The sequence below is a fragment of the Arhodomonas sp. AD133 genome (genome assembly GCF_051195215.1).
In the GTDB taxonomy this organism is placed as follows: domain Bacteria; phylum Pseudomonadota; class Gammaproteobacteria; order Nitrococcales; family Nitrococcaceae; genus Arhodomonas.
Map to the genome: position 1 here is coordinate 1 of NZ_JBNAZM010000013.1, position 107,570 is coordinate 107,570.

91 protein-coding genes, 1 pseudogene and 1 riboswitch are annotated in these 107,570 nt (G+C 66.6%); of the genes and pseudogenes, 67 read left to right on the forward strand and 25 right to left on the reverse strand.

Annotated elements, in window-relative coordinates; genetic code table 11:
* Positions 1–536: 536 nt before the first annotated feature.
* From ACPEES_RS09650 to speB, 5 genes are all read right to left on the reverse strand, one after another.
* Entirely contained in the window at positions 537–1,427 is an 891-nt protein-coding gene (locus ACPEES_RS09650) for a DMT family transporter (protein ID WP_435103260.1), read from the reverse strand.
* Positions 1,428–1,552: 125 nt separating this feature from the next.
* Entirely contained in the window at positions 1,553–2,992 is a 1,440-nt protein-coding gene (locus ACPEES_RS09655) for an aldehyde dehydrogenase family protein (RefSeq protein ID WP_435103261.1), read from the reverse strand.
* A 14-nt stretch (positions 2,993–3,006) separates the two neighbouring features.
* Positions 3,007–4,629 (reverse strand): 5-guanidino-2-oxopentanoate decarboxylase, encoded by a 1,623-nt coding sequence (locus ACPEES_RS09660; RefSeq protein ID WP_435103262.1) that lies wholly within the window; start codon positions 4,627–4,629, stop codon positions 3,007–3,009.
* A 1-nt stretch (position 4,630) separates the two neighbouring features.
* Positions 4,631–6,040 carry a YjiH family protein gene (locus tag ACPEES_RS09665; protein WP_435103263.1) on the reverse strand — a complete coding sequence of 470 codons (1,410 nt, stop codon included), beginning with the start codon at positions 6,038–6,040 and terminating at the stop codon, positions 4,631–4,633.
* 73 nt (positions 6,041–6,113) lie between these two features.
* The gene (gene speB, locus ACPEES_RS09670) at positions 6,114–7,070 is read right to left on the reverse strand and encodes an agmatinase (RefSeq protein WP_435103264.1); all 957 of its coding nucleotides are present in this window, start codon (positions 7,068–7,070) and stop codon (positions 6,114–6,116) included.
* 191 nt (positions 7,071–7,261) lie between these two features.
* Here speB and ACPEES_RS09675 point away from each other — a divergent pair, with 191 nt between their 5' ends.
* The 6 genes and pseudogenes from ACPEES_RS09675 (at position 7,262) to ACPEES_RS09700 (ending at position 12,827) form a co-directional block, all read left to right on the forward strand.
* Positions 7,262–8,647, forward strand: a complete 1,386-nt coding sequence (locus ACPEES_RS09675) for a sigma-54 interaction domain-containing protein (RefSeq protein ID WP_435103265.1) — start codon at positions 7,262–7,264, stop codon at positions 8,645–8,647.
* A gap of 130 nt (positions 8,648–8,777) precedes the next feature.
* Complete coding sequence (gene guaA / locus ACPEES_RS09680; protein ID WP_435103266.1) at positions 8,778–10,355, forward strand: glutamine-hydrolyzing GMP synthase; 1,578 nt, start codon at positions 8,778–8,780, stop codon at positions 10,353–10,355.
* Between the two features lie 96 nt (positions 10,356–10,451).
* Positions 10,452–10,901, forward strand: a pseudogene (tadA, locus tag ACPEES_RS09685) (tRNA adenosine(34) deaminase TadA); the annotation flags it as partial.
* A 24-nt stretch (positions 10,902–10,925) separates the two neighbouring features.
* Positions 10,926–11,414 carry a GNAT family N-acetyltransferase gene (locus ACPEES_RS09690; protein WP_435103348.1) on the forward strand — a complete coding sequence of 163 codons (489 nt, stop codon included), beginning with the start codon at positions 10,926–10,928 and terminating at the stop codon, positions 11,412–11,414.
* Positions 11,398–11,880 (forward strand): YbaK/EbsC family protein, encoded by a 483-nt coding sequence (locus ACPEES_RS09695; RefSeq protein WP_435103267.1) that lies wholly within the window; start codon positions 11,398–11,400, stop codon positions 11,878–11,880. The genes ACPEES_RS09690 and ACPEES_RS09695 overlap by 17 nt, the downstream gene beginning before the upstream one ends.
* Positions 11,877–12,827, forward strand: a complete 951-nt coding sequence (locus ACPEES_RS09700; protein ID WP_435103268.1) for a LysR family transcriptional regulator — start codon at positions 11,877–11,879, stop codon at positions 12,825–12,827. Before ACPEES_RS09695 ends, ACPEES_RS09700 begins: the two co-directional genes overlap by 4 nt.
* Before the next feature lie 520 nt (positions 12,828–13,347).
* Here the strand turns inward: ACPEES_RS09700 and hemP are convergent.
* A complete protein-coding gene (gene hemP / locus ACPEES_RS09705) occupies positions 13,348–13,542 on the reverse strand; it encodes a hemin uptake protein HemP (RefSeq protein WP_435103269.1) in 195 nt (64 codons plus the stop codon).
* 365 nt (positions 13,543–13,907) lie between these two features.
* Here hemP and ACPEES_RS09710 point away from each other — a divergent pair, with 365 nt between their 5' ends.
* The 5 genes from ACPEES_RS09710 (at position 13,908) to ACPEES_RS09730 (ending at position 21,257) form a co-directional block, all read left to right on the forward strand.
* Complete coding sequence (locus ACPEES_RS09710; protein ID WP_435103270.1) at positions 13,908–14,858, forward strand: YjgN family protein; 951 nt, start codon at positions 13,908–13,910, stop codon at positions 14,856–14,858.
* A gap of 19 nt (positions 14,859–14,877) precedes the next feature.
* Complete coding sequence (locus ACPEES_RS09715) at positions 14,878–15,987, forward strand: M48 family metallopeptidase (protein ID WP_435103271.1); 1,110 nt, start codon at positions 14,878–14,880, stop codon at positions 15,985–15,987.
* 148 nt (positions 15,988–16,135) lie between these two features.
* Positions 16,136–16,275: riboswitch (cobalamin riboswitch) on the forward strand.
* Between the two features lie 170 nt (positions 16,276–16,445).
* A complete protein-coding gene (locus ACPEES_RS09720) occupies positions 16,446–19,244 on the forward strand; it encodes a ribonucleoside-diphosphate reductase subunit alpha (RefSeq protein WP_435103272.1) in 2,799 nt (932 codons plus the stop codon).
* 343 nt (positions 19,245–19,587) lie between these two features.
* Positions 19,588–20,709, forward strand: a complete 1,122-nt coding sequence (locus ACPEES_RS09725; protein WP_435103273.1) for a ribonucleotide-diphosphate reductase subunit beta — start codon at positions 19,588–19,590, stop codon at positions 20,707–20,709.
* Positions 20,710–20,912: 203 nt separating this feature from the next.
* Positions 20,913–21,257, forward strand: coding sequence for a histidine triad nucleotide-binding protein (locus ACPEES_RS09730; RefSeq protein ID WP_435103274.1), 345 nt, complete (start codon positions 20,913–20,915; stop codon positions 21,255–21,257).
* 107 nt (positions 21,258–21,364) lie between these two features.
* On the opposite strand, the gene ACPEES_RS09735 is transcribed toward ACPEES_RS09730, so the two are convergent.
* The 4 genes from ACPEES_RS09735 to ACPEES_RS09750 form a co-directional block, all read right to left on the reverse strand.
* Positions 21,365–22,624, reverse strand: a complete 1,260-nt coding sequence (locus tag ACPEES_RS09735) for a DEAD/DEAH box helicase (RefSeq protein WP_435103275.1) — start codon at positions 22,622–22,624, stop codon at positions 21,365–21,367.
* A gap of 150 nt (positions 22,625–22,774) precedes the next feature.
* Positions 22,775–23,896: an ABC transporter permease gene (locus tag ACPEES_RS09740; RefSeq protein ID WP_435103276.1), complete on the reverse strand. Its 1,122-nt coding sequence runs from the start codon at positions 23,894–23,896 to the stop codon at positions 22,775–22,777.
* Positions 23,897–23,898: 2 nt separating this feature from the next.
* Positions 23,899–26,625 (reverse strand): ribosome-associated ATPase/putative transporter RbbA, encoded by a 2,727-nt coding sequence (gene rbbA / locus ACPEES_RS09745; RefSeq protein WP_435103277.1) that lies wholly within the window; start codon positions 26,623–26,625, stop codon positions 23,899–23,901.
* The gene (locus tag ACPEES_RS09750; protein WP_435103278.1) at positions 26,622–27,605 is read right to left on the reverse strand and encodes an HlyD family secretion protein; all 984 of its coding nucleotides are present in this window, start codon (positions 27,603–27,605) and stop codon (positions 26,622–26,624) included. Before ACPEES_RS09750 ends, rbbA begins: the two co-directional genes overlap by 4 nt.
* A 378-nt stretch (positions 27,606–27,983) precedes the next feature.
* Between ACPEES_RS09750 and ACPEES_RS09755 the strand changes: the two genes are divergently transcribed.
* The gene (locus ACPEES_RS09755) at positions 27,984–28,982 is read left to right on the forward strand and encodes a LacI family DNA-binding transcriptional regulator (protein ID WP_435103279.1); all 999 of its coding nucleotides are present in this window, start codon (positions 27,984–27,986) and stop codon (positions 28,980–28,982) included.
* A 48-nt stretch (positions 28,983–29,030) separates the two neighbouring features.
* Here ACPEES_RS09755 and xylB read toward each other — a convergent pair whose 3' ends face one another.
* The 7 genes from xylB to ACPEES_RS09790 are packed head-to-tail and all read right to left on the reverse strand — an operon-like array spanning position 29,031 to position 37,443.
* A complete protein-coding gene (gene xylB / locus ACPEES_RS09760; protein WP_435103280.1) occupies positions 29,031–30,518 on the reverse strand; it encodes a xylulokinase in 1,488 nt (495 codons plus the stop codon).
* 23 nt (positions 30,519–30,541) lie between these two features.
* Positions 30,542–31,273 carry an SDR family oxidoreductase gene (locus tag ACPEES_RS09765; protein WP_435103281.1) on the reverse strand — a complete coding sequence of 244 codons (732 nt, stop codon included), beginning with the start codon at positions 31,271–31,273 and terminating at the stop codon, positions 30,542–30,544.
* Positions 31,274–31,285: 12 nt separating this feature from the next.
* Entirely contained in the window at positions 31,286–32,821 is a 1,536-nt protein-coding gene (locus ACPEES_RS09770; protein ID WP_435103282.1) for an FGGY-family carbohydrate kinase, read from the reverse strand.
* 11 nt (positions 32,822–32,832) lie between these two features.
* Positions 32,833–33,909, reverse strand: a complete 1,077-nt coding sequence (locus ACPEES_RS09775) for a zinc-binding dehydrogenase (RefSeq protein WP_435103283.1) — start codon at positions 33,907–33,909, stop codon at positions 32,833–32,835.
* Between the two features lie 56 nt (positions 33,910–33,965).
* On the reverse strand, positions 33,966–34,946 hold the full coding sequence (locus ACPEES_RS09780) for an ABC transporter permease (RefSeq protein WP_435103284.1): 981 nt from the start codon (positions 34,944–34,946) through the stop codon (positions 33,966–33,968).
* Complete coding sequence (locus ACPEES_RS09785) at positions 34,943–36,448, reverse strand: sugar ABC transporter ATP-binding protein (protein WP_435103285.1); 1,506 nt, start codon at positions 36,446–36,448, stop codon at positions 34,943–34,945. The genes ACPEES_RS09780 and ACPEES_RS09785 overlap by 4 nt, the downstream gene beginning before the upstream one ends.
* 56 nt (positions 36,449–36,504) lie before the next feature.
* Positions 36,505–37,443, reverse strand: a complete 939-nt coding sequence (locus ACPEES_RS09790) for an ABC transporter substrate-binding protein (protein ID WP_435103286.1) — start codon at positions 37,441–37,443, stop codon at positions 36,505–36,507.
* A gap of 354 nt (positions 37,444–37,797) precedes the next feature.
* Here ACPEES_RS09790 and ACPEES_RS09795 point away from each other — a divergent pair, with 354 nt between their 5' ends.
* The 19 genes from ACPEES_RS09795 to ACPEES_RS09885 all read left to right on the forward strand — a co-directional run bounded on the left by ACPEES_RS09795 (position 37,798) and on the right by ACPEES_RS09885 (position 61,830).
* Entirely contained in the window at positions 37,798–39,621 is a 1,824-nt protein-coding gene (locus ACPEES_RS09795) for a PHA/PHB synthase family protein (protein WP_435103287.1), read from the forward strand.
* Positions 39,622–39,665: 44 nt separating this feature from the next.
* Positions 39,666–40,430 carry an enoyl-ACP reductase FabI gene (gene fabI, locus ACPEES_RS09800; RefSeq protein WP_435103288.1) on the forward strand — a complete coding sequence of 255 codons (765 nt, stop codon included), beginning with the start codon at positions 39,666–39,668 and terminating at the stop codon, positions 40,428–40,430.
* A gap of 23 nt (positions 40,431–40,453) precedes the next feature.
* Entirely contained in the window at positions 40,454–41,881 is a 1,428-nt protein-coding gene (locus ACPEES_RS09805) for a bifunctional enoyl-CoA hydratase/phosphate acetyltransferase (protein ID WP_435103289.1), read from the forward strand.
* Positions 41,878–43,056, forward strand: a complete 1,179-nt coding sequence (locus ACPEES_RS09810; RefSeq protein WP_435103290.1) for an acetate/propionate family kinase — start codon at positions 41,878–41,880, stop codon at positions 43,054–43,056. Before ACPEES_RS09805 ends, ACPEES_RS09810 begins: the two co-directional genes overlap by 4 nt.
* A gap of 361 nt (positions 43,057–43,417) precedes the next feature.
* Positions 43,418–43,885, forward strand: a complete 468-nt coding sequence (locus tag ACPEES_RS09815; RefSeq protein WP_435103291.1) for an NAD(P)H-dependent oxidoreductase subunit E — start codon at positions 43,418–43,420, stop codon at positions 43,883–43,885.
* The gene (locus tag ACPEES_RS09820; RefSeq protein WP_435103292.1) at positions 43,882–45,426 is read left to right on the forward strand and encodes a formate dehydrogenase beta subunit; all 1,545 of its coding nucleotides are present in this window, start codon (positions 43,882–43,884) and stop codon (positions 45,424–45,426) included. The genes ACPEES_RS09815 and ACPEES_RS09820 overlap by 4 nt, the downstream gene beginning before the upstream one ends.
* A gap of 18 nt (positions 45,427–45,444) precedes the next feature.
* Positions 45,445–48,306, forward strand: coding sequence for a formate dehydrogenase subunit alpha (gene fdhF, locus ACPEES_RS09825; protein ID WP_435103293.1), 2,862 nt, complete (start codon positions 45,445–45,447; stop codon positions 48,304–48,306).
* Positions 48,307–48,308: 2 nt separating this feature from the next.
* On the forward strand, positions 48,309–49,184 hold the full coding sequence (gene fdhD, locus ACPEES_RS09830) for a formate dehydrogenase accessory sulfurtransferase FdhD (protein WP_435103349.1): 876 nt from the start codon (positions 48,309–48,311) through the stop codon (positions 49,182–49,184).
* 64 nt (positions 49,185–49,248) lie between these two features.
* The gene (locus ACPEES_RS09835; RefSeq protein ID WP_435103294.1) at positions 49,249–49,452 is read left to right on the forward strand and encodes a formate dehydrogenase subunit delta; all 204 of its coding nucleotides are present in this window, start codon (positions 49,249–49,251) and stop codon (positions 49,450–49,452) included.
* A gap of 135 nt (positions 49,453–49,587) precedes the next feature.
* Positions 49,588–51,000 (forward strand): L-lactate MFS transporter, encoded by a 1,413-nt coding sequence (locus ACPEES_RS09840; protein ID WP_435103295.1) that lies wholly within the window; start codon positions 49,588–49,590, stop codon positions 50,998–51,000.
* Positions 51,001–51,022: 22 nt separating this feature from the next.
* Positions 51,023–51,139, forward strand: a complete 117-nt coding sequence (locus ACPEES_RS09845) for an MFS transporter small subunit (protein ID WP_435103296.1) — start codon at positions 51,023–51,025, stop codon at positions 51,137–51,139.
* Between the two features lie 90 nt (positions 51,140–51,229).
* Positions 51,230–52,177: a LysR family transcriptional regulator gene (locus tag ACPEES_RS09850; protein ID WP_435103297.1), complete on the forward strand. Its 948-nt coding sequence runs from the start codon at positions 51,230–51,232 to the stop codon at positions 52,175–52,177.
* A gap of 658 nt (positions 52,178–52,835) precedes the next feature.
* Entirely contained in the window at positions 52,836–53,345 is a 510-nt protein-coding gene (locus tag ACPEES_RS09855) for a cupin domain-containing protein (protein ID WP_435103298.1), read from the forward strand.
* 149 nt (positions 53,346–53,494) lie between these two features.
* Entirely contained in the window at positions 53,495–53,911 is a 417-nt protein-coding gene (locus tag ACPEES_RS09860) for a VOC family protein (RefSeq protein WP_435103299.1), read from the forward strand.
* A 229-nt stretch (positions 53,912–54,140) separates the two neighbouring features.
* Positions 54,141–57,281, forward strand: a complete 3,141-nt coding sequence (locus ACPEES_RS09865; RefSeq protein WP_435103300.1) for a BTAD domain-containing putative transcriptional regulator — start codon at positions 54,141–54,143, stop codon at positions 57,279–57,281.
* 164 nt (positions 57,282–57,445) lie between these two features.
* Entirely contained in the window at positions 57,446–59,281 is a 1,836-nt protein-coding gene (locus tag ACPEES_RS09870) for a putative bifunctional diguanylate cyclase/phosphodiesterase (protein WP_435103301.1), read from the forward strand.
* A 265-nt stretch (positions 59,282–59,546) separates the two neighbouring features.
* Entirely contained in the window at positions 59,547–59,930 is a 384-nt protein-coding gene (locus ACPEES_RS09875) for a hypothetical protein (protein ID WP_435103302.1), read from the forward strand.
* On the forward strand, positions 59,927–60,742 hold the full coding sequence (locus ACPEES_RS09880) for an HDOD domain-containing protein (protein ID WP_435103303.1): 816 nt from the start codon (positions 59,927–59,929) through the stop codon (positions 60,740–60,742). Before ACPEES_RS09875 ends, ACPEES_RS09880 begins: the two co-directional genes overlap by 4 nt.
* Before the next feature lie 104 nt (positions 60,743–60,846).
* The gene (locus tag ACPEES_RS09885; protein WP_435103304.1) at positions 60,847–61,830 is read left to right on the forward strand and encodes a cyclodeaminase; all 984 of its coding nucleotides are present in this window, start codon (positions 60,847–60,849) and stop codon (positions 61,828–61,830) included.
* Here the strand turns inward: ACPEES_RS09885 and ACPEES_RS09890 are convergent.
* Positions 61,827–62,114: an HlyU family transcriptional regulator gene (locus ACPEES_RS09890; protein ID WP_435103305.1), complete on the reverse strand. Its 288-nt coding sequence runs from the start codon at positions 62,112–62,114 to the stop codon at positions 61,827–61,829. The two genes, ACPEES_RS09885 and ACPEES_RS09890, sit on opposite strands and share 4 nt — an antisense overlap.
* Before the next feature lie 61 nt (positions 62,115–62,175).
* A complete protein-coding gene (locus ACPEES_RS09895) occupies positions 62,176–63,072 on the reverse strand; it encodes a LysR substrate-binding domain-containing protein (protein WP_435103306.1) in 897 nt (298 codons plus the stop codon).
* Between the two features lie 148 nt (positions 63,073–63,220).
* Between ACPEES_RS09895 and ACPEES_RS09900 the strand changes: the two genes are divergently transcribed.
* Complete coding sequence (locus tag ACPEES_RS09900; protein WP_435103307.1) at positions 63,221–63,457, forward strand: DUF1127 domain-containing protein; 237 nt, start codon at positions 63,221–63,223, stop codon at positions 63,455–63,457.
* Between the two features lie 74 nt (positions 63,458–63,531).
* Positions 63,532–64,788: a serine hydrolase domain-containing protein gene (locus ACPEES_RS09905; RefSeq protein ID WP_435103308.1), complete on the forward strand. Its 1,257-nt coding sequence runs from the start codon at positions 63,532–63,534 to the stop codon at positions 64,786–64,788.
* A gap of 160 nt (positions 64,789–64,948) precedes the next feature.
* Here ACPEES_RS09905 and ACPEES_RS09910 read toward each other — a convergent pair whose 3' ends face one another.
* Positions 64,949–65,278: a DUF3634 family protein gene (locus tag ACPEES_RS09910; protein ID WP_435103309.1), complete on the reverse strand. Its 330-nt coding sequence runs from the start codon at positions 65,276–65,278 to the stop codon at positions 64,949–64,951.
* Between the two features lie 6 nt (positions 65,279–65,284).
* Positions 65,285–66,472, reverse strand: coding sequence for an MFS transporter (locus ACPEES_RS09915; RefSeq protein ID WP_435103310.1), 1,188 nt, complete (start codon positions 66,470–66,472; stop codon positions 65,285–65,287).
* A gap of 265 nt (positions 66,473–66,737) precedes the next feature.
* Here ACPEES_RS09915 and ACPEES_RS09920 point away from each other — a divergent pair, with 265 nt between their 5' ends.
* The 5 genes from ACPEES_RS09920 (at position 66,738) to minE (ending at position 71,021) form a co-directional block, all read left to right on the forward strand.
* Positions 66,738–68,213, forward strand: a complete 1,476-nt coding sequence (locus ACPEES_RS09920) for a hypothetical protein (RefSeq protein ID WP_435103311.1) — start codon at positions 66,738–66,740, stop codon at positions 68,211–68,213.
* Between the two features lie 19 nt (positions 68,214–68,232).
* Complete coding sequence (locus tag ACPEES_RS09925) at positions 68,233–68,691, forward strand: hypothetical protein (protein WP_435103312.1); 459 nt, start codon at positions 68,233–68,235, stop codon at positions 68,689–68,691.
* A gap of 443 nt (positions 68,692–69,134) precedes the next feature.
* Positions 69,135–69,866: a septum site-determining protein MinC gene (gene minC, locus ACPEES_RS09930; protein WP_435103313.1), complete on the forward strand. Its 732-nt coding sequence runs from the start codon at positions 69,135–69,137 to the stop codon at positions 69,864–69,866.
* A gap of 69 nt (positions 69,867–69,935) precedes the next feature.
* Positions 69,936–70,742 carry a septum site-determining protein MinD gene (gene minD, locus ACPEES_RS09935; protein ID WP_435103314.1) on the forward strand — a complete coding sequence of 269 codons (807 nt, stop codon included), beginning with the start codon at positions 69,936–69,938 and terminating at the stop codon, positions 70,740–70,742.
* Between the two features lie 3 nt (positions 70,743–70,745).
* Positions 70,746–71,021 carry a cell division topological specificity factor MinE gene (gene minE, locus ACPEES_RS09940; protein WP_435103315.1) on the forward strand — a complete coding sequence of 92 codons (276 nt, stop codon included), beginning with the start codon at positions 70,746–70,748 and terminating at the stop codon, positions 71,019–71,021.
* Positions 71,022–71,057: 36 nt separating this feature from the next.
* Here minE and ACPEES_RS09945 read toward each other — a convergent pair whose 3' ends face one another.
* Together ACPEES_RS09945 and gloB are read right to left on the reverse strand one after the other, a co-directional pair.
* Positions 71,058–72,644, reverse strand: coding sequence for a LysM peptidoglycan-binding domain-containing protein (locus ACPEES_RS09945; protein ID WP_435103316.1), 1,587 nt, complete (start codon positions 72,642–72,644; stop codon positions 71,058–71,060).
* Between the two features lie 41 nt (positions 72,645–72,685).
* A complete protein-coding gene (gloB, locus tag ACPEES_RS09950; RefSeq protein ID WP_435103317.1) occupies positions 72,686–73,456 on the reverse strand; it encodes a hydroxyacylglutathione hydrolase in 771 nt (256 codons plus the stop codon).
* Positions 73,457–73,709: 253 nt separating this feature from the next.
* On the opposite strand from gloB, the gene ACPEES_RS09955 reads away from it, so the two are divergent.
* From ACPEES_RS09955 to ACPEES_RS09980, 6 genes are read left to right on the forward strand one after another with little or no spacing between them, the layout of a single operon-like run.
* On the forward strand, positions 73,710–74,471 hold the full coding sequence (locus ACPEES_RS09955) for a class I SAM-dependent methyltransferase (protein WP_435103318.1): 762 nt from the start codon (positions 73,710–73,712) through the stop codon (positions 74,469–74,471).
* 3 nt (positions 74,472–74,474) lie between these two features.
* Positions 74,475–74,927: a ribonuclease HI gene (rnhA, locus tag ACPEES_RS09960; protein ID WP_435103319.1), complete on the forward strand. Its 453-nt coding sequence runs from the start codon at positions 74,475–74,477 to the stop codon at positions 74,925–74,927.
* A gap of 56 nt (positions 74,928–74,983) precedes the next feature.
* Positions 74,984–75,721: a DNA polymerase III subunit epsilon gene (dnaQ, locus tag ACPEES_RS09965; RefSeq protein WP_435103320.1), complete on the forward strand. Its 738-nt coding sequence runs from the start codon at positions 74,984–74,986 to the stop codon at positions 75,719–75,721.
* A complete protein-coding gene (locus tag ACPEES_RS09970) occupies positions 75,718–76,449 on the forward strand; it encodes an HAD family hydrolase (RefSeq protein ID WP_435103321.1) in 732 nt (243 codons plus the stop codon). The genes dnaQ and ACPEES_RS09970 overlap by 4 nt, the downstream gene beginning before the upstream one ends.
* Positions 76,450–76,466: 17 nt before the next feature.
* Positions 76,467–77,453 carry a YbgA family protein gene (locus ACPEES_RS09975; RefSeq protein ID WP_435103322.1) on the forward strand — a complete coding sequence of 329 codons (987 nt, stop codon included), beginning with the start codon at positions 76,467–76,469 and terminating at the stop codon, positions 77,451–77,453.
* Between the two features lie 13 nt (positions 77,454–77,466).
* A complete protein-coding gene (locus ACPEES_RS09980) occupies positions 77,467–78,243 on the forward strand; it encodes a competence/damage-inducible protein A (protein WP_435103323.1) in 777 nt (258 codons plus the stop codon).
* A 7-nt stretch (positions 78,244–78,250) separates the two neighbouring features.
* Here the strand turns inward: ACPEES_RS09980 and ACPEES_RS09985 are convergent, their stop codons facing one another.
* Positions 78,251–79,756, reverse strand: coding sequence for an alkaline phosphatase D family protein (locus ACPEES_RS09985; RefSeq protein WP_435103324.1), 1,506 nt, complete (start codon positions 79,754–79,756; stop codon positions 78,251–78,253).
* A 519-nt stretch (positions 79,757–80,275) separates the two neighbouring features.
* Here ACPEES_RS09985 and hypF point away from each other — a divergent pair.
* The 15 genes from hypF (at position 80,276) to ACPEES_RS10060 (ending at position 97,370) form a co-directional block, all read left to right on the forward strand.
* A complete protein-coding gene (gene hypF / locus ACPEES_RS09990; protein WP_435103325.1) occupies positions 80,276–82,684 on the forward strand; it encodes a carbamoyltransferase HypF in 2,409 nt (802 codons plus the stop codon).
* Positions 82,675–82,959: a HypC/HybG/HupF family hydrogenase formation chaperone gene (locus ACPEES_RS09995; RefSeq protein ID WP_435103326.1), complete on the forward strand. Its 285-nt coding sequence runs from the start codon at positions 82,675–82,677 to the stop codon at positions 82,957–82,959. The genes hypF and ACPEES_RS09995 overlap by 10 nt, the downstream gene beginning before the upstream one ends.
* Positions 82,956–83,651: a D-sedoheptulose-7-phosphate isomerase gene (locus ACPEES_RS10000; RefSeq protein WP_435103327.1), complete on the forward strand. Its 696-nt coding sequence runs from the start codon at positions 82,956–82,958 to the stop codon at positions 83,649–83,651. Before ACPEES_RS09995 ends, ACPEES_RS10000 begins: the two co-directional genes overlap by 4 nt.
* The gene (hypD, locus tag ACPEES_RS10005; protein ID WP_435103328.1) at positions 83,648–84,820 is read left to right on the forward strand and encodes a hydrogenase formation protein HypD; all 1,173 of its coding nucleotides are present in this window, start codon (positions 83,648–83,650) and stop codon (positions 84,818–84,820) included. The genes ACPEES_RS10000 and hypD overlap by 4 nt, the downstream gene beginning before the upstream one ends.
* Entirely contained in the window at positions 84,817–85,914 is a 1,098-nt protein-coding gene (gene hypE, locus ACPEES_RS10010; protein WP_435103329.1) for a hydrogenase expression/formation protein HypE, read from the forward strand. Before hypD ends, hypE begins: the two co-directional genes overlap by 4 nt.
* On the forward strand, positions 85,911–86,279 hold the full coding sequence (locus ACPEES_RS10015; RefSeq protein ID WP_435103330.1) for a hydrogenase maturation nickel metallochaperone HypA: 369 nt from the start codon (positions 85,911–85,913) through the stop codon (positions 86,277–86,279). The genes hypE and ACPEES_RS10015 overlap by 4 nt, the downstream gene beginning before the upstream one ends.
* A 6-nt stretch (positions 86,280–86,285) precedes the next feature.
* Entirely contained in the window at positions 86,286–87,125 is an 840-nt protein-coding gene (gene hypB / locus ACPEES_RS10020) for a hydrogenase nickel incorporation protein HypB (RefSeq protein ID WP_435103331.1), read from the forward strand.
* A 98-nt stretch (positions 87,126–87,223) separates the two neighbouring features.
* Positions 87,224–87,829, forward strand: a complete 606-nt coding sequence (locus ACPEES_RS10025; RefSeq protein ID WP_435103332.1) for a HupE/UreJ family protein — start codon at positions 87,224–87,226, stop codon at positions 87,827–87,829.
* A 579-nt stretch (positions 87,830–88,408) separates the two neighbouring features.
* Positions 88,409–89,431: a substrate-binding domain-containing protein gene (locus ACPEES_RS10030; RefSeq protein ID WP_435103333.1), complete on the forward strand. Its 1,023-nt coding sequence runs from the start codon at positions 88,409–88,411 to the stop codon at positions 89,429–89,431.
* Positions 89,432–89,499: 68 nt separating this feature from the next.
* Positions 89,500–91,032, forward strand: a complete 1,533-nt coding sequence (locus tag ACPEES_RS10035) for a sugar ABC transporter ATP-binding protein (protein WP_435103334.1) — start codon at positions 89,500–89,502, stop codon at positions 91,030–91,032.
* Positions 91,029–92,051 (forward strand): ABC transporter permease, encoded by a 1,023-nt coding sequence (locus ACPEES_RS10040; RefSeq protein WP_435103335.1) that lies wholly within the window; start codon positions 91,029–91,031, stop codon positions 92,049–92,051. Before ACPEES_RS10035 ends, ACPEES_RS10040 begins: the two co-directional genes overlap by 4 nt.
* 17 nt (positions 92,052–92,068) lie before the next feature.
* Positions 92,069–93,043: a sugar-binding transcriptional regulator gene (locus ACPEES_RS10045; RefSeq protein WP_435103336.1), complete on the forward strand. Its 975-nt coding sequence runs from the start codon at positions 92,069–92,071 to the stop codon at positions 93,041–93,043.
* A gap of 93 nt (positions 93,044–93,136) precedes the next feature.
* On the forward strand, positions 93,137–94,900 hold the full coding sequence (locus tag ACPEES_RS10050; RefSeq protein ID WP_435103337.1) for a glycerol-3-phosphate dehydrogenase/oxidase: 1,764 nt from the start codon (positions 93,137–93,139) through the stop codon (positions 94,898–94,900).
* The gene (locus ACPEES_RS10055; protein WP_435103338.1) at positions 94,884–95,732 is read left to right on the forward strand and encodes a class I fructose-bisphosphate aldolase; all 849 of its coding nucleotides are present in this window, start codon (positions 94,884–94,886) and stop codon (positions 95,730–95,732) included. The genes ACPEES_RS10050 and ACPEES_RS10055 overlap by 17 nt, the downstream gene beginning before the upstream one ends.
* A 129-nt stretch (positions 95,733–95,861) precedes the next feature.
* Positions 95,862–97,370 (forward strand): FGGY-family carbohydrate kinase, encoded by a 1,509-nt coding sequence (locus ACPEES_RS10060; RefSeq protein WP_435103339.1) that lies wholly within the window; start codon positions 95,862–95,864, stop codon positions 97,368–97,370.
* A 421-nt stretch (positions 97,371–97,791) separates the two neighbouring features.
* Here the strand turns inward: ACPEES_RS10060 and ACPEES_RS10065 are convergent, their stop codons facing one another.
* Complete coding sequence (locus tag ACPEES_RS10065; protein WP_435103340.1) at positions 97,792–98,787, reverse strand: GntR family transcriptional regulator; 996 nt, start codon at positions 98,785–98,787, stop codon at positions 97,792–97,794.
* A gap of 181 nt (positions 98,788–98,968) precedes the next feature.
* Between ACPEES_RS10065 and ACPEES_RS10070 the strand changes: the two genes are divergently transcribed.
* The 8 genes from ACPEES_RS10070 to ACPEES_RS10105 all read left to right on the forward strand — a co-directional run bounded on the left by ACPEES_RS10070 (position 98,969) and on the right by ACPEES_RS10105 (position 107,402).
* Entirely contained in the window at positions 98,969–100,420 is a 1,452-nt protein-coding gene (locus ACPEES_RS10070; protein ID WP_435103341.1) for an amidase family protein, read from the forward strand.
* Positions 100,417–101,367, forward strand: coding sequence for a polysaccharide deacetylase family protein (locus tag ACPEES_RS10075; protein WP_435103342.1), 951 nt, complete (start codon positions 100,417–100,419; stop codon positions 101,365–101,367). The genes ACPEES_RS10070 and ACPEES_RS10075 overlap by 4 nt, the downstream gene beginning before the upstream one ends.
* Before the next feature lie 5 nt (positions 101,368–101,372).
* Complete coding sequence (locus ACPEES_RS10080) at positions 101,373–102,584, forward strand: ABC transporter substrate-binding protein (protein WP_435103350.1); 1,212 nt, start codon at positions 101,373–101,375, stop codon at positions 102,582–102,584.
* A 36-nt stretch (positions 102,585–102,620) separates the two neighbouring features.
* Complete coding sequence (locus ACPEES_RS10085; protein WP_435103343.1) at positions 102,621–103,757, forward strand: polyamine ABC transporter substrate-binding protein; 1,137 nt, start codon at positions 102,621–102,623, stop codon at positions 103,755–103,757.
* 64 nt (positions 103,758–103,821) lie between these two features.
* Positions 103,822–104,742, forward strand: coding sequence for an ABC transporter permease (locus ACPEES_RS10090; protein WP_435103344.1), 921 nt, complete (start codon positions 103,822–103,824; stop codon positions 104,740–104,742).
* The gene (locus tag ACPEES_RS10095; protein WP_435103345.1) at positions 104,739–105,545 is read left to right on the forward strand and encodes an ABC transporter permease; all 807 of its coding nucleotides are present in this window, start codon (positions 104,739–104,741) and stop codon (positions 105,543–105,545) included. Before ACPEES_RS10090 ends, ACPEES_RS10095 begins: the two co-directional genes overlap by 4 nt.
* A 46-nt stretch (positions 105,546–105,591) precedes the next feature.
* Positions 105,592–106,668 carry an ABC transporter ATP-binding protein gene (locus tag ACPEES_RS10100; RefSeq protein WP_435103346.1) on the forward strand — a complete coding sequence of 359 codons (1,077 nt, stop codon included), beginning with the start codon at positions 105,592–105,594 and terminating at the stop codon, positions 106,666–106,668.
* Positions 106,669–106,715: 47 nt separating this feature from the next.
* On the forward strand, positions 106,716–107,402 hold the full coding sequence (locus tag ACPEES_RS10105; protein WP_435103347.1) for a DUF1989 domain-containing protein: 687 nt from the start codon (positions 106,716–106,718) through the stop codon (positions 107,400–107,402).
* Positions 107,403–107,570 lie beyond the last annotated feature (168 nt).

Below are 107,570 nucleotides of genomic sequence, written 5' to 3' on the forward strand. Positions count from 1 at the left end.
GGAAGAGATCGTCCTGCGGCGTGCGCCGCTCGTCCCGAGGACCCATCCAACACCGTCCGTTATTGCAGGGAAACTGCCCTGAGCGTACCAAAAACCGGCGATTCCAGAACGCTGGGAAACGCCGAAATCTACGCCGCATCAGTCGGTTGCGAGTTTTTCAGGACCGACTAGCTAAGCCTTCGGCGGCAACATACAAGGTCGGTACAGCAAGGCACGGCCCTGCGCTCCCTACCTTTCGACGAGTATTGCCATGTCGCGAGCCGCACAGCGGCTCCCTTCGCGCGCTCGTCAGCGCGTCTGTGGGCCGCGTTGCTCGTCGCTCGTGTAGGGCCTCGCCACACAGCACGCCTCGCGCCCCTGACCGTCGAGGCCACTGACCCGGGATGTCGCAAGCCCATTGCGACGGCATACCGGCGAGGCGTGTCGGAGCGAACTGACGCGCTGACGAACGCCGGGACATGGCAATACCCGTCGCAAGGTTGGTCGATCGGTCAGGCGCCTGGTGCTGCGATGAACGGCACCGTTCCGGCGGGGTGTTATTTCCGGGCGGTGCTCAATGCGCCCGCTGTGGCGACGATAAGGGCCATACCCGCGAGCTGCGTCATTCCCAGTGACTGGCTCAGGACGACGAATCCGAACGTCGCCGCGGTTACCGGTTCGATCATGGCGACAATCGAGGCGATCGCGGGCGAGGTCATCCGCAGTCCGACGATGTAGAGCACGAACGACACGCCGGCTCCGAAAAGCCCCAGGAGGACGAACAGGTAGAGGTCCGGCGAGAACAGGACGGCCACGGCCTGCTCGCGATCGATCAGCGGAAGGAGCAGTGCGGTGAGAGTCAGCAGGCCGATGCTCAGGGCGGTTTCGGCGGAGCTCTCCGCCGAAGCGTATCGGAACCCGAAAATGAAAAGGGCGTAGGACAGGCCCGATGCCAGGCCTGCTGCAACGCCGGTTGCGGTGACATTGGAAGCGTTGCCGTTGGTAAGGCCCGTCAGCAGGACGATACCTGTCAACACGGCGATAACCGCCAGCGACTTCAAGGTGCTCGCGCGCTCGATGCCGACGGCAATCGATACGAGGTACACGTACACGGGTGCGGTGTACATGAGCGTGGCCGCCACCGCCACGCTGGCCTCGCCGATGCTGATGAAATAGAACGTGAAGTTGCCTGTGACCCCGATTCCGGCGGCGATCGACCACCAGACCATGCGGCGGTTGGCGGGTCTGTGCGAGCCGGGATGAACGACAAGCCAGGCGGCGAGACAGGCGAGACCCAGCGCACCTCGGTAGAAGGAGATCACCAGAGGCTCCCAGCCCCGCTCCATGAGAATACCGGCCAAGCCGCCCGAGACGCCCCAGAAGAACGCCGCGAGCACGACCAGGCCGACGCCGATGGCTTGCATCGCCTCATCCTTGCGTGCAGTCATTCGCCCTCGCTCTGCGGAAACGCGCCCGTAAGTTGCCCTGCAGGTCTGTTGCGCGCCATCGGGTACTTGATGGCGGCACGCAACCATACCGGCATATTCTGTCCGGGTCGACGCGACTCGGGCCGCTACCGCGGGTAGCTCACGTGTTTCACCTCGAGGAACGCGTGTAGCCCCCACGGTCCGAGCTCGCGGCCGATGCCGCTTGCCTTGTGGCCGCCCCAGGAAGTCTCCGGCAGAATCACTTGGGGGCCGTTGAGCCAGACGTGACCGGCCTCGAGGCGGTCGGCGACGCGGTGGGCGCGCTCGGTGTCCGCGCTCACCACGGTGGCGGCGAGGCCGTAGGCGCAGTCGTTGGCGAGCGCGACGGCCTCGTCCTCGCTGGCGAAGGTGCGGGTGCAGAGCACCGGGGCGAAGATCTCCTCGCGCCACAGGCGGCTGTCCGTGGGCACGTGGGTATACACCGTGGGCGCGACGAAGTAGCCGTGCGCGCGGTTCGACGCGGTGCCGCCGGTCAGGCAGACGAGGTTCTCGCTCACGGCCTGCCGGAAGTAGGTGAGGGCCTTGTCGTACTGGGCGCGGGTGGTGAGCGGGCCCATCTCCGTCGCCTCGTCGAGCGGGTCGCCCAGGGCGAGGGCCTCGGCAGCGGCCTTGAGCCGCGGCAGCACGGCTTCCGCGACCGACTCGTGGACCAACAGCCGCGAAGTCGCGGAGCAGATCTGGCCGGCGTTGAAGAAGATTCCGGCCATGATCCACTCCACCGCCTGGTCCGGATCGGCGTCCTCGAACACCACGATGGGCGATTTGCCGCCGAGCTCGAGGCTGATATTGCGGGCGTCCGCCGCCGCCGCGCGCATGACCTGCGCGCCCACCGGGTTGCTGCCGGTGAACGAGACCTTGGCGACGTCCGGATGGATGGTCAGGGGGGCGCCCACGTGCTCGCCCGTGCCGTTGACGATATTGAGCACGCCTGCGGGCAGGTCGACCGTCTCGGCGACTTCCGCCATGACCATCTCCGGCAGCGGCGTGACCTCCGAGGGTTTGAGCACCGCGGTGCAGCCGGCGAGCAGCGCCGGTGCGAGCTTCCAGGCCGTGGTCACCAGCGGGAAGTTCCACGGCACGATGAGCGCGGCCACGCCCACGGGCTCCAGGCGCAGGCGCGAGGCGTATCCCGGCATGGCGACCGCTACGTCCGCGTTCTGGCGGGCGTCGAGTAGCGCCTCGGCGTGCTCGCCGTAATACCGGTAGGTGGCCACGGCGTCGCCGAGGTCGATGCGGGCTTCCGCCAGCGGCTTGCCGTTGTTGCGGCTCGTCAGGCGCACGATCTCCTCGCCGCGGCGCTCGAGCTCGTCGGCGATGGCGAGCAGGTAGCGGCCGCGCTCGACGGTGGTGAGTGCCCGCCATGACGCGAGGGCGCGGTGGGCGGCGGTAACCGCGCGGTTCACGTCTTCCGGCGCGCCCCGCGGCACTTGGTCCATCACCGTTTCGGTGGCCGGGTTATGGACCGCCAGGGTGTCGTCGCTCGCGGAGGGCACAAGGCGGCCGTCGATGAATTGCTGGATGGTCATGGCGTGCTCCGCAATTAGTCGCTCGCGAGGAACGGAGCGTCCTCGCGGATCTCGATCACGGTGGGGCGTTGGGCAGTAGCCGCATCGCGCACGGCGGCTTCGAGGGCGGCGAGGTTGTCGACGGCGGCGGTTTCGCAGCCGAAGGCCGCCACGGCGGCGAGCAGGTCCGGCGTGTAGAGATCGACGCCGATCTCCGGTAGGCCGCGGCCACGCATGTAGCGCTTGATCTCGCCGTAACCGTCGTTGTTCCACAGCAGCACGATCACCGGCGCGCCGGCTTCGACGGCCGCGGCGAGCTCGCTGAAGGTGAACTGCAGACCGCCGTCGCCCACCAGGCAGACCACAGGGCGCGCGGGTCCGGCGAGGCGGGCGCCGACTGACGCCGGCAGCGCGTAGCCGAGGGTGCCGTAACCGGTCGTCGAGTTGAACCAACGCCGCGGCCTGTCCGTGTCCACCAGGTGGTTGCCGGAATACACCGGCTGGGTGGAGTCGCCCACGAAGATCGGGTCGTCCAGGGCGGCGCGTACGGTTTCGAAGACGCGCCGGTGGCCGGCCCAGGCCGTGGGCAGCTCGCCGGCGAGCGCTGCTCGTGCTGCCCGGGTACGGTCGGCGCCGGCGGCCTCCCGCGCCAGCGCGCCGTGGTCGAGCGCGGCAAGCAGCGCCTCGACGGCGAGGGTGGCGTCGGCGTGCATGCCGAGGCTCGCCGGGTGATTGGCGTCGAGCATATCCGGGTCGATGTCCACCCGGATCAGCGTGCCGTCGATGGTGAAGCCGCCGTCAAAGACTACGTCGTAGTCGGTCTCGCCGAGCTCCGTGCCCACGGCGAGCACCACGTCCGCCTCGCGCACGAGTTGTCGTACGGCTGTCAGAGACTGGTTGGACCCCAGATTGAGCGGATGAGACGCCGGCAGCAGGCCCTTGGCGTTGATGGTGAGTGTGGTGGGGGCGTCGAGGCGCTCGGCGAGCGTCGCCGCGAGCGCGCCGGCCGCCACGGCGCCGCCGCCGAGCAACAGCACGGGGCGGCGGGCGTCGCGGAGCAGGTCCGCGGCGCGCTCGACGGCTGCCGGCGCAGGTGCCGGGCGCGCGGGTGGGGCGGCGATACGCCGGGGCACGGCACTCGCATCCCGGGTGATGACGTCGATGGGGATCTCCAGGTGCACCGGACGCGGCCGCCGCCCACGGAATACCGCGAACGCCCGGGCGAGGGCATCGGGCAGGGCGGCCGGGTCGCGCACGGTCTCGCTGAAGGCGGTGATGCCTGCGGTGAGCGCCCGCTGGTCCGGCAGCTCGTGGAGCCGTCCTTCGCCGCGGCCGAGGTGGGCGGAGTGGATGACGCTCGAGATCACGAGCAGGGGCACCGAGTCGGCGTAGGCCTGACCCATCGCGGTGGCGATGTTGGTCACGCCGGGCCCCGAGATCACGAAGCACACCCCGGGCCGCCCGCTGGCGCGGGCGTAGCCGTCGGCCATGAATCCCGCGCCCTGCTCGTGGCGCGGGGTGACATGACGGATACCGGTGGCCGGCAGCCCGCGGTAGAGCTCCACGGTGTGCACGCCGGGGATGCCGAATACCGTCTCCACCCCGTAGCCTTCCAGCAGCTCCACCAGGCGTTCGCCGCAGGTCGTCGTCGCAGCCACCTCAGAACACCACCCAGTGGGCGATGGCGACGATGATAGGCAGCGTGATCACCGTGCGCAGAAGGAAGATCGCCGCCAGTTCCCACAAGCCGAGCGGGATCTTCGATTTCATGAGCAGCACGCCGATCTCCGACATGTAGATGAGCTGGGTGAGCGACACGCAAGCGATGACGAAGCGGGTGAGCTCGCTCTCGATGCCCTGGGCGAGCACCGCCGGCAGGAACATGTCCGCGAAGCCCACGAGCATGGCCGGGGCGGCCTTCTCCGCCTCGGGGATCGCCATCCACTCCAGCACCGGCACGAACGGGTAGGAGAGGTACTGGAACAGCGGCGTGTGCTCGGCGACCACCAGGCTCAGGGTGCCGATGGCCATGACCAGGGGCAGCAGCCCGAAGAGGATGTCCAGATAGTTCACCGCGGCATCACGGGCGAGCACCGGCGCGGCGGGGGCGCGCTCGGCGCGGGCCACGGCCTGGCGCACGCCCCAGGCGAACAGTGACGTGCCCTCGGGGACCTCCTCGCGGATGCGCCGGCCGGTGGCCTCGTTGTATTCGTCGGGCTTGCGCGAGAGCGGCGGCAGGCGCGGCACCACCAGCGCGGCTATGAGCCCGGCCACCACCACCGTGGCGTAGAAGGGCACGAACAGGTGGTTGAGATCCACGAAGCTCGTGACCAGCACCGCGAAGGCGATGGAGACGATGGAGAAGTTGGTCGCGATTACCGAGGACTCGCGCTTGGAGTAGAAGCCGCGCTCGTACTGCTGGGTGGTGATGAGCACGCCCACGGTGCCGGAGCCGAGCCAGGAGGCGGTGGCATCGATGGCCGAGCGTCCCGGCAGGTTGAACACCCGGCGGAAGACGTTGCGCACCAGCGTGCCGATGAACTCCATCAGGCCGAAATCCACCAGAAACGGCAGCAGGATGGAGGCGGCGAAGAAGAAGGTGATGAGCACCGGCGCCAGGTCGTTGAGCACCACCGAGCCCGTCGCCGCGCCCCAGACCCATTCGGGCCCGATCTCGAAGAGTGTCATCACGGCGAACACCGCGCCGGTCACGCGCAGCGCGAGGTAGCCCGGGCCCACCCGCAGCAGGTTCATCAGGCGGTTGTCGGGCAGGCGCCCGGCGGGCAACACGGCGACCACCGCGGAGGCCACTGCCGAGATGGTGAGCACGGTGGCCGCCACGGCCGGCAACGAGTCCGAGAACGTGGCCTTGAGCCAGTCCGAGAGCACGCCCATGCCGATGGTGACCTGGCCGTCCACCACGATGGGGGTGAGGAACATCAGCGCGCCGATGAGCGAGGGCACCAGGAATTTCAGCAGGCCGGCCGCCCCAAAGCCGGGGGTGTCGGCCGCGGAGGTGTCGTCGAGCACGACGTTCTCGCTTTGCGCGCGTTCGTAGTAATCCGACATGATCGCATCTCCTCCTCGGGGACGTGGGTCGTCCCGATTGTCGGGGGCGCCCGTGGCGGGCACCCCACGTTTCTCAGTCGCGGTAAGTCACGCCCGGCAGCACGCAGAGCATCTCGTAGAGCAGATTGGCGCCGAGCAGCGCGGTGTTGCCGCTGGGATCGTAGGGCGGGGCAACCTCCACCAGGTCGCCGCCGATCACGTCCAGGCCCTGGCAGCCGCGCACGATCTCCACCGCCTGCGGTGCGGTGAGCCCGGCAATCTCGGCGGTGCCGGTGCCGGGGGCGAAGGCCGGGTCGATGCCGTCGATATCGAAGCTGATGTAGACGGGCCCCGCGCCGAGTTGCTCGCGTACTTCGGCCATCAGCGGCGTGAGGGAGCGGTACCAGCACGCCTCCGCGGGCACCACGCGAAAGCCCTGCTCCCGGGACCAGTCGAAGTCGTCGGCGGCGTAGCCGGTACCTCGCAGCCCGATCTGGACGACGCGTTGCGGATCGAGCAGGCCCTCCTCGACGGCGCGGCGAAACGGTGTGCCGTGCGCGATGCGCTCGCCGAACATCTGATCGTTGATATCGGCGTGGGCGTCCACGTGCACCACGCCCACGGGGCCGTAGCGGTCGGCCATGGCGCGCAGGACGGGCAGGGCAAGGGTGTGATCGCCGCCCAGGGTGAGCGGCCGGCAGCCGTGGCTGACGATCTCGCGGTAGGCGTCGTGGATGATGTCGACGCTCTTCTTCAGGTCGAAGGTATTGATGGGCACATCGCCGATGTCGGCGACCTGCAGGCTGTCGAAGGGCGCGGCGCGGGTGGCCATGTTGTAGGGCCGCAGCATGCGCGACTCGTCGCGGATCTGGCGCGGCCCCAGGCGCGCGCCGGGGCGGTTGGAGGTGCCGATATCCAGCGGCACGCCGACGAAGGCGGCGTCCAGGCCGGCGGCGCCTTCCCGGGTGGGCAGCCGCATCATGGTGGCGGGGCCGCCGAAGCGCGGCATGGTGTTACCGCTGAGTGGCTGGTTGAGCGTTCGCTCTCCCATGGCGATCTCTCCTCGTAGGCCTGTCATCGTTCTGGGCGTTGCCAAGTGCAAAGCGATAACCATGCCAGTTCATAACATACTGATTTATATGAGGTTGGTTTCGTTTTTGAATCAAATCTGAATCGTTTGGAATGCCGTTCGAATCACTATAGAATTAATGATTCATTAACGGTTCATTTGTCGGAGCTCGTATGCCCGTGGCCGCCGATAGCCGTGCGACAGCCCTGGAGCGCGACACCATTCTCCAGCGCTCCCACGATCACATCGTCATTGCCGATGGCGAGGGCCGGGTGTTGCGCGCCAGCGCGAGCTGCACGGCGGTCTATGGCGTGTCGGCAGAGGCGCTCGTCGGGGCCAGTGTCTACGACCTGGAGCGCGAGGGCGTGTTTTCGCCGTCCATCACCGCGGAGGTGCTGCGTACCCGGGCCGAGTGCCAGCTCATGCAGCACACCCGCACCGGGCGTTCGGTGATGGCCGAGGCGTATCCGGTCTGGGACGGCGACCGTCTGGTACGGGTGATCAGCTTCTCCAAGGACATGACCGACATCCAGCTCCTGCAGCGGGAGTACGAGCTGTTGCAGCGGCGGCTGGCGGCGCGGGAGACGCCGGCGGCCACCGACGACATGGCGTTGGAAGGGCTGCACTTCCGCAGCGCCATCATGCGTGAGCTGGTCTCGCTGCTGCAGCGGGTCGCGCCCACCGACGCCAACGTGCTCCTGCTTGGCGAGTCCGGCGTCGGCAAGACCGCTTTCGCGACCCTGCTGCACCGCCACAGCCCGCGGTGTGACGGCCCTTTCGTGGAGGCGAACTGTGGTGCCATCCCGGAGACGCTGTTCGAGTCGGAGGTCTTCGGCTACGTCACCGGGGCATTCAGCGGCGCCTCACGGGAGGGCAAGCCGGGGCTCGCCGAGCAGGCCGACGGCGGCACGCTGTTTCTCGACGAAATCGCGGAGCTGCCGCTCGCCGTGCAGGCGAAGCTCCTCAAGGTGATTCAGGACGGCCGTGTCACCCGGCTCGGCAGCACACGACCGGGGACCATCGATTTCCGCCTGGTGGGGGCGACCAACCAGGATCTGGAACGCCTGGTGGCCGAGGGGCGTTTCCGCGCCGATCTCTACTACCGGCTGAACGTGGTGCCGGTGACCATTCCGCCACTGCGCGAGCGCCGCGAGGATATTCCCGTGCTCGTCAACCACGTGCTCGCCGGGCTCAACGAGCGTTACGGCGGCGGCAAGGTGCTCGCACCAGAGTGCTGGCAAGAGTTGCTGAGCCGCGATTGGCCGGGGAACGTGCGCGAGCTCGAGAATCGCCTCGAGCGGCTGTACGTGGCGAGCGAGGGCGATGTCATTCAGGCCACCGCGGCGATTCCGGCGGCCAATGCCGACGCCGCGGCGCCGGCGCCGCCTGCGCCGGCCCCTGGCCGCACGCTCGCCCAGGCCGTCGCCGAGGCCGAGCGCGAGGCGCTGACGCAGGCATTGCGTCACTGCCGCAGCACCTACGAGGTGGCGGAATACCTCGGCACGAGCCAGCCGACGGTTTTCCGCAAGCTGAAGAAGTACGGCCTGCGCGTGCGCTGACGCCGGCGTCCGGCAGTCAGCCCGCGAGGCGCAACCGCCCGCATTATCGTGAAACCCGTGCTGATGCGGTATCCTTGCGGTTTCGAATTCGGCGCTAAGTCCACCCCATCCGCGACGTTCCGGAACGCCCATGCCCCAGGATATTCACGCCCACCGCATTCTGATTCTCGACTTCGGCTCCCAGTACACCCAGCTCATCGCCCGGCGCGTGCGCGAGGCCGGGGTGTATTGCGAGATCCACCCGTGCGATATGGCCGAGGCGGCCGTGCGGGAGTTCGGCGCGCAGGGGATCGTCCTCTCCGGCGGGCCCGAATCGGTGCACTTCGAGCATACCCCACGCATTCCCTCGGCAGTGTTCGAGCTCGGCGTGCCCGTGCTTGGCATCTGCTATGGCATGCAGGCAATGGCCGCCCAGCTCGGCGGCGCGGTGGAGGCCTCGGACCACAAGGAGTTCGGCTACGCCCAGGTGCGCGCCCGTGGCCACTCCAGCCTGCTGCGCGACATCGAGGACCACGCGAGCCCCGAGGGCTACGGCCTGCTGGACGTGTGGATGAGCCACGGCGATCGCGTGAGCGCGCTGCCCGAAGGCTTCAAGGTGATCGCGAGCACCGACAGTGCCCCCATCGCCGGCATCGGCGACGACGCCCGCGGCTACTACGGCGTGCAGTTCCACCCGGAAGTCACGCACACGCGGCAGGGCAAGCGGATCCTGTCGCGGTTCGTTCACGGCATCTGCGGCTGCGCCGGCGACTGGACCCCGGGCAACATCATAGAGGACAACGTCGCGCGCATTCGCGAACAGGTGGGCGACGAGAATGTTCTGCTCGGCCTCTCCGGCGGTGTCGATTCCTCCGTGGTCGCGGCGCTACTGCACAAGGCCATCGGCGACCAGCTCACCTGCGTGTTCGTGGACAACGGCCTGCTGCGCCAGGACGAGGGTGAGCAGGTGATGGCGACCTTCGCCCGCCACATGGGTGTGCGCGTGATCCACGTGGACGCCGAGGACCGGTTCCTGGACCGGCTTGCCGGCGTCGAGGATCCCGAGGACAAGCGCAAGATCATCGGCAACACGTTCATCGACGTCTTCGACGAGGAGGCGGGCAAGCTCGAGAACGTGCAATGGCTCGCCCAGGGCACCATCTACCCGGATGTGATCGAGTCCGCCGGCGCCGCCACCGGCAAGGCCCACGTGATCAAGTCCCATCACAACGTGGGCGGGTTGCCGGAGAAGATGAACCTGAAGCTCCTCGAGCCGCTGCGCGAGCTCTTCAAGGACGAGGTGCGAAAAATCGGCCTGGAGCTCGGGCTGCCGGCGGAGATGATCAACCGCCACCCGTTCCCCGGACCCGGGCTCGGCGTGCGCATCCTCGGCGAAGTGCGCAAGGCGTACACCGACCCGCTGCGCCGGGCGGATGCGATCTTCATCGAGGAGCTGCGCAACGCCGGCCACTACGACCGTGTCAGCCAGGCTTTCGCGGTGTTCCTGCCGGTGAAGTCCGTGGGCGTCACCGGCGACGGCCGCCGCTACGAGTACGTGGTGGCACTGCGCGCGGTGGAGACCGTGGACTTCATGACCGCGCGCTGGGCCAACCTGCCCTACGAGTTCCTGGATACCGTCTCGCGCCGGATCATCAACGAGATCGACGGTATCTCACGCGTGGTCTACGACATCTCCGGCAAGCCGCCGGCGACGATCGAGTGGGAGTAGACGGGCCGAGTTGAAAGTGCAAAGCGGCAAGTTTCAAGTGACGGCCCCTGCAAGGCTTTTCGCTTTCGACTTTTTGCTTGGTCGCTGACGGCCACCATGAGCACCGACGAAACCTTCATGGCCCACGCCCTGGCGCTCGCCGAGCGCGCCGCATCAGCCGGCGAGGTGCCTATCGGGGCGGTGGTGGTCGTGGACGGGCGGATCGTGGGGGAGGGCTGGAACCGGCCGATCGCGCGCCGGGATCCAAGCGCCCATGCAGAGATCGAGGCGCTGCGGGCGGCCGGAGAGGCGATGGATGCCTACCGCCTGCCCGGGGCGACGCTGTACGTGACGCTCGAGCCGTGCCCCATGTGCGTGGGCGCGCTCGTCCACGCGCGCGTGGCGCGGGTGGTCTACGGTGCGGCGGACACCAAGACTGGCGCATGCGGCGGTGCCCTCGCGCTGCACGAGCACGTGAGCCACAACCACCGGTTTCAGGTGGAAGGCGGTGTGCAGGCCGAGGCATGCAGCAACCGGCTGCGCCTATTCTTTCGCCAGCGGCGGGACGCCCGGCGACCCGATGTGTCGCTCGTGCGCATCGACGCCGACAACGCCGATCGCTTCGCCGATATCGAGATCGCCGCGGAGCAGCGTGAGTTCGTCACCGATGCGCGCACGCTCATACGCCGGCACCTGGAGACCGGCTACGCGGAGGCGCTGTACGGTATCGAGGCGGGTGGCGCCCCGGCGGGGCTGCTGGCGTTGCTGCCGCCGGAACTGGGAATCGACTACCCGGAAGCACGGTCGGACGAGGCCTGGCTGGAGGGCTTTCGCATCGACGCGCGTTTTCAGGGGCAGGGCGTTGCGGGCAAGGCGCTCACCGGGATTGCCACACTTGCGGCGCGGCGTTATGCGCGCCTCAGCCTGACGGTGAATCTGCGCAACGACAAAGCCGAGGCTGCCTATCGCCGGTTCGGCTTCCGCGATACCGGGGCGCTGTACCATGGCGGGCCGGCAGGGCCGCAGCGCATTCTCACACTGGATCTGAACGAGGGGGGAGCCGATGGCGAAGGGGCCTGAGCGGGTGCGTCGCGCACTCGTCGAACGGGGAATCGATGTCGCCATCCGGCGGGTGGATGAGTCGACCCGCACTGCGGCCGAGGCGGCGGAGGCCTTGGGCGTATACGTGGGACAGATCGCCAAGTCGCTGGTATTCCGTGGCGAGGCCAGCGGCGACGCGCTGCTGGTGATCGCCAGCGGCGATCGCCGCGTGAGCGAGTCTCTGCTCGCCGACCTCGCCGGCGAGCCCATCGGTCGTGCCGATGCCGCCTTCGTCCGCGAGCACACCGGCTTCGCCATCGGCGGCGTCGCTCCGCTGGGGCACCCGGAGCCATTGCGTTGCTGGATCGACGAGGATCTCACCCGCTTCGACACGGTGTGGGCAGCGGCCGGTTCACCGTTCGCCGTCTTTCCGGTGGCGCCGTCCGCTCTGCCCGCGATGACCGGCGGTGAGTTGGCACGCCTCGCCGGTGGAGAGAGCGCATGAGCGGCTGGCTGGAGCTTCGTCATCTACGCAGTCTGAAGGCGATCCGCGAGACGGGCAGCCTGGTGGCCGCCGCCGAGCGTCTGCACCTCACCCAGAGCGCGCTCTCGCACCAGATCAAGGCGCTGGAGACGCAGGTGGGAGCGGAGCTGTTCTTCCGGCGCACGCGGCCACTGCGCCTCGCGCCCGCGGGGCAGATGCTGCTGGAGCTCGCCGACCGCATCCTGCCGGAGGTGGAGACCGTCGAGCAGCGGCTCGGCAATCTCGCCGCCGGCGAGGGCGGTCGGCTGCATCTCGCCATCGAGTGCCATAGCTGCTACCAGTGGCTGCTGCCCACCATGGAGCGCTACCGTGAGCACTGGCCGGAGGTGGAGATGGATCTCTCCATGGGATTCAGCTTCCACCCGCTGCCGGCGCTGGTGCGTGGTGATATCGACATGGTGATCACCTCCGATCCGGATCCGGACCTAACCGGCATTCACTACGCGCCGCTGTTCCGGCACGAGGTACAGCTCGCGGTGCCGGCGGAATCGCCACTGGCGGATCGGGCACATCTCGAGCCGGAGGACCTGATCGATCAGACGTTGATTACCTACCCGGTGTGCCGGTCGCGGCTGGATGTGTTCACCCGGTTTCTCGACCCGGCGGGCGTGGAGCCCGCGGCGGTGCGCACCTCGGAGCTTTCGGTGATGATCGCCCAGCTCGTCGCGAGCCGTCGCGGCGTGACGGCCATGCCCAGCTGGGCGCTGGACGAGCACCTCTCCCGCGGCCAGATCCGCGTGTGCCGCCTGGGTGCGGATGGGTTGTGGAGTACGTTGTATGCCGCCATGCGCGAGGAGGAGGCGGGGTTGCCTTACCTGACCGCGTTCGTCGCCGCAGCCCGTCAGCTCACCGGTGAGCGGCTTCGCGGCATCCGTCCCGTGGCCGAGGGAGCGACTGCAGCCGGGTAACCGGTGTGGGTGGCGTTGAAAGCCTCCGCCCTACAGTTCGGTCACATAGGTTGGGGACCGCCGCAGGCGGTGCCCAACATCGGTCAACCTGTGGGACGGGTGTCGGCTGCCAGGTGCGAAGGGCGGAGCCCGTGCGGGGAGAGTCGGTTGCCAAGAGCAACCGATCTACCAGTTGACCGGCAACGGAGTATCCACGCGGCTGGCAATGGCCGGAACCGCCTGAGACAGGCCCGAATTATCCTTTGGAAACAAGCGGTTAAAGGGTGGTGGATAGGAGTGACCAACGCCGCGCCACGGCGCAGAGGCTTGCGACCCGAACCCCGAAACCCGAACCCCGAAACCCGGATCTTGCAGGCCTACCGAGAGCGCCGAATAACCTGTGGCCGGGTCGGTGAAAGAAGGGGCGCTGGCTGGCCGGGCGTCCATGCCGCAGCTGGCTGGCGTCGACAATTGCAGAGGCGTGGATGGTTTTGGCGTCTCGCCAGTTTCTTCTCGTTCTCAGAGCGTCGGGGCCCGGTGGTTACTCCTCTTTGGTGAGGATCAGCCGTTCGTTACGGGTGAGCCGCAGAATATAGCGCTCCCCTTCATGATCGATGGTCACCGTGCGGTTGCCGCGGAAGAGATCCCGGGTGTCCAGTTCCGGGCGTTCCGACTGTGGCGTTTCCGCCTGTCGAGCGCGGGGCAATGTCAGGGTTTCCGCGTTGTTGACTGCCATGATCGATCCCTCCCTGTTGGAGAGGAATGATAATGATTCCTGTTTTTGTTTGTCAACGACCATCGCGCTGGCCTCTGCGAGGCACGGTTCGCGGGGAGTTCCGCGGCCGCGTGCGGGGTAAGTTGGGAACGGTGTCTCCTCGCACATCACGATCACATCCGACTCTGGCTGTGACGCAGCGCACATCGTAGACTAGGCGCTGGGGGTACCTCCGCGGATGGCGGCGCCGATTGCGTCGGTCAACCCGGGGCACGCCGGCGATATCTCGCTCGCGTGTGAGATAGGGGCGGCGCGCTGGTTCGGGTCGCCTGCCGGGAGGTCCACATCCAACACCAAGAAATCGCCGGACAAACTGGGGAAGCACAATGAATAACGCTCACACGGACGGAGCGCGCGGCCGTATCGCGCATCATGGCCGCGGAGGCGAGCTATTCGTCATCTTCATCGTCAATCTTCTGTTGAAGATCATCACTTTCGGCATCTATCAGTTCTGGGCAAAAACCCGGATCCGCCGCTATTTGTGGTCGCAGACGAGTTTCGATGGCGAGCGTCTGGAATACACGGGAACGGGGCTGGAGCTATTTCTCGGCTTCCTCAAGGCGGTGGCGATCATGTTCCTGGTCGCAATCGCGGCCAGCATACTGACGGCGGTGGCAGGGCCGGTGGGTTTCGTCGCCCTCGTGGTCGTTTATGTTCTGGGGTTCCCAGTGCTCGCCGGCGCCGCGCGCTTTGCGGCGACGCGCTACCGGTTCAGCCGGACGAGGCTGCGTAGCATACGCTTCGGGTTGGTTGGCTCCGCGTGGTCACACGGGTTCCTCATGATGGGGTTGGGCCTGTTGTCGTTGCTGACGCTTGGGCTTTACACACCGTTCGCACGCATGAAACTTGCCGGTAACGTTCTGAACAATACCTATTACGGTTCGGAGCGGTTCCGGTTCCACGGTAAGGGCAGCGACCTGTTCCTGCCTTTCCTGTTGGCTCTGCTGCTGACCGTGCCGACGCTGGGGCTGGTCTGGCTGTGGTATCGCGCGTCCGAGTTCCGCTATGTCGCCAGCCAGCTCGAGGCGGGTGAGCTGCGTTTCGAAGTGACCCAAAGCCCGTTTGGCCTGGCCGTGTTTTTCCTGACCAACGTGCTTATCGTGATTGTCACGCTGGGTCTGGGGCTTCCCTGGGTGATGGTGCGTACTATCCGGCACATCGGTGAGACCATGGAAGTGACCGGGGAGCTGGATTACCAGCGCATCATGCAAGAGCAACGGGAGTCCGAAGCCGTCGGCGAGGGCTTTGCCGAGGCGTTGGACGTCGGGGCCATCTAGTCGGCAGGCCTGCTCGTCCATGTTGTTCCAGGGCTGGTGGAACGACGGGCAGAGCGCCCGTCGACTCGAGGTTCGTGTCCGGCTCATGGGTGGCAGGGTCGTCGTCACCGATGCCGAGCGGGACCGAGTGATCGCCGAGCTCGCCGGTGAGCGGTTGCAACTCGCCGAGGAGGTTTACGCCGGTCAGCCACTGCGGCTGAAGCATCCGGACTGGCCCGACGCCCGGCTGACGGTCGACGACCACGCCTTCGCCGACGCCCTCGGGAAGGTCGCTCCCAAGGTGGCCCGGCGCTTCCACGGCAAGCACGGCACCCTTCATCGCTTCGCGGTCTGGAGCGGGGCGCTGGTGGTGACTATCGCCCTCATGGTGGGCCTGGTGCAGTTCGGGGCCGCGCCACTCGCAGCGGTGGCGCCCCTTGGCTGGGAGGAAGCGCTCGGCAACAGCGTCATGGCGAGTGCCAGCGATCAATTGGGCGTCTGCGACCACGACGATGCCGAGGCGCACCTGGAGACCCTGGCCGCCACGCTGGCGTCGGATCTCGACAGCCGCTATACGTTCCGGGTCCGCATTCTCGACCATGACGCCGTCAACGCATTCGCCACCCCCGGCGGCTACATCGCCGTTTTCGATGGCCTGATACAGCGGGCCTCCGGCCCCAACGAGGTGGCCGGTGTGCTGGCCCACGAAGTGGCCCACGTCATCGAGCGTCACCCCACGGAGGCGATGATCCGGCGCAGTGGTTATGCCCTGGTGATCAGCATGATCGTCGGCGACGTTTCCGGCCTGGCTGCGGTCACCGGTGACGCGGTGCGGTATCTGGCCAACACGGCGAACAGCCGCGCCTCGGAGGCGGAAGCCGACCGCCTGGCCATGCGCATGCTCAACGACAACGGTTTCGACTCCAGTGGTCTCGTTCGGTTTTTCGAAACCCTGGAGGAGGCGCACGGGGAGATGCCCGAGGCGTTGTCGTTGCTCTCGACCCATCCTTTGACGGGTGATCGTCTCCGGGACACCTCGGCGCTGGCACGGCCTGGAGACGACGCGTTATCACCCCGTGCCTGGGCTGATATCCGTTCCGCCTGCGGGGACAGCTCGCCAGTGTCCGGTCGCCACCAGGCCGGTACCTGAACGCCGGGCAGACCGCCTTCCGATGACGCTGCCACGGCGGCGGTCGGCCGTTGCCGTTGGTCCGCTGCTGACGATGCGTCTCGCCGGTCTCGGCCGGGACGGCCCGCGGCCTCTGTTGTCAAGGTTGTTATACGGCAGGGGATAGCATATCTTGTTGCTCAGTCCTCGAGCGCATCCACATATTGTGGGGGCGGGGAGGGGAACACCGGTGAAAGTCCGGGGCTGACGCGCAACGGTAACGCGGCACGACCGCGAAGCCCGAATACCTCCCAGGACAGGGTCGGTAACCACCGGCCCGCCCGCTGGCAACCTTCGCGACTAAGGTGCCCGGTGTAGGACCAGCCCGTTGGACGCCCTTGAGGGCGCGCCCAATAGCCGGCAGCGTCGGCGCGGCTGTCCCTGCCCGGTTTCCACGCGTGGGTGCCTCCGGATGAACGCGGTCCAACAGGAGGTCACCGATGCAGCCCCAAACCGTATCCGCCCCTGAACCCGAGTCCACGCGGCCCGAGGCGGCCGTGGATCTCCACGTGATCAAGCGCAACGGCGCGGTGGCCGACTTCGAGCCCTCGCGCATCAGTGTCGCCTTGACCCGCGCCTTCCTGGCGGTGGAAGGCGACGAGGCCCGGGATTCGCGCCGGATCCACGATGTCGTGGAGCAGCTCACCGCAGATGTGGTAAGCGCGATCGCCCGCCGCCCGGCGGGGGCCAGTGTCCATATCGAGGATATCCAGGACCAGGTGGAGCTCGCGCTCATGCGCGCCGGCGAGCACCGGGTCGCCCGCGCCTATGTGCTCTATCGTGAGGAGCGCGCCCGCGAGCGCGCCGCGGCAGAGACGGAGCTGGCGCCACCCACTGTAGAGACCCTGCACGTGACGCTGGCGGACGGCAGCCGCCGCCCGCTGGACGAGGCTCGCCTGGAGTGCCTCGTCCGCAATGCCTGCGAAGGGTTGGAGGACGTCGATCCGGAGCGCGTGCTCACCGAAACCCGGCGCAACCTCTACGACGGCGTCACGGAGGCCGAGCTCGCCCAGGCTCTGGTGATGGCCGCGCGGCCGCTCATCGAGCGCGAGCCGGATTACAGCTTCGTCGCCGCCCGGTTGCTGCTCGACAAATTGCGTCGGGAGGCGCTGTCGTTCGTTTTCGGCGAGCACCGCGAGGCCACGCAGGAAGAAATGACGAGCGTCTACGCGGCGTACTTCCCGGCCTACATCCGCCGCGGTGTCGAGCTTGGCCTGCTCGACGAGCGCCTGCTGGAGTTCGACCTGGAGCGTCTCGGTCACACGCTCGAGGCGGAGCGCGACCGGCAGTTCGGCTACCTGGGCCTGCAGACCCTCTACGACCGCTACTTCCAGCACTGGGAGGATACGCGTTTCGAGCTGCCGCAGGCGTTTTTCATGCGGGTGGCCATGGGCCTGGCCGTGGACGAGATCGATCGCGAGGCCTGCGCCGAGGCGTTCTACCGGCTGCTGTCCTCGTTCGACTTCATGAGCTCGACGCCGACACTGTTCAATGCCGGCACCCGGCGGCCGCAGCTGTCGAGCTGCTATCTCACCACCATCGGCGACGATCTCGACCGGATCTACTCGGGCATTCGCGACAATGCCCTGCTGTCCAAGTTCGCCGGCGGCCTTGGCAACGACTGGACACGGGTTCGCGCCATGGGTGCCCATATTCGCGGCACGAACGGCAAATCCCAGGGCGTGGTGCCGTTTCTCAAGGTGGCCAACGACACCGCTGTGGCGGTCAATCAGGGCGGCAAGCGCAAGGGCGCGGTCTGTGCGTATCTCGAAGTCTGGCACCGGGATATCGAGGACTTCCTGGAGCTGCGCAAGAACACCGGCGACGAGCGCCGCCGCACCCATGACATGAACACCGCCTGCTGGGTGCCGGATCTGTTCATGAAGCGCGTCCACGAGGAAGGCGAGTGGACGCTGTTCTCCCCGGACGAAGTGCCCGATCTCCACGATCTCACCGGTGCGGCGTTCGAGGCGCGCTATCGCGACTACGAAGCCGCCGCCGAGCGCGGCGAGATCCGCAACGTCCGCAAGGTCTCCGCGGTGCAGCTGTGGCGGCGAATGCTCTCGATGCTCTTCGAGACGGGCCATCCCTGGATCACCTTCAAGGACCCGTGCAACCTGCGCTCGCCCCAGCAACACTCGGGGGTGGTACACAGCTCCAACCTCTGCACCGAGATCACCCTCAATACCTCGGATGACGAAGTGGCGGTGTGCAACCTCGGCTCGGTGAACCTCGCCGCCCACATCGTCGACGGCGCGCTCGACCACGAGCGCCTGCAGGCCACCGTGGCCACGGCCATGCGCATGCTCGACAACGTTATCGACATCAATTATTACTCCGTGCCCGCCGCACGCCGCGCCAATCTGCGCCATCGGCCGGTGGGGCTCGGAATGATGGGCTTTCAGGACGCGCTCTACCGGCTGCGCCTGCCTTACGCCTCGGAGGAGACCGTCGCCTTCGCCGACCGCGCCATGGAGGCAATCAGTTACTACGCCATCGAGGCCTCGACACATCTCGCCGTCGAGCGCGGCCGCTATCCGAGCTTCGAGGGATCCCTGTGGAGTCAGGGCGTCCTGCCCATCGACTCCTTGCGCCTGCTTCGCGAGGGGCGTGGGGAATACCTGGAGGTGGATGAGTCGAGTGAGCTCGACTGGGATGACCTGCGCGAGCGCGTCCGCACCGTGGGCATGCGCAACTCCAATTGCCTGGCCATCGCACCCACGGCGACCATCGCCAACATCACCGGCGTCTCCCAGAGTATCGAGCCCACCTACCAGAATCTGTTCGTGAAATCGAACCTCTCCGGCGAGTTCACCGTGGTGAATCCGTACCTGGTGCGCGATCTCAAGGCCCGTGGGCTGTGGGATGAAGTCATGGTCAACGACCTCAAGTACTTCGACGGCTCGGTGCAGCCCATCGATCGCGTGCCCGACGAGCTCAAGCGCCTGTACGCCACCGCTTTCGAGGTCGACCCGAACTGGCTGGTGCTCGCCGGCAGTCGGCGGCAGAAGTGGCTGGATCAGTCCCAGTCGCTGAACCTCTACATGGCCGAGCCCTCAGGGCCCAAGCTCGACGCCCTCTATCGCCACGCCTGGACGGCCGGCCTCAAGACCACCTATTACCTGCGCTCCATGGGCGCGACCGGGGTGGAGTCGAGCGTGGTACCACCGCCGTCGGCGGTCAGTGCGCAGCCCGAGGCCTGTGCGATCGACGACCCGGAGTGTGAGGCCTGTCAGTAGGGGCTGCGGGTGTCGAGTTTCGGGTTTCAGATTTCGCGTGGCGCACGCCGGTGCCACTTCTGAATACGCGGTACTACCGGTCACTCTCCGGCCTCGAAGCCGGACTCGCAACCCGGACCCGAAACCACCACCACCGCGGATGCTCCTCGCCGTTGGCCGGCTCCGTCGGTGCGGGTTCCGCCTGGGAGTGCATGCGGCCAGGGAAGGCCGCATCCAAGCGGACACGGACGTATTCACAGTGTCTCCCGGCGGAATCCGCACCGACGGCACTTTGTCCCGATCGGCGAATTGCTTCCGCAGGTCGCGGGCGTCTATCAGCAGCGCACCCAAAAAATCCACGACGATGCCGCGCCCTGCACTGAGCGAGCAAGTGGTGCGCGCCACACGTGAACAAGCACGGAGGATTCACATGCTGACCTGGAACGACGAAAAGCCCGCCACGCCGCGGGCCGACGGCGCCGCCGAGCCGGTGCGCGCCGAGGACAAGCGCGTGATCAACGGCCAGGCGGACATCAACCAGCTCGCCCCGTTCCGCTACCCCTGGGCCTGGGAGTACTTCCTCAAGGCCAACAAGAATCACTGGACGCCCGTGGACGTCAATATGTCCCAGGACGTCCACGACTACCATCACCGGCTGAGCGATGCCGAGCGCCACGTCTACGAGAACGTGCTCGCCTATCTCACCACCGCCGACATCCTCGCTATGCGCAACATCGGCCTGGCGGTAATGGAGAAGATGAGCGCCCCGGAGCTCCAGATCTACCAGGCGCGCCAGGTCTACGAGGAATCGATGCACACCTGGGCGTACCAGCACTGCATCGAGACCATCGGCCTGGACCAGGGCGAGATCTACAACCGCTACCGCGTGGTGCCGCAGATCCAGCGCAAGATCGCCCTGTCCAACCGGCGGCTGAACGCGGTGCTGCGCCCGGACATCGACCTCACCGACCGCGACGCGTTGCACGAGTTCGTGATGTCGTATCTCTTCTTTGCCGCGGTCTTCGAAGGGACTTGGTTCTACAACGGCTTCAGCCCGATATTCTCGCTGCAGCGCCGCGGGCTGATGAAGGGTACCGGCGAACAGCTTCAGTACATCATGCGCGACGAGGTGATGCACTTCACCTTCGGCATGCGCGTGGTGCGCCAGATCGTCAAAGAGGAGGGGGTCGTACTCGATCCCAAGGCGGTGGCCGACATGTGGGCGGAGGCGGACGAGGCCGAGCGGGCCTACGCCGACTTTCTCCTCGCCGACCCCATCCTCGGTTACGACGCCGACATGCACCACGAACAGTTCCGCTTCATCGCCAACCGCCGTGCCAGCAAGGTGGGCCTTGCCGAGCCGTTCCCCGGTGCCCGCAACGCCCTGCCGTGGCTCGACGAGCAGGCCAACCTGCGCAAGGAGAAGAATTTCTTCGAGACCCGGGTGACCGAGTATCAGACCGGCGGGGCGTTGAGCTGGGACTGAGCGAGGCGCTCGGTGAGTTCAAAGGGACGAGTTCAAAGTTCAAAGCGGCAAGTTTAAAGTGGGAGGCGTCTGCGCCGCGGTGCTCTGCGAAGCCGCGTCGGATAGCGATCAACGGGTGGTGTGTGTAGCCCCGGCCGGTGCCGTACGGTACGGCTTCCGCCGGCTTGCTACTCGAAACTTTCAACTTTTAACCAGGACTTCCCATGGCCAATATCTTCGAGAAGATCGTCAACGGCGAGCTGGATGCGGACATCGTCTTTCAGGACGACCGCGTGACTGCCTTCCGCGACATTGCGCCGAAGGCTCGGGTGCACGTGCTGATCGTGCCCAACCAGGTGATCGAGACCGTGGACGACATCGCCGACGAGGATGAAGCCCTCATCGGCCATATGGTGCTCGTCGCCCGGGACATCGCCCGGCAGGAGGGCATCGCCGAAGACGGCTACCGGCTGATGATCAACTGTCGGGAGCACGGGGGGCAGGAGGTGTACCACCTCCACCTGCACCTCATGGGCGGACAGCACATGGGGCCGATGGTCTGCCGATAGGCGCATCGTTTAGTGCCAAGGCACAAGTACAAAGTGAAAAGCGGCAGGCAGGCCTCGGGGGCGCCGTTGCCTCTTGCCGCTTCAAGCTTGCCGCTTTTGACGCTTCCCTACGCCTGAGCCGCCTTGCTCCGGCCCCGGCTGCGGCGGGCGCCGCCGCGTCTGGCGCGGTTGTCCTGACGCCGCCGGCCATTGGTGTGGGCGTTGTCGTCCGGGAGCCGGGTCATCGGAATGCGATCATCCGGTTCGAAGCCGGCCACGGTCTCACGCTGGAGATGCCGGCGCAGCATCGTCTCGATGTCGCGCAGGCACTTGAGCTCGTCGATGCTCACCAGGGAGACCGCTTCACCTTCGGCGCCGGCGCGGCCGGTGCGTCCGATGCGGTGGACGTAATCCTCCGGCACATTGGGGAGCTCGAAGTTCACCACGTGGGGTAGCTGCTCGATGTCCAGACCACGGGCGGCGATGTCAGTGGCCACGAGCACCCGCACGTCACCGGCCTTGAACCCGGCCAGCGCCCGGGTGCGTGCGCCCTGGCTCTTGTTGCCGTGGATCGCGGCAGCGCCGATGCCGCTGCGTTCGAGCTTCTGCGCAAGCCGGTTCGCGCCGTGCTTGGTACGGGTGAACACGAGCACCTGGCGCCAGTCGTTCGCCTCGATGAGATGGCGCAGCAATGCCGGCTTCTGCGCCTTGTCCACGGGGTGGATCTTCTGCGCCACCGTTTCTGCGGTGCTCGAACGGGGGGCGACCTCCACGCGTGCCGGGTCATTGAGCAGGTTGTCGGTAAGCCGCCGGATCTCCTGGGAGAACGTCGCCGAAAACATCAGATTCTGCCGCTCGGGCGGCAGCAGCGCCAGGATTTTGCGGATGTCACGGATGAAGCCCATGTCGAGCATACGGTCGGCTTCATCGAGTACCAGGGTCTCCAGACGGTCGAAGCGCACCGCCCCCTGGCCGTGGAGATCCAGCAACCGGCCCGGCGTCGCCACCAGGATGTCCACGCCCCGGCGCAACTGGTCGATCTGCGGGTTGATCTTGACACCGCCAAAGACCACGGCGGCGCGCAGCGGCAGGTGCCGGCCGTAGTTCGTCACGCTCTCGCCGACCTGAGCGGCAAGCTCGCGAGTAGGGGTGAGAATGAGCGCGCGCACGCCTTTGCCCTCACGAGCCGGGTTGGCGGTGAGGCGGTGCAGCAGCGGCAGGGTGAAGCCGGCGGTCTTGCCGGTGCCGGTCTGGGCGGCGGCCATGACGTCGCCGCCGGAGAGCACTGCCGGAATCGCCTGGGCCTGAATGGGGGTCGGTGTCTCGTAGCCGCGTTCGTTGACCGCGCGTACGAGCGTCTCGGACAGGCCGAGCTGGGAAAATGCCATAGGTAAGAGAATCTCTTGCGGCCGCCCGGGCGGCCAGGAAGTAACGGGTGGGTTGCTAACCGTCTCGGTAACAATGATCGGATTAGAAACGTCTCGCGCACCATACGCGGTTTCGCGCCGGTGTGCCAGCGCCATTGTCCGGCGCTGCGGCTACGTCAACGCAACGCTGGCACGGAAGCGCCGGTGTGCGGCAGCGAAGAACAAGGTGCCGATTGCGATGACGGCCAGAAACTGTGGCCATACCGTTGCCCAGCCCGCGCCGCGGTAGAGGATCGCCTGGGCGAGGCTGACGAAATGGGTCGTGGGGGCTGCCTGCATGATCCACTGCACGCTCACCGGCATGCTCTCTGGTGGCGTCACGCTGCCGGATAGCATCTGCAGGGGCACGATTACCAGGATCATGAGCAACCCGAACTGGGGCATCGAACGGGCGACGGTGCCCAGGTAGATGCCGATGGCGGTGGTGGAGAACAGATGCAGTGCCGCGCCCAGCAGGAACAGGGGGATCGAGCCGGCAATGGGCACGTCGAGTACCCCCTGGACCACGATCACGAGGGACAGCCATGCCGCAACGAGCACGACCAGAGCATTGGCCCAGACCTTGGCTGCCATGATCTCGAGCGGGGAGAGAGGCATCACCAGCAGGTGCTCGAGGGTGCCGTGCTCGCGTTCACGTATCAGCGCCGCGCCGGCTAGGATGATCGAGAGCATGGTGACGTTATTGATGATCTCCATTACGCCGCCGAACCACAGGCCCTCGAGGTTGGGATTGAATTTCACCCGCGTCGCAAGCTCGATGGGTAGCTTGGCCCCGTCACGCCTGCCTTGCACGAAGCGGCGGATTTCCCCGGCGACGATGTTGCGGATGTAGCCCTGGCCGATGAATGCCTGCGTCATGCGCGTGGCGTCGATGTTCACCTGCAGCGCCGGTTGACGGCCGGCGAGCAGATCGCGCTGGAAGCCCGGCGGAATGTCGATGATGAACGTGTAGCGGCCGGTATCGAGGCTGCGATCCATTGCGTTCAGACCGATGCGCTCGACGGGCAGGAAGTAGGGGCCGTGGAAGGCATCGGCGATCTGCTGCGACAACGGCGTTCGGTCTTCGTCGACTACGGCGATGGGCGCATTGTGCAGCCCTACCGAGGCACTGGTGGCCACGGCATAGATGCCACCCGAGAACGCCCAGACGACGAAGATGAATAGCACCTTGTCGAACCACAGGCTGCGCAGTTCCTTGAGCCCTAGATGGAAGACGTTGGCGAGTGCCTTCACGGTCAGCGGTCCTGCTTGCGGAGAAGCGCGAGACTCAGTCCGGTGAGCACCGGGATGAAAAGCGTCAGCGCGAGGAAGTAGGGCGCGAGCTCGGCGAAGCCGAGGTCCTTGGTGAACACGCCCCGGCTGATCACCAGGAAGTACGTCGTGGGAAACACCGCACTGATGATCCGGCCAAGCCCTTCCAGCGAGGATACCGGGTCGGTTAGCCCGGAAAACTGCAGTGCCGGGAGCATTGTGGCCACGGCAGTGCCGGCCAGCGCGGCGATCTGGGTACGCGTGAATGCGGACATCACCAGTCCGAGGCCGGTTGTGGCGGTGACGTAGAGCAGCGCACCCACCGTCAGAGCGGCGATGCTGCCTTTGAGTGGCACGCCGAGCACGGAGACCGCGAGCGCCACCAGTGCCAGGAAGCTCACCATGCTCAAAGCGATGTACGGCAATTGCTTGCCGATGAGGAATTCGAAGCGGGTCACCGGCGTGACGTACAGGTTGGTGATCGAGCCGAGCTCCTTTTCGCGTACCACACCGACGGCCATGAGCATCGCCGGAATGAACACCAGCAGTACCGGTATTATGGCCGGCACCATGGCGTACAGGCTCTTGAAGTCCTGGTTATAGCGGTAGCGCACTTCGATGTCCGCTGGCAGCAGCTGCGGGACGATGCCGCGGGTGCGCACGCTGAGATCGGCCAGATAGGCGAGATTGGCGGCTTCGATGTAGCCGCGAATCGTCTCGCCGCGGAAGGGCATGGCGCCGTCGACCCACACGCCGATTTCGACTGGGCGTCCGCGTTTGAGCCCGCGGCCGAACCCGGGAGGAATTTCGATCGCCATCCCCAACTCCCCGCTTGCCATGCGGCGGTCCAGCGCCGTGGAGTCAGCAATGGGGCCGCGTTCGTCGAAGTAGCGCGACCCGGCGAGGTATTCGGAGTAGTCACGGCTGGCCGGAGTTCGGTCGCGGTCGAGTACGGCAAACGTCAGCTCGTCGACATCCAGCGTGAGTCCGTAGCCGAGGATGAACATCAGCATCACGGACCCGGCCAGCGCGAACGTCAGCCGGATGGGGTCGCGCACCACCTCCAGGGCCTCGCGGTAAGCGTAGGCGAGCAGCCGCCGTAAACGCCGTCGGCCGACGCTGTCCGGCAGGGGGGCGGGCTCCGGGAGGTCGTTCTCGGCATGCGTGCTGTGGGTATCGTCCCCGGTGGCCTCCTCCAGATGCGCGATGAAGGCTTCTTCCAGCGTGCCTGCCTCACGCCCGGCACGAATGGCCGCCGGGGTATCGGTGACCAGCACCCGGCCCGCGTGCATCAGTGAGATACGGTCGCAGCGCTCTGCCTCGTTCATGAAGTGGGTGGAGATGAAGATCGTCACGCCGTGATGGCGGGAGAGATCGGTCAGTATCGCCCAGAAGCGTGCCCGCGCCACTGGGTCCACGCCGGAGGTGGGTTCGTCGAGGATCAGCATCTCCGGGTCGTGGACGACGGCCACTGCCAGGGACAATCGCTGGCGCATGCCCAGTGGCAGATCCGCGGCCAGCTGCTCGGCATGGGTGGCGAGATCGAAGCGCTCGAGCAGCTCCGTGGTGCGTGCGTCTATGCGGTGACTGTCCAGGTGGAACAGCCGGGCGTGGAGCACGAGGTTCTGGCGCACCGTGAGCTCCGCGTACAGCGAGAACCCCTGCGACATGTAGCCCACCCGGCGGCGCATGGCCATGCCCTGGTTCAGGGGCTCGCCCAGCAGCCAGGCTCGTCCGGCGCTGGGCGGGAGCAGGCCGGTGAGCATCTTCATGGTGGTGGTCTTGCCGCACCCGTTGGAGCCGAGGAATCCGAAGATCTCGCCGCGACGCACGTCCAGGCTGACGTCGTCGACCGCAGTGAAGTCTCCGAAGCGGCGGGTGAGTCCCTTGGCAGTGATCACCGGATCGCCGCCGAGTGGGGCCTCTTCGGCGTGTGCGGCGTCTACGTCGATATCGGATGACTGGGGCAGCAGTCCCGCGAACGCCGCTTCCAGGGTCCGCGTACCGGTACGGCGCTTGAGCTGGCCTGGTGAACCCGTGTCGAGTACTTCGCCGGTGTTCATGGCCAGCAGGTGGTCGAAGTGTTCGGCTTCCTCCATGTACGCAGTGGCTACGACCACGCTCATGGCCTCGCGGCGTTGACGGATACGCGCGATGAGTTCCCAGAACTGGCGACGGGAGAGGGGGTCCACGCCGGTGGTGGGCTCGTCGAGGATGAGCAGATCCGGGTCATGGATGAGTGCGCAACACAGCCCGAGCTTCTGCTTCATGCCCCCGGAAAGCTTGCCGGCGGGCCGGTCGCGGAAGGGGGTGAGGCCAGTGCTCGCGAGCAGCTCGGCGATGCGCCGGCTGCGTTGCGCACGGGCGAGCCCGAACAGGCGCCCGAAGAAGTCCACGTTCTCGGCGACGGACAGCGTCGCGTAGAGATTGCGCCCCAGCCCCTGGGGCATGTAAGCGATGCGCGGCGAAACGTGCCGGCGGAAACCGGCGTCACCCATGTTGCCGCCGAGCACCGTCACTGCGCCTGACTGTATCGCACGGGCGCCGGCGATCAATGCGAGGAGGGTGGACTTGCCCACACCGTCTGGGCCAAGCAGGCCGGTCATTACGCCGGCGGGAATCGTCACGTCGATACCGCGAAGCGCCTCGGTGGCGCCATAGCGGTGGGAGACGGAGGTCAGCGTTGCGACGGGAGTGTGCTGTGCGTTCATTGCGGCAGCCGGACGGCGAGCGTCTCGGGCCAGGGCGCCTCGGCGTCGAGCTTCACATAAGCGACCCCGGGCAGTCCGGTTTTGACTGTCTCGATGTGCTCGCGCAGAAGCGTCGGGTCGATGCGGACCTTGACCCGGAACATCAGCTTGGTCCGTTCGGCCTGCGTTTCCACCGCCTTGGGCGTGAACTGCGCCTGCGGTGCGACGAACGAGACCGTCGCGGGAATCGTGTATTCCGGGATGGCGTCCAGGACAATGCGGGCTTCGGAGCCCACGCGCACGCGTCCGGCCTCGGCCGTGGGCAGGAATATGGTCATATAGACATCGGTGAGATCGAGCAGCGTGACCACCTTGCCCCCGGCGCCGAGTACTTCACCCGGCTCGGCGAGCCGGTAAAGGATCCGTCCGCCCACCGGGGCGGTGAGCGTGCTGTCGTCGATTTCGGTGCCGAGCCGCGCGAGACGCGCTTCGGCAGCCTCGATGCCGGCGGTCGCCTGGGAAACCTGAACCCGTGCCGCCTCCAGGGCGGCTTGCGCGGAGAGCTTGGCGGTGCGGGCCTGGTCGACCCGTTCCCGGGAGACGTTGCCATCACGTACGAGCTTCTCCACCCGCTCGAGCTCGGTGTTCGCGTAGTCCAGCTTGCTGCGGCGCTCGGCGACGATGGCCTGCGCGTAGGCCTTCTCGTGGCGGCTGGCGCGGGCACCGGCTTCAGCCTCGCGCAGCTGCGCATTAAGGTCGTCGGTATCCATGCGCGCGAGCACTTGCCCGGCATCGACCATGTCTCCCTCTTCAACGAGCACGGCATTCAGGCGCGCGGCGCGCTTGGTGGCAATGTCGTACTCGGTTGCCTCGATGCGTCCGTTGCCCGCGGCAACGGTGTCGGGAAGTCCCGTATCCCGCATCTCCAGCCATAGCCAGCCGCCACCCATTATGACCACCATTGCGATGATCGCACCCAAAACCCTGGAGCCGATTGTCATTCGTGCCTCTCCGTGCAGCGCGAGCGGGTGAGCCGCTTCCGGGGCGCCGATCATGGCTGACACCCGGGTGAGCTAGTCGAGCATCGTAGCGGTAGATGACAACCGAAATGTTGCTTTGCATCAATTTGGGTGCGAAACCGCATCGAGAGAAAAAAGAGCAACGCACGCTGCGCCGAGGCGAGCGCTTCAGGCGTCGGGCAGTGAGGGAGGTCGGTGTCTCGATGCAGCGGTGGCCACTGCCAGGCGGCCACACAGGTTGCGATTCCCCGGTATGCCAGCGATGATCCGGCCTACTGCGCAACCGCTGCCGGTACCGTGTGCCGGTGTCCGGTGTGTGGCCGCATTGTTGCGGATCCGGTTTCAGATTGTGGGTGAGCCATGGCACGGCACGGCAAGGTGACCATAACCGACATCGCCAGACACGTGGGATTGACCAACATGACGGTGTCGCGGGCCCTGAACAGGCCGGAGAAGGTCAAGCCGGAAACACGGGAGAGGATTCTGGCTGCGGCGCGGGAGCTGGGATATGTCCCCAATGCCTTTGCCAGCCAGCTCAGGAGTCGCGACAACCGCCTGATCGGCCTGGTCACCGCCAGTGTGGACAACCCTTTCTACACCGAAGTGATCAAGGCGATTTCCCGGGAAGCGAAGAAGCAGAATTACACCATCATGCTCATCGACACGGATGGCTCGCCGGCGCTCGAGGAAGTGGCGATCGAGACGCTGCTGAGCTATCAGGTCGCCGGCATCATCCTCTCACCCGTGTCGGACGATACCGGATACCGACCGGCCTACCTGGACCGTCTGCGTGCGACCAGGGTGCCGGTGGTGATGCTCGACCGCACGCTGAGCGTGAGCGACTACAGCCGTGTCGTACTCGACAATCACCGTGCCGGGCGATTGCTGGGCGAATTGCTGGTGGCGAAAGGGGTCCGGAATGTGCTGGCATTGACCGGGCCGCAGGGCTCACAGATCACGCAACGTCGACTGGCAGGTCTCGAGGGCGCCTACGATGCCGCGGGCGCCTCGCTGACGCTGGAGCAATGCCCCGGCGATTACACCCTCGAACCGGCGTTTCGGGACATGACCGACTATCTGCGCGAGGGGGAGCGTCCCGAGGCCGTCTTCGGATTCAATCAGCTGATCACGCTCGGGGCCATGCGAGCCCTGCACGATGCCGGTGTCCCGCGCGAGGACGTGATGGTCGTGGGCATCGATCGCCTGCCGTACGCGGACATTTTCGACGTGATGGTGCCGTGTGCCGCGCACGACACCTACCGGGCCGGTCAGGAGGCCATGCAGTTGCTGTTCGAGCGCATCGAGGACCCGAACGCCGCCACACGCGAGGTCGTGATCTCCGCCACGCTTGTCCAGTAGACCCGGCGTCGCGCCGGTCCGGCATGACAGGCTCCGGGACGCTTGGATTCAGACCGGTATGCCGTGGCGGTCGGCCAGCGTCTGGCGAAAACGGCCGTAGACCTCGTGATAGGTGGCGACGTGCTCCGGATGGGGCGCAGCCCGTGAGGTCTCGTCCAAGGCCACCAGGCGTGAGCAGATGTCTTCGAGCGTCGTAGCGGGGGACAGGTCGCACCACGCCGCCTGCAGCGCCGCGCCCAGGGCGGCGGCATCGGTGATCGTGGGGCAGACCACCGGCGTCGCGGTTATGTCGGCGACCATTTGCCGCCACACCGGGCTTCTGGCTCCCCCACCGATGAGACGGATTTCGCTGGCGTCCGCGGCGAGATCACCGAGCAGCTCGAGCCCGTAACGCATGCCGAAGGTGGCGCTTTCGGCGACCGCCCTGCACAGGTTGGCCTGGGTGGTGTTGGCGCTGGTCAGCCCCAGAAAGCTGGCCGAGGCATGGGGCAGCGCCGGAACGCGTTCGCCGTTGAAGAACGGGAGCACCGTGATCCCTTCCGCTCCCACCGGGGCGCTCGCCATGCGGTCATTGAAGCTCGTCAGGTCGAGTCCGAACAGCTCGCGTAGCCGGTTGGTCGCCGAGGTGACGTTCATGGTGCAGATCAGCGGCAGCCAGCCGCCGCTGCTGGCGCAGAAGTTGGCGACCATGGCGCTGTCGGCGACCACCGGCTCGGCCGAGTAGGCACACACGGTGCCCGAGGTGCCAAGGCTCACGGTCACGAGCCCCGGGGCGATGTTGCCGGTTCCGATGGCCCCCAGCATGTTGTCGCCACCACCGCTTGCGACCCTCACGTCATCGGTCAGTCCCAGCTCGCGGGCCAGGGCCGGGCGTACCGTTCCTGCCGGTTCGTGGGCTTCGACCAGGCGTGGGAGCACCCTGTCCGGATCGAGCTCCGGGGCGATCACGGTGAGCACATCCTCGCGCCAGCAGCGGCGACGGGTGTCGAAGTAGCCGGTGCCGGAGGCGTCGCCCGCCTCGGCGACGCGCTCGCCGGTCAAATAGAAATTGAGGTAGTCGTGGGGGAGCAACAGGCTGTCGATGCGTCGGTAGGCTTCCGGGTGGACGTCGCGCAGCCACGCCAGCTTGGAGGCGGTGTAACCGGTCTGCAGGACCAGTCCCAGTTTGTCCAGGCAGCCCGCCTCGCCACCGAGGCGCTCGACCAGGGCGTCGTTGTGAGCCGCCGTTTCGGTATCGCACCAGAGCTTGGCGGGATGCACCGGCTCGCCCCGGGCATCCAGGGCGACCAGGCCGTGCTGCTGCCCGGAGACGCCGATGGCGCGGATTGCATCCGGGGTGATGCCGGCGTCGTCCACGGCATCGGCGAAGGCGCTGCGAAAGGCCGCCACCCAGTCCGCCGGGTGCTGCTCGCGGCGGCCTTTGTCGCCCTCCACCAAGTGGTGCGGTCGGCTTGCCTCGCCAAGGATTCGCGCCCTGTCGAGGTCGATTACCACCACCTTGGTACCCTGCGTGCCACAGTCGATCCCCAGGTACATGGCGTGTCCCTCGTCGTATCGGGTCAGTGAGCGGTGTAGCCGCCGTCGATCGGCAGGCACGTTCCGCTGATCATGGAAGCGGCCGGGCTCAGCAGAAAAGCGACCGGCAGCGCGACTTCCCGCGGCGCGGCGAAGCGCCCCAGGGGAATCGCGGCCAGCATGGGGTCCCGTTTGGCGGGATCCGACCAGGCGCGTTCGGCCATGGGGGTCAGGGTCACGGTGGGATTGACGCTGTTGACGCGGATCCCCTTGGGGCCGAGCTCGAGGCATAGTACACGTGTCATTGCGTCCATGGCGGCTTTCGAGGCGCAATAGCCCAGGTGGTCCGCCAGTGCCACCATGCTCGCCTGGCTGGAGACGTTGACGATGCTGCCCTGGCGGGCGTGTGTGAGCATGTTGGCGGCGGCTTCCCGCGCCACGACCGCGGCCGCCCGAGTATTCGTGGTCATCTGGGCATCGAGGTCGTCGGCGCGGGCCTCGAGGGCGGGCGCGAGTCTGGAAATACCGGCGCAGTTGACCAGCCCGTCGAGGGCGGGCATGTCGGCGAAGGCCTCGGCGACGGCCGACTCGTCCGTGATGTCGAGCGCTACGGCGCGCACGCTCAGCTCCTGCTCAAGCGCGGCGAGCTGCTCGCGGTTACGGCCGAAGAGCACCAGCTCGGCGCCGAGCTCGGCGAGGGAGCGGGCGATATCCAGCCCGATGCCGCTGGTCGCGCCCGTGACGAGTATGCGTTTGTCGTGAAGGTCGAAGTCCATCGGGGCCCCCGGTCATGCTGAGCGTATTGCATTGAGCCGGTGCATCACCGGTCTGAGCGTCGGGTAGAGCTGGCGGTACAGCTCGAAAAGCTCGTCGTATTGACGCGATGCCTCGTCGGTGGGCTCGGCACGCTTGAGCAGGGTGCCATGCCGCAGGGGGGCGTCGGGATCCAGCAGGCCGGTGCATTGGCCGGCGAGCAGGGCGGCACCCAGCGCCGCTTCCACGTTCTCCTGGTAGGTGTGAACCGGCATGCGTGTCACGTCGGCGATGATCTGCATCCACAGATCGGACCGGGCGGCACCGCCCACGACGATGAGGCCGGGGTCGAGTGTGACCCCCTGGCGCGTTCCCGCTTCCATGTTGTGCCGCAGCGCCAGGGCTACGCCTTCCAGAACGGCGCGGTAGAGATGGTGGCGGCCATGATACAGGCTCACGCCGAAGAAGCCGCCACTGGCGTGCGCATCCCATACGGGGCTTCGTTCCCCCATCAGGTACGGCAGAAAGAGCAGGCCGTCGGCGCCCGGGGCCAGCTCGCGGGCGGTTGATTCGAGATGGTCGAAGACGTTGCCGTCATCATTGGCGTCCCGCGTATCCCCGCCGCAGACGGTATCGACGAACCAGCTGACCGACGCGCCCGCGGTCAACGCGCCCCCGAAGGTGTAGAGATCGCGTGCGCTATTGAGCACATGGGGCATGCTGATCAGTCCCTGATCGGCATCGACCCGCTGGTTGATCACGCCCCAGCACATGCTGGTTCCGATCATGGCGACATGGTTGCCGGGTTCGGTAGCGCCTGCCGCCAGTGTCGCCATGGCCGCGTCGACACCGCCAGCGACTATGGGAATGCCGCCGGGCAGCCCCAGTGAGTCGGCCTGCGCCGGCAGCAGATCGCCCACGCGGGCGCCCGAATCGACCAGCCCTGCAGGCAACCTGTCGCCATCGAGCCCGAGCGCGTCGATCATCTCCGCCGACCATTCCCGCGCCTGCAGGTCGTAGATGCCGCCGATATTGCCGGCGGAGCAGTGGTCAATAGCGATTTCGCCGCTGAGCAGGTAGTTGACGTAGCTGTTGGGCGGCAACAAGTAGCGGGTACGCGCCCAGACTGCCGGGCACTCGTCCCTGAGCCACATCATTTTGGTGAACCCGTAGTAGCTGTCCACTGCGTTGCCGGTCACCGCCTGCAGGCGCCCGAGATCGATGTGCTCCCTGACCCATTGGACCTGGGCCTCGGCGCGCCGGTCCATCCAGATCAGGCAGGGATACACGGGACGGATATCCGCGTCGACCGGTATGCCCGAGCCGCCGTACAGGCTGCTGACGCACAGTGCCCTGACCGAGTCGGGGTCCACGTCAGAGGCGGCCAGGCAGGCGCGGATGCAGGTCTGCACCGCTTCCCACCAGACCTGCGGCCACTGCTCGGCCCACAGGGGCCTGGGCGTGTCGACGCGGTACCCGTGGCTGTGCTGCGCCAGAATCCGGCCATCGCGGTCGACCACCAGAGCTTTCGTACTCTGGGTGCCTATGTCGATACCGATGACAGTATCCATGCTGGCATCCCTCACGGCTTGAGGACGACTTTGATGGAGTCGGTGGAGTCGGCGAGGTCGAAGCCGTGGCCGAAGTCCTCGAGGGGTAGCCGGTGAGTGACGATGCCTTTCGAGGTGATCAGACCGCGGGCGAACAGGTCGATGGCGACCGGGTACGTGTACGGGGCGAGGTGGGCGCCGCGGACGTCCAGCTCTTTACGGTCGCCGATGATGGACCAGTCGACGCTGGTTTCCTTGCCGAACACGCTGAACTCGACGAAACGTCCCAGCTTGCGGATGACCTCCAGGCCCTGGGTGACGCCGGCCGGTGCGCCAGTGGCTTCGATGTAGACATCGCAGCCGTAGCCGTCGGTTACGGCTTTGACTTCGGCGTTGACGTCGTCACGGGCCGGGTTCAGGACCATGTCCGCACCGAACCGTCTGGCGAGCTCCAGGCGTTCGTCGACCATGTCGACGACGACGAGCTTGCGCGGTGTCTTGAGATGAGCCACCTGCACCATGGCGAGCCCGATGGCGCCCGCCCCGGCGATGACCACCACGTCGTCGAGCTGGATGTCGCCACGGTTGACCGCGTGGATGCCGCAGGACATGGGCTCGATGAAGGCGGCGTCGTCGTCGCTGACGGTCTCCGGGATGCGGTGGACGCGGCACTGGGACGAGACTTTCAGGTATTCGGCCATGCCGCCGTCGGCGACGATGCGCTGGAAGCCGAAGATGTTGTGCACCTCGCACATCCAGTAGCTGCCGGACGTGCAGTAGCGACACTTGCCGCAAGGTACGATCTGCTCGGCGATGGCGCGCTCCCCCAGGCCGATGCCGAAGTGCTCTCCCGCGCCTTCGCCGAGCTCGACGACCTCGCCGAAAAACTCATGGCCGGCGACGACAGGGGCCTTGACCCACGGCTCGTCGCCGTCCCAGAACATTCGGGCGCCGGAGCGGCACTTACAGTCGCTCGCACAGATGCCGCAGGCCACGATTTTCAGGATCAGCTCGTTGGGCCCGACCCTTGGCACTTCGCGTTGCTCCAGGCGGTAGTCGTAGGGGCCGTGGCAGACTACGGCATTCATCGGGGTACGGGTCTGTGTCATTGAGTTGCTCCGAGGCGTTCGTTGGTTGTTCTTTCCGGGGGCACCGGTAATGGGCGTCAGGGCGAGCGTTTGCGGCTGATGTAAATGGCCAGCAGGATGATGCAGCCCTTGATGACGTTCTGGAGGTAGGGCGAGACGCCCATCAGGTTGAGCCCGTTGTTGAGGATGCCGAGCAGCATGGCGCCGATCAGGGTGCCGAGGATCATGCCGCGGCCGCCGGTGATCGCGGCCCCGCCGAGTACCACGGCGGCGATGGCATCGAGCTCGAAGCCGACACCGGCGTTGGGCTGGCCGCTCATCAGGCGCGAGGTCAGGATCAACCCGGCGATGGCGGCGGTCATGCCGCTCAGGGTGTAGACGAGCAGCTTGTAGCGCGGGACCTGGATGCCGGAAAGGCGCGTGGCTTCCTCGTTACCACCGATCGCGTAGAGGTAGCGGCCGGTGGCGGTATGGCCGAGCAGTACATAGCCGGCTGCGTAGACCGCGGCCATGATCAGAATCGGCATCTCGATGCCGGCCAGGCTGCCGCGCCCGAAGAACGCGAACTCCGGGGGCAGGCCGGAGATGGGGTAGCCGCCGGTGTAGATCAGCGCGAGCCCCCGGGCGATGCCCATGGTGGCCAGCGTCACGATGATCGGCGGCATGCCCGCGAAGGCGACGAAGATACCGTTGGCCGCGCCGAACGCGGCGCCGACCAGCAGCCCGCTCGGAATGGCCAGCGCCGGCGACACCCCCGCGGCCATGAGGCCTGCCATGACGGTACCCGAGAAGGCCATCACCGGGCCTACCGACAGATCGATGCCACCGGTGAGAATGGCCAGGCTCATGCCGGCTGCGATGACGGCGATGATCGAGGCCTGGCGTGCCAGGTTGACCAGGTTGCTCGAGGTCAGGAAGTTGTCGTTGATCACCGCCATGGCGACGAAAACGACGAGGAATCCGACCAGAGGATAGAAGACCGGCGTACGGCGCCAGCGCGCCAGGCGCAGGGTCAGCGATGGACGTCCGGTAACGGGCGTCGAGGCGAGCTCGTTCATGCCGAGAGTCCCCCCGTGGCGTGGTACATGATGGATTGGGAATCGAGGTCGTCACCCTGCAGCTCCGCGGCGATCCGGCCGTGGTAGAAGACCGCCACGCGGTCACACAGGCCCAGGACCTCGGGGAGCTCCGAGGAGATCATGATGATCGACACCCCTTTCGCCGTGAGCTGTTTCATCAGCGCGTAGATCTCGGACTTGGCGCCGACGTCGATCCCCCGGGTGGGCTCGTCGAAGATCAGCACGTTGCACTGGTGGCCCAGCCAGCGTGCGATGACGACCTTCTGCTGATTGCCGCCGCTGAGATCCCCTACCGGGGTTTCCGGTCCCGGTGCCTTGACCTGGACCGTCGCCATCAGATCGGCGACGGAGCGGGACTCCTGGCGACGTTCGATCAACGGCAGCGTCCCCTTGAACTGCGGCAGATTGTTCAGGGAAATGTTGTCGCGGCACGAGAACGGCAGAATCAGGCCCTGAGTCTTGCGGCTTTCCGGCAACAGGCCGATGCCGTGCTTTAGCGCCGTCGCGGGATCACGAAGTCTCACGGGGCGCCCGTGCATGTGGATGTCGACGTGCGCCGGACGCCTCGCGCCGATCAGTCCCATGGCCAGCTCGGTGCGTCCCGATCCGACCAGGCCAGCGAATCCGAGAATCTCGCCGCGGTGCAGCCGGAGGGCGTGTTCGGGACCGTCGGCGTGGAGCTGCAGGTGCTTGACGTCCAGGACCACGTCGCGCCAGTCGGCATCGCAGCGATGCGCCGGGAAGATGTTCTCGACGCGCCGGCCGACCATCCGCTCGATCAGCTCGTCGGCGGTGGTGGCGTCAACGGCGCAGTCGTCGACTTTCCTGCCATCGCGCATCACCGTGACGCGATCGCAGACCGCGAAAATCTCCTCCATGTGATGCGAGATGAACACCATGCCCACGCCCTGGCCGCGCAGCTTGCGCATGATGGTGAACAGGTGCTCGGCTTCACTGGGGGTCAGCGTCGCGGTGGGCTCGTCGAGCACGAGAATTCGGGCATTGAGTGACAGCGCCTTGGCGATTTCGACGAACTGCTGGTCGGCGACACTCAGCTCGACGATCGGGCAATCGAGGGGGATCGATACCTTGAGGTGCTCGAACAGCCTCCCTGCTGCCCGTTCCATCCCGCGGCGGTCGCGCAAGCCCCAGCGATTGCGAAGCTCGCGGCCCAGGAAGATGTTGTCCACGGCATCCAGGTCCGGGATCAGGCTGAACTCCTGGAAGATGATTCCGACACCGGCCCGCCTGGCATCCTGATATCCGTGCCGGAAGTCGCAGGCCTCGCCGTTGATGAAGATGTCGCCCTCGTCCTGGCGATGGATGCCGCAGAGGATCTTCATCAGCGTCGATTTTCCGGCCCCGTTTTCGCCGAGCAGCGCGTGCACTTCACCCGCGCGGACGTCGAGTGACACGTCGTGCAGGGCCCGCACACCGGGAAACGACTTGGAAATGTGTCTGAGAGAGAGTAACGGCGTCATAAGGCTACCCTCGTGTGCCGCCCATGGCGGCACACGTCGTCAGCGTCTGCAGGGGGTTACCAGCTGAAGTCGGAGGCCTTCTCGCGGTCGATCAGCTTGACGTCGATGGGGATATCCTTGGGCGCGGTGTCGGCGTCCCAGTGCTTGGCGAGCGCCAGCCCCAGGCCGACGCGTACCATGTCGCGGGGATACTGTGCGGAAGTGGCGATGAAAAGCGAATCGGGCTTGCGGATCGCTTCGATTGCCTCCGGATGGCCGTCGACGCTTACTAGCTTGATGTCTTTGCCGCTGGTGCTGATGGCGGCGAGTGCGCCCAGCGACCCGATGTCATTGACGCTGAACAGGCCGTCCAGATCCGGGTGGGCCTGAATCAGGTTCTCGGTGACGGTCATGGCATGGGCGCGTTCCTGGCGGCCGTTCTGTTTGTCGACGATCTCGATACCGGCATGCTCGTCCAGCGCCGCTGTGCAACCTTCGATCCGTTGCAGAATCGGTACGACGGGAATGCCGTCCAGCAGGGCCACCTTGCCGTTGCCACCGAGTTGTCCGGCGAGGTACTCGCAGGCCTTGTAGCCGGCGTCGTAGTTCTTCGATCCCACGAACCCGTCAACCGGCCCGTTGGCCTGAGCGTCCACCGCCACCGTGGTCACGCCGGCTTCCTCGGCGGCGAGCACCGCGGTTTCGACACCCACCGAATCGGTGGGGTTGAGCAAGAGGATGTCGATGCCTCGCTGGATCATGTCTTCGACGTCGTTGACCTGCTTGGCCACGTCGTGCCGTGCATCGGTGACGATGACCTCGGCGCCGATATCCGCGGCCGCGTTCTCGAGTGCGTCCTGCATCGTCACGAAGTACGGGTTGTTGAGCTCTTGAAAGGACATTCCGATCGTTAGCTGATCGTCAGCGGCAAAGGCACTGCCCGTGGCCATGGCGGTCGCGCAGGCGGCGACGAGGGCAGTCTTGCGCACGGGGCGTGCGGTCCTGGCAAAGGGCATGGTTCTCTCCTCCCTCTCCGAGTTTTGTGTCGTTCGAAAATGCTGACGCGAGCAAAATGATAACGTCAACATTTGCCGATCGTAGGGGGATGCCCGTCTCGGGTCAACCGCGCGCCGACGAACGCCGACGGCAGCACGGGGGCGTCGTCACCGCCGGCGCCCGGCCGCGTCCGTGGCAGCAATGTCCGTGCAAGATGCCCGGCGGCGTCCGCGACCTCTTGGCAGATCGGTGCGTGGCGTAACAGACTGTATGTTGCTCTGCATCAATATGCCCGCAAGGTCGTCTTGAGAGGATGGCGCCACGCTGTGCCAATGGCGCAGCTTCATGCACTCGAGCAGTACGGGAGCGTTAGCATGAGCGAGACAGAGCGGCGGCGGACGGAAAACCGGCCGGCGACGGCCGGGGGCAGTGCGGGTGATGTCCCTTGCGCGGGCGGCATATACGAGCGCCCTACGCCGGGGCACTACAGCGCCCTGGCAATGGATCGTGCGTACAAGGCCTCCCTGGCGCGCACCACCGGGGGTATCAGTCCCGCCGGGCTCGCCACGACCACGTTCGAGTGGTTCGCTCACCTCGCGCTTTCTCCCGGCAAGCAGGTGGAGCTCGCGGAGAAGGCGGCGCGCAAGACGCTGCGAGGGTGGCGTCATGCCATGGAGGTGGGTTTCGGTCGTGACGTCGAGCCGTGTATCGAGCCTCTGCCCCAGGACCGGCGCTTCTCCGGCGAGGCCTGGCAGCAATGGCCCTACAACGTCATCTCGCAGTCGTTCCTGCTCCAGCAGCAGTGGCTTCACAACGCCACCACCGATATCGACGGCCTGTCGGCGTCGACCGAGCGCGTGGTCTCCTTCGTCGCCCGCCAGATGCTCGATCACTTTTCGCCGTCGAACATCCCCTGGCTTAATCCGGAGGTGGCGAGAACCACTGCCGAGCAGGGCGGTGCGAACCTGGTGCGTGGCTGGCACAACTGGCTGGCGGACTGGGAGCGCACTGTCGCCGGCCGCCCGCCGGTGGGTGCCGAGGCATATCGTGTCGGCGACAACGTCGCCGTGACGCCGGGAAAGGTCGTCTACCGCAACCGGCTCATCGAGCTCATCCAGTACCAGCCGGTGACCAAGCAGGTCCATGCTGAGCCGGTGCTGATCGTCCCGGCATGGATCATGAAGTACTACATCCTCGATCTTTCGCCGGAGAACTCCCTGGTTCGCTACCTGGTTTCCCAGGGGCATACCGTGTTCATGATTTCCTGGCGCAATCCCACCTCGGAGGACCGCGACCTGGGGATGGCGGACTACCGGCGGCACGGTCCAATGGCTGCGCTGGACGTCATCAATGACATCGTGCCGGATCGCAAGGTACACGCGGTGGGTTACTGTCTCGGTGGCACGCTCATGTCCATTACCGCCGCCGCCATGGCGCGCGACGGCGACGACCGCCTGGCCTCGCTGACGACGCTGGCTACCCAGGTGGATTTCACCGAGGCCGGTGAGCTGATGCTGTTCATCAGCGAGAGCGAGGTCGCCTATCTCGAGAACATGATGTGGGACCAGGGCTACCTGGACGGTTACCAGATGGCCGGTGCCTTCCAGATCCTGCGCTCCAACGATCTCATCTGGTCGCGCATGCTGCGCAACTACCTCCTCGGCGAGCGTCAGCCCATGAACGATCTCATGGCCTGGAACGCCGATCTGACGCGTATGCCTTACCGCATGCACTCCGAATACCTGCGGCGGCTGTTCCTCAACAACGAGCTCGCCACCGGGCGCTACACCGTGGACGACCGGCCGGTGGCGCTCAGTGACATCCACGTGCCGATCTTCGCCGTGGGTACGGTCAAGGACCATGTCGCGCCCTGGCGCTCCGTTTACAAGATCCACCTGTTCGCCGACGCCGAGGAGGTGACCTTCCTGCTGACCACCGGCGGTCACAACGCCGGCATCGTGAGCGAACCGGGGCATCCGCGGCGCAGCTACCAGATGCGCACCCATCGCGAGGGCGAGACCTACATCGATCCCGAGACCTGGCGGGGGACCACGCCCAGCAACTCCGGCTCGTGGTGGCCGGCCTGGCAGGCGTGGCTCGCTGAGCGCTCGTCGGGGCGCGTCGCGCCGCCGTCGCTCGGCTCCGATGCTTATCCGCCGGTCACCGACGCGCCCGGCGTGTACGTGCGCCAGCCCTGAGCACGTGGACGTGCACCTAGATCCAGCGACAAGGAGATGTGCCCATGACTGCGCTTGACGGTAAGAAGGGACTCGTGGTCGGAGTCGCCAACGAGGCCTCGATCGCCGCCGGTTGCGCGCGTGCGTTTCGCGATGCCGGTGCCGAGCTGGCGTTGACCTATCTCAACGACCGCGCCAAGCCTCACGTACTGCCGGTGGCCGAGGCGGTCGGCGCCGAGATCCTCGCGCCGCTCGATGTTCAGGACGACTCGGCGATGGAGACGCTCTTCCAGCGTATCCGGCAGACGTGGGGGAAGCTGGATTTCGTCCTGCATTCCATCGCCTATTGCCCCAGGGACGATCTTCACGGCCGTGTCACCGACTGCTCCCGCGAGGGCTTCACCACGGCCATGGACATATCGGTGCACTCGCTCATCCGGCTCGCGCGCCATGCCGAGCCACTGATGCCAGAGGGAGGGAGTCTGCTGACCGTGAGTTACTACGGCGCCGAGAAGGTCGTCGACCACTACAACATCATGGGGCCGGTCAAGGCCGCTCTGGAGGCGACCACGCGGTACCTCGCCGCTGAGCTCGGTGGTGCGGGAATCCGCGTCAATGCGCTTTCGCCGGGTCCGATCCGCACCCGCGCCGCTTCGGGCATCGAGCACTTCGACGAGCTCATCGACGAGGCCCGCGAGCGTGCCCCCGCGCACCGCCTGGTCACTATCGAGGAGGTGGGGGATTTCGCCGTGCACATGGTTTGCGACGGTGCACGTGGGGTCACGGGCAACGTCGCCTACGTGGACGCCGGCTATCACGTAATGGCCTGACTACTGGCAAAGGAAACGCCGCCATGAATGAATCGACCAACGTGACCGAGGCCTCGGGGCTGTATATCGAGAACCGTACCTTCGAGGAGCTTGCTGTCGGCGATACCGCCGAGCTTACCCGGACGCTGCGGCCCCAGGACATCGAGCTCTTCGCCGTGATGTCCGGTGACGTGAACCCCGCCCATGTCGACGAGGAGTACGCCAGGTCCGACCGCTTCCACAAGGTCATTGCCCACGGCATGTGGGGCGGGGCTCTGATCTCGGCGGTCCTCGGCACCGAGCTGCCCGGGCCGGGCACGATCTATCTCAATCAGTCGTTGAGCTTTCGCCGGCCGGTGGGCATCGGCGATACCGTGACCGTGCGCGTGACGGTGCGCGAGATGAACGCCGAGAACCACCGTGTGATTCTCGACTGCCGCTGTTGGAACCAGGATGGTGAGAGCGTCATCAGCGGCGAGGCGGAAGTGCTCGCGCCCACGCAGAAGGTTCGGCGCCCGCGGGCGGTGCTGCCCGAAGTTCATCTGCACGAGCGTGGCGCCCGTTACCGGCGACTGATCGAGGCCACCCACGATCTCGCGCCCATTGCCACCGCTGTCATCCACCCGTGCGAGCCCGTCGCGCTCACGGGTGCGCTCGAGGCTGCCCGGGAGGGTCTTGTCGTGCCGGTTCTGGTCGGGCCCGAGGCGAGAATCCGCGCGACTGCGGAAAGCGCGGGCGTCTCGCTCGACGATACCGAGATCGTGGACGTCCCGCACAGTCATGCCGCGGCCGAACGGGCCGTGGCGCTTGCCCGGGAGGGGCGGGTGGAAGCGCTCATGAAGGGGTCGCTGCACACCGACGAGGTAATGGAAGCGGTGGTCGACCGCACCGCCGGGCTCCGCACCGAGCGCCGGATGAGTCACGTCTATGCCCTCGACGTACCCCACTACCCAAGGGCGGTGTTCATCACCGATGGTGCCGTGAACATTTATCCGTCGCTGGCGGACAAGCACGATATCGTCCAGAACGCCATCGATCTGCTCCACGCCCTGGCGATCGACACGCCGCGGGTGGCGTTACTGTCGGCCGTGGAGACCGTGGATGCCAAGTTCCCCTCCACCGTGGAGGCGGCGGCGTTGTGCAAAATGGCCCAGCGTGGCCAGATCACCGGTGGTGTGCTCGATGGTCCGCTCGCCTTCGACAACGCCATCTCCGCCGAGGCGGCGAGAACCAAGGGAATCGACTCGCCGGTGGCCGGCAAGGCCGACATCCTGGTGGCGCCTGACCTGGAGGCAGGCAACATGATGGCCAAGCAGCTCATCCATCTTGCCGGTGCCGACGCCGCGGGTATCGTCCTCGGGGCCCGGGTGCCGGTGATGCTCACCAGCCGCTCGGACGACACGCTCTCGCGACTGGCCTCGGCGGCACTTGCCCAGCTCTATGTGCGCCATTGGGGCAGGGATGCGTCATGACGGCCGCCGTGCTGGTGATCAACGCAGGCTCGTCCTCCGTGAAGGCGGCGGCGTTTCCCGCGGAAGGCGGGGGGGAGGCGCTGTGGCGTGGTGCCGTCCTCGGTATCGGCGGAACGCCCCGCTACGTCGCACACTTGGCGGGGGGCGAGGGCGCCGAGTCGTTGCCCGTCGAAGGTGGCGATCAGGATCACGAGTCCCTCACCGGCTGGCTGCTGGCGCGGATCGGCCGTGAATGCCCGGGCCTGGAGGTCGTCGCGGCCGGGCACCGCGTGGTCCACGGCGGGCGCGACTTCGACGCGCCGGTCGTGATCACCGACGCGGTCATCGACGCGCTCCGGGGGCTGATTCCGCTCGCGCCGGCGCATCAGCCCCACAACCTGGCGGGCATACGTGCGGTCGCCGATCGCTGGCCGGCTATTACCCAGGTGGCTGCCTTCGACACGGCGTTTCACCGAACCCAGCCGCGGCTCGCGCAGCTATTCGCGCTGCCCCGGACGCTCGCGGACGAAGGCGTGTTGCGCTACGGCTTCCACGGGCTTTCCTACCAGCACATCGCCGACGTCCTGCCCCGGTACGCCGGTGGTCGCGCCGATGGCCGGGTGATCGTGGCCCACCTCGGCCACGGCGCCAGCCTCTGCGCCATGCTCGGCCGGCAAAGCGTTGCCACCAGCATGGGCTTCACTGCCCTCGACGGTCTCGTCATGGGCAGGCGTTGCGGCACGCTCGACCCGGGCGTGATCTTCCACCTGATGCGCGATCGGGGCATGAGCGCGGAGCAGGTCGAGGCGATGCTGAGCCGAGAGTCCGGTCTGCTCGGCCTCTCCGGCATCAGCGATGACATGCAGACGCTGCTGGCGAGCGACGACGCGAACGCCGAGGAAGCGGTGGCGCTGTTCGTCTACCGCGCCGTGAGTCTCGCCGGTTCCCTCATCGCCACCCTCGGGGGGCTGGATGCGCTGGTGTTCACCGGTGGTATCGGTGAGCATGCCGCGCCCGTGCGCGCACGCATCGTCGACGGTCTCGCCTGGCTCGGTATGAGTCTCGACGAACGCGCCAACGCGGCCGGGGACGTTCGACTCCACGACGGGGACAGCGCTGTCGGTGTGTTCGCCGTTCCTGCTGACGAAGAGCGCGTGATCGCCCGTCAGACCCGGCACCTGACTTTGGCGCCGTAGACGAGACCGACAGCGGCGCCCTTCTCCTCCGCTCGCCCGGACGCCGGGCCGTGCCTGCGCGATCTCGGACATCGTGCCGGTGTCGGAGCGCTCCGCGGTGATGCCCCTTCCCATTGATTCCTGCCTGGACCGGGGTTGTGCATGCAAGCCGGCCGCGGAATCCAATGCCGGCTTCGTCGCTCATGCGCCGAACCGCCGGTGTTGAGGGCGGAAGCTGCACTGCACCATAGGGGAGGGCGATGATGTCATTGAAATCAGCGATTTGACGCTTGTCGACCGCAAATCTAGCGTCGTCCTCAGGTCGACAATTGCAACGATTCAGCGCCCGTGCCCGGCGCGAATCGCCCTGAGGAGGAGTGACATGCCAGAGCACTGCGACACCCTGTCGGCGGTCGTCGACGATGTCTGCCGGCGGCACATCGACGAGCCCGGCGCGCTCCTTCCCATCCTGCATGACGTCCAGCACCGCTACGGCTACATCTCCCGGGACGCTGTCGCCGGCATCGCGGCCCGGCTCAATCTCACGCGGGCCGAGGTGGACGGCGTGGTCAGTTTCTATGCCGACTTTCGCACCGAGCCCGCCGCCGCCCGGGTGGTGAAGATCTGCCGGGCCGAGGCGTGTCAGGCCATGGGCGGGCGTGCTGTATGGGATGCGGCGCAAGGGGCCGCCGAGGCCTCCCACGGCGCCGTCGAGGTGGAGGCGGTCTACTGCCTCGGCAATTGCGCGTGCAGCCCGGCCGCGCAGGTAGGCGGCGAAACCCACGGCCGGCTCGACGGCGAGCGCGTCACCCACCTGATTGCCGAGCTTGGCAGGGAGGCGTCGGCGTGAGGGTGTTCATTTCCCAGGACAGCAGCGCGCTATCCATCGGCGCGGGTGCCGTTGCCGACGCGCTCGAGCGCGAGGCGGCGTCCCGGAGCGTCGCGCTCGAGCTGGTACGTACGGGATCCCGTGGACTCTTCTGGCTGGAGCCCATGATCGAGGTGGAACGCGATGGCCGGCGCGAGGGCTACGGGCCGGTGTCGGCGTCGGATGTTCCCTCGGTTCTGGACGCATGGGCAGACGACCGGTCGCATCCCCTGCACCTCGGCCCGATCGACGAGCTGCTCGCGGCACAGGGGCAGAAGCGGGTCAACTTCGGACGCTGCGGCGTCATCGACCCCGTCTCGTGGGATGCGTACGTGGCCCACGGAGGCACCGACGGCATGCGCCGGGCGCTGGCGTTGGGGCCGGCGGGGGTCATCGAGGCGGTTACCCACGCCGGCCTGCGCGGTCGCGGCGGCGCCGGTTTCCCCACCGGCGTGAAATGGCGTACCACCCATTCCGCAGACGCGGCACACAAGTACGTGGTGTGCAATGCCGACGAGGGCGACAGCGGCACCTTCGCCGACCGCATGCTCATGGAAGGGGACCCCTTGAGCCTGATCGAGGGTATGGCGATCGCCGGGTTCGCGGTGGGCGCGGAGCAGGGCTACATCTACCTGCGATCCGAGTATCCCCACGCCCTGCGGACGCTGCGACAGGCGATCGCCGTCGCCTACGACCACGGCCTGCTCGGCGCTGACGTGCTGGGCGCCGGCCACCGTTTTGATATCGATATCCGGGTGGGGGCGGGCGCCTACATCTGCGGCGAGGAGACCTCGCTGCTCGAGAGCCTGGAGGGCAAACGCGGCACGATTCGCTTCAAGCCGCCGCTGCCTGCGCTGGAAGGTGCCTTCGGAGCGCCCACGGTGGTCAACAACGTCATCACGCTGGCGACCGTGCCGGCGATACTCGCCGATGGCGAGGACGCCTATGCGGCGCTCGGCTGCGGCAAGTCCCGGGGTACCCTGACGGTGCAGCTCTGCGGCAACGTCCGTCGCCCCGGGCTCTACGAGCTGCCGTTCGGTGCCACGCTCGGCCATGTGGTCGAGGAGCTCGGTGGCGGCACCGCTTCGGGCCGGCCCGTGCGTGCCGTCCAGACCGGTGGCCCGCTGGGGGCTTACTTTCCGGCCTCGCTGTTCGACACACCCCTGGATTACGAGGCGTTCGCCGGGCGCGACGGCATGATCGGTCATGGCGGCGTGGTCGTGTTCGACGACACCGCGGACATGGCCGAGCAGGCGCGCTTCGCGATGGAGTTCTGCGCCATCGAGTCCTGTGGCAAGTGCACCCCCTGCCGGATCGGATCCACCCGCGGCGTGGAGGTGATCGACCGCATCCGTGCCGGCACCGACGCGGACGTTAACCTGACCCTGCTCGGTGATCTCTGTGACGTGATGGAGAATGGCTCGCTTTGCGCTCTTGGCGGATTGACCCCCTATCCCGTGCGCAGTGCGCTGAAACACTTCCCCGAGGACTTCGGAACGCCCGCGGCCGCCGCGGTGGGGTAGCCCCGCAGAGAGGTAACGATGGCTGTAGTACAGGAAACCGACTACGGGACGCCCGCGAGCACCGATAGCCGCACCGTCACCCTGGAGGTGGACGGCCACACGGTCACCGTCCCTGCCGGCACCTCCGTGATGCGCGCGGCGATGACGGCGGACATCGCCATCCCCCGTCTGTGCGCCACCGACAGCCTGGAGGCTTTCGGCTCCTGCCGCTTGTGCACCGTCGAGATCGAAGGGCGAAAGGGCTACCCCGCCTCCTGTCATACCAACGTGGAGCCGGGCATGGTGGTCCGGACGCAGACGCCGGCGCTGGAGAAGCTGCGCCGGGGCGTGATGGAGCTCTACATCTCCGATCACCCACTGGACTGCCTGACCTGCTCGGCCAACGGCAATTGCGAGCTCCAGGACATGGCCGGCGCCGTCGGTTTGCGCGAGGTACGCTACGGCTACGAAGGGGCGAACCATCTCGACGCCCCGGTGGACGACTCCAACCCATACTTCAGCTTCGATCCGAGCAAGTGCATCGTGTGCTCACGCTGTGTGCGCGCCTGCGAGGAGGTGCAGGGCACCTTCGCGCTGACGGTGCACGGCCGGGGGTTCGAGTCGGTGATCAGTGCCGGCCAGCAGGATCCGTTTCTGGACTCGGAGTGCGTCTCCTGCGGTGCCTGTGTTCAGGCGTGCCCCACGGCGACGTTGCAGGAGAAGACCGTGATCGAGCACGGCCAGCCCGAGCGCAGCGTGATCACCACCTGCGGTTACTGCGGCGTGGGCTGCTCGTTCAAGGCGGAGCTGCGCGGCGATCAGGTCATCCGGATGGTGCCGTACAAGGATGGCCAGGCGAACCATGGCCATTCCTGTGTGAAGGGCCGGTTTGCGTGGGGTTACGCCACCCATCCGGACCGCATTACCACGCCCATGATCCGCGAACGGATCACCGACGCCTGGCGCGAGGTGAGCTGGGAGGAGGCCATCGGCTTCGCCGCCGAGCGCATTCGCACTATCCAGGCGGAGTACGGCCGGGGAGCGGCCGGGGCGATTACCTCCTCGCGCTGTACCAACGAGGAGACCTACCTGGTGCAGAAGCTCGCCCGCGCGGTGTTCGCCACCAACAACGTGGATACCTGCGCGCGTGTGTGTCACTCACCAACCGGCTACGGCTTGAAGACGGCCTTCGGTACGTCGGCGGGCACCCAGGACTTCGACTCGGTGGAGGACGCCGACGTGATCCTGGTGATCGGCGCCAACCCCACCGACGCCCACCCGGTGTTTGCCTCGCAGATGAAGCGACGCCTGCGCGAGGGTGCCGGCCTCATCGTCGTGGATCCGCGGCGTATCGACCTGGTGCGTACGCCCCACGTCGAGGCCGACTACCACCTACAGCTCCGCCCGGGTACCAATGTCGCACTGGTCAACGCCCTCGCCCACGTGATCGTCACCGAGGGCCTGGCGGACGAGGCGTTCGTCGCCGAGCGCTGCGAGGCGGAGGCCTACGCCGACTGGCGCGAGTTCATCGCCCGGCCCGAGAACGCCCCGGAGGCGGTGGCGGACGTCACGGGGGTGCCGGCGGAAACGCTGCGCGGCGCCGCCCGGCTCTATGCCCGGGCTGACAACGCCGCGATCTACTACGGTCTGGGCGTGACCGAGCACAGCCAGGGCTCGACCATGGTCATGGGCATGGCCAACCTCGCCATGCTCACCGGCAACCTCGGCCGCCGCGGTGTCGGCGTGAATCCCCTGCGCGGGCAGAACAACGTTCAGGGCTCCTGCGACATGGGCTCGTTCCCCCACGAGTTCCCGGGGTACCGCCACGTGGCAAACGATGAGGTGCGCGGCATCTTCGAGCGCGAGTGGGGGCTCGATCTGGACAGCGAGCCCGGTCTGCGCATTCCCAACATGATCGATGCCGCCATCGACGGCAGCTTCAAGGCGATCTACATCCAGGGCGAGGACATCCTCCAGTCCGACCCGAATATCCAGCACATCGCCGCCGGTCTGGAGGCCATGGAGTGCGTGATCGTTCAGGACCTGTTCCTCAACGAAACCGCCAGCTACGCCCACGTTTTCCTACCCGGCTCCACGTTCCTGGAGAAGGACGGCACCTTCACCAACGCCGAACGCCGGATCAATCGGGTTCGCCGGGCGGTGGCGCCGCCGGGGGGCAAGGCGGACTGGGAGATCACCCTGGCCCTGGCGCGGGCGCTGGGCTCGCAGATGGACTACAGCCATCCCGGCGAGATCATGGACGAGATCGCACGCACCACGCCCACCTTCGCCGGTGTGACCTACGATAAGCTGGACCGTCTCGGCAGCATCCAGTGGCCGTGCAACGAAACCTATCCCGAGGGCACGCCCACCATGCACGTGGACACCTTCGTCCGGGGGCGGGGACAGTTCATGCTCACGCCCTATATTCCCACCGAGGAGCGCAGCAACCGCAAGTTCCCGCTGCTTCTCACCACCGGGAGAATCCTCTCGCAGTACAACGTCGGTGCGCAGACCAGGCGCACGGCCAACCGCGTCTGGCACGACGAGGACCGCCTGGAGATCCATCCCCATGATGCGGAGCAGCGGGGCATTGGCGACGGCGAGCGCGTCGCCGTGCGAAGCCGCATCGGCGAGACCACCCTGCGAGCGCAGTTCTCCGACCGCGTGCCACCGGGCGTCGTCTACACGACGTTCCACTTCCCCGAGACGGCGGCCAACGTGGTGACCACGGAACAGTCGGACTGGGCAACCAACTGCCCCGAGTACAAGGTCACCGCTGTGGAGGTCGCATTGAGCGATACCGCCTCGCAGTTCCAGGCGCGCTACCGAGAGCAGCGCGAGCGCACGCTGGGCCTGCCGGCGCAGCCGGTGGAAGCGGCCGTGGAGGCGGATCGGTGACCATGCTGGGTGGCCGGCGGAATACGGCCGTGGGCATCCCCGTGGTGTCAGAAGCCGCCGTTGCCGTGCCGGCAGGGTGGCTGGGCGCACCGTACCGCGACGTGTCCACGGCCCGCTGGGCCGACGGTGCGCTGGAGCGCGGCCATCGGCGTGTGCCCGAAGAGACGCCGGTAGCGGTACGGGTCGATTGCGAGGATTACGCAGTCATGCTCGCCAGCCCGGTGGACCTGGAGGACTTCGCTTACGGATTTCTCCATACCGAGGGACTGATAAGCCGGGCCAGCGACGTGGCGAGCCTGTCACTGGCGGAGCATGACGAGGGGATCGTGCTGAGGGTCGAGCGGCACGCCGGGCAGCGGCTCGCCGCTGACCGGGGCGACGGGCGCCGGCTGGCGGGAGCGAGCGGCTGTGGCCTGTGCGGTGTCCAGTCGCTGCGCGACGCAGTGCGGCCCGTGGGCCGGGTGACGCCGGCCTCCGGCATAACGGCGCAGGCGGTGCATGGCGCGGTGTCGGGGCTACGCCGCTGGCAACCGCTGAATGCCTGCACGGGCGCGCTTCACGCGGCAGCGTTCGCCACGGTCAGTGGTGAGATCGTAACCGCGCGTGAAGATGTCGGCCGGCACAACGCGCTGGACAAGCTCATCGGCAACATGCTGCGCAGCGGCCTCTCACCCGAGTCGGGGTTCGTGGTGATGACGAGTCGCTGCAGCTACGAGCTGGTCCAGAAGGCCGCGCGTTTCGGCATCGGCACACTGTGCACCGTCTCCGCCCCCACTGCGCTCGCCATCCGGCTGGCGGAGGAGGCCGGCATGACACTGATCGCCCTGTCACGCCCCGACTCCTTCGTCGTGCTCACCAACCAGGCGCTCGTGGATTAGCCGGCACGACGCCCGCACCGGCGGAAAGCATGCGGGCACGGACAACCCAACGAACGGAGCGCGTATGCAAATCGACAAGCTCGTGCGCATGGCCAACGAAATCGCCACCTATTTCGAAGCCTATCCGCAGGAACGGGGCCAACAGGCGGTTCTCGAACACATCCGGGCGTTCTGGGAGCCGCGCATGCGTATGGCGCTCGCCGAGCATGCCCGCGAGGACGGCGGCGGCCTGCGGCCACTGGCACGCTGGGCCGCGGATCGCCTTTAGCCCGGCCGCACACCGACCACCTTGTCCCGATGCCCCCACCGCTCGCGGGCGGGCGTCGGACCGTGTGGGACCGACCTTCAGGGGGAATACAAGGAACAGGCCACTGGCCATCGCGTACCGGAGGAGAGAGGGACCATGATTGACACAGACGCAGGCGTTCTGTCGAAGGAACGCATAACCGCGCCGGGTGATTTCAATCGGTGGCTGATACCGCCTGCCGCCCTGGCGGTGCACTTGTCCATCGGCCAGGTCTACGCGCTAAGCGTCTTCAACCTGCCATTGACGCGGATCATCGGCGTTACCGAGCAGGCGCCGGAGGACTGGCGGCTGACCAGCATCGGCTGGATATTCAGCATCGCCATTCTCGTTCTCGGGCTGGCAGCGGCTTTCGGTGGCCACTGGGTCGAGCGTGTCGGTCCGCGCAAGGCCATGGCCGTCTGCGCAGTGACGTTCGGAGGGGGATTCCTGGTCTCCGCCCTGGGGGTGCAGACTCACCAGCTCTGGTTGCTGTACCTGGGCTATGGCGTGCTCGGGGGCATCGGCCTGGGGATCGGTTACGTCTCCCCGGTCTCCACGCTCATCAAGTGGTTCCCCGACCGCAGAGGTCTCGCTACCGGCATGGCGATCATGGGCTTCGGCGGCGGGGCGATGCTGGCATCGCCGATGTCGGTGGCGCTGATGGACCATTTCTCCTCGCCGACGTCGGCCGGCGTCGCGCCAACGTTCGTCGTCCTCGGCATTCTCTATTTCGTCGCCATCGGGTTCGGCGCGTGTATCGTGCGCGTGCCGCCGGAGGGCTGGAAACCGGCGGGCTGGAGCGGTGAAGGCGCCAGCAGCACCCGCAAGGCGAGCCCGGTGACCGATGGCAACGTCCATATCGACCAGGCAATGAAAACCCCGCAGTTCTACCTGATGTGGGCGGCGCTGTTTCTCAACGTCACCGCCGGGATCGGGGTGCTGGGACAGGCATCGGCGATGAGCCAGGAGATGTTCCCTAGCGTGATCACCGCCGGTGCGGCCGCCGGATTCGTGGGCATGCTGAGCCTGTTCAACATGGCCGGGCGCTTCTTCTGGGCGTCCCTGTCGGACCGCATCGGCCGCAGGACCACCTTCAGCACGTTCTTCGTCCTGGGAATGGTGCTTTTCGCGCTCGTACCCATGAGCGGCAAACTGGGGGCAGTCAGTCTGTTCGTGATCGGTTACATGGTGATCATCAGCATGTACGGCGGTGGTTTCGCGACGATTCCCGCCTATCTCGCCGACGTTTTCGGCACTCGCTTTGTCGGCGGCATCCACGGCCGGATTCTCACTGCGTGGTCGGCTGCCGGCGTAGTGGGGCCGGTTCTGGTGAACTACATCCGCCAGTATCAGATCGATCAGGGGGTGGCCAAGGCGGACGCCTACACCGTCACGATGTACATCATGGCGGGGCTGTTGTTCCTCGGCCTGTTGTGCAACCTGCGTATCAAGCAGATGCATGAACGCCACCTCATGGGCGAGACCGAGGCCCACGGTGGCCAGGCGGTTGCGGCGGGAGCACGAAACTGACCAGTGTCAGCAGGAGAGACTCATGACCAACGAAAACCGTGATCGCAGGCTACAGTTGATTCTCACGTGGCTCGTCGTGCTGATCCCGCTCGTCATCGGGGTCGCCTCCACCTTGTCCAAGGCGGTCAGGATCTTCTAGAGCTGGTTCGAAAGCCCGTCGGCGTGGCTGGCGCTGCCATGAGGCGGCCCTGCCGGCGTCGGCGGGGTCATATTATCGACAAGGGCACGCATGGACATAAGACAGCTGGAATACCTGGCCGCCCTGGCCCAGGAGAGGCATTTCACCCGCGCGGCGGAGCGATGCAACGTCACGCAGCCCACCCTGTCGGGCCGTATTCGCCAGCTGGAGCAGGAACTGGGCGTGCCCATCGTCGAACGCGGGCAGCGCTACCATGGCCTCACTGGCGAAGGGCAGCGGGTGCTGAAGTGGGCCCAGGTCATCCTCGAGCACCGCTCGGCGATGATGCAGGACCTGAGCGAGCTCAAGGAGGGGTTGAGCGGTCGGCTCGTCCTGGGCGTGATCCCCTCGGCGTTGCCCATGGCCACGTCGGTGACCCGGGTGGTGCGTCAGGCCCATCCAAGCGTTTCCTTTACCGTGCATTCAGCAACCTCCAACGACATCCTGCGTGACGTTCAGGAATTCCACATCGACGCGGGCATCACCTACCTGGACAACGAGCCCGTGGAGCGCGTGGAAACGTTGCCATTGTATATGGAACGCTATTGCCTGTTCCTGCCCGAGCATCACCCCTGGGCCGACAGGGAACGCGTCACCTGGGCGGAGGCCGCGCGCCTGCCGTTGTGCCTGCTGACACCGGACATGCAGAACCGCCGGATAATCGCCAAGGCGTTCCGCAGCGTGGACTGTAATCCGGAAGCGGAGATCGAAACCGACTCCGTGGTGCACCTGTGGGCCCAGGTACGCTTCTCGGGCTGGGCAAGCGTGATGCCCGAATACTTCAGCGATCTGTTCGGCGGCGACAGCGGCATTCGTGGCATTCCGCTGCACGACCCCGATGTCGAGTATGCCGTCGGCCTGGTGGCCCTGGCCAGGGAGCCGCTGTCGCCGACGATTCGCGCGCTGTTCGATGCGTGCCGCCACAACCAGCTCCTGCCGTTGTGCGGTGCCGGTCAGGGGCTACCGGGGATGGGCGCGGTGAAGCCGCTCCTTGAGTGAAACGTTCAAACGGCCAAGTTGAAAGCCCCCCTCGGTACCGCGTGTGCCGAGGAGCCTCTCCTGTCTAACATCCCTTAACCGATTGTTTTTTGAAGGCGAGCGGTTTGGTCGGTTTCGACCATTGTCAGCCGCGTAGATCGGCTGGTGCTGGCAGACGGTGTCGGTCCACCCGGGATGTCGGCCAGCGCTTCGCGCTCACCGACCTACGATGCTGGAAATCGGGTAGATCGGCTGCACTCGGCAGCTGACATCTGTGCTGCGGAGACGCGCCCGTGTTAGCCATACGACGGCGCGCCACCGAATGGCGGTGCGGAGACTTTCGACTTGGCACTTGGGACTTACTAATCTTCTCAGAAGTATTGTCATGTGTCAGAGCGCCAGAGCGGTTCGGGGGCAAGGCGCGCTCGCGCCGGCGTGGCCGGGTCACGTCAAGCGAGCGCAACGCCGCCACCGGGCCGCTCTGGCGCTCCCTTCGGGCCGGTCTGTGCGCCGATGGGGTCTGCGTTGCTCGCCGCTTATGGTGCCCGGCTACACCGCGCGCCTCGCGCCTTGCCCCATCGGCGCACAGACCGGCTGACGCATGACAATACTTCTGAGAAGATTAGTATCACCTTGGGGCGTATTCTGCCGGCTCGTACCACCGCTGCAGGAGGAACGGGTGCCTGCGACGACACCCAGTGCTGACGCGCTGATCGAAGCGCTCGAGCTGACCGAGCACGTCGAAGGTGGTTATTTCCGCCGCACTTATCAGGCCGACCACCGTCCCACGGTCGCGACCGATGGCGGCGAGCGGTATCTCATGACCTCCATCCACTACCTGCTCACGCAGGCATCGCCGGTGGGGCATTTCCACTGCAACCGCTCAGATATCGTCCACTACTTCCACCTCGGTGATCCCATCCGCTATTACCTGCTGATGCCCGACGGCCGGCTGGAGATCGTCGACATGGGCGCGGACGTGGTGGCCGGGCAGCGACTGCAGCTCACCGTCCCCGGCGGTGTCTGGAAGGCCTCGCGGCTGCTCGATGGGCCCTGCGGCTACGGGCTCATCAGCGAGGCGGTATCACCGGGGTTCGACTACGCGGACATGCGGCTCGGCGATCGTACCGGGCTCGTCGAGGCGTTCCCGCAACACGAGGCCGTCATTCGCGATCTCGCACGGGGATGAACACGACCATGTCCTGGTGTCCGCTTCCAGGACACCAGGACCCGGCGTGCGTGTTGGCACGCATGCACGACCGGTGAGGGAGTGGCTAGACTGACATTCGCTCACCCACAACCTGCCGCCGGATTACGGCGGCGCTCACGGAGAGAGCCATGCAACCCCGGATCAGCATGATCACCCTCGGTGTCACTGATTTACCAACCGCCGTTCGTTTCTACGAGCACGGCCTCGGGCTGCCCCGGTACCCGTTCGATTCCGATGAGGTTGCCTTCTTCGACCTGAACGGAAGTTGGCTGTCTCTTCACCCCCGCGAGATGCTCGCCGCCGACGCGGCCACGCCGGACGAGGGCATGCGTGGCTTCCCGGGATTCACGCTGGCGCACAACGTGGCCTCTCGCGAGGCGGTGGATGCGGTGCTGGCGGAGGCCGTGGCCGCCGGGGGGCGCCTGGTCAAGCCCGCGCAGGACGTGTACTGGGGTGGTTATTCGGGTTATTTCGCCGACCCGGACGGTTACCTGTGGGAGGTGGCCTGGAACCCCTATGTCTGGATCGGACCGGAGGATGCCTGAGCGGGTATGGTGATCCTGCTAAACGGGGCGATCAATGCCGGCCAGCGCGTGGACGAAACCATCGAGGCGGTGCTGGCGACCGCGAATCGGCTCCTTCATCGGCGCAAATAGGTTTGCATGGCGCGTATTTGCCGCCCACGAAGCGAATAGTTGCACAATAGTCTTTGCAGGCGCAGTGTGTCTCGCGTTCATCGGGGCTTTCGGGCGATTCAAGAGGGGGTGTGGGGGTTTGTTCACGCCGATCGAGCGACCACGGCTATTCGCAGATCTCGACGCCGTGGGCGGGGGCACCATCGTCTGGCTGGTGGCGGCGGGAGGCTACGGCAAGACCACACTAGCGCTGACCTACGCCCACCACCGTGCGTTGCGGCTGATACATTTCACCGGCATGCACTCGGGGGTCACCGTTGGTGAGTTCTTCCATGGCCTGCGTGCCCGTGCCATGGAAACCATGGGGGCATTGGCCGAGCGCCTGCCCGTGCTCAACCCGGAATACACGGCCACACCCGATGTCTTTGCCCGCCGCTTCGCCGAGGAGATGGCCGCCATCCTGCCACGAGAGGCGTTGGTCATGGTGGACGATGTCCACCGCCTGCCGGCGGATCACCCGCTTCACCCGCTGCTGCTGCGTGTTGCCGACACCGTCTCCGGACGTTGCCGGTTCGTGGTGGGCAGTCGCCACGAGCCACCCGGTGCATGGGCGCGCCTGCGAGGCCAGGGCCGTGTAGTGGTGATCGACGAGGCCATGCTCGCCTTCGACGAACAGGAAACCGGCGCGCTGCTCGATGCCCAGGGCCTGGCGTCGTCGGGGGAGCAGGAGGCCGGACGCTCGTTGCGTCTGACCACCCGTGGCTGGGTCGTGGGGTTGATGCTGCTGCTCGAGCACTGGCGACGCACGGGGGCGCCACCGCATGCGCGGCACGCCGGCGATTCCCTCGACGACTGGTTTTATCACGAGATCTATGCACCGCTGCCCATGAGCGAGCAGACGCTGCTGCGCCGTTGCGCGCTGCCGGCCCGCGTTCCGCTTGCCTGTGCCGCCGACGGCAGCGGCATCGTCGACGCCCGCGAGGGGTTGCTGCGCCTGCAGCGCGAGCATGCCTTCATATTCACGGATACCCATGACGAGGGCGACCGTGTCTGCCGTTTTCACGATCTGTTCCGGGACTTCCTGCTTCGGCGCGCCGAGACCGAGGCGACCCCGGCGGAGCTCGCCGCCCAGCGCCGCCGCTGGGGACGTGTGCTGTGGGCCGCGGGGGAGTGGAGTGAGGGGGCGAACCTGCTCATCGAAGCCGGAGACGAGGATGCGCTCGCCGAGGGGCTGAAGAACGTCGGCGGCGAGCTCATCCAGACCGGCCGCGGCGATTCGCTGTTCGGCTGGTTGAACGCCCTGCCCGAGGCCCGGCGGCGCGAGGAGCCGGTGCTCTGCCTCTGGGAAGGGCTCTGCCTGATGCTCCACGACACCCATGCGGCGCGTCAGTTATTGAGCCGGGCGTGGGAATCCCTCGCTGCGGCGCAGGACTATCCGCATATGGCGCTCGCCTGGAGCGGCATCGTCGACAGCATCTGGCTGGAGTGGGCGCACGTCTCGGAGTACGAGCGCTGGATCGACGAATTCCTCCACTTCGAGGCCGAGTTCCGCGCACATCTGCCGCCGGCGTTGTGGTTCCCGGTGCTGCGGGGCATGCTCGCCGCGGTGTGCTATGGCCGCCCGCTGGATCCGTCGCTTGCGCGCTGGGAGCGCGAGGCCCTGAGTGCACTCTCCGGCGACATGCCGGATACCGAGCGGGTAATGCTCGCCTGCCAGCTGCTCTATCTCAACACCTGGCAGTTCGGATGCCGTGCCGGTGCCATGCGGGTGCTGGCGGTGATGGAGGGTCAGCAGGCCGCCGTCGACGGTGCGTCGCCGCTTGCCCAGTGCCTGTGGCGCACGTTCACGGCGCTATGCGCCCTGCTGTTCGACGGCGATCGCGAGCGTTGCCTCGCCGAAGCGGACAAGGGGCGGGCGCTCATCCGCGAGTACGGTATCGGTACCTGGGACGACGCCGTACCGCCGCTGCATTGCGCCCTGTGCTTCCACGACGGGGTCACTCTGGATGACTGGATGGCCTGGTTCCTGCGCACGGACTGCAAGGCGAACCGGCCTTTCTATGACACTTTCCAGGCTCATTTTCTATCCGCCCAGGCGTGGTTGCGCGGTAACGTCCACGAAGCCGTCGAGCACGCGCGCATGAGCCTGGTCGCCGGCGAGCGCCACGGATCGGTGGTGATCTCGGCAGGGTTCCGGGCAGTCTATGCGGGATTCCTGGCCGAGGCCGGGCATGGCCGCGAAGCGCTGCGGGCAGCGGCACAGGCGCGGGCCATTGCGCGTGGGTTCCGCAGCGACTTCCTGGAAGTGTTCATGTATCTCGCGCTGGCGCGCATTCCGTTGCACACCGCCCGCCCGTGGCGGGCGCTGGGCTATCTGCGCCGGGCGTTCGCGGCCGGGGCACGTCAGTGGATGTTCTTCCCGTTGCTGTTGCGTGATGGGGAGCTCGCCATGCTCTGCGCCCTGGCGCTGGCTGAAGGCATCGAGCCGGATTACGCGCGCTGGCTCATTCGCGTGCGCGATCTCACACCGCCGGCGGATCGCGTGCTGCGCGCGCACTGGCCGTGGCGCTGTCGCGTGCGCGTGCTCGGCGGATTCTCCGTCGAGGTGGGTGAGCGTCACCAGTACGGCTCGCGCCGGGCACAGCCGTTGCCGCGGGCGTTGCTCGCGCGTCTGGTGATCGCCGGTCCGAAGGGGGAGACGCAGGAACGCCTCGCCGCTTGCCTGTGGCCGGACAGCGAACGGGACAAGGCGCTCAACAGCCTTTACGTGACACTGCACAGGCTCAGGGACCGGGTGCTGGAGGACCCGGGCGCCGTGGTCAGTCAGGGCGGGCGTATCCGCCTCGACCCCGACCGCGTGTGGGTCGATGCATGGGAGTTTCGGGCGCTGGCGGCACGCGGCGAGCGCGAGGGCGGGGAGAGCCTGCAACGTGCCGTCGAGCTCTACGGTGGGGTAGGGGAGCTGCCGGGGCTCGACGAGATCGATCTGGAGGCGTGGCAGGCGGAGCTCGATGCCATCTATGAGCGAGCGGTGCGCAGCCTGGGCGTGGAGCTCGAGCACGACGATGTGCGCGCGGCGCTGCGGCTCTATCGCGAGGCGTTGGACCACCTGCGCCTGAGCGAGTCGTTGTGGGCGGGTGTGCTGCGGTGCGAGGCGGCGCTCGGCAACCAGGCCGCTCTCAAGCGCAGTTTCTCGCACCTGGCCAAGTGCTTCCGCCGCGAGCTCGATACCGAGCCTTCACCGTGGCTGGCGAGCCTGTATCAACGCCTGCGCGGCTGAAGCGTGCATGCGTCACGCGAAAGTTGTGAAAGCAATGGAACTGTGCTTACCTTTGGCTGTTCGCCGTGTTGCGTGGCGATGTCCGCGCCCGGGCCCGGGGGGTGGCGGCCGCCGATTTGCCGGAGCGATGGCTGACAGCCGAATAATAATGCGGAAGGAATGGCATGAGCGGGGGCGAAGGACATCTGACGGCGCGGCTGTCGTGGGTGGGGCCCGAGGATGCGGAGCCGGGCGTGGCGTCACTGCGGGCACACGGTTTCCGTGACGTTCACGCCACGGTGGACGTGGCTGCCCTGATCGAACGCATTCGCCACGGCTACCGTGACGGCGAAAGTGACCTCGCGCTGGCGGTCATTCACGAGCGCGCCCTGCAGGCGAGTTCGCCCGGCCAGCGCAAGCGTCTGCTGGCGGTGGCGAGCGAGGCCGGCACCGGCCTGGTTGTCGTCGGTGCGCGTGGACAGACACCGCCGGCGCACAGCGAGGCATGGGTGGACGTCGTCGATGAGCATGCCCCGGCCCGCGAGACCCACCAGCGCGTCGCCCTGGCGGCCGCTGCGCAGACTGAGCGTCGCCGCCTGCAGCGCGTGACGCGGGGCCTGGAGGCGGAGGTCGCAGATCTTCGCGTTGTCGAATCCCGCCTGCAGCACATGGTCTATCACGACGAGCTCACCGGGTTGTGGAACCGCCGCCGCTTGCGTGAGGCGCTCGAGCTGAACGTCATGCGTGCGAGCAGCCTCAGCCAGCCCTGCGCAATCGTTCTGGTGGACGTGGACCGGTTCAAGCTGGTCAACGATCTCGAGGGTTACGATGTCGGCGACCGCTTGCTCATCGATGTGGGGCGGCTCGTTCGAGACCTCGCCGGTACGTCGGATCTCGCCGCCCGTATCGGCTCCGATGAGTTCGTGCTGCTGCTCGGCAATTGTGGCGCGGACGCCGCCGTCGAGCGTGCGGAACAGGTGCGCCGTTGTCTCGAGGATAACCGGTTTCGATGCGGCAGCCGTTACTATCGCACCTGCGCCAGTGTCGGCGTCGCCACGATGGCCGGCGGTGAGCGCCGCGCGCCAACGACGGAGCTGCTCGCGCGCGCGGACCAGGCCTGTTACCTCGCCAAGCAGCACGGGCGTAACCGTGTCCATGTCTACGACGGAGACGATCCACGGCTGATGGCACTGCGGCGTGATCATGTCATGGCGCCTGTCATCCGCGATGCCATCGAGAACAACCGCCTGTTCTTCGAATTCCAGCCCATCGTGCGTTTGCTCGACGGGCGTATCTCCCACTACGAATGCCTGCTGCGTATGCGGGGGCACGATGGTCGCCGTCACCAGCCGGGTGAGTTCATTCCGGTGGCCGAGCGTACCGGGCTGATCCATCATATCGATCTGTGGGTCGTCGATCGGGCCCTGGACTTCCTCGCCACACTGGATGGCGGGTATAGCGACGCCAGCGTCTCCGTGAACCTTTCCGGCCACGCGTTCCGCAACCAGGACCTCGTCGAGCTCATCGCGCACCGGTTGCAGATGAGCCGGGTCTCGCCGGCCCGCCTCGTTTTCGAGATCACCGAGACCGCTGCAGTGGCCAATCTGGAGCAGGGCCGCGACGTTGTCGCGCGTCTGCGTGCGCTGGGCTGCCGTTTTGCCCTGGATGACTTCGGCAGCGGCTTCAGCACCTTCCACTACATCAAGCATTTTCCCGTCGACTACCTCAAGATCGACGGCAGCTTCATCACCAACATCGCCGACGACACCACGGACGCGACGCTGGTGCATCATATGGTCTCCATCGCGCGCAGCCTCGGGAAGGAGACCGTGGCCGAGTTCGTGGAGAGTCGGGAATCGTTGGAGGCCGTGGCGGCGCTGGGCGTGGATTACGTGCAGGGGTTCTATCTTGCGCGGCCGGCGGAAGTGCCGATCCGCGAGGAGTCGTTGCCCTCGCTTGGTCCGCTTGGTGGCGAGGCGGCTGCCGTCGCTATGGCCAGTCAGCGCGAGTCATGGGTCTGACACGCCGGCGCTGACCCGTGTCGTGATCAGGCGTCTGTGTTCCGTGGCGGCTAGCCCGCCGTGCATCATTACCCGGCAGAGCGCTGGCGTTACTTGCCGACACGTTCCTTGCCGCTGATCATGGCGACGTTGGTCGCGGACGGGGTGGGCGTGGAGTCTGCGTCGCATCGGTCATGGCGTTGATTCGGCGTTGATGCTTGGCGCACCATCGGTGTTGCGAACATCGAAAAATGTGACATATTGCCTTGCCAGAGAAAGAGAATCGATGGGCGGGGTGGTGATGGAAAGCGACCGCGAACCGGAGTGGGTGGCGGATGTGCTCTCGCGCGCGGACGCGGGGTACCGCTCCAGCGATGATGGTGACCCTCGTCGTCTTCAGGTCTGTCTGAGGAAAGTCGCCGAGGAACACCAGGCCCGATCGTCCGCCTGCCGCGGGCTTGTCCGCTCCATGTTGCCGCTGCCCACCTTCTCGGGTGGCATCGTACAGTTCGAGCCTGGCGAACGCCCCGAGCGACTGCTCGAACGTGCCGAGGGGCTTGTGTATCACGCCAGGCGGGCCGGCAAGGATGCTATCCGGATGGATACGCCCGCCCGCATGCAGGCAGTGCCGCGGACTGGCGACGTCAGCCGTCTTCGGGAGGGCGCGTGAGCCGGGTGACGGCGCGTGATTGTGCCATTGCTGCCCGCGATCTGCCGTCGCCGCCGATCGTTTTTCAGCGGCTTTCAGAGGTGCTGGCACGCCCGGACTGGAACATGCAGACGGTTGCCGGCGTCATTGCGAGCGACCCGGGAGTGGCCGCGCGTACACTGAGGCTCGCCAACAGCCCTTTTTTCGGCCTGCCACGCCAGGTCGAAACGCTGGAGGAGGCCGCGTCCATCGTCGGCCTGGCGGAGTTGCGGCAACTGGTGCTGGCGACCAGCGTCATCGACGGGTTCAAGCGTATTCCGCAGGATCTGGCTTCCCCGTTGATGCTTCGCGAGGGCGCGGTGCGCAGCGCCGTGCTCGCCGCGGCTGTTGCTCGCTGCGGGTCCTTGGTCCCACCACGGCGCGCCTTTCTGGGCGGGCTGCTCCACGACGTGGGCAGCGTCGTGGTCTGCTCGGTGATGGCCGAGCAGGCGCGCGAGGTCCTGCTGACCTCACCGTCGGACGGCGACCGTGTCGTCAGCCTGGAGCAGCGCGTGTTCGGCACCGAGACGTGTGAAGTGGGCGGGGCATTGTTGCGACACTGGCGGTTGCCGGAGGCGCTGGAGGCGATGGTACGGTTCTGGCCCGCGCCGGCCGACGAGTACGCGCCTGATGCGGCCTTGGTCGTGCATCTGGGCGTCACGCTCGCGGTGGGGTGCGCCGTGCCGGGGCGCGATGCGGCGATCTGGCATGCCTGCCGGGTCGATCCCGAGTCGGCCGCCGGGCTCGTCGACGACAGCGAGCCCGAAATCGAGCGGCTGCTTGGCATGCTCTGATGCCGCCGCCCATCGCGGCAGGGCGTTGCCGTGCCGCGAGCGGCTCCGCCCGGCGGTTAATCTTTCCAGAGCATCATCACTGCATATCGCGACAGGATACCGACATGGTCACCGTTGTCACCGAATCGGAGTTGCGCCATTGCGTCACGGCGGATGCCGAGGCGCTCGCTATCGTCGAGGATGGCTTTGCCCGGCTGGGGCGGGGGGAAGCGACGATCCCGCCGATCATGGGCCTCGAGATCCCTGAGAAGAACGGCGCGGCGGACGTCAAGGCTGCGTATGTGAGCGGCTGGGAGGCATTCGCCATCAAGATATCCACGCGGTTCTTCGACAACCCCAGGCGCGGACTGCCCAGCGGCAGCGGCATGATGACGCTGCTCGACGCCGACACGGGCCAGCCGCGGGCGATACTGCTGGATAACGGTTACCTCACCACCGTTCGTACGGCGCTCGCTGGCGCGCTGGCCGCCAAGTATCTCGCGCCACAGCGTGTTGCCACCGTCGGCGTGATCGGTGCCGGCAGCCAGGCCCGGTGGCAAGTGGCTGCGTTGCGCCTGGTGAGGCCTTTTGATCGGGTGGTGGTTTACGGCCGCGATGCCGAGCGCGCCACGCGTTATGTCCAGGAAATGGCCGACGGCCTCGGCGTGCCGGTGGAGGCCGTCGACTCGGCGGAGGCCCTGGCGCAGGCCTCGGACGTCATTGTCACCACCACGCCCGCCACCAAACCGCTGCTCGAAGGTGGCTGGCTCCGTCCCGGTACCCACGTCAGCGCCATGGGTTCGGACGCCGCTCACAAGAACGAGCTTGCTCCCAGCGTGTTCGCGGTCGCCGATGTGGTGGCCTGTGACCTCCGGGATCAGTGCCTGCAGCGCGGTGAGCTGCGCCACGCCGTGGCAGCGGGAACAGTCACTCAGGATCATCCGGCGGTCGAGCTCGGTGCGCTGGTGAACGGCGGCGCGCCCGGCCGCAGCGACGATCAGCAGATCACCGTGTGCGATCTCACCGGCGTGGGGATCCAGGACACGGCGATTGCCCGCTATGCCCTGCGGTGCGTCGTCGCCGCAGGGCTGGGGCAGGAGATCGGCTAGCCGAACAGCTGATCGCCCTGCTCGTCGATGATCTGCTGTCCCTTGCGCAGGCTCACGGCCACCGCGTCGTCGTGCGCCGGGTAGGTGTCCGCGCGCACGAACGACCGGGTCTGGGCCTGCTCACCCTCGCCCCGGGCGATTTCGCCGGCCACACGCCAGGTATTGCCCTCCTTGCGCGGCATGGCGCGAACCTCGAAGCCCTTGTATGTTTCCCGCGCCGCTACTTTGGCGGTGTCGTCGTCGCCCCCGCCGCCGCGGAGGCTATCCAGTAGCCGTTTGAACATGGAGATTCTCCGCTCGTCTGCGTTCCCGCTGCCCGCCGTCGGGTGGATAGAGCCACGGCGCTCAGTTGCTCGCAAGCGCCCAGGGGGTGCTCGCGGGCTCTTCGTGCTGGTTGCGGAAGCTGTGCAGGATATGCTCGTGGAGCTCGTCGATGACAGCGCTCTGGCGATGGTGGCTGCGATAAAGGGCTATGTGAATGGAGCCCACCCCGGGCATCCCCTGGCTCTCGTCCAGCACCACCATGTCGGGGGTGAGCGTGCTCCGGGCCATGGCGCCGACGGCCAGTCCCGACAGCACCGCCGCCTGCAGGCCGGCATTGCTGGGGCTGCTGTAGGCGACCCGGTAGGCGATATTCGCTTCGTCCAGGGCGCGCAACGTCATCGCGCGGATCGGGCAACCCGGCAGCCACATCGCCAGCGGCAGCATCTCCTGTAGTTCGAGGCCCGCCCCCGGCACCGTCGCGAACACGATGGGTTCGCTGTGGACTACGCGCCCGTCGAGGCCACTGTCCTCACAGGAGGCGAGCACGAGGTCCAGCTCCCCGTCGCGGATCTGACGGCGGAGGATATCGCTGGTCTGGCAGTGCAGCTCCACCGCGACCGCCGGCTCCGCCTCGGCGAAACGCGCCAGGATACGCGGCAGAAAGCAATGGGCGTAGTCGTCCGGTGTCCCGATGCGCACGGTCCCGCGCAAGGGCGGCCGCACGACGCTGTTCACGGCTTCCTGTTCCAGCCGCACCATGCGCCGGGCGTAGGTGAGCAGGTGCTCGCCGGTCGGCGTCGCTTCCACACCGCGTGGCAGACGCTTGAGCAGTGGCTTGCCCAGCGAGCGCTCGAGCTTGCTGATTTGCATGCTCACGGCTGCCTGGGTGCGGGAGACACGTTCAGCGGCCGCGGTGATGCTGCCGGTGTCCACCACGGCGACGAAGGCGCGCAGGGCGGCAAGATCCAGGTGCGTCATGGTATGGGGTTCCTGAGTTTAGAATCTCTTATACGGTGCCTTAGAAATATAAGCTAGTCGAAATTCCCCATCAGGACCAGCATGACTCCCGCGCGCCGCCTCCGGCACGGATACGGCGCCGATACTTCAGTCGCGGAGGGAGAAGGTCATGCGGGAACTCATACAGTGGCTACGGGACCAACGCCTGTTCCGGCAGGAACGCCAAGCGCTCACGGGGCTCGATGATCGCATGCTCCGGGATATCGGTATCACCAGCGATGAGGCCTGGCGGCGGACCCGTTCGTTTCGCGCGTGGCGCGAGGAAGTCAGGCCGCATTCGCGGCTGCGACGGCCCGATGCCGCGGAGCTCACACGCATGGTGCACCCGCCCGTGGTCATGCGCTGATGGTGGACGCCCGCTCGCGTTGCCACGCATCATGACAAAGGACGTTTGGCGTGGGCACGGCATGGGAGTGGGCCATGAGCGAGCGGGTGATCCCGGAGACAGTGGGATTGAGTGGCGAGCGGCTCGCGCGGATTCGCCGATGGATGCGGGGGCACGTGGAGGCGCGGCGGTTGCCGGGGGCCAGCGTTCTGGTGGCTCGCCGCGGGGGCATCGCTTTTTTCGAATGCGAAGGCTATCGGGATGTGGAAGCCGGCGCGCCGGTGACCACGCATACGATTTTCCGCATTTTCTCCATGACCAAGCCGCTCACCAGCGTCGCGGTCCTCATGCTCTATGAACGCGGCGCCTTGCAGCTCGATGACCCCGTCGCCCGCTATCTGCCGGAGTTCGCTGCACCACAGGTGATGGTCGGGGGTGAACCTCACGCGCCGAGGCTCGAACCCGCCGACACGCCCATTACGGTCCATCATCTGCTCACCCACACGGCAGGACTCACTTACTGGTTCATGGAGGAGCATCCGGTCGATGCGCTCTACCGCGAAGCGGGCATCGATTTCGTCCGTGGCACGGGAAGTCTGGCCGACATGGTCGGGCGTGTCGCGGACATGCCGTTGATCTGTCAGCCGGGCGCGCGCTGGAACTACAGCGTCGCCACCGACGTGCTCGGCCGTCTGGTTGAGGTGGTCGCCGGGCAGCCGTTCGCCGATTTCCTCCGCGGGGAGGTGCTCGAGCCGCTCGGGATGGTGGATACGGACTTCGAAGTGCCCGATGACAAGCTCGATCGCTTCGCTGCTTTGTACGGCCCTCCGGGCGGGGTGGGTATGGCAACCGAGAGCCCCGGACCGACCCCCGCGGGTGGCCTCGAGTTGCTGGACGCACCGACCGACAGCCCGTATCGGACGCCAGTGGGGCTCGCCTCGGGCGGTGGCGGGCTGGTTTCCACCGCCTCGGACTACCTGCGCTTCTGCCGGATGATGCTCAATCGCGGTGAGCTGGACGGGGTGCGCCTGCTCGGCCGCAAGACGGTCGAGTACATGACCTGCAACCACCTTCCGGGCGATCTGGCGGCGATGGGTCAGGCGCGCTTCGCCGAGACCCGCTACGAGGGCATCGGCTTCGGGCTCGGTGTCTCGGTGACGCTGGATCCGGTCCGCGCGCGTGTGGTGGGTACACCCGGTGAATATGCCTGGGGCGGCGCGGCCAGCACGGCGTTCTGGATCGACCCGGCGGAGGAGCTCATCGTGATATTCCTGACCCAGCTTCTGCCGTCGTCCACGTACGCCTTGCGGCCGCAACTGCGCGTGCTCACCTACCAGGCGTTGATCGATTAGCGCTGGATGGGCCATCTACCGTGAAAACGATGGCCACATAGACACTAAGGATGCAACGCGCACACGGTCGAATCCGCTGAGTCAGCAATTTCCCACGCGCGGCTGTGGATCGGCTGCGCATGTACTCCAATCTTCGTGGTTCTTCGTGTTCGGCGACTTGCTAGCCGCGAGCGCGCGCGCCACCGGGGCCGCCGCCGGGCGGCGGCTCCCAGATGTTGCGGATGGGTTGCCGGGCGCGCTCGGGGAGATCCCGGGAGAAACGCAGCGCCTGGCCGCGGCCGGTGCGCACGCACCGCACGCGGCCGCGATTGACCTTGTGCAGGCGGGCGATGTCGCGGCAGCCGTCGAGGAAACCGGGCGGTGGCCTGCCGCGCTCGGCGGTTGGGCCGTCGGCGCGGAAGGCCACCACGAAGATGGTTCGGCCGTGAATCACGAAGCCGGCGAACAACGCCACGACTGCGGTACCGAGGATGATGGCGAGCCATTCCATAGTGTTTCAGGCAGTTGCGGTACGGGGGCGAATGCGTAGCCGCAGGCCCGGGGCGAGGCCGGTGGCGAGCAGGGCGTAGGCGCCGATGGGGATCAGTGCCGTGAGCACGTCGCCGGCGAGGTCCGCCGTCAGCCCGCCGATCAGAGGCACACCGAAGGCGGCGGCGTAGCCCAGAGTGAACATCCCGGCGGACAGGCGCCCGGCGGTAGCGGCATCGGCGATTTGTGGAGGCAGCGACACCAGCAGGATGAGCTGAACGGCGGAGGCGAAGCCGACGGCGAACACGCCGGCCATCGCCGCCCAGCCGTCGAGCCAGACGAACGCGGCGAGGCCGGCGACGCACAGCAGCCCGCTGGCGATGATGGGCCCGCGCCGCGCGAGCAGGTGCCGGGTCAGGGCCAGCATGGCGAGTGAGGCGAGTACCTGGCTCAGGTTGAACAGGAACAGGGTTTCGGGCAGGCGATCCAGCGTGTCGCGCCGTTCGAGAATGCTGCCCATGTAGGCGTTGGTCCCGAAGAACACGGTGGAGGCGCTGCCGAGCAACAGCCCCAGGCGCCATACCTGGCTGTCGCGCCAGTCGGGGCCCCAACGGCTCTCGCGCGACGCGGAGACCCGCACGGAAGCCGGTCGTGTCAGCGCGATGGCGATCAGCACGGCCGGCAGAGACCATAGGAGCAGTGTGAGCCGCCAGCTCCCGCCGGACAGCGGCATGACGACGGGCAGAGTCAGACCGGCACCGATGAACTCGCCCATGAGCATGCCGTTCATGTACACCGCTGATCCGAGGCCGACGAAACCCGGGCACCACAGGGGCAGTATGGCGGGCAGCGCCGGTTGCATGGCGGCGACGCCCAGGCCCAGGAGGACGGTCGCGGCGAAAAGGATCGCCGTCGGTGGCGCCAGTCCGCGGGCCGCGGAGCCCGCGGCGACCAGAAGGACAGCGATCACGAGCGTCCGCCGTGCGCCCAGGCGCGCTATGGCATAGGCGCCGGGAATGGCGCCGGCGGCGAGCATGAGCACGGGCAGCGTGGTCAGCGCGCCGATACCCGTCTGGCTAAGGCTCAGATCCCCCGCGATCGCGGGGGCCAGCGGCGGTGCGACGAGGATAGGCACTCGCAGGTAAAGGCCGGTGAACCAGAGCAGGACGAGAATGCCGGCGCGTTGTGCGAGCGTCGAGGGTGTGTCGTCGGTCATGGCGGGAGTCTACCAGCGAACGACGTGGTTGAGCCCTCGGGGTCTATCGGCGTTACGAGCTGCGCATTCGCCCGGCAATCTGAGAACCACTTCTCAACACCATTCCGTCGAACTTATACTTCTGCTCAGGGATTCCCTTGTTCAGGGAGAGATGGGGGCGCGGCGTCATCGAAGTCTGCCAGGATTGCGTTACGGACGACTCTCCCTCTCCGAGATCTACGGGTTTCCTGCCGACCCGTAATGAAGGAAGAAGTGGAGAGAGTGTATGAGCGATTCGATTTCCCCGCAGGCGTCCGAAGAGAACATCCTTCTGCTGGCACGGGCTCCCTGCCTCGTTTTCCTTCTGGTCGCGGCGGCCGATGGCAGCATCGACAAGAAGGAGATCAAGCGCTTCGCCAAGCTGCTCCGGCACAAGGACTACCGGGAGCTGGGCGCCGCGATTCAGCAGTCCGGCCTGTCCGTATTGCAACTGATGACCAGTGTCCGGCAGCAGACCGATGATCCGCTGGAAGAGCTGAAACGGGTTTCCGGGCTTCTCGATCGGCATCTGAAGCCCGGCGCGGCCGGCGCCTTCAAGGCAACGCTGCTGGCCTTCGCCAAGGCGATCGCGGAAGCTTCCGGGGGATTCCTGGGGCTTTTCGGCAGCAAGATCAGCAAGGAAGAAAAGGCCGCTCTGTACCTCATCGCCGACGCGCTCGGGCTGCTGAATGCCGCCGACACGGAGACTGCGCCGTCGGAAGCCGTGTTCGGCTCGCCTGTGGAGCTGGGCGACGATGTCTACCCGGTGCTCAAGTCGTCGGACTGGGCCAGCGGATCCCGGGGCGAGGTCATCATGCGTTCTGTGTATCTTACGGAAGAAGTCGAGCCGGACGAGCCGGTCGTCGCCTACGGCATCGACGTGCCCGAGACGGTCCGTTTCATCAATACCGACGAGCTGCCGGGCACCCTGAGCGTCGAGGACCTGCACGACAAGGCGATGGCCAACCTGGAGCGCCGTCTCACCAACGTCGACTGGGAGGAGCTCAGCCACGAAACAGGGATTGAAGAGCTGCCGGAGGTCCGGGGGTTCGTGCTCGCGGGAGACTATTACTGCAGCGAGGCTCTGCTTTCGGAGAGGCTGCTCAAGCAGGCACACGAGAAGCTGGGCGCCGCCATGATGATGGCCATCGCCCCGGTCAGGGGCCAGCTGTACGTGTGCCGCCTGCCGGCGGAAGAAGGGCCTTCGCCGGAGAGCCTGGTTTTCGCGCACTTCGCGCTGACCCGGTACTTCAATCCGCCCGATGCGCCGATCGCACCGAAGGCGTGGATCGTGCGCAATGGCAAGGTGGTCGGGCACGTCAATGGCATGGACGCGGTCGTGGAGAGTGCCCGCAAAGCGGCGGAGAAGGAGGTCGAGGACGAGGAGAGCAAGCTGCACCACATGGCGACGACGATTGTCACCGACGACGACCAGTTCCGGCTCCGGGTCACGGTGACCGCCTTCGATGTGGCGATCATGCTGAGGAATTTGCAGTATGCCCTTCGCGGGTATGTCCACTCGGCGGTTGAGCGGGAGGGTTTCAGTGGGCTCGTCGACGTCAACGTCCGGATCGAGGACGGCAGCTATACGCCCGATGACCGCACGGAGCTGTCAGGGTTGATGGACGACATGTTCGAGTTCCTCAACAACCAGTTCGCCAGCCACGGCCTTACCGGAACAGGCGACCAGCCCATTCGCCTTGCCTATCAGCTGGAGAACTGAGTGATTGCCAGAGCGTCACATGACGGGTCTTGACCGGATCAGCTACGAGAAATGGCAGGCACTGATCCGCCTGCCATTTCTCTCCCTGCTCGCCGTGTATCTCGACCAGCGTGGTCGAATGCATGCGCGGCAGGTGCAGGTCTACTGCGACCACCTGGGGGCCATCGTTGCCCGGGATCCCGGCTCGACCCTGGCGCAGATCGCCGATGATGCGCTCCGCGAGTCCGTCAATCAGTTCAAGGAGCTCCGGCCGGATGACGTCGATCACTTCATTGCCCGGTGCGCCATCGCTGTCGAAGCCGCGCGTACCGCCCTCGACCCGGCAAGCTTCGATGAGCTTTGCCGTCTGACCAAAGAGCTTGCTTCCGCTATCCGGACATCAGCTCCCTGGCATCTGCGGTTGCGCATGATCCGGTTCCGCCACCGCCAGTCCGCCGTCCCCTTCGGTCAGCAGCTACTGCGGGCGTTGGCCGTATAGCGTTGGCTGTTCCCGGGGCGCTTGATTCAGATACCGGATATTGGCGGCGCCGTATGTGGTGTCTGAATCTGTGGGGAACGGCCACCCACGCCGACCGGTCCGGCAACTGCCGTGGGGCACCCGCACCGCGATCTTGCCGCTTTTTCCTTTCCATTTCTCTCTTTGTGCCTTTTCGTTCTCCTTCGTGTCTTTGTGTCCACTCTTCTTCCAATCCCATTCCGATCTCCTTTATCGCGGCTATTCGGTGAGGCGTTCGTCGCGGCGTGGCGGTTCGCCTATTGATAGACCCGTGATCGCACGATATAAAGGCGGCAAGCAATTCCGGGGACGTCCCCGACCTCGGTTCCGCGGACCGTGAGTGCGCATGGCACTAGCGTCGGGACCGGGTCGGGGACGCGTCGTTTAAGCAAACCCCAATCGGGGGCACGGCCAGCAGGAGAGGCATGACCTCACAGGCGCGTTCCGCTCGTTCCGGTCCCGCTTTCGAGCTCAAGGGCCGTATGCTCACCCTCACCATCCTGCGTCTGATGGACTCGGACCTGGAGCGCTTCCTCACCGATCTGGAAGCCCGCATTGATGAGGCCCCGGCGTTCTTCGACGGCATGCCCGTGATTCTCGACCTGGCTGGAGTGGCGGATGCCGGCGTCGACGACGTCTGGCTTAGCGAGCTCGCCCATCATCTCTGGCAGCATGGTCTGGCGCCTGTCGCCGTCGCGGCCGGCGACAGCCGTATCGAGTCTTTCGCACAGGGGGCGGGGCTCGGCGTGATGCGCCAGGCGGGGAGCGCCGCCGCCCGCGATGTGGATACGACACCGACGCCGTCGAGTGAGCCCGCGAGATCGGCGGCGCGGGTGGTAACGCAACCGGTGCGCTCGGGGCAGCAGGTCTATGCCCGCGGCGGCGACCTGGTGGTGCTCGCGCCGGTCAGTCCGGGGGCCGAGGTGCTCGCGGACGGCAACGTGCATGTCTACGGCAATCTGCGTGGCAGGGCGCTCGCCGGCGTGCAGGGCGATGCCGGCGCGCGCATATTCTGTCAGCAATTGAATGCGGAGCTGATCGCGATCGCTGGTTGCTATCAGGTGAGTGAGCATTTCGACGAATCGGATCGAGGGGGTAGCGTTCAGGTTCGTCTCGACGGTGAAACGCTGAGCATCGAGCCGCTGGGCAGCGCCTGACGGGGTGGACGGGACGCCGCCACGCGTGGGGCGTCTAGGTAGCACGAATACAAGATTGGAGGATTCAGCGTGGCGAAAATCGTCGTCGTGACATCCGGCAAGGGGGGCGTGGGCAAGACCACCTCCAGTGCGGCGCTCAGTACCGGCCTCGCGCGCCATGGCCACAAGACGGTGGTGGTCGATTTCGATGTGGGCCTGCGTAATCTGGATCTCGTAATGGGCTGCGAGCGTCGCGTGGTCTATGACTTCGTCAACGTCATCAATGGCGAGGCGAATCTCAACCAGGCGTTGATCCGCGACAAGCGCGTGGATGATCTCTACATCCTTCCGGCCTCGCAGACCCGCGACAAGGAGGCGCTGACCGCCGACGGGGTCGAGCGGGTGCTCGGCGAGCTCTCCGAGCAGTTCGACTATATCGTCTGCGATTCGCCGGCGGGTATCGAGCGGGGAGCGCATCTGGCGATGTATTACGCGGACGATGCCATCGTGGTGACCAACCCGGAGGTTTCCTCCGTGCGTGACTCCGACCGCGTGCTCGGCCTGCTTGCGAGCAAGACCCGCCGGGCCGAGCAGGGCGGCGACCCGGTCAAGGAGCACCTGCTGATCACCCGTTATGCGCCGTCCCGCGTGGGCAAGGGCGAGATGCTGAGCGTGGAGGACGTGCGCGAAATCCTCGCCATCGACCTGCTTGGCGTGATTCCGGAGTCCACTGCCGTGCTCAACGCCTCGAACGCGGGTGTGCCCGTCATTCTCGAGGACCGCACCGACGCCGGGCAGGCCTACGAGGACGCAGTGGCCCGATTCCTCGGCGAGGATCGCGAGCATCGCTTTCTCGGCGAGAAGAAGGGCTTCCTTGGGCGACTCTTCGGGGGATAGGGCATGAGCTTCCTGGATTACTTCCGCTCGCAGAAGAGGAAGTCTGCCTCGGTTGCCAAGGAGCGGCTCCAGATCATCGTTGCCCGGGAGCGTTCGGGCCGCGATGGCCCGGATTACCTGCCGCGGCTTCAGGAAGAGCTGCTCGCGGTGATCCGCAAGTACGTGCAGGTCAGCGACGACGCCGTGCGCATGGAGGTGGAGCACGAGGGCAATTGCGATGTCCTCGAGCTCAACGTCACGCTCCCGGAGGACAGCCGACAGGCCACCGCCGGGCGGTGACCATGCCTCGGTGGGCAGCCCGCTTGGGGCACGGGGTCACCCGCCCGGGCGGGTGACGTCCACCTTGAGCTCCAGGCGCTGGCCCGGGCGCAGATAGTCGCCAGGCAGGTCGTTCCAGCGGCGTAGATCGGCTACCTGAACGTTGAACCGGCGGGCGATGCGATAGAGAGAGTCGCCGCGGCGCACGGTGTAGGAGACCGACTGAATGCGGTCGCGACCCGGGCCGCCGGAGACTGGCTCGGCGCCGCTGTGGCGGACGGTGAGCGTGTCCCCCGGGTGGAGCGTGGCGTTCTTTGACAGCCCGTTCCAGGCGGCGAGGGCGTCGACGTCCACGTCGTAGCGCTGGGCGATCGCCCAGAGGCTCTCGCCGGACTGAATGGTGTGCCGCCGGGCGCCGGCGTCGGAGGAATTGCGGGCCGCGATGGCCGAGGCGTCCGTGGGCCGGCCGGATACCGGCACGACCAGTTGTTCCCCCGTACGGATGAGATTGCCGTTCAGGTCGTTGACGTCGCGCAGCACGCTGACGCTGGTGTGGTACTGGTCGGCGATCTGCCCGAGGGTGTCGCCCTGCGCCACGCGGTGGCGCTGCCAGCGCATGCGCTCATTGGGGGCGGTGGCGGCGAGTCCTTCGCGGAAACGTGCAGTCCGGTCCGCGGGCAGAACCAACCGGTGCGGGCCCTGGGGCGGGGTCGCCCAGCGGTTGTAGCCGGGGTTGAGCTGGTACAGTCGCTCGGTGGTGATGCCCGCCAGGTCAGCGGCGAGGGCGAGATCGATCTGGCCGTCGACTTCCACCACGCGAATCGCGCGCTCGTCCGGGATGTCGGGCAGAGTGACACCGTTGACCGCCGGTGTGGCGACGATGTCGCGCAGCGCCAGCAGCCGGGGTACGTAGGCCTCGGTCTGGGCAGGAAGGTCCAGGTGCCAGAAGTCCGTGGGCTCACCGCGTCGGCGATTGCGCTCGACGGCACGCTGCACCGTACCCTCGCCGGCATTGTAAGCGGCGATCGCGAGCAGCCAGTCACCGTCGAAGAACTCGTGCAGATAGGCGAAATAATCGAGCGCCGCGTCCGTGGCGGCGACGAAGTCGCGCCGGCCGTCGTACCACCAGTCCTGGCGCAGGCCGAAGTGACGGCCGGTACCCGGTACGAACTGCCACAGCCCCGCCGCATGGCCGTTGGAATAGGCGAACGGCCGGTACGCGCTTTCGACGACGGGGATCAGGGCAAGCTCGGTGGGCAGGTCGCGGGCATCCAGTGCATTGACGATATAGCGCAGGAACGGCCGCGCCCGTTCGCCGACGCGTCCCAGGTAATCGGGGTTTTCGGTGTAGGTGGCTGCTTCCCGCTTGATCGCGGCCTTGTCCGCCTCGGGGAGTGCGAAGCCGTTGCGTACCCGATCCCATACGTTGTCCGGGGTATCGCCGTCTTCCGCCTTCGGGGGCGGAGCGGGCTTGGGTATCGCGGCGAATCCGCTGGGGGCGATGAGTTCGTCGGCGGTGGCGAGCATTGAGCCGGTGTGCTCATGCACCGGTGTGCCATCGGTGCCCGCGCTGCGTTGCGGGACGGCCGTACAGGCATTCAGCGCGATGCCCGCCGCCAGGTATAAAGCGATATTCGAGCGCAAGCCTCCCTCCTCGGCCTTGCTCAGTACCCGCGCGCTGCTGCCTAGAAGGAATCCTTCCAGGCGCGCACCGCGGCGAAGACGTCTACGGGGTCGGATAGCGTGCGCCCGGCATGCTGCTGCGCGTGCGCGCGGACCGAGGCGCTGTCGCTGCGCAGGAATGGGTTGGTCGCACGCTCCTCGGTGATGGTCGAGGGCAGGGTGATCAGGCCGTCCCTGCGCTGGGCGCGCACCCGCTCCAGGCGCTTGCGCAGATCGTCGTTGTCCGGTTCCGTCTCGATGGCGAAGGTCAGGTTCGCCTGGGTGTACTCGTGGCCGCAGTAGACACGCGTTTCCCCGGGCAATGCGGCGAAACGCTGCAACGTCGCGTACATCTGCGCCGGCGTGCCCTCGAACAGTCGCCCGCAGCCGCCGGCGAACAGCGTGTCGCCACAGAAGAGCATGCCGTCGCCGAAGTAGGCGATGTGGCCTGCGGTGTGGCCCGGGCAGTCGATGACGGCCAGCCGCAGGTCGAAGCCCTCTGGTTCCACCGTGTCGCCGTCTTCGAGGGCATGGGTGCGCCCCGGGATCCGCTCGTGGGCGGGTCCGTAGACGGGTACGTCACGCTCGCGGAGCAGGCTTCGCACGCCCCCGCAATGGTCGCCGTGGTGGTGGGTGACGAGAATGCCGGCAAGCTCCAGGCCGCGGGCGCGAAGCCCTTCGCTTACGGGCTTCGCGTCGCCGGGATCCACGACCAGCGCGCGGGTGTTCCCGGCGTCCGGGATGACCCAGATGTAGTTGTCCGAGAAAGCCCCGAGAGCGAACACGTCCTTCATAGCCGCCGAATGCTAACCGCTCACGCGGGAAACGTCCAAGTTGTTGTTCCGGTCACCGGTCGTGCGACGACTGCCGGGCCGGTACGTGCCGTGACGGAACCGGGCGGGCGCGTTATGCTCTAAAACTCACGCGGGCTCGCGTGATGGCACCGAGCACGCCGTTTCAGCGGGGGCCGGCCCGGGATGACGGGCCGGATCCGCCCGGCGCGGCGTCGGACAGGTACGGGCGGACGTCGTCCGACGGAGGCAGGCCGTGGCAAGCTCCATCCATCGCTGGTTCAATACGCCCCTCGGCCGGACCCTGATGGAAGTCGAGTGTCGGCTGCTCAGCCGCCGACTGGCGGCCGTCAATCACCGCAGCGTTCTTCAGGTCGGCGCATACGGCGCCGGCGAGCGGCCCGCCTTGTTCGGTGACGTGCGACAGTGGCTGGTGGACGACTGGCCCGGCGGTCCGGTGGACGTGGTCGCCGACCCGGCGGATATGCCGCTGACCAACGAGGCGGTGGATGCCGTGGTGCTCATTCATCAGCTGGAGTTTCATCCGTACCCGCACCAGGTGCTGCGCGAGGCCGAGCGCGTGCTTGCTCCCGAAGGCCGGCTTTTCGTGCTCGGTTTCAAGCCGTTGAGCTTCTGGGGCGTTCGCCGCATGCTCGCCGGTTTCCACGGAACCGACGCGCCGTGGAGCGGCCACTATTTCGGTCGGTTCCGACTGTATGACTGGTTGAAGCTGCTCGGCCTCGAAGTCCAGCGTCGCGAAGGGCTATTCTGTCGTCCGCCGGTGGACCGGCGTGCGCTGCTGAATATGCTCGCGCCGTTGGAGCGCCTGAGCGAACGCTATGCACGTGGTGCCGGCGGCGTGGCTCTCACTGTCGCGCACAAGCGTGTCGCGGGCATGACACCCCTGGCCGAACGCTGGCAGCCGCGCCTTCGCGTCGTCCACGGCGGGCTGGCGAGTGCCTCGCGCGTGGCTCAACGAAACAGCACCACGCGGCAATCGCGGACTACGGGAGACTGATCGTTGCATCGAGTGGAGATCTATACCGACGGGGCCTGCCGGGGTAATCCGGGCCCCGGCGGCTGGGGGGCGCTGCTGCGCTCCGGTGAGCACGAGCGCGAGCTCTGGGGCGGTGAGCCCCGGACGACGAACAACCGCATGGAGCTGACCGCGGCGATCCGGGCACTGGAATCTCTCACGCAGGCGTGCGAGGTGGATCTCACCACCGACTCGCAGTATGTGCGCAAGGGCGTGACCGAATGGATGCACAACTGGAAGCGCAACGGCTGGCGGACCAGTGCGCGCAAACCGGTGAAGAACGCGGACCTCTGGCAGCGGCTCGATGAGCTCGCCACACGGCACACCGTGCACTGGCACTGGGTGAGGGGGCATGCCGGCCACGCCGAAAACGAACGTGCCGATGCGCTTGCCAACCGCGGTATCGACGAGCTCGCGAGCGAGTTCGAGCGCGCCTGAGCATGCGCGGCAGCCGCAGCACTGGACGGACCATCGATTACGGAACCTGACCCCCCATGCGAGAGATCGTGCTGGATACCGAGACCACGGGTCTCGAGACCTCTGAAGGGCACCGCATCATCGAGATTGGCTGCTACGAGCTGAACTACCGCCGCCCCACCGGCCGGACGTTCCACTACTATGTCAATCCCGACCGCGAGGTGGATGCGGGAGCCGTCGAGGTGCACGGCATCACCAACGAATTCCTGGCGGACAAGCCGCGCTTCGGCGACATCGCCCAGGCGTTCCTGGAGTTCATCCGTGATGCCCGTCTGGTGATTCACAACGCGCCCTTCGACGTGGGGTTCCTGGACTACGAACTGGGCCTGCTCGGCGAGGCCTGGGGGCGCGTCGAAGACTATGCCACCGTGCTCGATACGCTGGCGATGGCGCGGGACATGCATCCGGGCCAGCGCAACACCCTGGATGCGCTGTGCAAGCGTTACGACATCGACAACGGCCACCGCGAGCTCCACGGGGCACTGCTGGACGCCCAGATTCTGGCGGACGTCTACCTGGCGATGACCGGCGGGCAAACGGCGCTGTCGCTTTCCGCGGAGGAGGGCGACAGCGGCGATGGCGGCGCCGTGGCGCGGGGTATCCGGCGACTGCCGGCCGAGCGCCCGCGGTTGCGCGTGATCGCCGCCGACGCGGGCGAGCAGGAACGCCACGACGCCTGGCTGGAACGTCTGGACAAGGCAGTGGACGGGGCCTGTGTGTGGCGCCGTCTCGGCAGTGGGGAGGCCAGCCAGTGACACACGAGCTGACCCCGCCGGTGGAGGCGGTCACTTTCGACCTGGACTACACGCTGTGGGATCTCGCCGGCGTCATCGAGCACGCCGAGGCCCGGGCTTACGAGGTGCTCGCCCGGGAGTTCCCACGGGTGGCCGAGCGCCTGTCCGCGGAGGACGTGCGGGCGCTGCGCGGTGAGGTCGCCGCCGAGCGGCCGGAGATCGTCCACGACGTCACCCACCTGCGCTGCGAAGCGTTCCGCCGAGCCGGCAGGGCCGGTGGCTATGCCGGGCAAGAGCTGGATACGCTCATCGAGCGCGTTTTTCACGCCTTTCTCGACGCCCGCCATGACGTGGTGCTGTTCGAGGACACGTTGCCGCTACTCGACTGGCTGCGCGGGCAGGGCGTGCGGGTGGGGGCCCTGACCAACGGTAATGCCGAGGTCCAACGTCTGGGGCTCGGCGGTTATTTCGACTTCGCTTTGTCGGCCGTGGACATCGGCGCGGCGAAGCCCTCCCATTTGGTATTCGAGGCCGCGCGTGGCCGCGCGGGCGTGTCCGCGGAGCGGATCGTGCATGTCGGTGACGATCCGCACAGCGATGTGGTGGGCGCGGCGGCGTTCGGCATGCAGGCAGTCTGGCTCAACCGCACCGACGAGGTTTGGCCCGAGGACGTGCCGCCGCGGCCGCGATGTGTGCAGGTTGCTACGCTGATGGAGTTGCAGGCGCATTTGGCCGAGCTACTCGAGTGATGACGCGCGTTGGCCGAGTGACAGATGCGAGCATCCCGCCGCCGAACACCGCTGAGGGCAGCACGGCGATCCGTCTTGGCGTGAGCGCCTGCCTGTTGGGACAGGCGGTACGTTTCGATGCCGGGCACAAGCATGATCGTTTCGTCGCCGACATCCTGAGCGATTACTTCGAGCTGCTGCCGGTGTGCCCCGAGGTCGCTATCGGGCTCGGCACCCCGCGTCCACCCATTCGGCTGGTTGGCGATCCCAGCGATCCCCATGCGGTGGGCACCCGGGATCCCGGCGTGGATGTCACCGACGCCCTGGCCGAATACGGGCACACCATGGCGCGTCGTCTGGAGGGCATCAGCGGTTACATCCTCAAGAGCAAGTCCCCGAGCTGTGGCATGGAGCGGGTCAAGGTCTACAGCGAGTCGGGCATGCCCGCCGGCCAAGGGACTGGCATCTATGCCGCCGAGATCATGCGCCATAACCCCCTGCTGCCGGTGGAGGAAGAAGGGCGGTTGAACGATCCGGTGCTGCGCGAGAATTTCATCGAGCGCGTCTATGCATACCGGCGGTGGCAGGAGCTGATGGCTGAGGGAGTTACCGCCGAATCGCTGGTGGGCTTTCACACCCGGCACAAGTTGATTCTCATGGCCCATGGCAAAGAGCACCTGCGTGAGCTCGGCCGTATGGTGGCACGTGCCGGTAGCGAGCCTATCGAGCGGCTTGCCGAGGCGTACGGCGCGCGTTTCATGGCTGCGTTGCGCCACAAGGCCACGCGCCGCCAGCACACCGACGTGTTGTTTCACGCCCTCGGCTACCTCAAGCGTCACCTCGACGCCGACGACAAGGCGGAGATGGTGGAGCTCATCCACGAATACCGTCAGGGGCGCGTGCCGTTGATCGTGCCGGTGACCCTGATGCGCCATCACTTCCGCCGTCACCCCGAGCCCTACATGGATCGCCAGCTCTACCTCACCTGGCAGCCCGCGGGATTGTCGTTGTGGAATCACATCTGAGGATCGCCAGCCCATGAGCGAGCGCCGCTTCGGCCTGATCGTCATCGGTGACGAATTGCTTTCCGGTAAACGCCGGGACAAGCATTTCCCCAGGGTCGTCGAGCTGCTCGACGCGCGCGGGCTGGAGCTGTCCTGGGTACGTTTCATCGGCGACGATGCCGAGTTGGTGGAACGGAATCTGCGGGAGAGCTTCGCCAGTGGCGACATCGTGTTCAGCTGCGGCGGCATAGGCGCGACCCCCGACGATCGTACCCGCGAATGCGCGGCGCGCGTGCTGGGCGTGCCGCTTACCCGCCATCCGGAAGGGATCGCCGAGCTGGAGGCGCGTTTCGGTGAACCGGTTGCGCAAGAGCGACGTCTGCGCCTGGTGGAGTTTCCGGAAGGCGCGGCCATCATTCCCAATCCGGTCAATCGCGTGCCCGGCTTCGCCATTCGTGAGCATTATTTCGTGCCCGGATTCCCCAACATGGCGTGGCCCATGATCGAGTGGGTCCTCGACCGTCATTATGCCTATCTGCACGCGCCGGGGCGGCACACGGAGCAGGCCATCCACGTTGACGGTGCCCGCGAGAGCGATGTCATTCCGCTGATGGAGCGCTTTGTCGCGGCCCACCCGGAGCTGCGTTTGTCCTGCCTGCCGAGCACCGATAGCGACCATTTTGCGCTGGAGCTCGGGATCCGCGGGCCCGCCGCGGCAGTGGAGGCCGGCATGGCCGAGATTCGTCGCGATGTGGATCGGCTCGGTTTCCGCTGGGAAGCGGTCAGCCTGATCCGGCGCGACGACTCGTGACCGACGCTCAATCGAGCGGAAGCACGGGGGTCGGCCCCGACGCCTCGAGCTCCCACCATGCACGCCATCGCGCCTCGCGCCGCTCCAGGATCAGGTAGTTCCGTTCGGCAGTGTAGATCCGCCGCTTCCCCGGAAGCGGGTGCAGGCGGATCGGGTGTTCGGGAAGTGGCGATTCGCCGAGCCGGGCGAGCGTGCTCAATGCTGTCGCGTACGCACCCGGCGGTGGTGGGTGTGCGATCCCGGAGGCCACCAGCTGGTGGATGGGGCCGCTGCGCGTGGTCATGGTGCCGCGGGTGGCGAGATGGATCTCCCCGGAAATCACCGTCACGGGCGTGTCCCCGCGCTCGTGGGTGGCAACGAGCGCATGCAGGAATTCCCGCCACTCGGTGCGATGGGCCCGGCTCTGCCATTGATCGCGGAGATCGTCCTCGTACTTCTGCGCGTGCGGAGTGAGCAGCATTACCGCCTCGACCCACGACAGGCGTGGCCCCAGCGCGGGTACGCTGGAGAGCACGAGCACGTGGCCCGCGTGCGTCGATTCGAGGGCGGCGCGCAGAGCGTTCCAGCCATCGGTGCCCATGACGCGGTTGGGTCGGCGTTCCGAGCGCAGATCCGGTGCCACCAGCGTGAGTCCCGGCAGCTGCAACGACCAGCTCAGGGTGGTGCCGCTGTCGTCGTGGCAGTATTCGGGGAGCGCCGCGTCCGTCGCCCCGAGCTGCAGCAGCAGGAAGTGCTCCCGCGCCACGTCGAATACGATGCGCCCGACCGGGCAGTCGAGCTGTGCTGCGGACAGCGATCCCCAGCCGTCGCAGATATCGTGGTCGTCCCACATGGCGAGTGACGGCACCCGGGCCAGCAGCCAGGCCACGGCGGGCTGGCTGTAGAGCTCCAGATAGCGTTCCAGCAGGTAGTCCCGCATCGCGGCCACCGCCGAGGGCGGCAGCGTCGTCGTTGCCGGGTCCTCGAGCTCGTTGCGGGCCCACGCACGCAGCGTGGGGTGTGTATCGAGCAACTCGTCGGCGTAGAGCTGATCGCCGCCATGGAGGAGCAGTTGAAACGGTCGCTCGCCATGCTGCTCGGCGAGCCGGCGCCATAATACGTTGCGCTCGGCGGTCTTGCGTTCGCGGTCGTCGTGTTCCTGGCCATTGCAGGTGACGTAGGCGATTCGCAGGTCGCCGTCGAATGCCGCGTTCACGGGGTAGTGGGTACCATCCAGCGTGTACCCGGCATCCGCCACGGCGGGCACCGTGAACGTGTAGCGAAGAAGCCGGTGGTCGCCCCGTTCCTGAAGGGTCTCCGCCGCAGCCGCGCCGCTATCGGTGGTCAGTGTCGGGGGCGTTTCCTCCCGCGGCCGCACGAGCACTACGGCGAGCCGCAACCGCGCGCCGTTCAGTCCCCGGGCGAAGAGGATGGGGCCAGTGCCCTGACCCTGCCACACGGTATCGCGGATCCGGGAGGCTTCGTCACTGGATTGCGGAGTGTCGTGGCGATGCGCGTGTGGGTCATGGCTCATGCCCTCGGCTCCCGGTTGGTTCTTCGATCATTCCCGGCGAGGGAGTCGTTGCCGGACATACTAACCCGGCAGTTGCTCTTGCCACATCTGAACGGATCCGTCACTGGCCTGATCGTCTCGGCAGGCCGTTTGCGGATATGCCGCCGGCAGGTCTGAGTAGCGCCGGACCACACGAATTGGGCGGGCCGCAGCCAGCGGATTGTATCGGTGGACTGCCAATCCGAGAGCTTCGATGACGCGTTCGAAGGGCGTACGGGGTCGAGCGCGCCGGAGGTGGCCGACATGGGCAAGGCGGTCCGAGTGGTGGAACGAGTGACGGCGGCTATGCTTTCGGCAGCGCCGGAGACCAACCATCGGTGCATGGTGCTCGGTACCGCGGGAGATGTGAGATGAGTGGCTGAATCACTGTCTGCATCGGTGTGTTGGTGCTCGCAGTCGTGGCGATCGCGTTCAACGCGAGGGACATCGCCCGAAACCTGCGTATCCGCTCCAAGTGAGGGCGTGGAGGGAGAAGAAATCGTGGCGATCACCCGGCTGGCGCGCAACCCGATGGCCACGTCCGAAGTCGCGGCCGGGGAAACCGTGCGGGTGCGTGGCCTCGTGCAGGGCGTGGGGTTTCGGCCCACGGTCTGGCGGCTTGCAACGGAGTGCGGGCTCGACGGCGAGGTCTGGAACGATGGCGACGGCGTGGTGATCCGTATCTGGGGCGAGTCCGGTGTTCGCCAGCGCTTGCTGGATCGGCTCATCCACGAGCCACCGCCGCTGGCGCGTATCGACGCGCTGGTGCGCGAAACCATCGGCGAGCCGCCACCGGCGCCCGGCTTTCACATCGTCGCCAGCCGCGGCGGGGGGGTGCGCACCGGCGTCGTCCCGGATGCCGCTACCTGTGCGGCGTGTCTTGCCGAGATACGTGATCCCGCCGACCGTCGCCACGGCTACGCATTCACCAACTGTACCCACTGCGGGCCGCGCCTGACCATCGTGCAGGCCATCCCTTATGACCGGGCCAACACCAGCATGGCCGCTTTTGCCATGTGCCCGCGTTGTCGCTCGGAATACGACGATCCCGGCGACCGGCGCTTTCACGCCCAACCCAATGCCTGCCCGGACTGCGGTCCGCGGCTGTGGCTGGAAACCGCAGGCGGGACGGCGGTCGCTGCGACCGACACCATGGCCGCCGTCCGCGGTTTGCTGGCCGACGGGGCCATCGTCGCCGTGAAGGGGCTCGGCGGTTTTCACCTCGCCGTTGATGCTCGCGATGAAACCGCCGTCGCTCGGCTGCGCGCGCGCAAGCGCCGCCATCACAAACCGTTCGCGCTGATGGCCCGCGATGTAGCGGTGATCCGCCGCTACTGCACGGTAAGCGAGACGGAAGTCGAGCTCCTGGCCAGCGCCGCCGCGCCGGTGGTGATCCTGGAGGCCGACGGCCCGGGCACGCTCGCCGCTGCCGTGGCGCCCGGACATCGCACCCTGGGGTTCATGTTCCCCTACGCCCCACTGCACCATCTGCTGCTGGCGGGCCTGGATCACCCGCTGGTGCTCACCAGCGCTAACCAGTCCGAGGAGCCCCAGTGCACGGACAATGATGAGGCCCGCAGCCGGCTTGCCGCGGTGGCCGACTACTGCCTGATGCACGACCGGCCGATCGCCAGCCGTGTGGACGACTCCGTGGCCCGGGTGATGGCCGGTGTGGCGCATCTCCTGCGCCGGGCCCGCGGCTATGCACCGGCCCCCATTGCCCTGCCGGCTGGCTTCGAGGCAGCGCCGCCCGTGCTCGCCATGGGCGGTGAGCTGAAGAATGCGTTCTGCCTGGTGCGCGACGGTGCGGCGATCGTCTCCCAGCACATGGGGGATCTGGCGAATGCTGCGACCTACGCGGACTATCGCCGCAACCTGGCACGCTACGCCGAGCTGTTCGATCATCGTCCGGCGTTCGTCGCCGTCGACCGTCACCCGGACTACCTCGCCGGCAAGCTCGGCAGCGACTACGCGGCCCGCGAGGGACTGCCGGTGACAACGGTGCAACACCACCACGCCCACCTAGCCGCGTGCATGGCCGACAACGGCGTACCCATCGGCGCTGGCCCGGTACTCGGCGTCGCTCTGGACGGCCTCGGCTACGGCGACGACGGCACGGTCTGGGGGGGCGAATGGCTGCTTGCCGACTACCGCGGGTACGTGCGCCTGGCCCGGTTCGCCCACGTGCCCCTGATCGGCGGCGAGCAGGCCGTCCGAGAGCCCTGGCGACTGGCCTACGCACACATCGTGGCCGCCCTCGGCTGGCCCGCGTTCCAGCGGGACTACAAGCGGCTCCCGTTGTGTGCGGCCCTGCGGGAGCGGCCGCTGGCAACGCTCGACGCCATGATCGCCCGGGGCCTGAACTGCCCGGTAACGAGCTCCTGCGGCCGACTGTTCGATGCCGTTGCCGCGGCCGTGGGTCTCTGCCGCGATAGTGCCGGCTACGAAGGACAGGCTGCCATCGAGCTGGAGGCGTCCATCGACGCCGAGACCTGGGCGGACACGGACGATGGCTATCCATTCGCTGTCAGTGACGTGGACGGGCTCACCGTGCTCGACGCGGCGCCGCTATGGTCGGTGTTGCTGGACGATCTCGCCCGCGGGACATCGCCGGCGGTGATCGCCGCGCGCTTTCACCGGGGGCTGGCCGCAGCCGTGGTTTCGCTCACCTTGGAGCTCAGGCGGTGTCCGGAGCTTCCGGACCGGGCGCCGGTCGCGCTGTCCGGCGGCGTTTTCCAGAACCGGCGCCTGTTCGAGGCCGTCGTCGACGAACTGGATGCGCAGGGTCTGCGCGTGCTCTTTCATCGTCAGGTGCCGGCCAACGACGGCGGGCTTTCCCTGGGCCAGGCGGCGGTTGCCGGCGCGCGCGCACTCATGCCAACGGCTGATGGGGTGTCGTCATGTGTCTAGGCATTCCGGGGCAGATCGTGGCGATCAGCGATGCGGACAATCTCCGCGGCATCGTCAGCGTCGCGGGGGTGCGCCGGGAGATCAACCTGCACTGCGTCGTCGACGACGACCATCCGGTGACGGACTGTCTCGGCACCTGGGTGCTGGTGCACGTGGGCTTCGCCATGAGCCGCATCGACGAGGACGAAGCTGCCCGCACGCTTGCCCTCCTCGCCGAGCTCGGCGAGATGCAGCAGGAGCTGGAGGCCATGGAGCACTCCGGGAGCCGGCAATGAGCGACGACAGGCTCGAATCCCTGTATCCATTCCTGCACGGCGGCCGCAAGGACGCCAGCCGGGAAGATGCCGCATTGCTGGAGTCCGTGCGGCAGAAGGCGGCTCACAGCGTCGAGGTCAAGCGCGGGTTCTTCGACGCCAACGGCCAGCGCGTGGTGGACGCCGCCCGCACTATTGCCGAGGTTTACCGCGGCGGCGGGCGACTGTTCGCCATGGGCAACGGCGGCTCGAGCTGCGATGCCGCCCACTTTGCCGTGGAGTTCCTTCATCCCATCACCGCCGGGCGTCCGGCACTCGCCGTGGTGAACCTGGTGGCCGACACGGCCATGATGACCGCCGTGGGCAACGACGTGGGCTTCGAGCACGTGTTCGTCCGCCAGCTCATCGCCCACGCCCGGGCGGGCGACGGCCTGGTGGGCTTCTCCACCAGCGGCAACTCGGCCAATCTCCTCGCGGCCTTCGCCCGCGCCCGGGAGATGGGGCTCGCGACCATAGGGTTCGCCGGCGGCGAGGGCGGGCGCATGGCGGTGAGTGATGACGTGCAGGTATGCCTCACCGTGGCCACTGACAGCATTCACCGCGTGCAGGAATGCCACGTCGCCACCTATCACATCATCTGGGATCTCGTGCACACACTGCTGGCCGACGATCGCGGTGAACTCGAGGTTCGCGGCGGGGGAGAGGGGTCATGAAGTACGTGGACGAGTTCCGCGATCCCGGCAAGGCCCGTGCGCTGCTGCGCGAAATCCGGGCGCTGGTCGCCGATATCCCGGTCTGCCGGCGTCGGCCCCTGCAGTTTATGGAGGTCTGCGGCGGGCATACCCACTCGATCTTCAAGTACGGCCTGGAGACCATGCTCCCCGAGGAGATCGAGTTCGTCCACGGCCCGGGATGTCCGGTCTGCGTGCTGCCCATGGGGCGGGTGGACGACTGCGTCGCGCTTGCCGAGCATCCCAGCGTCATCTTCACCACCTTCGGCGACGCCATGCGGGTGCCCGGCTCGAAGAAGAGCCTGTTGCAGGCGAAGGCCGACGGTGCGGACGTGCGCATGGTCTACTCGCCCATGGATGCGCTGGCCATCGCCCGTGCCAATCCGGATCGCGAGGTGGTGTTCTTCGGCCTCGGGTTCGAGACCACTATGCCCAGTACCGCCATGACCGTGCTCGAGGCCGAGCGCGAAGGCATCGGCAATTTCTCGCTGTTCTGCAACCACATCACCATCATCCCCACGATCAAGGCGATCCTGGACTCCCCGGCGCTCACCCTGGACGGTTTCCTGGGGCCTGGACACGTGAGTATGGTCATCGGCACCGCACCGTATGACTTCATTTGCCGCCACTACGGCAAACCGCTGGTGGTGGCCGGCTTCGAACCGCTGGATATCCTCCAGTCCGTGTGGATGGTACTCGGGCAGATCGCCGAAGGCCGCTGCGAGGTGGAGAACCAGTACCGCCGGGTGGTGCCCGAGGCCGGCAACGACCCGGCACTCGCCGCCGTGCACCGGGTCTTCGAGCTGCGCGAGTTCTTCGAGTGGCGCGGACTCGGCTCCATCGACCACTCCGGGGTGCGCATGCGCGAGGCCTACGCGGCGTTCGACGCCGAGCGCCGGTTCCCGGTACCCAACCTCAGGATCGCCGATCCCAAGTCCTGCCAGTGTGGCGAGGTGTTGAAGGGCGTGATCAAGCCCTCCCAGTGCAAGGTCTTCGGCAGCGCCTGTACCCCGGAGACGCCGTTGGGGGCGCTGATGGTCTCCTCCGAAGGCGCCTGTGCCGCCTACTACAACTACGGTGGGGTGCGGCTCGGAAAGCCGGACCGGCGGAATGACGGCGGTCGCCTGGCGCCTGCGGAGACACGGCAATGAGCGCCCGCCGGGACTCGCGACGCCCCGGTAGCGAATCATCCGCGGGCATGCGCCGGCGCACGGGGCGGGTGCGGGATACCCGCATCACGCTCTCCCATGGTAGCGGTGGCAAGGCGATGCGGGATCTCATCGACGATGTTTTCGTCGCTGAGTTCGACAATCCGCGTCTCGCCGGCCTCGACGATCAGGCCCGAGTGCCCCTGGCCGAGTTGGCCGGGCTGGGGGACCGGCTGGCGTTCACCACGGATTCCTACGTGGTGGATCCGCTGTTCTTCCCCGGCGCGGACATCGGCATGCTCGCGGTCAACGGCACGGTCAACGATCTGGCCGTAGGCGGTGCCCGGCCGCTGTTTCTCTCCTGCAGCGTGATCCTGGAGGAAGGTCTGGACGTGGACGTCCTGCGCCGGGTGGCTTCGTCGATGCAGGCAGCCGCTGCTGAAGCCGGCGTCGCGGTGGTGACCGGCGATACGAAGGTCGTGCCTCGTGGGTCGGCTGACAAGCTCTACATCAACACCGCCGGCATCGGCGTGATCCGTGAAGGCGTGAGGCTCGGCGCGGCATCCATTCGTGCCGGTGACGTCATCCTGGTCAACGGCGCGCTCGGCGATCATGGGGTGGCCGTGCTGAATGCCCGGGGGGACCTGGCGCTGGAGGCCGCCATCGAGAGCGACTGCCAGCCTCTCAACGGCCTGGTCGACGCGCTGCTGGCCGCCTGTCCGTCAGTACGCTGCCTGCGGGATGCGACCCGGGGCGGCGTCGCCAGCGTGCTCAATGAGTATGCCCTGGCGTCCGGGCTGTGCCTGCACCTCGACGAGACGGCACTGCCGATCCGGGAGGCGGTCAAGGGCGTATGCGAGATCCTCGGTCTCGATCCCCTCTATCTCGCCAACGAGGGCAGGCTCGTGGCCGTGGTGCCGCCCGACGAAGCCGACGCGGCGCTTGCCGCGTTGCGCGGGCACCCGGCGGGACGGGAGGCGGTCGCGGTGGGCACCGTCGAGGACACACCGGAAGGGACGGTCGTGATGAGTACTGTCTTTGGCGGCGATCGCATCGTCGACATGCTGGTCGGCGAGCAGCTGCCGCGGATCTGTTGACCGGTAAGCTGGCCGTGCATGAGCTCGCACTGACCGAAAGCATCATCGCCGCCTGCCGCGAACGCGCCGATGGCGCCCCAGTGCTGCGCGTCACCGTGGAGGTGGGGCGGCTCACCTGCGTGATGCCCGAGGCGTTGCGTTTGTGCTTCGAGGCCTGTAGCGCCGGCACCGAGTTGGAGGCGGCGACGCTCGAGATCGTCGCGACCCCGGGGCGGGCGCGCTGCCGGGACTGCGGCCGTGATGTGATGCTGGACCATGTTCTCGCCGCGTGTGCCTGCGGATCGGTGAATCTCACTGTGCCCCAGGGCGGTGACCGATTGTGCGTGCGGTCGATGGAGCTCGGCGAGAGCCTGATGGAGGAGTGAGGCACCATGTGTACCACCTGCGGCTGCTCCGGCGACGGCGAAGCCACCGTCAGCGACCCCGATACCGGCGAGCGCCGGCCGGTCACCGCCCATGACCGCTCCGGCGGGCATGGCCATCATCATACGCATCGCCATACCCACGACCACGGCGATGCGCATGCCCACGCCAATGTCACGACCGTGGCGATGGAGCAGGAGTTGCTCGCCCACAACGACCGGCTGGCAATGCGCAACCGCGGCTGGTTCGAGGGACGGGGCATCCTCGCGCTCAACCTGGTGAGCTCACCCGGTGCCGGCAAGACCACGCTCATCGAGCGCACCATCCGCGAGCTGGGGGACGAGTACTCCGTGAGCGTCATCGAAGGCGACCAGGAAACCGACTTCGACGCCGAGCGCATTCGGGCCACGGGCTGCCGGACGGTACAGATCAACACCGGGACCGGCTGCCACCTGGACGCCGACATGCTCGCGCGGGCGCTCGAGGATCTGGCTCCGCCCCTGGGCTCGGTGGTGCTGATCGAGAACGTGGGCAACCTGGTGTGCCCGGCGCTGTTCGATCTGGGGGAGCGGGCCAAGGTCGCGATCCTCTCGGTGACCGAAGGCGACGACAAACCACTCAAGTATCCGCACATGTTCCGGGCGGTCCGGCTCATGGTGGTCAACAAGACCGATCTGCTGGCACACGTGGACTTCGACGTCGCCCGCTGTGTAGGCTACGCCCGCCGAATCAATCCAATGATCGAGGTACTGGAGCTTTCCGCTCGCACCTGCGAGGGCATGGAGAGCTGGTATGACTGGCTGCGCGCGCAGCGCGCGGCGACGGCGTCCACTCACACGTCCACGTGAGTGCCGCCGTATTGGCGGATGGCTGCCCGCGCAATGCGCGGCGGGCATTCGTGCCATCTTGGAACCATCAAAGGGGCGGAGCCCCAAAAGGAGGTCACATGGACATTCGACGAGCAACTAGCCGAGCCGCCGCGCTCACCGTACTGGCCCTGTCCCCGGCGCTGGCGCTGGCGCATACCGGGGTCGGGGCCACCGGCGGCCTGGTACACGGGTTCATGCACCCCATCGGCGGGCTCGATCACATTCTGGCCATGCTAGGCGTCGGCCTGGTGGCCGCGAATCTCGGTGGCCGTGCGCTGTGGCTGGTGCCGGCGAGCTTCGTCGCCATGATGGCGGTGGGCGGCGGCCTGGGCGTGGCGGGCATGCCTCTGCCGTTCCTGGAAATCGGCATTGCGCTGTCGGTCGTGGTCCTGGGCGCGCTTATCGCGGCGCAGGTGGCGCTGCCGGTGGCCGCGGCCATGGCGGTGGTCGGCTTCTTCGCCGTCTTTCACGGCCACGCCCACGGCGCGGAAATGCCGGCAACCGCCTCCGGGCTGGCTTACGGCGCCGGTTTCATGGGCGCCACGGCGCTGCTGCACGCCGCCGGCATCGGCCTCGCCACGGGCGTAACCCGCATCGGCCAGGCCGTCGGCCGCAACAGCGTGCGCGTCGCCGGCGCGGCAATGAGCGTGGCGGGCATCGTCATTCTCGTCCAGGCGGTCTGAGTGCCCGGCGCCACGCGCCGACAGTGACTTGCGGCCGCAGGGGCGCTTTCGCCCCGGCGGCTGCCGTATCCCTTCCCGGCTTCTGCCAACGCGCGTTCGCACGCTTCGGTGTCGCGCATTGCTCGATCCCCCTTTCATCTCCCCGGGCGCCGCAACCGCGGCTCGTATTCCATTCGCCAGGCGCGCTCGCTGACGCCGTAGCTGCCCGACGTTCCGCTGATTGGCAGCGCGTGCCGCCCGGACTGCCACTGTAGCCGTGCACGGGTATCGGTCTATCGGTCGCGCTCGTTCTCCCGGCGACGTCTCGCCCTTCTCACTCCCCGATTTCGCCTTCTTCCGCCATCCAGACTGATCACGGAAAGCGTCCGGCGAGTCCCGGACGCTCACGACGACAGCGTGAGTTGACATCGGGAGGAGGAGCGCTTAATTTTCGTGGTGTGCAAGATATTACGTATATCGCAAAATTTTGCGAATGCGTGTCACCCAGGGCTTCCGGGTGAATCCGAACAACGATCCGAACCGCGCGTGCCGCCCGAGACGATCCGGCGGTGTCGCGCCAACCGATGAGGAGAGCCAGCCATGACCCGTATGCTTCGCGGCCTGACCGCATCCGCGCTGTTTGCGCTCGCCATGCCCGCGGTGGCTGCAGAAACGCCGCAGACGCCGTTTCACTGTGAGCCCGGCGAGACCTACTACATGAACGTCATGATGTCGGGCATCGAGTACTGGAAACCGGTGTTCGAGATGTTCCAGCAGGCCGCCGAGCAGATGGGCTGCGAGGCCAAGTTCACCGGCACGCCGGAGTACGATGTCAACCGTCAGCTCGCGACCTTCGAGCAGGTGCTGGCCCGGGACCCGGCGGGCATTTTCCTCCACCCCATGAACCCCGACCCGTTCATCGGCCCCATCGAGCGTGCCCGGAAGATGGGCGTACCGGTGGTCACCTTCGCTGCCGATTCGCCGCGCAGCGACCGTGTTTCGTACATCACCTCCAATAACACCCGCGAGGGCCGCATCGCCGCCGATACCGTCGCCGAGGCGCTGGATGGCGAGGGCAAGTACGCCGTGCTGGAGAACCCGGGCCAGGACAACCACGACCGCCGCACCGCGGCGTTCATCGAGCGGATGGAATCGGAGTATCCGGATATGGAGCTGGTCTCCCAGGCCGCCAGCAATCAGGACCCCAGCAAGGCCTACAACGCCGTGCTCACCATCGGACAAAGCCATCCGGATCTCGATGCGGTGTTCATGCCCGAGGCGACCTCGGCAATCGGCGCTGCCCAGGCAGCCAAGGAGCTCGGCAAGGACATCGTCATCATGAGTGTCGACATCAACGCCAAGGTGCTCGACATGATCAAGGCGGGCGAGATGCACGCCGCGATCAATCCCGACCAGGGGATGCAGGGCTACATGGGCTTCATGCTCACCTGGCTGGCGGCGCACCCCGAGCTCATCGACCCCATGAACGACTACCAGAGCAAGGGCTTCAACCCGATGCGCGTGCCCTACGTGGATAACGGGCTGAGCGTGGTCACCGCCGAGAACGCCGACGCCTTCTACTGGGACAAGTACGAGGCCGCGCGGGAAGGGGCGGAGCAGTAGCGTGCGTGGCGGCGGTGCAGCGACGCGCGCCGCCGCCCTGGTTCCATGCGGGTACGCGGGGTACGCCCATGCACACTGACATCGCCCTCGAATTACGGGGCATCAGCAAATCGTTCGGCGCCGTGCAGGCCCTCCGGGACGTGGATCTGGAGCTCCGTGCCGGCGAGATTCACGCGCTCGCCGGTGAGAACGGAGCCGGCAAGTCCACGCTCATGAAGGTGATCGACGGCATCGTCACGCCGGATGCCGGGGAGATTCGCCTCTTCGGCGAACCGACACGCATCACCAGCCCGGCGCGGGCCCAGGCGCTCGGTATCGGCCTGGTGCACCAGGAGATCGCGTTGTGCCCGGATGTCAGCGTCGCCGAGAATATTTCCATGGCGCTGACCAGCGCCGAGCGCGCGCCGCTGATGAATTTCCGCCGCTTGCGCGAGCGCGCCGAACGGATTCTCGAGCAGCTTCACCCGGTGCCCGTACGCGCCCGCGCCGGGGATCTGTCCATCTCCGACCAGCAGGTGGTGGAGATCGCCAAGGCGCTCACGCTCGACTGCCGGATACTGATCCTGGACGAGCCTACCGCGGCGCTCACCGACACCGAGACCGCGAACCTTTTCTCGATTCTGCGCGAGCTCCGGGCCCAGGGCATCGCAATCATCTACATCAGCCACCGCATGGCCGAGATTTTCGAGCTCTGCGATCGCGCGACCGTGCTGCGGGACGGGCAGTACGTCGGTACTTGCCGGATCGCCGACAGCTCCCCCGACGAGCTCGTGGCGAAGATGGTTGGCCGTGAGCTCGGCGATCTGTTCCCGCCCAAGTGTACCGACGTCCCCGGTGACACCCTTCTGGCGGTGGAAGGGCTGTCCGACGGTGGCATCGTCCATGACGTCAGCTTCACGCTTCGCGCCGGCGAGATCGTCGGCCTCGGTGGGCTCATCGGTTCCGGGCGTACGGAAACCGCGTGCAGCATTTGCGGCCTCGGCCCGCGTGTGTCGGGTAGCGTGCGTATCGCCGGCCGCGAGCTCCGCCCGGGGCGCTACAGCGACAGCATTCGGGCCGGCCTCGTGTATCTCTCCGAAGACCGCAAGGGGCAGGGCCTGTTTCTCGACATGCCAGTGGCCGCGAACGTCTCGGCGCTGGCGCCGGCGCAAGTGTCCACGCGCCTGGGCATGATCGACCGCCGACGCGAGCGCGCGCAGGCGGCACGCCTCGGGAAGCGGTTGCATCTCAAGACGGGCGCTCCGGATGACCCGGTCTCCGCGCTGAGCGGCGGCAACCAGCAGAAGGTCGCACTGGCGAAGCTACTGTCCGTGGATCCGTCGGTGGTGATCCTCGACGAGCCCACGCGCGGTGTCGATGTGGGTGCGAAGTCGGAGATCCACCACATGCTGCGCAACCTCGCCAACCGCGGCATGGGCGTGCTGGTGATTTCCTCCGAGCTGCCCGAGCTCATCGGTCTGTGCGACCGGGTGCTGGTGGTTCACGAGGGCACCATCGCCGGTGAAATGAGCGCGGAAGCGCTCAGCGAAGAACGAATCATGCGGCTCGCCTCCGGCCTGGGGATGCACGAGGCGGAGACCGCCGGGGAGGAGATGCAATGAGTGCGAACAACGTCATGAGTACCGCGGAAACCGGCAATCGAACCGTGGGTGCCGCGACGGCGCGAGCGCCGTCGTTCTTCCGTCAACTGGCGGGCATGCGCGAGGCCGGGCTCATCACGATCATCGTCGCGTTGTTCGTGATCATGAGCTTCGCCTCGCCTTATTTCCTGACACTGAGCAATATCAAGGCGATGCTGCTGTCGTTCTCGGTGGAGGGCATCGTCGTGGTGGGCATGACCATACTGCTCATCGTCGGCGGGCTCGATCTCTCCGTGGGCTCCGTGGTGTGTCTTGCCATGGTGGTCAGCGGCCAGCTTTTCCTGATGGGGCTCGATCCCTGGTTGGCGGCGCTCTGCGGTATCGGTTCGGCCTCGGCGATCGGCGCGGTCATGGGGTTCTTCGTCACCCGCGTGGGGCTGCACCATTTCATCGTCTCGCTGGCGTTCATGGTGATCGCCCGCGGCGCGGCGCTCGCCATCACCGAGGGCACACCGCTGTCGCTGTTCACACTACCGCCGGCGGTGAAGTTCGTCGGCCAGGGGTCGCTGTGGGGCGTCCCGTTCACGATCATCGTCTTCGTCGCGCTCGTGATCGCCTTCGACTACCTGCTGCGGCACGCGACGGCGTTCCGGAAGGTGTTCTACACCGGCAGCAACGAGCAGGCCGCCGCTTACTCGGGCATTCGCACCGATCGCGTCAAGTTCCTGGTCACGGTGCTGTGCTCGACGCTGGCGGGCGTGGCCGGCGTGATCTACATGGCCCGCCTCGGCTCGGCGCCGCCCACCTTCGGCGTGGGCATGGAGCTCGATGTCATCGCCGCCGCGGTGATCGGCGGGGCCAGCCTCAAGGGCGGGTCCGGCTCGGTGCTTGGCGCGGTGCTTGGCGTGGCGCTGCTGTCGGTGGTCACCAACTCGCTGGTGCTGCTCGACGTCTCCGTTTATTGGCAGGACATGATCAAGGGGCTGATCCTGCTCGCCGCCGTATCACTCGACCATTTCATGACCCGGCGGCGCGGATAGATAGAAGGAGTACCCGGATGGCAACGCCCAAGGATAGCAAGCGTTACGAGACCGAGCGACGCATCTACCGCACGCTGCAGATGCACTACCTGGAAGGCATGAAGCAGTCGGAGATCGCCCGGGTGACGGGCGACTCCGTCGCCACGGTGAGCCGTCTGATCAAGCAGGGCCACGAGCTGGGCATGGTCGAGATCAACATCCGCTCGCCCTTCGCGCCGACGCTCGACCTGGAGCGTGAGCTCATGGCGGCAGCCGGCCTGGATGAGGTGCTGGTGGTGCCCGCGGTATCCGACAACGAGGCGATCGTGCTGCAGAGCGTCGGCGAGGCGGCCGCGAACCTGCTCATGAGCCGCATCGGCAACGGCGCGACGATCTGCATCACCGGCGGCAAGGGCGTCACGGCGACCGTGGAGGGCATGGCCGGGGGGCATGACTTCGATGTCGAGGTGGTGCCCACCACCGGACTCGTTCAGGGCAAGCACTATACCGATGTGAACCACGTCGCCTCTGAGATGGCGCGCAAGCTCGGCGGTCGGGCGTACCAGATTCATGCGCCCATGTTCGCCGACACCGCCCAACAGCGCGACGTGCTGCTGGAGATGCGCTCGGTGCGTGACGTCTTCGACCGTGCGCGTCGGGCGAGCGTCGCCGTGGTGGGCATCGGCTCCATCGAATCCGATCAGTCGAGCTATTTCGACCTGCATCCCGACGGCATTGCCGACCGCGACCGGATCCTCGAGATGGGCGCGAAGGCGGAGCTGATCGCGCACCTGCTCGATGGCGACGGTGCGCTGTGCGATTACTCCATGAACGCGCACCTGGTGGCGCTGCGTCCCGACGAGCTCCACGACATTCCCTGCACCATCGGCGTGGCTTCCGGTGCCGCGAAGGTGGAGCCCATCCGTAGCGTGCTGCGCGGCGGGCACCTGCGTGCGCTGGTCACCGACGAGCGTACCGCCCGCGCCGTCCTCGATCTGCTGCGATCCTGCTAGCCCGCCGGCGCGTCCGCGAGCTCGACGCTTTTCGGTTGGCCTGCGGATGCCCGCCGGCGCGAGCCACACTCACGACAAAGGGCCGTCCCGACAATGATCAACAACAACCGCGACCAGCGCCTGCGGCGACTGCGGGCCAATCCGAACCCCGATGTGCTCGTCATCGGCGGTGGCATCAACGGCATTGGCGTGTTCCGGGAGCTCGCCCTGCAGGGCATCGACGTCGTGCTCCTGGAGCGTTCGGACTACTGTGCCGGCGCCAGCGGTGCCCCTTCGCGAATGATCCACGGCGGCCTGCGCTACATGGAAACCGGCGAGTTCCGCCTTGTGCGCGAGTCGCTCGCCGAGCGTAACCGCCTGCTGAAGAACGCGCCGCACTACGTGGCACCGTTGCCCACGACAGTGCCGATTTTCGAGTGGTTCTCGGGGATGGGCAACGCCCTGATGCGTCTCCTCGGCCGCAGCCAGCGCCCGAGCCGACGCGGCGCGCTGATCATCAAGACCGGTCTGGTGCTCTACGACCTGTTCACCCGGAAGAACCGGGTGATGCCGCGCCATCGCTTTCGCAGCCGCAGCGACAGCCTCGCGCGCTGGCCGGACCTGCACCCGGAGATTCGCTGCACCGCGACCTACTATGATGCCTCGATTACCTACCCGGAGCGCCTGGGCATCGAGATGATCGCCGACGCGGAGGCCGCCCACGACGGCGCGGTCGCCCTCAATTATGCCGGCGCCGCCTCAGTGGAGGGGGATGGTGTGGTGCTCGAGGATCACCTCGGCGACCAGCGCCTGACGCTGCACCCGAAAGTCGTCATCAATGCGACCGGTGCCTGGATCGATCTCACCAACCGCAGTCTCACACCCACAGCGCAGGGCCGTCAGGCGATGATCGGAGGCACCAAGGGCTCGCACCTGGTGGTCGCCAACGATCGCCTGCGCCGGGCGCTCGATGGTCACATGGTCTACTACGAGAATCACGAAGGACGGGTGTGCATCCTCTTTCCGTACTTCGATCACGTGCTCGTGGGCTCCACCGATCTCAAGGTCGAAACCCCCGAGGGCGTGTGCTGCGACGATGCCGAGCGCGATTACATCCTGCGCTCGCTGCGCTATGTCTTCCCTGACATCGAGATCCGTCCGGAAGAGATTCTGTACACGTTCAGCGGCGTGCGTCCCCTCGCCAACAAGGACGCCGCTACCACCGGCCAGCTCTCCCGCGACCACGAATGCCGCGAAGTGTCCGCGAAATACGGCTTGCCGTTCCCGCTGCTGTGCATGATCGGCGGCAAGTGGACGACTTTCCGTTCCTTTGGCGAGCAGGTCGCCGACCGGGTGCTCGATTACCTGGGGCGGCCGCGTCGCTGCCACACGCGTGATCGTGCCATTGGCGGCGGCGCTGCGTTTCCCGAATCACGAGCGGCACGGACGGAGTGGGCGCGAGAGCTGGCTGATGCCAGCGGGCTGGATGTCGCGCACGCGCAAAGGCTAACGGATCGGTACGGCTCCCGCGCCGTGGCACTGGCGCGCTATATGGCGGAAGGCAGCGACAGCCCGCTGGCGGCTGCGCCCGCCTATACCCGGCGCGAGATGCGCTGGCTGATCGAGCACGAGCAGGCCGAAACCCTGGACGACCTCGTCGCCCGCCGGACCTGCCTGGCCATCAACGGCGATGTCTCCATGGATGTGCTCGTCGAGCTCGCCGGCATCCTCGGTGAGTGCCGCGGGTGGTCCGCCGAGCAGCGCCGTTGGGCCGTCGACGCCTGTGTGGAGAAGCTCTGGCGGCTGAACCGGGTTTCGACGGCCACGCTTCGCAATCGCAACAAAGCAGAGGAAAGCGACAATGTTCAATACGCATAAGGTGCGGCTCAACCGCCTGTTCAGGAACGACCGCTGTCTCGACGTCGCCATCGACCACGGCACCTTCAACGAGCCCACCATGCTCTCCGGTCTCGAGGACATGGCCGGGGTCACGAAGACGCTGATCACCGCCGGGCCGGACGCCATCCAGATGAACTACGGCCAGGCCGATCTGCTTCAGAACGAGCCCGGCCCGGTGAAGCCGGCGCTGGTGATGCGGGTGGACACGGGCAACGTCTACAACAAGGTGTCCCACCGCACCATGTGGTCGGTGTTGCAGAACGCCCGTGACCCGGTGCTGCCGGCCGTGCAGATGGATGCGGCATGCGTCGTCGTGAACCTGCTCATGCTCCCGGGCGAGCCCGAGCTGTTCCAGCAGTGCGTCGAGAATATCTCGCGCCTTCGCGAGGACTGCGAGCACTACGGCATGCCGTTGATGATCGAGCCCCTCGCCATGGCCCCCAACAGCGAGAAGGGCGGCTACATGGTCGACGGTGACATCGACAAGATCGTGCCGCTGGTGCGCTTCGCCCGGGAGCTCGGCGCCGACGTCATCAAGGCCGACCCGCCGGACCATGCCGAAGCGTTCCACCGCGTCGCCGAGGCCGCGCGCTGCCCGGTGCTCGTGCGTGGCGGCGGCCGCGAGGACTTGCTCACCGTGCTGCGCAAGTCGCAAACCCTGCTCGAACAGGGGGCCATGGGGCTGGTCTACGGTCGCAATGTCTACCAGCACGACAATCCCCGCAGAATCGTGACGGCACTTTCGGCGATGATTCACGACGGCGTCTCCGCCGAGCAGGCCTGGGACGCCTACCAGCGCAGCGACGACTGACATACTAATCCGATCACAGGTCATGCCACGTGTCAGGGCGCTCGTGCGGCTCGGCTGCAAGGCGCGCGAGCGAAAGCGTGGCGAGGCTCACGTCGAGTGAGCGCAACGCTGCAGCAATGGAGGAGAGCTATGGGGTATCTGATCGGGCTGGACGTGGGTAACACCATGGTCAAGGCCGCCCTTTTCGACGAGCTCGGCCGCCAGCTCGCCGTGCAGACCAGTCACGGCAGCACGCACCAGCCGCGTCCGGGGCACGTGGAGCGCAGCCTGGACGAGCTCTGGAACGGTGCCGCCGGTGCGATCGGCGCCTGCATCGACAAGGCAGGGGTCGATCCATCCCATGTCCGCGCGGTGGGCTGCACCGGCCATGGCAACGGTCTGTACCTCGTCGACCGCGAGGGCGCACCGTTGCTGGGCGTCCAGTCCATCGATACCCGTGCGATCGCCACGGCCGGGCGTCTGAACGCCGAAGGCCGGGGCGAGCGTCTGCGCCGGTTGAACCTACAGACACCGTGGCCCGCCCAGAGCCCCACGCTCCTCGCCTGGATCCGCGAGCACGACCCCGAGACGTTCGCGCGTGTCGGCACGGTGTTGCTGTGCAAGGATTTCGCCACGTACTGCCTGACCGGCCGGTTGGGTTCGGATTACTCCGACATGAGTGGTGCAGGCTTTCTCAATGTCACCGAACGCCGTTACGACGAGGCGATTCTGGCGGAGTACGGGCTGGCGGATTGCCAGGCATTGCTGCCCGCGCTCGCGGAGCCCAGCGACATTGTCGGTCACGTCACCGCCGAGGCTGCGGCGCGCACCGGGCTGAGGGAGGGAACGCCGGTGGTCGCCGGCTTGTTCGACGTGGTCGCCAGCGCGTTGGGATCCGGCACCGCCAGAGTGGGCGAGGCGAGCGTGGTCGCCGGGACCTGGAGCATCAACCAGGCCATTCTCGACCACCCCATCGCCGACGACCCGCCGTTCATGAGCTCGGCCTACGAGCCGCAGCGCTGCATGGCTATTGAATGCAGCGCCACTTCCGCGGGCAATCTGGAATGGTTCGCCGGCCAGTTCCTCGCCGGCGAGAGCGCGGCCATGGGGGAGAGCTCGCCTTTCGAGCTCTGGAACCGTCTGGTCGCAGACGTAACGCCCGCCCGCGACCTGCCCATCTATCACCCCTTCCTCTACGGCTCATCCACGCAGAGCGATGCCCGTGCCGGCCTCTATGGAATCACCGGCGCCCACGGGCGTGAGCACATCCTCTACGCGCTCTACGAGGGGGTGGCCTTCGAGCACCGCCGCCACATCGAGCGCCTTCGCGAGGCCGGCGGCGTGTTTCACCGCGTGCGCCTGTGCGGTGGCGGATCGCGCAGCCCGGTGCTCAGCCAGTTGCTCTGCGACGTGCTGGAGGTCCCCATCGAAGTGGCGAGCGCCGAGGAGGCGGGCGCGCTCGGTGCCGCCATGGCGGCGGGCGTGGGTGTGGGGCTGTTCGGCAGTCTGGGCGACGCCGCCGAACGCATGACCTGCGTCGAGCGCCACTACGAACCCCAGGAGCATTACCGCGACACGTTGCATGACCGCTACCGCCGCTACCTCGCCCTCTGTCAGGTCATGGCGGAGGCATGGCGGGAGATGAGTCGCGTGCAGTGACTGAGTCGCGCCGTGTCGGTTAGTCCCGGGTGGCGGACGGGCTGAACTCTGCTACGTGGACAACGAAGGGAGCCGACTCCGTGGCGGATCCACAGCCTCGTTACCCGCTGGACCGTCTGAATCTGCAGCACCCGCCGCAACAGACTGCGGTGCTTCTGATCAGCCACCGGTGCTGTCTCGCTTTCTGCCAGGTCATGGCCCGCTTCGGACGCGCCGAAGCCGCTGCGGCAGGGCTGGGCATTGCCGTCGGTGCGCGCCTGGCCGGTGCCGGAGAGGATCCACCGCGCTGCTGCTGGCACCAGGGCACCTGTCAAAAGGTTAGTGGGGCCATTTCGCAACCAGTGATAGCCCCGAATCCGGTAGTGCGGAGGTTGCAGCGGTCGAATTGGAGCCGGCGCCCAGCCGGGATCGAGCGCAGCCATTAACTAACACGGATCAGGTAGTCGGGGAGCTCGGGTTCCGGGAACACGGCGAGGGCCTTGAGGCGTTGACGTGTTCTCTCTGCGGCGGCTTCGAGGTGTGCTTCCAGACTCGCTGCGGCCGCTGTCACCGCATTGCGCAGAAGATGCTCAATGACCAGCACATGCTCAGCCAGTGCCGGGCTCTCCCTGGCACGCCCTACGACGGTAAAGAAGACGTGGTTGACGACAAGCGGCAGCTGGCTATGGCGGATGATGGCACGCAATCGCTCGTTGTCGTGGAAGCCCAGGCACCTCTCGTGGAGGTCACGCTCGATCTCGCGAAGCAGCGATATCGGCGGTGCGGCCTCGTCGTCCATTGCTTGCTCCAGGCGAGCACGCATCGCGACGAGCTCATCGTGAGGAAGGTGTGGAGCCGACCCTTTTAGGGCTACAGGCTCAAGCAGCTGCCTGATCTCGTAGTCTTCGCGCATGGCGCGTGCCGTGAGTGGACCGACCACCCAGTGCCCGCTCGCGTCCTTGCCGACAATTCTGCGGTCTTTTAGCCGCATCAACACCTCGCGGGCAACGGTGCGGCTGACCTCATAGTGGTTGGCGAGCTCGACGGCCTGGACCCTGAACTGCCCAAAGGCCATCGCGGTGGCAAGCACCTGCTGAACCTCGTCCTGAATGCGGTCGGCCAGCGCTGGCGAATCGCCGGCCAGCTGCGTATTGGTCTCGAGCCCGAGTGTTCTGGCATCAAGACGGCGGCGGATCGGCTCGATAGACGAGTGGGACCCGATGAGGTACCCCCGCCCTTCGAAGCGATGGAGCAGGCCCTCGTCGTGTAGCTCCGCTAGCGCTCGGCGCACAGGCGCGCGGCTCGTGCCGAAGATCTCGGCGATCGGTTTCTCGATGATCACAAGCCCCTCTGGTACGCGACCACCGCGAATCGACACGCCGAGGGCGTCGCGGATCACCTTGTAGCGGGGTGTGCCCGACTCATGCCGTGAGCCCACTGTCGGTCTCCATTCCTCCGGGCGCGCGCCCCGCTGTCCGTGGGGTCGGCCCAGTTATGACTTCCGTTGGATTATATCCATTTATCAGCAATTACAAAAACACACCTTGCATACGCTAGTCATTTTTGTATGCTTGCCTACGATGGCTGGCCACATGGGCCACCTTCGGAGGAGACCCCGGATGCGTGAAGCCACTGCAATCAGTACTGACCCACCGCCCCCTGGGCACCGCCGAGGCGTGCTCGAGGCGCTCGCAGCGCGGTTGCGGGCGGGCGAGGTGACACCCGAGGTGCTGCTGGAGCGCGCGGTAGAGCGCGCCGGAGCACCTGAGCTCGATGCGGTGTACCTCGCTATCCCGGTGGAGCGTGCGCGCCGAGAGGCCGCCCGAAGCGGTGCGCGTCACAGGCGTGGGCGCTCGCGCGGGTTGCTCGACGGGATCCCGGTGGCCTGGAAGGATGTCTTTGACGTGGGCGGCACGCCGACGACGGCAGGCTCGGCATCACGCAAGCGCGCAGCGCCGGCCACCGAAGATGCCGAAGCGGTTCAGCGGCTTGGCATTGCTGGCATGGTCTGCGTTGGCAAGACGAATCTCTCGGAGTTCGCTTTCAGCGGGCTCGGCATCAACCCGCACTTCGGTACTCCAGCCAATCCGTGGGCCGGGAACGAGGCGCTCGTGCCCGGTGGCTCCTCTTCGGGATCCGCTGTCGCCGTGTCCGCCGGGAGCGTGCCTGTCGCTATCGGAACGGATACTTCGGGTTCCGTGCGTGTGCCGGCGGCGTTCAATGCACTGGTGGGATTCAAGCCGAGTGCCGGGCGCTATCCGCAGGGCGGCGTCTATCCGCTTTCCCGGACACTGGATCGGGTCGGGGTGCTGGCGCCGATGGTCCGCGATTGTGTCATCGTCGACCAGGCCCTGCGCGGTCGCTTGCCCCTGTCGCCCCATGCCCCATCGGTCGAGGGTGTTGAGGTGGTGGTGCCGACGAATGTTCTTTCCTGGGGTACCGACGCCCCGGTGATGGAGGGATTCGACAACACCGTGGAGGCGCTCAGGGCTCGGGGAGTTCGCGTCATTCGACGCCCCCTGCGTGGGCTCGAGCAAGCCTACGACGTCATTGCCGCACACGGCACGATCACCGCCGCGGAGGCCTACGTCCTCCACCGCGATCTCCTCGGGCGGGCTACTGAATCCAGTATCGATCCGCTGGTGGCGCGACGCCTGAAAGAGGGGGGCGCGCAGACAGGTAGTGATCTGGTCGCGATACAGCGCGTGCGTGAGCAGGCGTCGCGGACCCTCGCACACGAGCTCGGGGGCGCACTGGTGCTCTTTCCCACCGTCGGCTGCCTGCCGCCGTCGATGAACGCTTTGGCGAGCGATCCGGAGCGGGCCCATAACACGAACGCTAGGGTGCTGCGAAACTGCATGGTTGGCAGCCTCCTTGACCTCCCCGGCGTTGCCTTGCCCTGTGGCCTCGATGCCCGCCACGGCCTCCCCATCAGTTGCCTGCTCTCCGCCCCGGCCGGCCAGGACGTGCGTGTGCTTGCCAGCGCGCTAGGTCTGGAGGCGGCCATCGCGGAGGCGGGTCTCTGGCGTACTTCGCTGAGCCGGTACTTTCCTCAGGAGCTCGAAAAATGACTAAGCGTATTCTCTGTGCATATGGTGTAGATTTCGATGCCGTCGCCGGTTGGCTCGGGACTTACGGGGGCGAGGACTCACCGTGCGACATCTCGCGGGGGCTGTTCGCCGGTGAGGTGGGAGCGCCCCGGCTCCTGAACCTGTTCGCGCGTTACGGCATCAAGGCGAGCTGGTTCATCCCCGGTCACTCCATCGAGACCTTTCCCGAGCAGGTCGAGGCTATCGTCGCCGCGGGCCACGAGATCGGCCTCCATGGCTACAGCCACGAGAACCCGCTGGAGATGACGCGTGATCAGGAAGCGGCCGTGCTCGACCGGTGTATCGAGCTCGTGAAGCAGTTCTCGGGCAAACGCCCGCGGGGCCACGTCGCGCCCTGGTGGGAGTTCAGCAATGCCACCGCCGATCTGCTCATCGAGCGCGGCATTCGCTACGACCACAGCATGATGCACCACGACTTCCAGCCTTATTACCTGCGCACCGGCGATCGCTGGACGAAAATCGACTATAGCCAGCCGGCCGAGACCTGGATGCGTCCGCTGGTGCGTGGCAAGCGAACCGAGCTCATCGAGATCCCCGCCAATTGGTACCTGGATGACGAGGTGCCAATGATGTTCGTGAAGGCCCAGGCGAATAGCCACGGCTTCATCAGTCCCCGGCAAATTGAGGAGCTCTGGCGCGAGCAGTTCGACTGGGTGTACCGGGAGTGCGACTACGCCGTGTTCCCGATGACCCTCCACCCCGATGTCTCTGGGAGGCCTCAGGTTCTGCTTATGCAGGAGCGGCTCATCCAGCACATGCTGAGTCACCCCGGAGTCGAGTTTTGCACGTTCGAGGACATCGCGGATGAATTTGCCACCCGCTGCCCCAGCGTTGACAGCGCGTTCCCGGCCCGGGTGGCGGGCGCGACCGCTGGCTCCCGTCGCCCGGTCCGGAGCATGGAGCAGTGAGCGCCATGGGCGAGGGGGGACAGATGGAGGGGCGCACTCGAGCGCCGGCCGTTCACGCAGGCCCGGTGCGGCTCAGGGTGCTCGGGACTTCGGTCAGCCTTCTGGAGCCGATTCGGGCGCGTGCGGCCGCTGATCTGGGGATCGAGCTCGAGTACGTCATTCACGACGGCACCACGTCGCAACGAATCGCCGCGCTCGAACCGGAGGCATTCGATGTCTACGACCAGTGGTTTCACAACGTCGATCTCATCTGGCCGACGCGCTCGATACAGCCCATCGACCTCGCGCGTATCGCCCGATGGGACGAAATCAACGCCCTGCCAAAGCGCGGACGCCTCTCGGAGGAACTCCCGCGGGCAACCGGCGGCAACCCGGCGGATCGTCTCTACGTGCAACACGACGGCGAGCTCGGCGCTTACGAGACCGGGCGGATCAGCATGTTGCCGACGGTTCACAATGCCGACTCCTTTGCCCACTTGCTGCCCCGTGACCAGCTAGAGCCGCTGAGCTGGGCTGCCCTGCTGGACGAGGCGAACGCAGGCGCGGTCGCGTTGCAGAGCGACCCCGCAATCGGTGCCCTGGACGCTGTGCTGGCCGTGCAGGCGGCGGGGCTATGCGACTTCGAGGATCCGGGCAACCTCAGCGTCGAAGAGATCGACGAGCTCGTCGAGACGCTGATCCGCTTCAAGCGCGCCGGGCATTTCCACCGCTTTTGGGCTACCGAGGCCGAGGCTGCCGAGCTTCTCACCAGTGGCGCGGCCAATATCGCGAGCATGTGGTGGCAGGGCTTCGTGCGTCTGCGCCGCAGTGGGGTGCCGGTGGGAATGGCCACACCCCGCGAGGGCTACCGCGGCTGGTACGGCGGTCTCTCGCTGTCGCGATGCCTCGAGGGGCGCCAGCTCGACGCCGCCTACGAGTACCTCAACTGGTGGCTCTCCGGATACCCGGGTGCAGTCATGACCCGTAACGGTGCCTATATGTCGAATCCGGCGTCCGTTCGCCAGTACCTCTCCGAGGCGGAGTGGCACTACTGGTACGAGGGCAAACCCGCCGGTGAAGACCTCTTTGATCCCTATGGAGAGCGGATCGTGCGCGAAGGGGAGATGCACGAGGGGGGCGGGTACGAGGCTCGCATGAGCCGCGTGATCGTCTGGGATTCGGTAATGGATGAGCACAACTACCTCGTCCGCCGCTGGGCGGATCTGTTGAAGAGCTGAACGCACTACATGCTCGACGCAAGAGGAGGAGCGGACATGTTTTCAACCGACAGCAGCAAAGACCAACACAGCGGCGGTGTCAGCCGCCGGCGCTTCCTGCAGTGGAGTGCCGCGGCGGGGGCCGCGGCCATGTTGCCCTTCGGGATGGCTCGTGCTCGCAACGAGCTGACCATGCTCTCCTGGTATGGCCATGCAGAACCCGAGGTCATCGGCGCCTTCGAGGAGAAGTACAACGTCAAGGTCCGGGCGAAATACTACGTCGGTGGCGATCAAATGCTCGCTCTTCTCGCGCAGTCCCCGCCCGGCACTTACGACGTCATCCTGAGCGATGCGGAGTTCGTCGAGCAGCTTCGGATCGCCAACTATGTCGAGCGTCTGGACCCCTCGGACTACCCCTTCGACGACTATTTCGCCGAATTCCAGGAGTACCCCGCGCACTGGCATGAAGGGGATCTTTACTCGGTGATGCTGCGCTTCGGCTATCTTGGCCTGTCCTATAACCGGGATGTGTTGAGTGCAAGTGAGGCGAGCAGCTACGCGGCGATGTGGGCGGACAAGCTCAGGGGCCGTCTGGGGCACTTCGACTGGTATCTCCCCAACTACGGCTGCATCAGCCTCTACGAGGGTAACCCGGCACCCTTCGATATCGACCAGCCCACCTGGGAGGCGGTCGCGGCGCGCACCCGAACACTGAAACCGCAGGTGGCCGGTTACTTCGACTACGGCGGCGTACTCGGCTCTCTTCGGTCCGGGCAGGTGGCTGCCGTACCCGGCATAGGTGACTGGATCACCGGGGTCCTCCAGCGCGACGGTGCCAACGTTGATACCGCCATCCCCGAAGAGGGCGGTCTGCAGTGGACGGAGTCGCTGTCCATTGCGCGCAACGCTTCCAATCCGGAGCTCGCCAAGCAGTTTATCCAGTACATGACGTCCCCCGAGGGGCAGGTGCGCACGGCCACCATGAAGGCCTACCCAGCGCTATTGCCCACGCGAAGCGGGTGGGAGGCGCTCAATCGCGTCAATCCCGACGAGGCCAAGCGTCAGGGCATGGTCTTCGGCGCGCGCAATGCGCTCACGCTGCTGCGGGAGGGGCGGATCACACCTCGGCGTTTGCCCGTGCAGCAGTCCATCGAGACCTGGAACGAAGCCTGGTCTTCTTACAAGAACCTCTGAGGGCTAACGCGCTGCAGCCCCGTTGAACACGGCGGGGCGCAGACCCTGGTGGGTGGAGTCGAAAATGAACTTGTCAATTGATAGCGCCCACGCGGCTCTCGCGCCGGCGCATCGTCAGGGTCGACATGACTGGCGCAAGCGTGCCAGCAATACGGCCTATCGGGCGCTCTGGTCGTTACCGCCGTTGGTCTGGCAGACGCTGTTCTTCGTTCTGCCGCTTGTCTTTCTGTTGGTGCTGACCTTCTGGGTGGTCCACAACTACCGTCTGCAGCCGGATTTCAGCATCAGCAACTGGTTCAAGGTCTACGGAACGCCGCACTTCTGGGACACCTATGGCCGAACCCTCGGGCTGGCGCTCAGCTCTTCGGTCGTGACAACCCTCGTGGCATTTCCCTGCGCCTATGCGCTGGCCTTTCGCGCCTCCCCGGCGGTAAGGCGGCTGGGGGTGCTGCTGCTCGTTACTCCCTTTTTCACCAGCTACCTGGTTCGTATCTACTCGTGGATGGCGATCCTCTCCGATCAGGGTGTGCTGAACGCCGCACTCGAGAGCATCGGCATCAGCCCGGTCACCGTGTTGAACACGGGTGCCGGCACGCTTGTGGGGTATCTCACCCTGTGCCTGCCCCTCGCCGTGCTCATTCAGCTGATGAGTCTCGGCAACGTGGATCGCACTCTGGTCGAAGCCGCGCACAACCTTCGCTGTCCGCCCTGGCGAACAGTGTTCTCAGTCGTTATTCCCGCCGCGCGTGTAGGGATCATCGTGGCGGCCGTCTTCACCTTCATCCTCTCGTTCGGTGATTTCGTCAGTCCCACGTACCTGGGTGGCGGCAATCCGCCGACGCTGAGCATCCTCATCACCGATCTCACCAAATCCGGTCAGCAGTGGCCCCGGGCGGCGGTGGTCGCGATCACCATGATCGTGACGCTACTCACCATGGTCTCTCTGGCGCTCGGCTTTGCCTACCGGCGGAGGGGAATCAAATGACATACGCAAACAGGTTGCTCCGTGACTCGTTGTGGGTCTACGTGCTGCTGGTGTACGTGTTCGTTTTTACGCCGATCGTGGCGAGCTTCGTGTTCTCGCTCAACGCCGATCGCTTCCCGACGCTGCCGTTGGGTGGCCTCTCATTCGAATGGTATCGGGAGATCCTCGCCGACTCCGGCGTCAGGCAGGCGTTCCGCAACAGCATTGTCGTGTCGCTCGTCTCCGGCACGGTCGCCACGGTGCTCGGCTTCGGCGCCGCGTACACGGATTTTCGCTTCGACTTCGTCGGTAAGAAGGTCTATCTCGCCCTGGCGCTGTTGCCGCCCACGGTGCCGTTGGTGATTTTCGGCCTGGCAATGCTTGCCTTTCTCTCCCGAGTGTCCCTCGCCGGACACCTGCATTCGGTGATGATCTCCCACATTGTGCTCTGCACGCCGTTCGCGATGGCGCTCATCCGCATACGGCTCTCGCAGATGGACCCAGCCCTCGAGGAGGCGGCGTGGAACCTCGGCGCCAGCCGTTGGCGGACGATGGCAAGCGTCGTGGTGCCGTTCGCGGCACCGGCGCTGGTATCCGCCTGGTGCCTGACAATGGCCGTATCCTTCGATGAGTTCGCCATTGCCTGGTTCGTCGCCGGGCTGAACGAGACCGTGCCGGTGGCAATTCTTCAAACGCTGCAGGGCACGGTCAGCCCCCGAATCAACGCCATCGGAAGTATCGTCTTCAGCATGTCGATCGTGCTCGTGGTCATCGCCCAGCTCGTATACATGCGAAGCGGGTGCAAGCAGCCAATCAATACGTAGGTCCGCGCGCAGCCCTGAAGCTGGCTCAAGTCGAGAGGATTCCGCGATGAGCACTCCATTTGTCGAGATCAAGAACATTACCAAGCGATTCGGCTCTGCGCCGGTCGTCGATGACGTCAACCTCCAGATAGACAACGGCGAGTTTCTGGCGATCATGGGCAGTAGCGGCTGCGGGAAAACGACGCTGCTGCGTATGCTCGCGGGGCTCGAGACGCCTAGCGATGGCGAGATCCGCATAGGAGGCCGGCGCATGAACGACGTCTCCGCCTTCGAGCGCGATGCCCCGATGGTCTGGCAGTCGCTCGCGCTGTTTCCCTTTCTCACCGTCATCGAGAACGTGGAGTTCGGGCTACGAATGCGCCGCATTGCGAAAACCGAGCGCAGACGCCGGGCGCAGCACTGGCTGGACCGAATGGAGATTGGCCACCTTGCCGGGCGCGACATCGATCAGCTTTCCGGCGGCCAACGCCAGCGGGTGGCATTGGCGCGGGCACTTGTAACGGAGCCGCCTATGCTGCTCCTCGACGAGCCCTTCAGTGCACTCGATGCAAGCCTCACGGTGCGGATGCAGGGTGTCATCAGTCGGCTCCAGCGCGAGCTTGGCATCACCTTCATCCTGGTCACTCACAGCCACTCAGAGGCATTTGCGCTCGCTGACCGCGTGGTGATCATGAACGGCGGACGGGTTGAGCAGGAGGGCCGTTGCAGGGACGTCTACGATCGCCCGCGCTCGCGCTTCGTGGCGGAGTTCCTCGGCGCGAACAATATCTTCTCCGGAAAGGTCGCTGAAGCCGACGCGGGGGAGCTGGCCGTGGAGACGGGGGATGGTCTCTTTCAGGCTCCAGCCCCTGAAGGCGCGTCGTTCCAAAGGGGGGCTAACGTCGACTTGATCGTTTCCGCCGACTGCATGGAACTCTCACGCTCTGGTGACGGGGTGCCCTGTCGCCTTGTCGGAGAGGAGTTCGTGGGCGCCAATGTGAATCTTCACCTGGAGACCTCGCAGGGGACTGCGCTAATAGTTCATACGCCTCGGCACGCCCTCGACTCGTTGGGCCCGGAGGTGGGCAGTGAGTACGTCGCATCCTGGCGCCCCACGAGCGCTCATGTAGTCGCCGCAGCGTGAGTTGAACGGTTTCACGAAGCGCCAGCCAATAATCGAGGTAGGGCACAATGCAGATCGAGGTCGGCTTCGAGCCCGGCGAGCCCGATGGGCTCAACGACACCATTACGCAGCCAATTTCCACAGGCGCAATCGCCGAGCGCGGTCGGGAATACGCGATACCTGCCCGGCAGGGGCGCGCAGTGCGTCTCGACGCGGGGCAACACCTGAATATCCGGAACCCCAGTGGCACCCAGGTTTGCGATTTCTGGGCCTTCAATGCGCGGGATTTCCATGAGTTCCTGTCGATGGAACACCTGAGAACGGCACTCGGCCGCACGATCCCTCGCCCTGGCGACGGCCTGGTGAGCAATCGGCGGCGCCCCTTGCTCACGCTCGTCGAGGACACCTCGCCGGGCGTCCACGATACGCTGATCGCTGCATGTGACCTGGAGCGCTATCGTCAACTGGGCGTAGAGGGCTACCACGACAATTGCACCGACAATCTCCGAATGGCGCTAAAGGCCGTGGGACTCTCGGCTCCGGAAATCCCGAGCCCGTTCAATATCTGGATGAACATACCGGTTAGCACTTCCGGCAGTTTCGGGTGGCTGCCGCCCCAGGCACGTCCCCGAGATCTCGTGACCTTCAGAGCGGAAGTGGATTGCATGGCGGTCATGTCGGCATGCCCTCAGGATGTAACAAATGTTAATGGCGCGGATGCGGTTCCCTCTGAATTGGTGTTTTGGGTCACCTAGCGATTGGAGTTATCTGTCGGGCCCAGTTTGTGTTGGAGCATCTGCGGCGGAAGGGAAAGTTCAAGAACGTGTAGCCGCTTGCGTCATTAGGTGTTGCGACCTGAGTGATCATATACCGACCAGGAGTTATGCTCTGTTCCAAGCCCGCTTCGCCTTGCAGGAGCTGGG

Bases quoted from the DNA above. Each gene is read 5' to 3' on its own strand.
- speB (WP_435103264.1), bottom strand. From the start codon at position 7,070: ATGGGAGAGCGAACGCTCAACCAGCCACTCAGCGGTAACACCATGCCG.
- ACPEES_RS10035 (WP_435103334.1), top strand. From the start codon at position 89,500: ATGCACACTGACATCGCCCTCGAATTACGGGGCATCAGCAAATCGTTC.
- gloB (WP_435103317.1), bottom strand. From the start codon at position 73,456: ATGAAGGACGTGTTCGCTCTCGGGGCTTTCTCGGACAACTACATCTGG.
- ACPEES_RS10055 (WP_435103338.1), top strand. From the start codon at position 94,884: ATGTTCAATACGCATAAGGTGCGGCTCAACCGCCTGTTCAGGAACGAC.
- fdhF (WP_435103293.1), top strand. From the start codon at position 45,445: ATGGCTGTAGTACAGGAAACCGACTACGGGACGCCCGCGAGCACCGAT.
- ACPEES_RS09755 (WP_435103279.1), top strand. From the start codon at position 27,984: ATGGCACGGCACGGCAAGGTGACCATAACCGACATCGCCAGACACGTG.
- ACPEES_RS09770 (WP_435103282.1), bottom strand. From the start codon at position 32,821: ATGGATACTGTCATCGGTATCGACATAGGCACCCAGAGTACGAAAGCT.
- xylB (WP_435103280.1), bottom strand. From the start codon at position 30,518: ATGTACCTGGGGATCGACTGTGGCACGCAGGGTACCAAGGTGGTGGTA.
- ACPEES_RS09890 (WP_435103305.1), bottom strand. From the start codon at position 62,114: ATGTTCAAACGGCTACTGGATAGCCTCCGCGGCGGCGGGGGCGACGAC.
- ACPEES_RS09725 (WP_435103273.1), top strand. From the start codon at position 19,588: ATGCCGCGCCCTGCACTGAGCGAGCAAGTGGTGCGCGCCACACGTGAA.
- ACPEES_RS10080 (WP_435103350.1), top strand. From the start codon at position 101,373: ATGGGCGAGGGGGGACAGATGGAGGGGCGCACTCGAGCGCCGGCCGTT.
- ACPEES_RS09985 (WP_435103324.1), bottom strand. From the start codon at position 79,756: ATGAGCCATGACCCACACGCGCATCGCCACGACACTCCGCAATCCAGT.
- ACPEES_RS09870 (WP_435103301.1), top strand. From the start codon at position 57,446: ATGAGCGGGGGCGAAGGACATCTGACGGCGCGGCTGTCGTGGGTGGGG.
- ACPEES_RS10060 (WP_435103339.1), top strand. From the start codon at position 95,862: ATGGGGTATCTGATCGGGCTGGACGTGGGTAACACCATGGTCAAGGCC.
- ACPEES_RS10030 (WP_435103333.1), top strand. From the start codon at position 88,409: ATGACCCGTATGCTTCGCGGCCTGACCGCATCCGCGCTGTTTGCGCTC.
- ACPEES_RS09850 (WP_435103297.1), top strand. From the start codon at position 51,230: ATGGACATAAGACAGCTGGAATACCTGGCCGCCCTGGCCCAGGAGAGG.
- ACPEES_RS09925 (WP_435103312.1), top strand. From the start codon at position 68,233: ATGACGGGTCTTGACCGGATCAGCTACGAGAAATGGCAGGCACTGATC.
- hypB (WP_435103331.1), top strand. From the start codon at position 86,286: ATGTGTACCACCTGCGGCTGCTCCGGCGACGGCGAAGCCACCGTCAGC.
- ACPEES_RS09815 (WP_435103291.1), top strand. From the start codon at position 43,418: ATGCCAGAGCACTGCGACACCCTGTCGGCGGTCGTCGACGATGTCTGC.
- ACPEES_RS09715 (WP_435103271.1), top strand. From the start codon at position 14,878: ATGTTGTTCCAGGGCTGGTGGAACGACGGGCAGAGCGCCCGTCGACTC.
- ACPEES_RS10085 (WP_435103343.1), top strand. From the start codon at position 102,621: ATGTTTTCAACCGACAGCAGCAAAGACCAACACAGCGGCGGTGTCAGC.
- dnaQ (WP_435103320.1), top strand. From the start codon at position 74,984: ATGCGAGAGATCGTGCTGGATACCGAGACCACGGGTCTCGAGACCTCT.
- ACPEES_RS09780 (WP_435103284.1), bottom strand. From the start codon at position 34,946: ATGAACGAGCTCGCCTCGACGCCCGTTACCGGACGTCCATCGCTGACC.
- hypE (WP_435103329.1), top strand. From the start codon at position 84,817: ATGAGCGCCCGCCGGGACTCGCGACGCCCCGGTAGCGAATCATCCGCG.
- guaA (WP_435103266.1), top strand. From the start codon at position 8,778: ATGCCCCAGGATATTCACGCCCACCGCATTCTGATTCTCGACTTCGGC.
- ACPEES_RS09785 (WP_435103285.1), bottom strand. From the start codon at position 36,448: ATGACGCCGTTACTCTCTCTCAGACACATTTCCAAGTCGTTTCCCGGT.
- ACPEES_RS09765 (WP_435103281.1), bottom strand. From the start codon at position 31,273: ATGGACTTCGACCTTCACGACAAACGCATACTCGTCACGGGCGCGACC.
- ACPEES_RS09720 (WP_435103272.1), top strand. From the start codon at position 16,446: ATGCAGCCCCAAACCGTATCCGCCCCTGAACCCGAGTCCACGCGGCCC.
- ACPEES_RS09910 (WP_435103309.1), bottom strand. From the start codon at position 65,278: ATGGAATGGCTCGCCATCATCCTCGGTACCGCAGTCGTGGCGTTGTTC.
- ACPEES_RS09900 (WP_435103307.1), top strand. From the start codon at position 63,221: ATGCGGGAACTCATACAGTGGCTACGGGACCAACGCCTGTTCCGGCAG.
- ACPEES_RS09920 (WP_435103311.1), top strand. From the start codon at position 66,738: ATGAGCGATTCGATTTCCCCGCAGGCGTCCGAAGAGAACATCCTTCTG.
- minC (WP_435103313.1), top strand. From the start codon at position 69,135: ATGACCTCACAGGCGCGTTCCGCTCGTTCCGGTCCCGCTTTCGAGCTC.
- ACPEES_RS09790 (WP_435103286.1), bottom strand. From the start codon at position 37,443: ATGCCCTTTGCCAGGACCGCACGCCCCGTGCGCAAGACTGCCCTCGTC.
- ACPEES_RS09665 (WP_435103263.1), bottom strand. From the start codon at position 6,040: ATGTCGGATTACTACGAACGCGCGCAAAGCGAGAACGTCGTGCTCGAC.
- hypD (WP_435103328.1), top strand. From the start codon at position 83,648: ATGAAGTACGTGGACGAGTTCCGCGATCCCGGCAAGGCCCGTGCGCTG.
- ACPEES_RS09835 (WP_435103294.1), top strand. From the start codon at position 49,249: ATGCAAATCGACAAGCTCGTGCGCATGGCCAACGAAATCGCCACCTAT.
- fabI (WP_435103288.1), top strand. From the start codon at position 39,666: ATGACTGCGCTTGACGGTAAGAAGGGACTCGTGGTCGGAGTCGCCAAC.
- ACPEES_RS09650 (WP_435103260.1), bottom strand. From the start codon at position 1,427: ATGACTGCACGCAAGGATGAGGCGATGCAAGCCATCGGCGTCGGCCTG.
- ACPEES_RS10095 (WP_435103345.1), top strand. From the start codon at position 104,739: ATGACATACGCAAACAGGTTGCTCCGTGACTCGTTGTGGGTCTACGTG.
- ACPEES_RS09840 (WP_435103295.1), top strand. From the start codon at position 49,588: ATGATTGACACAGACGCAGGCGTTCTGTCGAAGGAACGCATAACCGCG.
- ACPEES_RS09805 (WP_435103289.1), top strand. From the start codon at position 40,454: ATGAATGAATCGACCAACGTGACCGAGGCCTCGGGGCTGTATATCGAG.
- ACPEES_RS09750 (WP_435103278.1), bottom strand. From the start codon at position 27,605: ATGACAATCGGCTCCAGGGTTTTGGGTGCGATCATCGCAATGGTGGTC.
- ACPEES_RS10100 (WP_435103346.1), top strand. From the start codon at position 105,592: ATGAGCACTCCATTTGTCGAGATCAAGAACATTACCAAGCGATTCGGC.
- ACPEES_RS09710 (WP_435103270.1), top strand. From the start codon at position 13,908: ATGAATAACGCTCACACGGACGGAGCGCGCGGCCGTATCGCGCATCAT.
- ACPEES_RS09695 (WP_435103267.1), top strand. From the start codon at position 11,398: ATGGCGAAGGGGCCTGAGCGGGTGCGTCGCGCACTCGTCGAACGGGGA.
- ACPEES_RS09875 (WP_435103302.1), top strand. From the start codon at position 59,547: ATGGGCGGGGTGGTGATGGAAAGCGACCGCGAACCGGAGTGGGTGGCG.
- ACPEES_RS09655 (WP_435103261.1), bottom strand. From the start codon at position 2,992: ATGACCATCCAGCAATTCATCGACGGCCGCCTTGTGCCCTCCGCGAGC.
- ACPEES_RS10070 (WP_435103341.1), top strand. From the start codon at position 98,969: ATGCGTGAAGCCACTGCAATCAGTACTGACCCACCGCCCCCTGGGCAC.
- ACPEES_RS09860 (WP_435103299.1), top strand. From the start codon at position 53,495: ATGCAACCCCGGATCAGCATGATCACCCTCGGTGTCACTGATTTACCA.
- ACPEES_RS10000 (WP_435103327.1), top strand. From the start codon at position 82,956: ATGAGCGACGACAGGCTCGAATCCCTGTATCCATTCCTGCACGGCGGC.
- ACPEES_RS09980 (WP_435103323.1), top strand. From the start codon at position 77,467: ATGAGCGAGCGCCGCTTCGGCCTGATCGTCATCGGTGACGAATTGCTT.
- ACPEES_RS09730 (WP_435103274.1), top strand. From the start codon at position 20,913: ATGGCCAATATCTTCGAGAAGATCGTCAACGGCGAGCTGGATGCGGAC.
- ACPEES_RS09735 (WP_435103275.1), bottom strand. From the start codon at position 22,624: ATGGCATTTTCCCAGCTCGGCCTGTCCGAGACGCTCGTACGCGCGGTC.
- ACPEES_RS10040 (WP_435103335.1), top strand. From the start codon at position 91,029: ATGAGTGCGAACAACGTCATGAGTACCGCGGAAACCGGCAATCGAACC.
- rbbA (WP_435103277.1), bottom strand. From the start codon at position 26,625: ATGAACGCACAGCACACTCCCGTCGCAACGCTGACCTCCGTCTCCCAC.
- ACPEES_RS10075 (WP_435103342.1), top strand. From the start codon at position 100,417: ATGACTAAGCGTATTCTCTGTGCATATGGTGTAGATTTCGATGCCGTC.
- ACPEES_RS09675 (WP_435103265.1), top strand. From the start codon at position 7,262: ATGCCCGTGGCCGCCGATAGCCGTGCGACAGCCCTGGAGCGCGACACC.
- ACPEES_RS09995 (WP_435103326.1), top strand. From the start codon at position 82,675: ATGTGTCTAGGCATTCCGGGGCAGATCGTGGCGATCAGCGATGCGGAC.
- ACPEES_RS10090 (WP_435103344.1), top strand. From the start codon at position 103,822: ATGAACTTGTCAATTGATAGCGCCCACGCGGCTCTCGCGCCGGCGCAT.
- fdhD (WP_435103349.1), top strand. From the start codon at position 48,309: ATGCTGGGTGGCCGGCGGAATACGGCCGTGGGCATCCCCGTGGTGTCA.
- ACPEES_RS09895 (WP_435103306.1), bottom strand. From the start codon at position 63,072: ATGACGCACCTGGATCTTGCCGCCCTGCGCGCCTTCGTCGCCGTGGTG.
- ACPEES_RS09915 (WP_435103310.1), bottom strand. From the start codon at position 66,472: ATGACCGACGACACACCCTCGACGCTCGCACAACGCGCCGGCATTCTC.
- hemP (WP_435103269.1), bottom strand. From the start codon at position 13,542: ATGGCAGTCAACAACGCGGAAACCCTGACATTGCCCCGCGCTCGACAG.
- ACPEES_RS10050 (WP_435103337.1), top strand. From the start codon at position 93,137: ATGATCAACAACAACCGCGACCAGCGCCTGCGGCGACTGCGGGCCAAT.
- ACPEES_RS09845 (WP_435103296.1), top strand. From the start codon at position 51,023: ATGACCAACGAAAACCGTGATCGCAGGCTACAGTTGATTCTCACGTGG.
- ACPEES_RS09795 (WP_435103287.1), top strand. From the start codon at position 37,798: ATGAGCGAGACAGAGCGGCGGCGGACGGAAAACCGGCCGGCGACGGCC.
- ACPEES_RS09885 (WP_435103304.1), top strand. From the start codon at position 60,847: ATGGTCACCGTTGTCACCGAATCGGAGTTGCGCCATTGCGTCACGGCG.
- ACPEES_RS10025 (WP_435103332.1), top strand. From the start codon at position 87,224: ATGGACATTCGACGAGCAACTAGCCGAGCCGCCGCGCTCACCGTACTG.
- ACPEES_RS09810 (WP_435103290.1), top strand. From the start codon at position 41,878: ATGACGGCCGCCGTGCTGGTGATCAACGCAGGCTCGTCCTCCGTGAAG.
- minE (WP_435103315.1), top strand. From the start codon at position 70,746: ATGAGCTTCCTGGATTACTTCCGCTCGCAGAAGAGGAAGTCTGCCTCG.
- ACPEES_RS09905 (WP_435103308.1), top strand. From the start codon at position 63,532: ATGAGCGAGCGGGTGATCCCGGAGACAGTGGGATTGAGTGGCGAGCGG.
- ACPEES_RS09775 (WP_435103283.1), bottom strand. From the start codon at position 33,909: ATGACACAGACCCGTACCCCGATGAATGCCGTAGTCTGCCACGGCCCC.
- ACPEES_RS09700 (WP_435103268.1), top strand. From the start codon at position 11,877: ATGAGCGGCTGGCTGGAGCTTCGTCATCTACGCAGTCTGAAGGCGATC.
- ACPEES_RS10045 (WP_435103336.1), top strand. From the start codon at position 92,069: ATGGCAACGCCCAAGGATAGCAAGCGTTACGAGACCGAGCGACGCATC.
- ACPEES_RS10105 (WP_435103347.1), top strand. From the start codon at position 106,716: ATGCAGATCGAGGTCGGCTTCGAGCCCGGCGAGCCCGATGGGCTCAAC.